The 111,293-nt window shown below is 69.1% G+C and carries 107 protein-coding genes, 4 tRNA genes and 4 pseudogenes (2 of these 115 only partly in view); 49 read left to right on the plus strand and 66 right to left on the minus strand.

Annotated elements, in window-relative coordinates:
* Window positions 1–931 carry the 3' portion of a DUF445 domain-containing protein gene (locus ACFYXH_RS27370; protein WP_389568530.1) on the plus strand. It extends 485 nt beyond the left edge of the window, so only the last 931 of its 1,416 coding nucleotides appear in the window; the start codon falls outside the window, past its left edge; it ends in the stop codon at window positions 929–931.
* Between the two features lie 186 nt (window positions 932–1,117).
* On the opposite strand, the gene ACFYXH_RS27375 is transcribed toward ACFYXH_RS27370, so the two are convergent.
* Window positions 1,118–2,080: a CHRD domain-containing protein gene (locus ACFYXH_RS27375; protein ID WP_389568090.1), complete on the minus strand. Its 963-nt coding sequence runs from the start codon at window positions 2,078–2,080 to the stop codon at window positions 1,118–1,120.
* Between the two features lie 182 nt (window positions 2,081–2,262).
* On the opposite strand from ACFYXH_RS27375, the gene ACFYXH_RS27380 reads away from it, so the two are divergent.
* Entirely contained in the window at window positions 2,263–2,754 is a 492-nt protein-coding gene (locus tag ACFYXH_RS27380) for a hypothetical protein (RefSeq protein ID WP_389568092.1), read from the plus strand.
* Window positions 2,755–2,954: 200 nt separating this feature from the next.
* Here ACFYXH_RS27380 and ACFYXH_RS27385 read toward each other — a convergent pair whose 3' ends face one another.
* From ACFYXH_RS27385 to ACFYXH_RS27395, 3 genes are all read right to left on the minus strand, one after another.
* Window positions 2,955–3,800 (minus strand): excalibur calcium-binding domain-containing protein, encoded by an 846-nt coding sequence (locus ACFYXH_RS27385; RefSeq protein WP_389568095.1) that lies wholly within the window; start codon window positions 3,798–3,800, stop codon window positions 2,955–2,957.
* A gap of 225 nt (window positions 3,801–4,025) precedes the next feature.
* Complete coding sequence (locus tag ACFYXH_RS27390) at window positions 4,026–5,453, minus strand: MFS transporter (protein ID WP_389568098.1); 1,428 nt, start codon at window positions 5,451–5,453, stop codon at window positions 4,026–4,028.
* Window positions 5,450–6,034, minus strand: a complete 585-nt coding sequence (locus tag ACFYXH_RS27395) for a TetR/AcrR family transcriptional regulator (protein WP_389568100.1) — start codon at window positions 6,032–6,034, stop codon at window positions 5,450–5,452. The genes ACFYXH_RS27390 and ACFYXH_RS27395 overlap by 4 nt, the downstream gene beginning before the upstream one ends.
* Window positions 6,035–6,442: 408 nt before the next feature.
* On the opposite strand from ACFYXH_RS27395, the gene ACFYXH_RS27400 reads away from it, so the two are divergent.
* A complete protein-coding gene (locus ACFYXH_RS27400) occupies window positions 6,443–7,054 on the plus strand; it encodes an NmrA family NAD(P)-binding protein (RefSeq protein WP_389568102.1) in 612 nt (203 codons plus the stop codon).
* Window positions 7,055–7,132: 78 nt separating this feature from the next.
* On the opposite strand, the gene ACFYXH_RS27405 is transcribed toward ACFYXH_RS27400, so the two are convergent.
* The 7 genes and pseudogenes from ACFYXH_RS27405 to ACFYXH_RS27435 form a co-directional block, all read right to left on the minus strand.
* A complete protein-coding gene (locus ACFYXH_RS27405) occupies window positions 7,133–8,257 on the minus strand; it encodes a nitrous oxide reductase family maturation protein NosD (RefSeq protein ID WP_389568105.1) in 1,125 nt (374 codons plus the stop codon).
* A gap of 291 nt (window positions 8,258–8,548) precedes the next feature.
* A pseudogene (locus ACFYXH_RS27410) lies at window positions 8,549–8,889 on the minus strand (hypothetical protein); the annotation flags it as partial.
* Window positions 8,890–9,017: 128 nt separating this feature from the next.
* On the minus strand, window positions 9,018–10,220 hold the full coding sequence (locus tag ACFYXH_RS27415) for an RCC1 domain-containing protein (RefSeq protein ID WP_389568108.1): 1,203 nt from the start codon (window positions 10,218–10,220) through the stop codon (window positions 9,018–9,020).
* 192 nt (window positions 10,221–10,412) lie between these two features.
* Window positions 10,413–10,787 (minus strand): hypothetical protein, encoded by a 375-nt coding sequence (locus ACFYXH_RS27420; protein ID WP_389568111.1) that lies wholly within the window; start codon window positions 10,785–10,787, stop codon window positions 10,413–10,415.
* Window positions 10,788–10,857: 70 nt separating this feature from the next.
* Window positions 10,858–11,295 (minus strand): glycine-rich domain-containing protein, encoded by a 438-nt coding sequence (locus tag ACFYXH_RS27425; RefSeq protein ID WP_389568113.1) that lies wholly within the window; start codon window positions 11,293–11,295, stop codon window positions 10,858–10,860.
* Between the two features lie 142 nt (window positions 11,296–11,437).
* A complete protein-coding gene (locus ACFYXH_RS27430) occupies window positions 11,438–11,632 on the minus strand; it encodes a hypothetical protein (RefSeq protein ID WP_389568116.1) in 195 nt (64 codons plus the stop codon).
* A complete protein-coding gene (locus ACFYXH_RS27435) occupies window positions 11,629–11,778 on the minus strand; it encodes a hypothetical protein (RefSeq protein ID WP_389568119.1) in 150 nt (49 codons plus the stop codon). Before ACFYXH_RS27435 ends, ACFYXH_RS27430 begins: the two co-directional genes overlap by 4 nt.
* 197 nt (window positions 11,779–11,975) lie before the next feature.
* Between ACFYXH_RS27435 and ACFYXH_RS27440 the strand changes: the two genes are divergently transcribed.
* Genes ACFYXH_RS27440 through ACFYXH_RS27455 form a run of 4 tightly spaced genes read left to right on the plus strand, consistent with a single transcriptional unit; the run spans window position 11,976 to window position 14,369 of the window.
* Window positions 11,976–12,236 (plus strand): hypothetical protein, encoded by a 261-nt coding sequence (locus tag ACFYXH_RS27440; protein ID WP_389568533.1) that lies wholly within the window; start codon window positions 11,976–11,978, stop codon window positions 12,234–12,236.
* Window positions 12,202–12,726, plus strand: coding sequence for a DUF6879 family protein (locus ACFYXH_RS27445; RefSeq protein ID WP_389568122.1), 525 nt, complete (start codon window positions 12,202–12,204; stop codon window positions 12,724–12,726). The genes ACFYXH_RS27440 and ACFYXH_RS27445 overlap by 35 nt, the downstream gene beginning before the upstream one ends.
* An 11-nt stretch (window positions 12,727–12,737) precedes the next feature.
* Window positions 12,738–13,586 carry a helix-turn-helix domain-containing protein gene (locus ACFYXH_RS27450; protein ID WP_389568124.1) on the plus strand — a complete coding sequence of 283 codons (849 nt, stop codon included), beginning with the start codon at window positions 12,738–12,740 and terminating at the stop codon, window positions 13,584–13,586.
* 45 nt (window positions 13,587–13,631) lie between these two features.
* Window positions 13,632–14,369 (plus strand): DUF5753 domain-containing protein, encoded by a 738-nt coding sequence (locus ACFYXH_RS27455; RefSeq protein WP_389568127.1) that lies wholly within the window; start codon window positions 13,632–13,634, stop codon window positions 14,367–14,369.
* Between the two features lie 45 nt (window positions 14,370–14,414).
* Here ACFYXH_RS27455 and ACFYXH_RS27460 read toward each other — a convergent pair whose 3' ends face one another.
* Window positions 14,415–14,975, minus strand: coding sequence for a TetR/AcrR family transcriptional regulator (locus tag ACFYXH_RS27460; protein ID WP_389568130.1), 561 nt, complete (start codon window positions 14,973–14,975; stop codon window positions 14,415–14,417).
* A 94-nt stretch (window positions 14,976–15,069) separates the two neighbouring features.
* On the opposite strand from ACFYXH_RS27460, the gene ACFYXH_RS27465 reads away from it, so the two are divergent.
* The gene (locus tag ACFYXH_RS27465; protein WP_389568133.1) at window positions 15,070–15,672 is read left to right on the plus strand and encodes a DUF2867 domain-containing protein; all 603 of its coding nucleotides are present in this window, start codon (window positions 15,070–15,072) and stop codon (window positions 15,670–15,672) included.
* A 94-nt stretch (window positions 15,673–15,766) separates the two neighbouring features.
* On the opposite strand, the gene ACFYXH_RS27470 is transcribed toward ACFYXH_RS27465, so the two are convergent.
* Window positions 15,767–16,687, minus strand: a complete 921-nt coding sequence (locus ACFYXH_RS27470; RefSeq protein WP_389568136.1) for an RNA polymerase sigma-70 factor — start codon at window positions 16,685–16,687, stop codon at window positions 15,767–15,769.
* On the minus strand, window positions 16,684–17,889 hold the full coding sequence (locus ACFYXH_RS27475) for an NAD(P)/FAD-dependent oxidoreductase (RefSeq protein ID WP_389568138.1): 1,206 nt from the start codon (window positions 17,887–17,889) through the stop codon (window positions 16,684–16,686). The genes ACFYXH_RS27470 and ACFYXH_RS27475 overlap by 4 nt, the downstream gene beginning before the upstream one ends.
* A gap of 487 nt (window positions 17,890–18,376) precedes the next feature.
* Here ACFYXH_RS27475 and ACFYXH_RS27480 point away from each other — a divergent pair, with 487 nt between their 5' ends.
* Window positions 18,377–19,618: a PP2C family protein-serine/threonine phosphatase gene (locus ACFYXH_RS27480; protein WP_389568141.1), complete on the plus strand. Its 1,242-nt coding sequence runs from the start codon at window positions 18,377–18,379 to the stop codon at window positions 19,616–19,618.
* Between the two features lie 164 nt (window positions 19,619–19,782).
* A pseudogene (locus ACFYXH_RS27485) lies at window positions 19,783–19,884 on the plus strand (integrase); the annotation flags it as partial.
* Between the two features lie 25 nt (window positions 19,885–19,909).
* Here the strand turns inward: ACFYXH_RS27485 and ACFYXH_RS27490 are convergent.
* The 3 genes from ACFYXH_RS27490 to ACFYXH_RS27500 all read right to left on the minus strand — a co-directional run bounded on the left by ACFYXH_RS27490 (window position 19,910) and on the right by ACFYXH_RS27500 (window position 21,652).
* The gene (locus tag ACFYXH_RS27490) at window positions 19,910–20,482 is read right to left on the minus strand and encodes an O-methyltransferase (RefSeq protein WP_389568144.1); all 573 of its coding nucleotides are present in this window, start codon (window positions 20,480–20,482) and stop codon (window positions 19,910–19,912) included.
* Window positions 20,483–20,609: 127 nt separating this feature from the next.
* A complete protein-coding gene (locus ACFYXH_RS27495) occupies window positions 20,610–20,807 on the minus strand; it encodes a DUF397 domain-containing protein (protein WP_389568147.1) in 198 nt (65 codons plus the stop codon).
* Entirely contained in the window at window positions 20,804–21,652 is an 849-nt protein-coding gene (locus tag ACFYXH_RS27500; RefSeq protein WP_389568150.1) for a helix-turn-helix domain-containing protein, read from the minus strand. Before ACFYXH_RS27500 ends, ACFYXH_RS27495 begins: the two co-directional genes overlap by 4 nt.
* A gap of 180 nt (window positions 21,653–21,832) precedes the next feature.
* Between ACFYXH_RS27500 and ACFYXH_RS27505 the strand changes: the two genes are divergently transcribed.
* On the plus strand, window positions 21,833–22,507 hold the full coding sequence (locus ACFYXH_RS27505; RefSeq protein ID WP_389568153.1) for an ATP-binding protein: 675 nt from the start codon (window positions 21,833–21,835) through the stop codon (window positions 22,505–22,507).
* Here the strand turns inward: ACFYXH_RS27505 and ACFYXH_RS27510 are convergent.
* The 9 genes from ACFYXH_RS27510 to ACFYXH_RS27550 form a co-directional block, all read right to left on the minus strand.
* Window positions 22,504–23,277 (minus strand): DUF6339 family protein, encoded by a 774-nt coding sequence (locus ACFYXH_RS27510; RefSeq protein WP_389568156.1) that lies wholly within the window; start codon window positions 23,275–23,277, stop codon window positions 22,504–22,506. The two genes, ACFYXH_RS27505 and ACFYXH_RS27510, sit on opposite strands and share 4 nt — an antisense overlap.
* Window positions 23,274–24,167 (minus strand): hypothetical protein, encoded by an 894-nt coding sequence (locus ACFYXH_RS27515; protein WP_389568160.1) that lies wholly within the window; start codon window positions 24,165–24,167, stop codon window positions 23,274–23,276. The genes ACFYXH_RS27510 and ACFYXH_RS27515 overlap by 4 nt, the downstream gene beginning before the upstream one ends.
* Before the next feature lie 29 nt (window positions 24,168–24,196).
* Window positions 24,197–26,164, minus strand: a complete 1,968-nt coding sequence (locus ACFYXH_RS27520) for a hypothetical protein (RefSeq protein WP_389568163.1) — start codon at window positions 26,162–26,164, stop codon at window positions 24,197–24,199.
* Window positions 26,161–27,195 carry a PD-(D/E)XK motif protein gene (locus tag ACFYXH_RS27525; RefSeq protein WP_389568165.1) on the minus strand — a complete coding sequence of 345 codons (1,035 nt, stop codon included), beginning with the start codon at window positions 27,193–27,195 and terminating at the stop codon, window positions 26,161–26,163. The genes ACFYXH_RS27520 and ACFYXH_RS27525 overlap by 4 nt, the downstream gene beginning before the upstream one ends.
* Window positions 27,192–29,843, minus strand: a complete 2,652-nt coding sequence (locus ACFYXH_RS27530; protein ID WP_389568168.1) for a Z1 domain-containing protein — start codon at window positions 29,841–29,843, stop codon at window positions 27,192–27,194. Before ACFYXH_RS27530 ends, ACFYXH_RS27525 begins: the two co-directional genes overlap by 4 nt.
* A gap of 374 nt (window positions 29,844–30,217) precedes the next feature.
* On the minus strand, window positions 30,218–31,552 hold the full coding sequence (locus ACFYXH_RS27535; protein WP_389568171.1) for a DNA cytosine methyltransferase: 1,335 nt from the start codon (window positions 31,550–31,552) through the stop codon (window positions 30,218–30,220).
* Between the two features lie 170 nt (window positions 31,553–31,722).
* Window positions 31,723–32,115 carry a very short patch repair endonuclease gene (locus ACFYXH_RS27540; protein WP_389568174.1) on the minus strand — a complete coding sequence of 131 codons (393 nt, stop codon included), beginning with the start codon at window positions 32,113–32,115 and terminating at the stop codon, window positions 31,723–31,725.
* A gap of 50 nt (window positions 32,116–32,165) precedes the next feature.
* Window positions 32,166–33,185 (minus strand): SEC-C metal-binding domain-containing protein, encoded by a 1,020-nt coding sequence (locus ACFYXH_RS27545; protein WP_389568177.1) that lies wholly within the window; start codon window positions 33,183–33,185, stop codon window positions 32,166–32,168.
* A gap of 28 nt (window positions 33,186–33,213) precedes the next feature.
* The gene (locus ACFYXH_RS27550) at window positions 33,214–33,636 is read right to left on the minus strand and encodes a DUF3592 domain-containing protein (RefSeq protein WP_389568180.1); all 423 of its coding nucleotides are present in this window, start codon (window positions 33,634–33,636) and stop codon (window positions 33,214–33,216) included.
* A 63-nt stretch (window positions 33,637–33,699) separates the two neighbouring features.
* On the opposite strand from ACFYXH_RS27550, the gene ACFYXH_RS27555 reads away from it, so the two are divergent.
* The 6 genes from ACFYXH_RS27555 (at window position 33,700) to ACFYXH_RS27580 (ending at window position 38,458) form a co-directional block, all read left to right on the plus strand.
* Window positions 33,700–34,536, plus strand: a complete 837-nt coding sequence (locus ACFYXH_RS27555) for a class E sortase (RefSeq protein WP_389568183.1) — start codon at window positions 33,700–33,702, stop codon at window positions 34,534–34,536.
* A gap of 10 nt (window positions 34,537–34,546) precedes the next feature.
* Window positions 34,547–34,735: a DUF3311 domain-containing protein gene (locus ACFYXH_RS27560; RefSeq protein WP_389568186.1), complete on the plus strand. Its 189-nt coding sequence runs from the start codon at window positions 34,547–34,549 to the stop codon at window positions 34,733–34,735.
* Window positions 34,732–36,222 carry a sodium:solute symporter gene (locus tag ACFYXH_RS27565; protein WP_389568189.1) on the plus strand — a complete coding sequence of 497 codons (1,491 nt, stop codon included), beginning with the start codon at window positions 34,732–34,734 and terminating at the stop codon, window positions 36,220–36,222. The genes ACFYXH_RS27560 and ACFYXH_RS27565 overlap by 4 nt, the downstream gene beginning before the upstream one ends.
* A 76-nt stretch (window positions 36,223–36,298) precedes the next feature.
* The gene (locus tag ACFYXH_RS27570; RefSeq protein WP_327323795.1) at window positions 36,299–36,616 is read left to right on the plus strand and encodes a DUF6412 domain-containing protein; all 318 of its coding nucleotides are present in this window, start codon (window positions 36,299–36,301) and stop codon (window positions 36,614–36,616) included.
* A 106-nt stretch (window positions 36,617–36,722) separates the two neighbouring features.
* Window positions 36,723–37,472, plus strand: a complete 750-nt coding sequence (locus ACFYXH_RS27575) for a YidC/Oxa1 family membrane protein insertase (RefSeq protein WP_389568192.1) — start codon at window positions 36,723–36,725, stop codon at window positions 37,470–37,472.
* 125 nt (window positions 37,473–37,597) lie between these two features.
* Entirely contained in the window at window positions 37,598–38,458 is an 861-nt protein-coding gene (locus ACFYXH_RS27580) for a fumarylacetoacetate hydrolase family protein (RefSeq protein WP_389568194.1), read from the plus strand.
* Window positions 38,459–38,767: 309 nt separating this feature from the next.
* Here the strand turns inward: ACFYXH_RS27580 and ACFYXH_RS27585 are convergent, their stop codons facing one another.
* Window positions 38,768–39,322 (minus strand): heme-degrading domain-containing protein, encoded by a 555-nt coding sequence (locus tag ACFYXH_RS27585; protein ID WP_389568196.1) that lies wholly within the window; start codon window positions 39,320–39,322, stop codon window positions 38,768–38,770.
* Complete coding sequence (locus ACFYXH_RS27590; protein WP_389568199.1) at window positions 39,319–40,410, minus strand: Gfo/Idh/MocA family oxidoreductase; 1,092 nt, start codon at window positions 40,408–40,410, stop codon at window positions 39,319–39,321. Before ACFYXH_RS27590 ends, ACFYXH_RS27585 begins: the two co-directional genes overlap by 4 nt.
* Window positions 40,411–40,458: 48 nt before the next feature.
* Here ACFYXH_RS27590 and ACFYXH_RS27595 point away from each other — a divergent pair, with 48 nt between their 5' ends.
* The 10 genes and pseudogenes from ACFYXH_RS27595 (at window position 40,459) to ACFYXH_RS27640 (ending at window position 48,509) form a co-directional block, all read left to right on the plus strand.
* Complete coding sequence (locus ACFYXH_RS27595) at window positions 40,459–41,871, plus strand: ROK family protein (protein WP_389568201.1); 1,413 nt, start codon at window positions 40,459–40,461, stop codon at window positions 41,869–41,871.
* Between the two features lie 137 nt (window positions 41,872–42,008).
* A complete protein-coding gene (locus ACFYXH_RS27600) occupies window positions 42,009–42,956 on the plus strand; it encodes a hypothetical protein (RefSeq protein WP_389568204.1) in 948 nt (315 codons plus the stop codon).
* 30 nt (window positions 42,957–42,986) lie between these two features.
* The gene (locus tag ACFYXH_RS27605) at window positions 42,987–43,751 is read left to right on the plus strand and encodes a GntR family transcriptional regulator (RefSeq protein ID WP_389568206.1); all 765 of its coding nucleotides are present in this window, start codon (window positions 42,987–42,989) and stop codon (window positions 43,749–43,751) included.
* Between the two features lie 186 nt (window positions 43,752–43,937).
* On the plus strand, window positions 43,938–45,059 hold the full coding sequence (locus tag ACFYXH_RS27610; protein WP_389568209.1) for a TIGR03364 family FAD-dependent oxidoreductase: 1,122 nt from the start codon (window positions 43,938–43,940) through the stop codon (window positions 45,057–45,059).
* A gap of 5 nt (window positions 45,060–45,064) precedes the next feature.
* Window positions 45,065–45,748 (plus strand): phosphonatase-like hydrolase, encoded by a 684-nt coding sequence (locus tag ACFYXH_RS27615; RefSeq protein WP_389568211.1) that lies wholly within the window; start codon window positions 45,065–45,067, stop codon window positions 45,746–45,748.
* Window positions 45,745–45,990 (plus strand): annotated as a pseudogene (locus ACFYXH_RS27620) (ATP-binding cassette domain-containing protein); the annotation flags it as partial. The gene ACFYXH_RS27615 and the pseudogene ACFYXH_RS27620, both read left to right, overlap by 4 nt.
* A pseudogene (locus ACFYXH_RS27625) lies at window positions 45,986–46,201 on the plus strand (2-aminoethylphosphonate ABC transporter substrate-binding protein); the annotation flags it as partial. The pseudogenes ACFYXH_RS27620 and ACFYXH_RS27625, both read left to right, overlap by 5 nt.
* A 138-nt stretch (window positions 46,202–46,339) precedes the next feature.
* Window positions 46,340–47,119, plus strand: coding sequence for an HAD-IIA family hydrolase (locus tag ACFYXH_RS27630; RefSeq protein ID WP_362687060.1), 780 nt, complete (start codon window positions 46,340–46,342; stop codon window positions 47,117–47,119).
* Between the two features lie 93 nt (window positions 47,120–47,212).
* A complete protein-coding gene (locus ACFYXH_RS27635) occupies window positions 47,213–47,839 on the plus strand; it encodes a PT domain-containing protein (protein WP_389568214.1) in 627 nt (208 codons plus the stop codon).
* 1 nt (window position 47,840) lies between these two features.
* The gene (locus ACFYXH_RS27640) at window positions 47,841–48,509 is read left to right on the plus strand and encodes a class F sortase (protein ID WP_389568217.1); all 669 of its coding nucleotides are present in this window, start codon (window positions 47,841–47,843) and stop codon (window positions 48,507–48,509) included.
* A 288-nt stretch (window positions 48,510–48,797) separates the two neighbouring features.
* On the opposite strand, the gene ACFYXH_RS27645 is transcribed toward ACFYXH_RS27640, so the two are convergent.
* Window positions 48,798–49,550, minus strand: coding sequence for an ANTAR domain-containing protein (locus tag ACFYXH_RS27645; RefSeq protein WP_389568220.1), 753 nt, complete (start codon window positions 49,548–49,550; stop codon window positions 48,798–48,800).
* A gap of 5 nt (window positions 49,551–49,555) precedes the next feature.
* Window positions 49,556–50,272, minus strand: coding sequence for an ANTAR domain-containing protein (locus ACFYXH_RS27650; RefSeq protein WP_389568222.1), 717 nt, complete (start codon window positions 50,270–50,272; stop codon window positions 49,556–49,558).
* 203 nt (window positions 50,273–50,475) lie between these two features.
* On the opposite strand from ACFYXH_RS27650, the gene ACFYXH_RS27655 reads away from it, so the two are divergent.
* Window positions 50,476–51,486 (plus strand): glycoside hydrolase family 6 protein, encoded by a 1,011-nt coding sequence (locus ACFYXH_RS27655; protein ID WP_389568536.1) that lies wholly within the window; start codon window positions 50,476–50,478, stop codon window positions 51,484–51,486.
* 104 nt (window positions 51,487–51,590) lie between these two features.
* On the opposite strand, the gene ACFYXH_RS27660 is transcribed toward ACFYXH_RS27655, so the two are convergent.
* The 3 genes from ACFYXH_RS27660 to ACFYXH_RS27670 all read right to left on the minus strand — a co-directional run bounded on the left by ACFYXH_RS27660 (window position 51,591) and on the right by ACFYXH_RS27670 (window position 55,988).
* Window positions 51,591–53,543: a galactose oxidase-like domain-containing protein gene (locus tag ACFYXH_RS27660; protein WP_389568226.1), complete on the minus strand. Its 1,953-nt coding sequence runs from the start codon at window positions 53,541–53,543 to the stop codon at window positions 51,591–51,593.
* Window positions 53,540–55,468, minus strand: a complete 1,929-nt coding sequence (locus ACFYXH_RS27665) for a glycosyltransferase (protein ID WP_389568229.1) — start codon at window positions 55,466–55,468, stop codon at window positions 53,540–53,542. Before ACFYXH_RS27665 ends, ACFYXH_RS27660 begins: the two co-directional genes overlap by 4 nt.
* Window positions 55,469–55,914: 446 nt before the next feature.
* Window positions 55,915–55,988, minus strand: a tRNA-Lys gene (locus ACFYXH_RS27670).
* 207 nt (window positions 55,989–56,195) lie between these two features.
* Between ACFYXH_RS27670 and ACFYXH_RS27675 the strand changes: the two genes are divergently transcribed.
* The 4 genes from ACFYXH_RS27675 (at window position 56,196) to ACFYXH_RS27690 (ending at window position 61,307) form a co-directional block, all read left to right on the plus strand.
* The gene (locus tag ACFYXH_RS27675; RefSeq protein WP_389568232.1) at window positions 56,196–57,587 is read left to right on the plus strand and encodes a peptidoglycan-binding protein; all 1,392 of its coding nucleotides are present in this window, start codon (window positions 56,196–56,198) and stop codon (window positions 57,585–57,587) included.
* Between the two features lie 123 nt (window positions 57,588–57,710).
* Window positions 57,711–58,868, plus strand: coding sequence for an SPFH domain-containing protein (locus ACFYXH_RS27680; protein ID WP_389568235.1), 1,158 nt, complete (start codon window positions 57,711–57,713; stop codon window positions 58,866–58,868).
* A gap of 127 nt (window positions 58,869–58,995) precedes the next feature.
* Window positions 58,996–59,583, plus strand: a complete 588-nt coding sequence (locus ACFYXH_RS27685) for a lytic polysaccharide monooxygenase (RefSeq protein WP_389568238.1) — start codon at window positions 58,996–58,998, stop codon at window positions 59,581–59,583.
* A gap of 26 nt (window positions 59,584–59,609) precedes the next feature.
* A complete protein-coding gene (locus ACFYXH_RS27690; RefSeq protein WP_389568241.1) occupies window positions 59,610–61,307 on the plus strand; it encodes an AMP-binding protein in 1,698 nt (565 codons plus the stop codon).
* Window positions 61,308–61,379: 72 nt separating this feature from the next.
* Here the strand turns inward: ACFYXH_RS27690 and ACFYXH_RS27695 are convergent.
* The 6 genes from ACFYXH_RS27695 to ehuB form a co-directional block, all read right to left on the minus strand.
* Window positions 61,380–61,453: transfer RNA gene (locus tag ACFYXH_RS27695), tRNA-Lys, on the minus strand.
* An 85-nt stretch (window positions 61,454–61,538) separates the two neighbouring features.
* A complete protein-coding gene (locus ACFYXH_RS27700) occupies window positions 61,539–62,297 on the minus strand; it encodes an IclR family transcriptional regulator (RefSeq protein WP_389568244.1) in 759 nt (252 codons plus the stop codon).
* 167 nt (window positions 62,298–62,464) lie between these two features.
* On the minus strand, window positions 62,465–63,259 hold the full coding sequence (gene ehuA, locus ACFYXH_RS27705; protein ID WP_389568247.1) for an ectoine/hydroxyectoine ABC transporter ATP-binding protein EhuA: 795 nt from the start codon (window positions 63,257–63,259) through the stop codon (window positions 62,465–62,467).
* Entirely contained in the window at window positions 63,249–63,899 is a 651-nt protein-coding gene (gene ehuD / locus ACFYXH_RS27710) for an ectoine/hydroxyectoine ABC transporter permease subunit EhuD (RefSeq protein WP_389568250.1), read from the minus strand. The genes ehuA and ehuD overlap by 11 nt, the downstream gene beginning before the upstream one ends.
* Window positions 63,896–64,624, minus strand: coding sequence for an ectoine/hydroxyectoine ABC transporter permease subunit EhuC (gene ehuC, locus ACFYXH_RS27715; protein ID WP_389568253.1), 729 nt, complete (start codon window positions 64,622–64,624; stop codon window positions 63,896–63,898). The genes ehuD and ehuC overlap by 4 nt, the downstream gene beginning before the upstream one ends.
* The gene (ehuB, locus tag ACFYXH_RS27720) at window positions 64,621–65,502 is read right to left on the minus strand and encodes an ectoine/hydroxyectoine ABC transporter substrate-binding protein EhuB (protein WP_389568256.1); all 882 of its coding nucleotides are present in this window, start codon (window positions 65,500–65,502) and stop codon (window positions 64,621–64,623) included. The genes ehuC and ehuB overlap by 4 nt, the downstream gene beginning before the upstream one ends.
* A 42-nt stretch (window positions 65,503–65,544) precedes the next feature.
* Here ehuB and ACFYXH_RS27725 point away from each other — a divergent pair, with 42 nt between their 5' ends.
* Window positions 65,545–66,048, plus strand: coding sequence for a DUF3830 family protein (locus tag ACFYXH_RS27725; protein ID WP_389568259.1), 504 nt, complete (start codon window positions 65,545–65,547; stop codon window positions 66,046–66,048).
* Here ACFYXH_RS27725 and ACFYXH_RS27730 read toward each other — a convergent pair.
* Window positions 66,026–67,441 (minus strand): amidase, encoded by a 1,416-nt coding sequence (locus ACFYXH_RS27730; protein ID WP_389568537.1) that lies wholly within the window; start codon window positions 67,439–67,441, stop codon window positions 66,026–66,028. The two genes, ACFYXH_RS27725 and ACFYXH_RS27730, sit on opposite strands and share 23 nt — an antisense overlap.
* Window positions 67,425–68,387 carry a D-2-hydroxyacid dehydrogenase gene (locus tag ACFYXH_RS27735; protein ID WP_389568262.1) on the minus strand — a complete coding sequence of 321 codons (963 nt, stop codon included), beginning with the start codon at window positions 68,385–68,387 and terminating at the stop codon, window positions 67,425–67,427. The genes ACFYXH_RS27730 and ACFYXH_RS27735 overlap by 17 nt, the downstream gene beginning before the upstream one ends.
* A 96-nt stretch (window positions 68,388–68,483) precedes the next feature.
* Here ACFYXH_RS27735 and ACFYXH_RS27740 point away from each other — a divergent pair, with 96 nt between their 5' ends.
* The 4 genes from ACFYXH_RS27740 to ACFYXH_RS27755 all read left to right on the plus strand — a co-directional run bounded on the left by ACFYXH_RS27740 (window position 68,484) and on the right by ACFYXH_RS27755 (window position 73,135).
* The gene (locus ACFYXH_RS27740) at window positions 68,484–69,320 is read left to right on the plus strand and encodes a decarboxylase (protein WP_327323769.1); all 837 of its coding nucleotides are present in this window, start codon (window positions 68,484–68,486) and stop codon (window positions 69,318–69,320) included.
* Window positions 69,317–70,042, plus strand: a complete 726-nt coding sequence (locus ACFYXH_RS27745) for a decarboxylase (protein ID WP_389568266.1) — start codon at window positions 69,317–69,319, stop codon at window positions 70,040–70,042. The genes ACFYXH_RS27740 and ACFYXH_RS27745 overlap by 4 nt, the downstream gene beginning before the upstream one ends.
* A gap of 41 nt (window positions 70,043–70,083) precedes the next feature.
* Window positions 70,084–71,178 carry an LLM class flavin-dependent oxidoreductase gene (locus tag ACFYXH_RS27750; RefSeq protein WP_389568269.1) on the plus strand — a complete coding sequence of 365 codons (1,095 nt, stop codon included), beginning with the start codon at window positions 70,084–70,086 and terminating at the stop codon, window positions 71,176–71,178.
* 235 nt (window positions 71,179–71,413) lie between these two features.
* On the plus strand, window positions 71,414–73,135 hold the full coding sequence (locus ACFYXH_RS27755; RefSeq protein WP_389568272.1) for a glycosyl hydrolase family 18 protein: 1,722 nt from the start codon (window positions 71,414–71,416) through the stop codon (window positions 73,133–73,135).
* 99 nt (window positions 73,136–73,234) lie between these two features.
* On the opposite strand, the gene ACFYXH_RS27760 is transcribed toward ACFYXH_RS27755, so the two are convergent.
* A complete protein-coding gene (locus ACFYXH_RS27760; RefSeq protein ID WP_389568275.1) occupies window positions 73,235–75,049 on the minus strand; it encodes a putative bifunctional diguanylate cyclase/phosphodiesterase in 1,815 nt (604 codons plus the stop codon).
* 368 nt (window positions 75,050–75,417) lie between these two features.
* Here ACFYXH_RS27760 and ACFYXH_RS27765 point away from each other — a divergent pair, with 368 nt between their 5' ends.
* The gene (locus tag ACFYXH_RS27765) at window positions 75,418–76,740 is read left to right on the plus strand and encodes a M6 family metalloprotease domain-containing protein (RefSeq protein ID WP_389568278.1); all 1,323 of its coding nucleotides are present in this window, start codon (window positions 75,418–75,420) and stop codon (window positions 76,738–76,740) included.
* A 188-nt stretch (window positions 76,741–76,928) separates the two neighbouring features.
* Here ACFYXH_RS27765 and ACFYXH_RS27770 read toward each other — a convergent pair.
* From ACFYXH_RS27770 to ACFYXH_RS27800, 7 genes are all read right to left on the minus strand, one after another.
* A tRNA-Lys gene (locus tag ACFYXH_RS27770) sits at window positions 76,929–77,002 on the minus strand.
* Entirely contained in the window at window positions 76,993–77,649 is a 657-nt protein-coding gene (locus ACFYXH_RS27775) for a bifunctional DNA primase/polymerase (protein WP_389568281.1), read from the minus strand. The genes ACFYXH_RS27770 and ACFYXH_RS27775 overlap by 10 nt, the downstream gene beginning before the upstream one ends.
* A gap of 173 nt (window positions 77,650–77,822) precedes the next feature.
* Complete coding sequence (locus ACFYXH_RS27780; RefSeq protein WP_385306615.1) at window positions 77,823–78,161, minus strand: hypothetical protein; 339 nt, start codon at window positions 78,159–78,161, stop codon at window positions 77,823–77,825.
* Between the two features lie 341 nt (window positions 78,162–78,502).
* Window positions 78,503–79,840, minus strand: coding sequence for an AAA domain-containing protein (locus ACFYXH_RS27785; protein WP_389568285.1), 1,338 nt, complete (start codon window positions 79,838–79,840; stop codon window positions 78,503–78,505).
* A 79-nt stretch (window positions 79,841–79,919) separates the two neighbouring features.
* The gene (locus ACFYXH_RS27790; RefSeq protein ID WP_389568288.1) at window positions 79,920–81,506 is read right to left on the minus strand and encodes a hypothetical protein; all 1,587 of its coding nucleotides are present in this window, start codon (window positions 81,504–81,506) and stop codon (window positions 79,920–79,922) included.
* Entirely contained in the window at window positions 81,497–82,618 is a 1,122-nt protein-coding gene (locus tag ACFYXH_RS27795; protein ID WP_389568291.1) for a hypothetical protein, read from the minus strand. Before ACFYXH_RS27795 ends, ACFYXH_RS27790 begins: the two co-directional genes overlap by 10 nt.
* Window positions 82,548–83,426: a phosphatase PAP2 family protein gene (locus ACFYXH_RS27800; RefSeq protein WP_389568294.1), complete on the minus strand. Its 879-nt coding sequence runs from the start codon at window positions 83,424–83,426 to the stop codon at window positions 82,548–82,550. Before ACFYXH_RS27800 ends, ACFYXH_RS27795 begins: the two co-directional genes overlap by 71 nt.
* Window positions 83,427–83,613: 187 nt before the next feature.
* On the opposite strand from ACFYXH_RS27800, the gene ACFYXH_RS27805 reads away from it, so the two are divergent.
* Window positions 83,614–84,210 (plus strand): histidine phosphatase family protein, encoded by a 597-nt coding sequence (locus ACFYXH_RS27805; protein WP_389568297.1) that lies wholly within the window; start codon window positions 83,614–83,616, stop codon window positions 84,208–84,210.
* A gap of 33 nt (window positions 84,211–84,243) precedes the next feature.
* On the opposite strand, the gene ACFYXH_RS27810 is transcribed toward ACFYXH_RS27805, so the two are convergent.
* Entirely contained in the window at window positions 84,244–85,641 is a 1,398-nt protein-coding gene (locus ACFYXH_RS27810; RefSeq protein WP_389568300.1) for a tetratricopeptide repeat protein, read from the minus strand.
* 240 nt (window positions 85,642–85,881) lie between these two features.
* On the opposite strand from ACFYXH_RS27810, the gene ACFYXH_RS27815 reads away from it, so the two are divergent.
* Together ACFYXH_RS27815 and ACFYXH_RS27820 are read left to right on the plus strand one after the other, a co-directional pair.
* A complete protein-coding gene (locus ACFYXH_RS27815) occupies window positions 85,882–86,337 on the plus strand; it encodes a hypothetical protein (RefSeq protein ID WP_389568303.1) in 456 nt (151 codons plus the stop codon).
* Between the two features lie 113 nt (window positions 86,338–86,450).
* Window positions 86,451–87,326: a spermidine synthase gene (locus tag ACFYXH_RS27820; protein WP_389568306.1), complete on the plus strand. Its 876-nt coding sequence runs from the start codon at window positions 86,451–86,453 to the stop codon at window positions 87,324–87,326.
* Window positions 87,327–87,331: 5 nt separating this feature from the next.
* On the opposite strand, the gene ACFYXH_RS27825 is transcribed toward ACFYXH_RS27820, so the two are convergent.
* On the minus strand, window positions 87,332–87,880 hold the full coding sequence (locus tag ACFYXH_RS27825) for a hypothetical protein (protein WP_389568309.1): 549 nt from the start codon (window positions 87,878–87,880) through the stop codon (window positions 87,332–87,334).
* Window positions 87,881–87,949: 69 nt separating this feature from the next.
* Between ACFYXH_RS27825 and ACFYXH_RS27830 the strand changes: the two genes are divergently transcribed.
* The 3 genes from ACFYXH_RS27830 to ACFYXH_RS27840 all read left to right on the plus strand — a co-directional run bounded on the left by ACFYXH_RS27830 (window position 87,950) and on the right by ACFYXH_RS27840 (window position 91,792).
* On the plus strand, window positions 87,950–88,696 hold the full coding sequence (locus ACFYXH_RS27830) for a response regulator transcription factor (RefSeq protein WP_389568312.1): 747 nt from the start codon (window positions 87,950–87,952) through the stop codon (window positions 88,694–88,696).
* The gene (locus ACFYXH_RS27835; RefSeq protein WP_389568315.1) at window positions 88,693–90,093 is read left to right on the plus strand and encodes a sensor histidine kinase; all 1,401 of its coding nucleotides are present in this window, start codon (window positions 88,693–88,695) and stop codon (window positions 90,091–90,093) included. Before ACFYXH_RS27830 ends, ACFYXH_RS27835 begins: the two co-directional genes overlap by 4 nt.
* A gap of 205 nt (window positions 90,094–90,298) precedes the next feature.
* A complete protein-coding gene (locus ACFYXH_RS27840; RefSeq protein WP_389568318.1) occupies window positions 90,299–91,792 on the plus strand; it encodes a cellulose binding domain-containing protein in 1,494 nt (497 codons plus the stop codon).
* A gap of 85 nt (window positions 91,793–91,877) precedes the next feature.
* Here ACFYXH_RS27840 and ACFYXH_RS27845 read toward each other — a convergent pair whose 3' ends face one another.
* Window positions 91,878–93,293, minus strand: coding sequence for a S41 family peptidase (locus ACFYXH_RS27845; RefSeq protein WP_389568321.1), 1,416 nt, complete (start codon window positions 93,291–93,293; stop codon window positions 91,878–91,880).
* Between the two features lie 159 nt (window positions 93,294–93,452).
* On the opposite strand from ACFYXH_RS27845, the gene ACFYXH_RS27850 reads away from it, so the two are divergent.
* Together ACFYXH_RS27850 and ACFYXH_RS27855 are read left to right on the plus strand one after the other, a co-directional pair.
* Window positions 93,453–93,899 carry an HAD family hydrolase gene (locus ACFYXH_RS27850; RefSeq protein ID WP_389568324.1) on the plus strand — a complete coding sequence of 149 codons (447 nt, stop codon included), beginning with the start codon at window positions 93,453–93,455 and terminating at the stop codon, window positions 93,897–93,899.
* A 99-nt stretch (window positions 93,900–93,998) separates the two neighbouring features.
* Window positions 93,999–94,946 (plus strand): trypsin-like serine peptidase, encoded by a 948-nt coding sequence (locus ACFYXH_RS27855; protein WP_389568326.1) that lies wholly within the window; start codon window positions 93,999–94,001, stop codon window positions 94,944–94,946.
* Here ACFYXH_RS27855 and ACFYXH_RS27860 read toward each other — a convergent pair.
* The 4 genes from ACFYXH_RS27860 to ACFYXH_RS27875 are packed head-to-tail and all read right to left on the minus strand — an operon-like array spanning window position 94,923 to window position 99,649.
* A complete protein-coding gene (locus tag ACFYXH_RS27860; protein WP_389568539.1) occupies window positions 94,923–96,359 on the minus strand; it encodes a GH1 family beta-glucosidase in 1,437 nt (478 codons plus the stop codon). The two genes, ACFYXH_RS27855 and ACFYXH_RS27860, sit on opposite strands and share 24 nt — an antisense overlap.
* Before the next feature lie 53 nt (window positions 96,360–96,412).
* Window positions 96,413–97,258: a carbohydrate ABC transporter permease gene (locus ACFYXH_RS27865; protein WP_389568329.1), complete on the minus strand. Its 846-nt coding sequence runs from the start codon at window positions 97,256–97,258 to the stop codon at window positions 96,413–96,415.
* Window positions 97,259–97,270: 12 nt separating this feature from the next.
* A complete protein-coding gene (locus tag ACFYXH_RS27870; protein ID WP_389568542.1) occupies window positions 97,271–98,311 on the minus strand; it encodes a carbohydrate ABC transporter permease in 1,041 nt (346 codons plus the stop codon).
* An 18-nt stretch (window positions 98,312–98,329) separates the two neighbouring features.
* A complete protein-coding gene (locus ACFYXH_RS27875) occupies window positions 98,330–99,649 on the minus strand; it encodes an ABC transporter substrate-binding protein (RefSeq protein ID WP_389568332.1) in 1,320 nt (439 codons plus the stop codon).
* Window positions 99,650–99,885: 236 nt separating this feature from the next.
* Between ACFYXH_RS27875 and ACFYXH_RS27880 the strand changes: the two genes are divergently transcribed.
* Window positions 99,886–100,935: a LacI family DNA-binding transcriptional regulator gene (locus tag ACFYXH_RS27880; RefSeq protein WP_389568334.1), complete on the plus strand. Its 1,050-nt coding sequence runs from the start codon at window positions 99,886–99,888 to the stop codon at window positions 100,933–100,935.
* A 196-nt stretch (window positions 100,936–101,131) separates the two neighbouring features.
* On the opposite strand, the gene ACFYXH_RS27885 is transcribed toward ACFYXH_RS27880, so the two are convergent.
* The 9 genes from ACFYXH_RS27885 to ACFYXH_RS27925 form a co-directional block, all read right to left on the minus strand.
* A complete protein-coding gene (locus ACFYXH_RS27885) occupies window positions 101,132–101,647 on the minus strand; it encodes a hypothetical protein (protein WP_389568335.1) in 516 nt (171 codons plus the stop codon).
* A 284-nt stretch (window positions 101,648–101,931) separates the two neighbouring features.
* Window positions 101,932–102,309 (minus strand): hypothetical protein, encoded by a 378-nt coding sequence (locus tag ACFYXH_RS27890; protein ID WP_389568337.1) that lies wholly within the window; start codon window positions 102,307–102,309, stop codon window positions 101,932–101,934.
* A 67-nt stretch (window positions 102,310–102,376) separates the two neighbouring features.
* On the minus strand, window positions 102,377–102,805 hold the full coding sequence (locus ACFYXH_RS27895; protein ID WP_389568339.1) for a hypothetical protein: 429 nt from the start codon (window positions 102,803–102,805) through the stop codon (window positions 102,377–102,379).
* Between the two features lie 750 nt (window positions 102,806–103,555).
* Complete coding sequence (locus ACFYXH_RS27900) at window positions 103,556–104,407, minus strand: helix-turn-helix domain-containing protein (protein WP_389568342.1); 852 nt, start codon at window positions 104,405–104,407, stop codon at window positions 103,556–103,558.
* Window positions 104,404–105,144 carry a DUF6879 family protein gene (locus tag ACFYXH_RS27905; RefSeq protein WP_389568345.1) on the minus strand — a complete coding sequence of 247 codons (741 nt, stop codon included), beginning with the start codon at window positions 105,142–105,144 and terminating at the stop codon, window positions 104,404–104,406. Before ACFYXH_RS27905 ends, ACFYXH_RS27900 begins: the two co-directional genes overlap by 4 nt.
* 851 nt (window positions 105,145–105,995) lie before the next feature.
* Window positions 105,996–106,068 (minus strand) — tRNA-His (locus tag ACFYXH_RS27910).
* A 114-nt stretch (window positions 106,069–106,182) separates the two neighbouring features.
* Window positions 106,183–106,785, minus strand: coding sequence for an oligoribonuclease (gene orn, locus ACFYXH_RS27915; RefSeq protein ID WP_389568348.1), 603 nt, complete (start codon window positions 106,783–106,785; stop codon window positions 106,183–106,185).
* A gap of 10 nt (window positions 106,786–106,795) precedes the next feature.
* A complete protein-coding gene (locus ACFYXH_RS27920) occupies window positions 106,796–108,013 on the minus strand; it encodes a helix-turn-helix domain-containing protein (protein ID WP_327323733.1) in 1,218 nt (405 codons plus the stop codon).
* Window positions 108,014–108,399: 386 nt separating this feature from the next.
* Window positions 108,400–108,822: a hypothetical protein gene (locus ACFYXH_RS27925; protein WP_389568351.1), complete on the minus strand. Its 423-nt coding sequence runs from the start codon at window positions 108,820–108,822 to the stop codon at window positions 108,400–108,402.
* Window positions 108,823–109,189: 367 nt separating this feature from the next.
* Between ACFYXH_RS27925 and ACFYXH_RS27930 the strand changes: the two genes are divergently transcribed.
* Together ACFYXH_RS27930 and ACFYXH_RS27935 are read left to right on the plus strand one after the other, a co-directional pair.
* Window positions 109,190–109,711, plus strand: a complete 522-nt coding sequence (locus ACFYXH_RS27930; protein ID WP_327328326.1) for a universal stress protein — start codon at window positions 109,190–109,192, stop codon at window positions 109,709–109,711.
* Window positions 109,712–109,967: 256 nt separating this feature from the next.
* The gene (locus ACFYXH_RS27935) at window positions 109,968–110,540 is read left to right on the plus strand and encodes an acetate uptake transporter (RefSeq protein ID WP_389568354.1); all 573 of its coding nucleotides are present in this window, start codon (window positions 109,968–109,970) and stop codon (window positions 110,538–110,540) included.
* A gap of 139 nt (window positions 110,541–110,679) precedes the next feature.
* On the opposite strand, the gene glmS is transcribed toward ACFYXH_RS27935, so the two are convergent.
* Window positions 110,680–111,293 carry the 3' portion of a glutamine--fructose-6-phosphate transaminase (isomerizing) gene (glmS, locus tag ACFYXH_RS27940; protein ID WP_327328325.1) on the minus strand. Its footprint extends 1,204 nt past the window's final position, so 614 of the gene's 1,818 nt are visible here — the last part of the coding sequence; its start codon lies off the right edge, out of view; the stop codon is at window positions 110,680–110,682.

Genomic DNA, 111,293 nt, shown 5'->3' on the forward strand with positions numbered 1-111,293 from the left:
CGTACGGACCCGGCTGCACGCCCTCGGCATCGGTGGCCGCCTCGGCGCCTGGCTCGCCGAGCCCGCCCACGCCGACCGGGTCACGGCCGAGCTGTCCACCGCGCTGCGCGGCGCGCTCACCGTGCTGCGCGACTCCGACGTCCAGGCGGTCGTCGGCGAGGCGATCACCCGCCGCGCCGACAGTGCCGAGATCGCACCCGGCGTCGGCAAGACCCTGGAGAAGGTCGTCGCCGACGGTGCGCACCACCGCGCCGTCGACCTGATCTGCGGCCGTGCCCACGACTGGCTGGTCCTGCACTCGGACTCGGTGATGGACGCGGTCGAGGGCGGGGCGCCGGGCTGGACCCCGCGCTTCGTGGACAAGAAGGTCGGCGAACGCGTCTACAAGGAACTGCTGCGCTTTGTCACCGAGATGCGTGACATGCCGGGCCACCCGGCGCGCGGCGCGATCGACCGCTTCCTGACCGACTTCGCGGCCGACCTCCAGTCGGACACGGACACCCGCGCCCGGGTGGAGCGTATGAAGTCGGAGCTGCTGTCCCGTTCCGAGGTGCAGGACGTGATCGCCTCGGCCTGGGCCTCCATACGGGGCATGATCATCTCGGCGGCGGAGGACGACCACAGCGAGCTGCGGCTTCGCGCCCGCGCCTCGCTGCTGACGCTGGGCGCGCGGCTGGCGACGGACGGCCGGCTGCAGTCGAAGCTGGAGGGCTGGCTGGAGGACGCGGCGGTGTACGTGGTGACCACGTACCGCGCCGAGATCACCTCGCTGATCTCGGACACGGTCGCGAGCTGGGACGCGGAGCACACCTCGCGCAAGATCGAGGCGCACATCGGCCGTGACCTGCAGTTCATCCGGATCAACGGCACGGTGGTCGGCGCACTGGCCGGCCTGGTCATCTACACGGTGGCACACGCGCTGGGCGCGTGACCGGTTCCCTGCCGTACCCGTACGGTCACGCGCCCAGCCACCTGGGGAGGTGCTGTTGAGTACGTACGGCGCGACGGAAGTGTTCAGTACGGCTGCGGGCCGACGGGCCGACGGGCCGGTCTGCGAGCCGGGTCGGGTGACCGCCCAGGAATCGGCGGCCACCCCTTCCGCGGGGACCGACCAGGCTCAGTGGAAGAGCTGTCCGCGCACCGCACCGTCCGGGAACTCGGCGGTGTGGATGTTGGCGTAGTAGTTGCGCGGGTTGGCGCGGACACGCTTCACCACGTCGGCGTTCTGCCCCTCCAGCTTCCCGGAGACCGCGAAGATCCCGTCCGGCACGGGCCGGTTGAAGAAGTTGAAGACGACATCGCCGTTCTTCCCGAACGCGCCCTTGTGGATATGGCCGTTGGTGGGGCTCTTGATGTTGATCCAGGCGAGCGAGTAGTCGACGTTCGTCCCCTTCGGCTGCAGGAACGTCACCGCGTGCCCGTCCGGGTCGCCGACCTTGGACGCGTCGTTCTTCGGGACTTCCTGGTCGCCGTCGGACAGCGCCCGCAGCTTGCCGCCCTTGATGATGTCGAGCGGGTTGACGTTCTTGTGCAGCGGCTTCAACTGGCCCCGCACCGCGCCGCCCGGGAACTCCGCGCTGTGCAGGTTCACATAGAAGCCGGAAGGGTTGCTCCGGATGCTGTCGGCCAGCTTGGCGTCGGTGATGGCCACCTGCCCGGCCGCCGAGTGGACGGAGTCCGGCATCGCGGTGCCGAAGAGGGGGACCTTCACATCGCCGTTCTTCCCGGCGGCACCCTGGTGAATGTGCCCGAGGCTCGGCACGAACCCCTTCCACTGCAGCGCGAAGGTCACCCGGTCGCCCTTGACCTTGACGAGGGCAACGGCCTTGCCGTCGGGGTCGTTCACGGCGGGCCCGCCCTTGACCGGCACCTCGTTGGCGCCGGAGAGGTGGGCGGCGAAGGCGAGGGCGTGCCCGCTGGAGGGCTTGGTGAAGGTACTGGCGTTACCGGCCGAGGCCTGGCCGCCGGCTGATGCGTGCTCCCCGTGCCCGTCATGACCGCTGTGTGCGAGCGCCGGAGTAACACCTGCAACACCAAGCACAATTGCGGCGGCGGTAACAGCCGCATAACGCTTCTGCATTGTTTTGATCCTCCCGTTGGGACAGACTCCGTCTTGGGTCGGTCGCGATGGAGTACGCGGCCCGCAGTCGGCTCGTTCAAAAGAAAATTTCTTGAATTCGATTGAACCGTGGGTCAGTTGCCGTCGTACAACTCTGCGTAACCATCACTCTCGCACCCACTCACCAAACCGGGGGAACCACCATGCGCAGCACCCGTAAAACTTCTCTGCTCGCGGCACCGCTCGTAACGGCAGCGCTGCTGACACTGTCGGCCTGCGGCGGCTCCGGGGACGGCTCCGGGGACGGCGCGGCCAAGCCCGCGCGGAAGCCCGCGGCCGCCGCCTCCGTCAAGACCGCGGACTCGGTGCTCGGCAAGATCCTCGTCGACGATTCGGGCCGTACGCTGTACGGATTCACCAAGGACAAGCCCGGCGCGGGCAATTGCGACGCCGACTGCATCGCCGTCTGGCCGGCCCTCACCTCCGCGAAGGACGTGAAGGCGGGCGCCGGCACCGACGCCGCCCTGCTGAAGGAGGCGAAGCTCGGCGAGGGCGCGGAACAGGCGACGTACGGAGACTGGCCGCTGTACTACTACGTGGGCGACGCGACGCCCGGGGACGTGAACGGCCAGGGCCTGGACGGGGAGTGGTTCGTGATCGCGGCGGACGGAAAGCTCATCAAGAAGGCGGTCTGACGTCGGCCTGAAGGACTGCGGAATTTAATATTCCCTTCATAAACCGTGAGCCTATTGCTCATCGGTTTCGCATTCTCCTTATCTCTCCCCTGAACCTGCGGCGGCCGTGGCCCATCCCCGGCCGTCGCGGCGATGCCCATTCCCGGTAGTCGCGCGTCCCATCCCCTCGGCGGGTGACTACCGGGAATGCGGTACGCGGATCACTCGCAGCCGACGCCGTCTCCGTCGCGGTCGAGATGCCGTCCGTAGCCGGGATCCCCGGCATGAACGGGAGCGGCACCGGCGGCCCGTGCGGCGGCGCAGTTGGCGTAGTAGGTGCCCCCGGACCCGCCTCCGCTACCGCCTCCACTGCCTCCGGTCGTACCGCCGCTTCCTCCGCCGGACGACTCGCAGCCGACGCCGTCGCCGTCCCGGTCGAGGTGCGGCGCGTAGCCGGGCTCCCCTTCGCGGACGGGATCGGCGCCGGCCGCTCGTACGGCGTCGCAGTTCGCGTAATAGACCTTGGGCGGCGCGGGCTTCTTCGCCTTCGCGGGCGTGGGTGTCGGCGTCGGCGTGGGCGCCGGTGCGGCCACGGTGATCCGTACGACGGCAGTACCGGTCAGCGCCGGCGAGCCCTTCACATCCACCTGGTACGTGAACTCGTCCGAGCCGCCGTATCCCTTGGCGGACGTATAGACGATGGTCGACCCGTCGACCATCGCGGTGCCGTGACCCGGCAGGGTGGCCAGATCGATCGTGAACTCACCGGCAGCCAGCGCGACTTCCAGGTTGCTGGGCGTACCGCCCTTGCGTGTGAGCGTGTCGTTGTCCAGCACCTTCACCACGACCGGCTTCGCGGAGTCGGCGCTCTCCTCGTCATCGACGAGTGCGAGAGCCGACGCGGGCGAAGGTGTCGCGGCCGTGGCCTTCTTGGGCGCTGCGCTTGTCGTGGCCGCCTCGGACTTCGCGTGGTCGGCAGTGCCCCCACACCCCACGAGCCCGACCGCCATCACCACGGCGCAGGCCGCGATCGCGCTGTTCGTGCGCGTACTTCCTCTCCCAGACATGTGCCCCCCAAGGCAGTTGGTTCCGAACTGAGGGGCCCGAGCTTGGCACTCCGACGAAGGCCAGGAAGGGGAAATGTGATGGAACGTCGTCCAATTGTGATGAAAGTGTGTGCACAACGGGTGAGCCGCTCCGGACTCGGGTACGGGAGTCCCCAGGCGCTCGGCGCACTGGATGTGGGCCGCCCGGCTTACCGGTCCGGGTCGCCCGCGCGCCCGCCCGGGAACTCACCCGCCTTCTCCCTCAGCTGCCACCTTGGCGCGACCGGGCAGCTTGATGGCCAGCAACGCACCGAACACGGCGACGGCCGCGAGGACTGTCAGCGTGGAGCCCATCGCGGAGACGAAGGCTCCACCGGTCCAGCGTGGTCCGTCGCCGTACGGCTGATCGGCGGCGGAGCCGGGTGCGGTGAGGGTCATCAACATGGTCGCTGTGGCGACGCCCAGCGTCGGGCCGACGTTCATGGCGGTCTGCTGGAGTCCGCCGGCCACCCCGGCGTTGTCCACGGACGCATGACGCACGATGACAGCCGTCGCGGTGACCATCACCGTACCGAAACCGGCGCCCATCGCGACAAAGCAGCCGCCGATCGCCACGGCCGTCGATGCCCGGTCGAGAAGGGAGAAGAGAAAGACACCGAGGGCGACCAGACCCATCCCCGCCACGACAGTCCGGCGGGGTCCGTGCCGACGCACCAGCAGAGCGGAGACCGGTGCGCTCAGCACCATCGTCCCGGCCAGGGGCAGCCCCCTCAAGCCGCTCTGCAGCGGGTCCAGCGCGAGGACATCCTGCAAGAAATAGGTGCCGACGAACAGGGCCCCGAACAGCGCTGCCGATGCCGCCACCAGGATGCCGAGCGCCGAGGCAACAGTCGCCGATCGAAGCACATTTGGTGGCACCAGTGGGCTCGCGGTACGTCGCCCGTGCCGGGCGAACGCGACGCCGGCAGCCGTCGCGGCGACAAGCCCGACCGCGGTTGCCGCCGTCCAGCCGGTCTCCGGTATCTCGACGAGTGTGTGCACCAGACACACCAGAGCGACCGCGAGAAGGCAGGCGCCGGGCAGATCGAGCCGGACATCGGAGACCCTCCTGGGCGCGGGGACCCGAGCGACAAGAGCCAGCACGCCGATCACGAGCGCCGGTGCGACGTTGAGGAAGAAGACGGATCGCCAGCCCAGCTGAGCGGCCAGTGCCCCGCCGACGACCGGGCCGGCCGCGGCCGCCACGCCGATGGCGCTGGTGCGCAGCGCGATGGGCATGCCGAGCTGGTCGGGCGGGTAGGCGGCGCGCAACATCCCGAGGGTGGCCGGCTGCAGCAGTGCGCCGCAGATCCCTTGGGCGACGCGCAGGCCGATCACCCAGCCGACACCGGGCGCCAGGCCGATCCCCGCCGAAGTCGCGGCGAACCCCAGAATCCCGACGGCGAAGATCTGCCGGTGGCCGTACCGGTCACCGAGCCGGCCGGCGAAGACGAGCAGGCTCGCCACGGCGATGAGATATCCGGTGCTGGTCCACTGGACCTGCCCGAACGAGGCGTGCAGATCCCGCTGCATGGTGGGCTGCACGACGGTCAGTACGGTTCCGTCCAGCGCAACGATCGAGGCCCCGGTGACACTGCAGGCGAGCGTGAGGTGCCGATGGCGTCCTGAGCTCACCGGGTTTCCGGGCCAAGATGCGCGTCCAGCACGGCACGCAGCAGCGGCTCGATGTCATCGACTCCCGCCGCGAGTTGAAGACTGCCCCATCCCCACAACTGCGCGATGCCGTGCAGGTTCGCCCACAGCGCGCCCGCGACAACCGGTGGCGCCGGGTCGGGCCGCGGCCGCGCCCGGGCGACAAGGTCCACGAGTACTTCGAAGAGCGGCAGGCTCATCTCCCGCAGGCCGAGTTGGTTGCTCTCCAACAGGTCGTGGCGGAACATCAGCTCGAACATGCCGCGGTTGGTCAGGGCGAAGTCGAGGTAGATCCGTCCCAGCGTCATGAGCTGAGCCCGGGGACTCGCCTCGCTGTCACCGACTGCCTCGGTGACTGTGACGGTCAGTTCGGCGAAGCCCTGACGTGCGATGGCGGACAGCAGGGACAGGTGGGTCGGGAAGTAGCGCCGCGGCGCTCCGTGCGAGACCCCGGCCTGGCGGGCAATCTCGCGCAGAGACAGGGACTGAATCCCCTCCCTGGTCACCAGGTCGACGCCGACCTCGACCAAACGGGCACGCAGGCCCGTGTCCAGTTCGTTCATAGACACTGTCTACCAAACTCGAGTAGACGCTGTCTACGACCAGCCTCGCCGCTCCGGCGACAGGCCTGCGGCAGTCCTGACGCGCCGACTTCGACGAGAGCGCGGATGCCGACGTGCAGTCAGGCCGATCGTGGACCCGGCGCCAGGACGGCGCGGGCGAGGGTGGCGACTCCGTCGTGGATGTGCTGCGGTGAGGTGCCGCTCGCGGTGAGGTGCTCGATGAGGTCGCTGCGTACGGCGGCCAGCAGGGCGTGAGCGAGAAAGTCGGCGTCCCGCTCGCCGCGGACCTCGGCCAGGAGCGAGGCGAGCTGCGCGTGCCACAGCGCGTAGGCGTCGCGGGCCGCGCTCGACGGCGTACGCCGCCTCTACCTCGTACCGGGCACCGCGGCCACCGACCCTGCCACGCCCATGCTCCCGTTCCTGCGGCAGGCGCGACGGGCCGGAGTCCGCCGCGTGGTCCTGCTCAGCTCCTCGGCCATCTCCGAGACGGACGACGGACTGGGCGAGGTCCACCGGGCCGTCCGCGAACAGTTCCCGGAGTGGGCGGTGCGCCAACCCTCCTGGTTCATGCAGAACTTCACCGGCGACCACCTCCACGCCCGGAACATCCGCGACCACGACGAGATCGTGACGGCCACCGCCGACGGCCGGATCGGCTTCGTCGACGTCCACGACATCGCGCAGGTCGGCGTACGGGCACTGGCGGACGAGCGTCCGCACAACACCGCCCACCTCATCACCGGCCCCGAGACACTGAGTTACGCCGACGTCGCCGCTGTCGTCGCCGCTGTCGCCGGCCGGCCGATCCACCACCGCGGCGTTTCGTACGAAGCGATGCGAGACCGACTGGTGGGCACCGGTACGCCCGAGGGATTTGCCGAACTGCCGGCGGGCATGGACCGGTCCATCGCCAAGGGCACGGAGGACCGCGTCAGCCCCGCGGCGGAGGAAGTCACGGGCCAACCGCCGTGCTCCTTCGCCGACTTCGCGGCGGCACACGCGTCCGCGTGGCGGCGGTGACGCTCGCCTCGTCCGGCTTCCTCGGGTCGGCCGCACCGGGTTTTCCCGGGCGGCCGACCCGCCACCGTATCCGCCCGACTACGGCCTCACGGTCGCCGTGGCGGTGAAGCCGCAGCACTGGAAGGTCTGCACGGGCGCGCCCGACGTCCGTTTGATCCGTACACCGTCGAGCAGCGCGTTCGTGTCGACCGACGACGCGACGACCGCGACCCCGTGGACGCCGCCCTCGATCCGGTCCTTGCGGACTGTGAACTGGCCGTCCTGGAGTGCCATGCCGACGAACGAGCTCCGCACGATGTCGTTGCGGCCGATGTCGATCGACCCGCCGACAGCGTAAATACCGACCTGGTTGCCGACGAGGCTGTTGTGCTGCACCACGGTGCCCGGCGTGTCGGCGACGATGCCCGAGTGCTGGAACTCGTTGAAGAAGTCGGGGCCGCAGTCCGGATCGGGCTCCCGGCACTCATTGCCCCTGACGATGTTGCGGGTGATGCGTCCGACCGCGCCGGCCACGAACTCGATGCCGTCGGTCGACAGCCGCCCGTGTCCGGTGACGGTGCTGTGGTCAACGGTGGCCCTCGACCCCGAGTTGAGGACGACCACGCCCGCGCCCTGGTAGCCCGAGATCTCGGTGTCGTGGATGGTCGCCGAGCCCGTACCGGTCGGCAGGTCCCCGACGAGGACGGCGTTCGCGCTGCGGAAGCAGGGCGCGGCGGGGGTGTCGGTGATGTGGGTGACGGCGGCGCGGCCGAGGTCGAGGCGGGCGCCCCCGAGCACCCGAATGCCGGAGCCGAGCGCACCGGCAGTGCATGTGCCGGAGCCGGGTCCGCTGACGGCGAGTCGGGACAGCTTGACGGAGGCGCCGTTGTGGATCTCGATGATCGAGGTGCTGCCGTCGTCGCCGGGAGCCAGCGTCTGCGGGGCCAGAATCGTGGTCCTCCGGGCGCCCGAGCCGGTGATCGTCAGGTCCTTGCCGATCACCAGCTGCTCACGGAAGACGCCCGGCGGGACAGTGATCCGGTCACCGGGCCGGGCGGCGTCCACCGCCGCCTGGATCGACGGAAAGCCCTTGGCCTTGGAGACCACCAGGTCGTGTGACGGGCCGGACGACGCCGACGCCGACGCAGGCACCAGCTGGCAGGCGATTGCGGTGACGACGCAGAGGCCCAGGCGGGCGGCCGTCCTGATGTGGGGGATTGCCATTCCGAATCCGTTCCCGTGCGGTACTCACACCGTGGGTCCGGGGCATTCCCGGACCCGCCTGCCGGACGACCCGGCCGCGCGGTCAACGTATCCACGGCCATGAGGGCGGGCACTCCGGGACGTCCGACAGGGTTTCCGGCTCCCTCTGACGGCCGATCGACGGGCCCGTTCGGGGGACGGCACCGAACCTGACGTGGCGCCAGGGCCGAGGGCTCCTCTTACGGATCGCGTCCGGCAGTCCCGTATGAGGGCCCGGAGTCCTGAGTCCAATGACGCGGTCCACAAGACCGCATCCGCGATTGCCTCGCCGCCGTCGGCGAGCGTCACCGCCAGGTCGACCGCGATCCGCCCGGGGCGTGACCGGTGCCGCGTGGCCGGAGCCGACGCAGCGCGTCGGTGAAGGCCGTGGTCAGGCCGGTGGCATACCACGAGGCCAGCAGCCCCGCCGCACCCGTGATCACCAGCAGCCAGGCGAAGGCACGACTGCCGGCGAGATCGGCCAGTAGGCGGCATCCGGCATTGCTGACGACCCCGCGGCCGTCAGCCGACACGACGAGCTTGGGACGCGACCCGGTAGTGCACGCAGAAAGTGCCTTCCAGCTCGGACTGCAGAGACCTTGGGCAAGCCTCATCGTCCCAGCTCAGAAGGCACTTTCGCCTTCCCCTCAAGATTCGGACCCACCGCGAGTGAGACGTGGAGGCCGGCAGGGTCGGGGACTCCCGCGGTGGCGTCCGCTCCGCTTCCAGTCCCCGACCCTACTCAGGGCAGATCCTTCACATCGACGGGTTTGTTGGTGCTGGTGTTGGTGCCGTTGCCGAGTTGGCCGCTGCCGTTGTATCCCCAGGCTTTGACGGTATTGGACAGCAGGGCGAGACTGTGGGTCCAACCGGCGGCGATGGCGCGGACGTGAGTCAGTCCGGTGACGGTGACGGGTTTGTTCGTGCTCGTGTTGGTGCCGTTGCCGAGTTGGCCGCTGCTGTTGGCTCCCCAGGCCTTGACGGTGTTGTTGGACAGCCGGGCCAGACTGTGGCCACCGGCGTCGATGGTGCGGACATGGGTCAGCCCGGCGACGGTGACGGGTTTGTTGGTGCTGGTGTTGGTGCCGTTGCCGAGTTCGCCGGATTCGTTGTAACCCCACGCTTTGACAGTGCCGTTGGACAGCAGGGCCAGACTGTGCCGGTCGCCGGCGGCGATGGCGCGGACGTGGGTCAGCCCGGCGACGGTGACGGGTGTACTGCTGTCGGTGTTGGTGCCGTTGCCGAGTTGGCCGCGATCGTTGGCGCCCCAGGCTTTGACGGTGCCGTTGGACAGCAGGGCCAGACTGTGGATTCTACCGGCGGCGATGGCGCGGACGTGGGTCAGTCCGGTGACGGTGACGGGCTTGCCACTGTCGGTGTTGGCGCCGTTGCCGAGTTGGCCCAATTCGTTGTCTCCCCATGCTTTGACGGTGCCGTTGGACAGCAGGGCCAGATTGTGGAAGTCACCGGCGGCGATGGCGCGGACGCGGGTGAGCCCGGTGACGGTGACGGGCTTGCTGCTGGCGACATCGTTGAACTCGCCGAGCTCGCCGTCTTCGTTGAATCCCCAGGCTTTCACGGTGCCGTTGGACAGCAGGGCGAGACTGTGGGCTGTGCCGGCGTCGACGGCGCGGGCGTGGGTCAGTCCGGTGACGGTGACGGGTGTGTTGCTTTCGTTCTCGTAGGTGCCGTTGCCGAGGCCGCCGTACTGGTTGTCTCCCCAGGCTCTGGCGGTGCCGTTGGACAGCAGGGCGAGACTGTGGGACCCGCCGGCTGCGATGGCGCGGACGCCCGTCCGCGGGGGACAGTGAGCGCCGCTGGGGTCGGCGGCGAGGGCAGCCGGCGTCGTCAGCGCCCCTGTGGTCAGCGCTACCAGCAGCGCAAGCAGACCGGCCAGGACCCGCCCCTTGGGGACACGGTGCTGTCTGGAGTGCGCGTTCGTCATGAGTTCCTCCATGCATTGGGCGCGTCCCGCCCCGCCGTCCCCGCGGCACGGTGCTCGTACTCGCACACCATGAGTGACGAGACGGCGGGAACGTGCCTGTCGACACGGCGATGAAACAGCCTCACCCACTTGGCCCGTTCGCGTTTGGGTGACGTCGCCGCGGCGGGCGGGGCCGGCGGACTGCTCGTGCCGTCACTCGATGGTGAGACGACCCGTGCGCAGGATGGCGTGATTGGCGAAGAGGGCGTCGAGGTGCAGCTCGCGCATCAGGTCGGCAGTCCACTTGGCGTCTGGCAGGTCGCGGTAGGTGGGTGCTTTGACGGTGCGGGCCCTGGTGCATTGGGTGAGGATCCACCGGGCCTGTGTCTGGCCGGTGGGCGGATTGGTGTACATGCTCGCGGCCAGTCGCCACAGGTGGTCGCCGGTCGCGCTGTCCGACTCGATGACGCCGACGATGGCGATGTCGCCGAGGCTGCGGGAGTCGCTCGACTGTGTGGTGTACGCGAGGGTCAGGCCCTCCAGCGGGAAGACGGTGAGGCGGCTGCGTGCGGAGAGCAGGGTGGCCACGGGCGGTTTTCCGTTCTGCGCTCGAGGGTGCGCGGCCCGCTGGGGGAGACGGGCCGCGCGGGGGATCGGCTCAGCAGCCGTCGCCGTCGCCGCAGCAGGAGGGCGGATTGCAGTCCGCGGCGGTGCCCCACAGTTCGTGGTCGACGACGTAACCCATTTCCGCGATGGCCTGGACGGTGCGCCTGATGGCGATGCCGTCGCGCAGGCGCCGGCCCTTGAGCGGGTTGTGGTGCAGGAACGTGCCGAACCGGCGGTGACAGAAGTCGGCGTACTCCTGGCTGTGCAGGATGAAGGCGTGCCGGCCCGGGTCGACCTTCCGCGACGGGGACAGCGGTACGTCGCTGCGATGCCCGGCCATGTCGATGAAGGCGAGCGCCTGGTCCATCACGCGTTCGGCCTGGGGCCGGTCCATCTCCTCCTCGAACTCGAGGAAGGTGACGAGCCGTTCGAAGAGCTCGGCGTCGACGAGCTGGCGGCCGGTGATCTGTTCTGTTGCGAGAGCGGTCATGTGATGCTCCTTGGGTGCGTCCTCGGCGCGAGGCCTCCCCTCACGCCGTCGTGCACGCGGGCCCCTCAGGGGGTCCCGCCACCGCCTTGGCCGGGGTTCCTGGCCGGAGTCGTCGGCCGAGGCGGAGCTCAGGTGTTGCTGACTACGGGCAGCACGGGCCCGCGTACACCTCGATGTCGAGGACGTGGACGCCTTCCCGGCCGCGTGCTGTGCCGACACTGCGCGCGCCGACGGTCAACGGCTTGCCGCACCAGACGCAGGCTCGTCCTGCGTACTGCTCCCAACTCAGATCTCCGGCCGCGGGCAGCAGGCGCGGGTCGGCCGTGGACGCGGTCACTGGGCGACCCTGCAGCGGGGACAGGCGCACGGCGGGAGGGCGAGGGAATCCGGGAGCCGCTCGGGGTCGCCCGTCGGGATCGTCAGCCTGTAGGTCTCGCGCCGACGGCGGGTCGCGGCGTCCACGCGGTACACCTTCAACGTCATCACGGCCTGGCCCCTCGTCGGCGATCAGCTCTGATGCCGACGGTAGGAATCGCGCCCCTGCGTCCGCCATAAACCTGCACCAACTTGCACAGCAATGGATCTGACCTGTATCTGGCCGGTTCGCGACCTTGACGGTCTGTGGCAATAGCCTGAAAGTGATGCAAGTCCGAGCACGCAACCAGGCGTTGGAGGTCGACGTGGCGTTGCGGTTCATCGGCATCGATCCAGATACAGACCGCGATCACTGCCCGACAGTGTGGGCCGACGAAGAGAAGCAGGAACTGCTTTTCCAGGGCTGGAAGCCTGACGCCGGAACAGTTGCTGAATGCGAGGCGACCAGCCCGGCGAACGGGTCCGTGCCGGAGACTGAGGCCATCATCAGGATTCCGGTGCGCATGGTGCCGATGATCAGGAAGGCGTGCGATGCGATCGAGCGGGGAAACCCCGAGCTTCGCTGAGCTGCTGGCCAGCTGTCACACGTCCGCCGCGCACCTTGAAATGCGCGACAGCTACGCCGACAACGAGCGCTTCGAAGCCTGGCGGCGCGGAGACCGCATCGACTGGGAGGACCGGGCGACGTGGTGGCATCCCTACGACCAGACGATTGCAGACGCTGTCGCCCGCGGCGTCGTCATCCGGCGGGCTCGTATCGTCTCCGAGCCTGTGAGCGAATACATCCAGTGGGAGCACTACGTCACGACTGCCAACGTCACCGCAGGCGAGCAAGTGCGCTGGCTGCCACGTCGGCTGGCCACAGACATTGCCCTTCCTGGGAATGACTTCTGGCTCTTCGACGGCGCTCTGCTTCGGGTCCACCACTTCGACGGCGACGGCGCCGTGGTGGAAGACGAACTCACTGAGGCCCCGGCCATACTGAAGCTCTGCGCCGCCGCGTTCGAATCCGTCTGGGATCGCGCAACCCCGCACGATCAATACCGGATCCGATAGTCCGCAGACACATGACCGAGTCCGCGTCGTCCAGCGTGCAATCCGCACGCGCCGCGCTTGCCGAGCGGCTGCGGGAGGTACGGCTGGACGCGGGCATCACCAAGCGGGAGCTGGCGGCTCGGTGCGGATGGCACGAGTCGAAGTCGTCGCGCATCGAGAGCGCCAAGACGCCACCGTCCGATACGGACATCAGGTTGTGGTGCCTCGCCTGCGGAGCCGACGGGCAGGCACCCGACCTCGTTGCGGCGAACCGGCAAGCCGACTCCATGTACGTCCAGTGGAGGCGGCTTCAGCGCACCGGGCTCAAGCGGCTCCAGCAGGCAAACCTTCCGCTGTACAAGCGGACCAAACACCTCAAGGTCTACTGCTCCAACGTGGTGCCCGGCTTCCTGCAGACGCCCGGCTACGCCACGGCGCTGCTGCAGGCCATCGCCACCTTCCGCGGCCTCCCGGACGACGTGGCCGAAGCCGTCAACGCACGTATGGATCGCTCACGTCTCGTCCGGCAAGGGAATCGGCGCTTCGCGATCGTCATCGAGGAAGCGGTCTTGCGCTACCGCATCGGAGATGCCGGAATGATGGCCGGCCAACTCGGCTCACTGCTTTCGGTGATGGATCTGCCGTCCGTGTCGCTGGGCGTCATCCCGGCCGGTGCAGAGCGCTCCATGTGGCCCATCGAGACGTTCACAGTCTTCGACGACGAGCGGGTACACCATGAGCCGTTGTCGGCCTCCGTGAAGATCACCGCGCCGGACGAGGTTGTCCAGTACCTGAAGGCGTTCGGGGAGCTGCACCAGCAGGCGGTATACGGAGCGGAGGCACGGGCGCTGATAGTGAAAGCCATCGAGGCTCTGACCTGACAGACATCTTCGACGAGGACGACGACCTGGCCGCCGCGAAACTGTGTGCCGAAGCCTTTGAGGCTGTGTGGACGCGCCCGGTCCCCCACGACCAGTACCCGATCCACCAGCAGGAAGGAACGGACAGGCATGCCCATCTCGGCGCAGGCTGCCCGCGAAATCGCCCAGCCCCTCAACGCAGAGTCGATCTATAGCGAGTGGCGCCACCAGGTGCGCAGCGGGCTGAAGCAACTCCAGTACAGCTACGTGGAGTTGTTTCACAACACCCAGCTGTTCCGCGTCTACTCGTCGACGCTGGTCCCCGGCCTTTTGCAGACCGAGGGCTACGCAGCTGCGGTACTGAGCACCATCGCCGACTTCCGCGAGATCCCCAATGACGGGGCCGAGGCGGCTGCTGCCAGAGTCGAGCGTTCCGGCGTCATCCACGAGCAGGGACACCGGTTCGTTCTCCTGGTTGAGGAAGCCGCTCTGCACTACCAGCTCAGCGACGCGGACGCGATGGCCGCGCAGCTGAGCTACCTCCTCTCAGCGGGTGCTCTGCCGTCTGTGTCCCTCGGCGTGATCCCGATGGCCACCCGGCAACGCCGGATCTGGCCGCAGGAGACGTTCCACATGTACGACGACACCCTCGTGTCGGTGGAGCTGCTGTCGGCGCAGGTGGACATCACGCAGCCGACCGAGATCGCCTTGTATCTGAAGGCCTTCGAAGAGCTGCGGAGCATGGCCGTGTACGGGCAGGCGGCACGGGCGCTGATCGTGAAGGCCATCGACGCTCTGAACTGACCCCGGACGCACGAATGCACCCCTCCTACCCGAACGTGGGGGCGGCTACTCCAGCAGCCGCTGCCTGATCAGCTCCATCACTTCCGCGCGGCTGCGCTTGCCGTTGTCGGCGGCGTTGAAGTGGTTGCCGATGCGCACCGAGACGGCGAGCAGGCAGCGGACCTCGACCTCGTCCTCGTCGGGGCAGAAGGAGGAGAACAGGGAACGCAGGTAGTCCATACGGCGGTTGTCGACGCGGCGCAGGCGCTCGGCGACGGCCGCGTCGCGGCGGGCCCAGTCGCGGATCGCAATATCGGCGGTGGTGCCCCGCACCGGCCCGTCGGTGGTGGCGGCGGCGATGGCGAACAGCCGCTCCAGTCTGGCCCTGGCGTCTCCCCCGCCGCTCTCAACCTGCTCGATCACGCTCTCGGCGACCTCGTACTCCCAGGTGTCGAGCATTTCGGTGAGCAGCGCGCCCCGGTTGCGGAAGTACCCGTAGAAGCCACCCTTGCTGACGCCGAGTGCCTGCGCCAGTGCCTCGATCCGGACGGCTTCGGGGCCGCCTGCGACCAGTGCCCGCAAGCCTTCCTCGATCCACTTGCCGCGTGGCGTGCGGGTCGCGCCCATGGTGTGTGCCTCCTCACGTCCCTGCCGAGTATACGGGGGCGCATAGTGGGTCTACGCTCGATCTATACGCCACCGTATAGATAGGGGCCTGCTCATGCGACTTCCCCGAACCGCCCACACCGACCGCCCCTGGCGGATCCACGAGATCGCCGACGACTTCACGGTCGAGGACGTGTGGGCACTGCCCACCCCCGGCGGACCCGACGACCTTGTGTGGCTGGTGCGCCAGTTCGCCGAAGGAATCAGGAGCGGGGTGAGCGGAGATGGTCCCGTCTCCCGCGTGCTCTTCGCCGTCCGCTGGAAGCTCGGAGCACTGCTCGGCTGGGACAAGCCCGGTACCGGCATCAGCACCCGGCTGCCTTCGCTGCGCGACCGGTTGCCCGCGGACCTTCGCGAGGGCCCCCAAGGTCCCGACCTCGGCTCGTCCCCGTTCACCTCCCTCTATCAGAGGGACGACGAGTGGACCGCCGAGATGGGCAACAAGACCGTGCACGCGGTGATGCACATCGGCTGGGTCCCGGACGGGTCCGGCGGCTACCGCGGCCAGATGGCCGTCCTGGTGAAGCCGAACGGGCTGTTCGGCACCCTCTACATGGCCGCCATCAAGCCCTTCCGGTACATCGGGGTGTACCCGGCGCTGATCCGCTCCATCGGCCGCGAGTGGCAGGCGAACGCCGCCGGGCGGAGCGTGCACTGACCGGCTCCGTCCTCAGCCGACGCGTGGCGCATCTCCGGCAGGTGGTTCACGAACGCAGCCAGAGCCGGATCACCGTCCCGATGGAGTGGAGGTCTCAGTGCGTGCCGAGGTCGCGAGGTCTGCCACCAGCAATGACCCGGAGTTTGTCGGGGTTGGCGACGTTGTGGATCGTGATGATGCGGCCATCGGCGTCGAAATCGAAGGTGACAGTGGCGATCACGCGGCCCGAACCGCTGAACACCATGCCTGGACCGCCGTTGATTTCGACCAGATCGGCGTTCATGTCGGCGGGGTCGACACCCTGGTAGGTGACGGTGCCGATGGCTGCGAACCAGGCGGCCACCGTCTGTGCGCCCACAACCGGGCGCAGGGCTTGCCGGACCTTGCCGCCGCCGTCGGTCCACAGGGTGACGTCCGGGGACAGCAGCTCCATGAGGGTGTTGATGTCACCACCGGTTGCGGCGTCGAGGAACCGCTCGGTGACCTCGCTCTGCCGCGACCGGTCCACGGTGAAGCGTGGCCGCCGGGCCTGCACGTGCTCGCGAGCACGGTGCACGGCCTGCCGCACCGCGGGCTCGGAACGCTCCACCGCCTCGGCGATCTCGGCGTGGTTGAAGCCGAAGACCTCCTTCAGTACGAACACCGCGCGCTCGAGCGGGCTCAGCGACTCCAGCACCACCAGCATCGCCATCGACACCGACTCGGCGTTCGTGACGGCGTCGGCGGTGTCGGCGATGGTGAGAATGGGCTCCGGAAGCCAAGGCCCGACGTAGGTCTCACGCTTGTGCCGGGTGGAGCGCAGCCGTTCCATCGCCAGATTTGACACGATCCGCGTCAGATACGCCTTGGGTTCGGCCACCTGCGAGCGGTCGGCGGCCGACCATTTGATCCAGGCGTCCTGTACTGCGTCCTCGGCATCGACTGCGGTGCCGAGGATGCGGTACGCCACCGAGAACAGCAGATTGCGATGGTCGTTGAACACCTGCTGGCCGGGGTCCGGGTACGGGTGGGTCATCGCGCGTCCCGGACCCGGGTGAAGCGGCCGCCGCGGGGCCAGAACGCTCCCGAGGAGGGCATCTTCTTCATACGGCCGAATGTCGGCCAGGGTGAGGCAGTCACCGTCTCCTTGTACCAGGCCGCCTTGCGGCCGGTCAGGTGCACCCGCCTGGGGGTGTCGTCGGGGTGGGTGAACTGAACGACCGCGTCATGCCGCCCCAGGCTCACCGGCGTGTGGTAGTAGCCGAAGCGGAACGGCTTGGGCTGCTTGCCCTTCAGCGTGCGGGCGATCGACACAGCGGCATGCACACCGGTCGGCATGCCGCCCTGGCAGGTGCCGTGCATGATGCCGTAGCCCTGGCGGATCGCGGCCGCATCGCCCACGGCGTACACGTCGGGGTGGGACACCGACCGAAGTGAATCGTCGGTGACGATGCGACCTCGATCGTCGACGCTCAGGCCGGCGGCGGCAGCCAGCGGCGACACCCGCGTACCACTTGTCCACAAGACGGCATCGGCGGCGATGTTCTCCCCGCCTGCCAGCTCGACCGAAGCGGGCAGCACCTTCACCACCTCGCTCCCGCTGCGCATCTGGACACCCAGGCGCCGGAGCGCGGATTGCAGATACGCCTTGGCCTTGGGGTTCATGGTCGCACCGGGTTCCTGCCGGCCCACCAGGACGACGTCGAGCTCCGGGTGCCGCTCGGCGATCTCCGCGGCCGCCTCGATGCCGGTCAACCCGCTGCCACCGACCACCACCGTGCCACTGCCCAACCGCGCCAACCGTTCGGCCAGCAACTCGGCGTCCTGGGCGCTGTTCAGGGTGTAGGCATGATCCTCGACGCCCGGCACGGCCGCCGTGTCGGCCACGCTGCCCAACCCGTACACCAGCGTGTCGTAGCGCAGTACCCGGTCGTCCTCGATCCGCACGGTCTTCACGTTCGCATCCACCGCCGTGACCCAGCCGCGCACGAACTGCGCACCCGTACCCTCCAGCAGCTCCGGGATGCTCATCTCGGCGAGCTGCTGCCTGGTCGCCGTCATATGCAGCCGCAGCCGCTCGGTGAACCGCTCCTGCGGATTCACCAAGGTCACCTGCACATCCTGATGCCGCCCGACCCGAGCCGCGAGCTGGATCGCTGCGGACATACCCGCGTACCCCGCCCCCAGGACCAGAACACGGTGGGTCGTCGCCGGGCCCGTTCCGTTCTGTGCGCTCATCGTTCCGCCTCTCTCCTCTTGCTGACGACCACCAGATGCAAGCTGACCCCCCGTTCGTGACATGGAACCGATGTGACGGGCGACACAGTCGACTTCATGGCGGCCCCCGATCCGCACCGCCAACCAGGAACCGGCGATACGTGTCCGGGGCCTTGGTGCCGGCCGGCTATCGGACGGCCCCCGAAGTGCGGCGCCGCTCCGGGAGAGATTTGGTGCACAACGCGATGGAGAGCCAACTGTCCTGACCGTGTGTGACATGCCGCGTTTGGCGTAATGGGCTCTCAGGGCTGGTCAGCCGCGTCACTCTGTGCGGGTTGATCACGGTCGTGTCAGGAGCCGTGTGTACAGATCACGTGAGCGGGTCGAGCGGATCCGCCGGGACCGCCGGATGGACCCGAGCGTGTCGGGGCGGGAGCTGGGTCCGCGGCACGAGGTGAGCAGGACACGGTGGCCGAGACTTTGAAGACGCCGGTGCAAGGGTGCGGCTATGGCAGAAGGTGAGCGGCGGCCTGACAAGGGCATGTTGGACCGGTCGGAAGGGTTCGGTGAGCGGCTGCTGGGGGTGCTGTTGGACCGGGCACACGAGATGCCGCCGCAGCTGATCGCCCCGCTGATCGCCGAAGAGGTGGCCAGGGTCGGTGGCCGCGAACTTTCGATCCTGCTGCAGGACTATGCGCAGCTGCTGCTGGTGCCGTTGCCGGGTCGGCGGCTGACGGTCGGCGAGCCTGAGCCGATCGGTGACTCTCCCGCCGGCGCGGCCTTCCTGTACGCGACCCCTGTCGAGGTAGCGCAGGCCGGCGGCGTCCGGATGTACCTGCCGCTGCTGGACGGCAGCGACCAGGTGGGAGTAATGGCCCTCACCCTGGACACCGTCGATGACGACGACCGGCGCCTGCTGCGCAGGCTCGCCGGCCTGGTCGCCGACATACTGGTCACCAAGCACAGCTACACCGACCAGTTCTTCCTGGCCCGGCGCCGCGAACCGATGAGCGTGGCTGCGGAGATCCAGTGGTCCCTGCTGCCGCCGCTGGCGATGTCTGTCCCGCAGGTCGCGGTGGCCGGAATCCTGGAGCCCGCCTACAACGTCGGCGGCGACAGCTTCGACTACGCCCTCAACGACGACATCCTGCACGTGGCCATGGTCGATGCGATGGGCCATGGTCTGGACTCCGCCACGATGGCGACCGTCGCCGTCGGCGCCTACCGGCACGCCAGACGTGCCGCCATCGGTCTGTCCGAGATCTACACGTTCATGGACCGGGCCATCGCCGGGCAGTTCGGGCCCGACCACTTCGTCACCGCGCAGATGATGCGCCTGAACGTCACGACGGGCCACCTGCAGTGGGTCAACGCGGGCCACCCTGCACCGCTGCTGATCCGCAACCACCAGGTCGTCGGGCAACTTCAGGGCCCGACCACGTTGCCGGTGGGCTTCGGCGGTGAAGAGCCCCGGATCAGCGAACAGATGCTGGAACGCGGCGACCGGGTGCTGTGCTTCACCGACGGCCTGATCGAGGAGCACCAAGCCGGCGAAGAGCCGTTCGGCGAGGAACAACTCATCAGCTGGGTCAACCGTATCGAGCCCGAAGAGAAGGGAGTTCGGGCGGTGGTGCGCTCGCTCTCCCACACGCTGAAGCAGCAACGGGGCGGGAGCACCAGCGACGACGCGACCCTCTTCCTGATCGAGTGGCGCGGAGGCGCCGCCGACCACCTCGCCGTCCTGGAGTGAGCCGACAGCCGCACCACCATGGACAAATCGCCGGCACGCAGACCGCTGCCGGGTCTACCGCGGTGCGCACTCGCCACTGACTGTCCGCCGGTGCGCCCCTGACCACGGCCGGCGCTGATCGTGAAGGCCATCGACGCTCTGAATTGCCCCGGACGCCCGAGTGCGCCCGCCACCCCGACGTCCTCGCGGCCCAACGGCGTGAGCGTGTCCGCATCCGCAGCGAGAGGGGCATCCGCTGGGGCGGCAGACCGGCCCTCGCGGCGTGATCAAGAACCCTGCAAGCCTTCTTGGCTAGAGACGGCGTGCCGCAACAACCGCTGAACTGGCTGGTGTTGTGAGTATTTCAGTGGCATCCAGGGCTGGATGAGTGAGGTAGAACAGGCGGAGCTCGTCCACTTCGCCTTCGAAGCGAGGCGGCCAGTGGGGCGAGGGGGTGAAGTCGTCCAGGATGAGAAGGCCACCGGGAGCGAGCTGTTCGACGACCCCCTGCGGGTCGTCACGCTTGCCCCCGCCGTCGCAGAAAAAGACGTCGAAGGGGGCATGCTGCTCAAGCAGCCGCCAGTCCCCAGTGAGAACGCTGACGCGCTTGTCGTCCGCGAAGACACTGGCCGCTCGACGGGCCAGCTCCTCGTCACGCTCTACGGTAACCAGGCGTGCACCGGCACTAAGGCCACTGTGCAGCCAGGCGGTGCCCACTCCCGAGCCGGTGCCGCTCTCCGCAATGATTCCGTGGGGCTTCGCAGCAGCGGCCAGCCTGAGCAGCCTGCCCACTTCAGGGATGCAACTCTTCTTGAATCCGGCCTCGGAGGCGACACGCTCTGCGGCCACCACGCGAGGCGGAACCGCACGTTCTGCCATGATCACGCCCCCTTCACCGTGACCATGACGCTATCCGCCAGCAGAGGCGTCCGCACGAAGTTTCGCCTGTCCGGACCCGGCGTACCATCGACGGGCATGACGAGGGCCAGACCGGCGGTGAGCCTGGGCCCGCCTAGCTGAGGCGTCCCTCGCGCAGGGCGTCCACGAATTCCCCCCAGGCGCCCGGTAGAAGGTCGAGTCGCGCGCCGTGCGGGACTTTGGAGTCCCGCACGGATACGTGCTGTGCGGACGCGGCGACCTCGACGCATTCGCCGCCCATGCCGTTGCTGTAACTGCTCTTGCGCCACCTGGTGGTTGGGGGCAGCGTCATCTGGGGTGCTCCTCCAGAACTCTCTTGATCAGCACAGCCGATCGCTGGGGGCTCAGGGCAAGCGCCCTGAGGTGGTCGAACGCCTCCGCGTAGAGGGTCACGTCGGTGGGGTGCTCGAGATAGACGGAGTCGGTCAGTCCTTCCCGGTACACCATGTCGGGGTCCTCCTGTTCCGGGAAGCCGAGGACGGTGAAGGGGCCCGTGGTCGGATAGGCCCCGGCATCGAAGGGCAGGACCTGGACCGTCACGTTCCTCAACTTCGTGACTTCCAGCATACGTTCGAGCTGGCCGGTCATGACCTGACGATTTCCGACGACATGCATGAGTGCGCTCTGATGCACGACGGCCCAGAGGTCCGGAGCGTTGTCGCAGGTCAGAAGCTCCTGGCGCCGCATTCGTACGTCGACCATGCGCGCAATGCCCTCTGCAGTGTGGTCGACCCAGGCGCGGCTGAGCTCGGTCGCGTACTCGGGAGTCTGCAGCAGCCCCGGAATGAACTCCCCCTGGTAGCTACGGAGGGTTGAAGCGGCCTGCTCCAGGCCGACGTACACGGAGAACCAGCCGGGGACGGCGTCCCCATGGGCGTGCCACCAGCCCTTTGTCTTCGACTCCTTGGCCAAGGACTTCAAGAGATCTCGAAGTTCGTCCGAGGTCCCGTAAAAGCGACAGAGGGCGTCCACGTCGGACGGCTGAACGCGGCCCTGGCCGGTCTCCATGCGGTTGACCTTTGAGCTGCTCCAGTCCAGCTCCTTGCCCACGTGAATGCAGGTGAAGCCGTGGTCTTCGCGGAGCTTCTTGAGCTCGATCGCCAACCGACGGCGGCGAGCGGTGGGGGAGCCTGCCATGCCAACTCCTCGTGTTGTAGCGGATGTTCCATCTCATCGGAAGCACCGAGAAAGACCAATCACCCGATGGAGGGATTCCCGCCGTGCACGTTGCACGAAGGGATTGGCGCTGCAATCCTTTCACTGGGAGTGACAGCCGGTCACGCAGTGCGCCGAGAAGTGCTTGGGAGGCGGATCGAAGTGAACTACGGCGAGGATTGCGTCAGGCGGAAGCCGTGGGATTTGCCCTTCTCGGCCGAGCCGAGCGAAGTCGCGGGTCTACGAAGGGTGTTGAAGCTGCATCTGACGCTGTGGGGGTTGCCCGAACTGGTCGAATCCGCGCAGATCTGCGTTACGGAGTTGACCTCGAACGTCATCCGTCATGTGGGCGCCGGCACGCCCACGACACTCGCTGTCTCCATGAGCGGTACGTATCTCCGCATCGAGGTGTACGACCCGGACACGCGAGCATTGCCCACCTTGCTCAACGCAGAGTGCGAGGCGGAGGCGGGTCGGGGAATGGCCCTCGTCGACGCGGTCACCGATCGCTGGGGTGTGATCCTCCGGTCGGATTCCAAGGTGGTGTGGTGCGAGTTGGCCACGGACCTCACCGGGCCGAACGGCCATACCGGCGGCCCGCGAGTAACGCATGCCGAGGAGTACCTAGCTCTCTACGGCACCGCTCGCCACGCGCGGCCGACCAACTCGAGCCGTCTGAGTATGGCCGTTGCGGAGGAGGCGGCGATCGATTTGATCGCCGACCTCCTCCACTGGCTCCGGGCCCACGGGCGGGACCCGGACGAGGCCCTGGACCGGGCTCAGCGGCACTTTGAAGCCGAGTTCCCTACGAATGTCCGTCGGGGCGACGAGGCCTAGCTCAGGGCCGTCTTGGCTTCAAGCCTCAGCATGCGGACGAGATGATTGAGATCCGCCTCCGAGAGTGAGTCGACGTCGAGGAATGCGGTCAACCGCAATAGGCGCATGAGGCTCTCGCGAAGGACTTTGCGTGAAGCGAGGCCCTTAGGGCCGAAGTGTTGCTCATCCCTTTCACCCCGCACAACTGCGCGGACCAGCGCCGGAGATGCCGCGACGGAGCCGCGCCTCGTCATGATTTGGTCGAGGTCGGATTCTCCCAGCACTCCCAGAAGCCCGTACGGCTCCGGCGCTTGGGGTTCGTGCAGAACGTGCGCCCGTGTCCAGAGGCGGGCAAAAGCATGACGGGTGAGATCCATGCCTTTGAATCGCTCTGGCTGGTACTTTCCGTCCCCCTTGGTGGGCCACCGCCAAACCGATATGTCGGGTAGCAACACCAGTGCGAAGAAAGCCCACACCTGTCGCTGAGCCGCCTCGCCGGGCACCATAAAGCTTTGCTCGTGGAGGATCCGAGCAGTGTGCTGATCGAAGGCGTTTAGCTGAGCCGTTCCGGGCGGCCGCGGAAAACCCTGGTCCTGGGCGGCCGACACAATCGCCTGTCGCAGATCGTCCAGTTCGACCCTTTGTACTCTCCTGCCGCCAGTGGCCGCGTACACAGCGCGCGTCGAATGGTTGGCAACCATTCTGTGATGCGTGCCGACTTCCCGGTCATGGAGTTCGGTGAACAGTTTGTTGGCCTCTCCCGGCAGGAGCCTCGGGTACAAGACGCTCATCGGACCGCCCCTCTTGGAAAGCCAACGCCCGTCTGGACCTGTGCGCGGTACTTCGAAGGATCGCCTCTGCGCTCGTCGCGGAGTCGCTTGATCGCCAAGGCGGGGAGCTCAGTTGGCTGCGCGAGATAGGTACGCACGAGCGACCGAACGAGGCCCGCCATTGTCAGATCTCCGTCGGCGTCCACCTCGTCCTGATGCTCGTCGAATGCGTCGTCATCGAGTGCCCGCCCCACGAGGTCGGTCACAATGTCGATGCCCAGTGCGTCCCAGAGCAAAGTCGTGGCCTCGTCGTTCTCGACGTCGAGTGCCTTCCGGACGCTCGGATTGTCAGTGTTGAGTAGCACGAGCAGGCTGCCCATTGCTGCCTGCTGCCAGTCTCCGCCGTCCATGCTGACGTACCAGGTGGCTCCTGAAGGAAGTCCCGCTTCCGAGAAGGACACAGGAGCGGTTGGGAGCAGGCCGGCAGCACCCTCCAGGTGGACTGTCACCTGATCGTTCCAGAGAATGGAGCCCGCTCTGCGAGGGACGAATGGATCGTCTGACTGAATGTCTTCGGCCAGCTCGACGATCGTCTCGACGGTGAGGAGGCCGCCAAGGTCGGCTCCCGGCACAGTCATCTCCACAACCGTCACGTTCTGCGGGGTCCGGGTGGAAAGCAGTGCTTGGAAAGCCGAATACCGCAGGCGGGATGTGGACGGCCAGTACCGAACACACAGCCTGAGCCTCGTGCTGTCTGGCAGCCTGCAGTCCTCTCGGATCCCGGAAAGATCTAGGTGCACGATGCGTGTGAGAGTGAGATCAGTGCTGTAGTCCCAAGTCTTGAGGGCAGCAGGCAGAAGCTGCCCCGCCGCCTCGTCGCTTCGCCAGGGCTCGGCCTCGACGCGGTTCAAAGGCCGAAGGTAAGGCCAGGCCTGCACGCTCATCTGTGCTGCCCCGTAACGTTGATGTCGAGTACCGCGTCCGGGACGGCGATCACCAGAAGCTCGACTTCGGTGACACCTTCGGAGTTGTAGAGAATTCCACCCGGGACGATCTGGCCGTCCGCGGTCCGCCAACCGAGAATCTCTGGTTCGGTGGCGCCGATCGGGGAGGTGTTCTCTGTGCCACCCTCGCCAGTCACGACTTTCACATGACCCTCGTTTCGGCCTGAGCCGTGCAGTCTGACTGGCTGCACCACAACCGGGTGGCCTGCGACTACCTCATAGCGTGGAGTGGAGACGAGAGTCGGCCTTCGGGGCGCAGTGGTACGAGCGCCAGGACTTGCAGGTGCGGCCATGTCTCCAGTCTGGATCCCGGAACCTGTCGTACGTGATTCGTCCCACGCCGTCCCGCTCGCAAAGGAGTGCTGATCTCCTTCGTTGCTGTCAGCGGCCTCCGGCGAGTGTGCGGGAGTGTAGGTCTGACCGGGTCGCGGAGAGACCTCGACGATCGCGGCCCCTGTGCCCCCGGGGCCGGCGAGGAGGTGACCAAGACGCTGCGCGACGGAGCCCACGGCGTACTCCCCGATCTTGAATGCCTTCTTGTTCGTGGCTCCGCTGATGGCCTCACAGCGTTCTCTGAGTCGACGCGCGAGGGTTCGAACGAATGTCGATTCATGGCCCTTGAGCTGTTGGTAGGCCCAGGCATCATGCGTGGGGGGCTCCGAGCGCGCGAAGATCGGATCGAGTTCGTCCGAGACCTTGAAGGTGCCCGCGTAACCGACATGCGGATTGGGGCGCTCAGGCCCCGGGAAGTATCTGGTCACCAGCTCTGGCCCTCGAATCAGGCAGATGTGGTGAGGCGCTCCCTCGATTCCCAGATCGCGAGCTGCGGGAGAGGTCACCGTCGCTCCGTAGGTGTACTCGTAGGCGAAGTCGCCCAGCTCCTTCTTCGGCCTCAAGCAGCTGAGGATCTCACCTCGACCTTCCACCGTCCTACGATAGGAATCAGCGAAGAAAGCAAGCGCAGCGTCATTGAGAGGACTTGGGACCGGGATATCGATGCCGTGGGCCGTGACCGCTATTTCCATCCGGGTTTCTCGTTCCACCAGCATGATCGGCCAGAGATTCCAGGCGGCGGCCTCCGCCAAATATGTGCCGGTGTCCTGGATGTCCATCTCCTGGGCCACTTCGGAGTCCGGCAGTGTCGGATCTGTGAGATCAGGATCCACGATGATCAAAGTTGTGCCCGTGTCCTGTCCGCTGAACTCAGGAAGTCCGAGCCGTCGCGCCGTATCGTCCGCCGCCGCGTCGTGCAGTGGCTCGCAGTGCGATGCGTCAGGACTGCCCCACCAATGACGTCCCGTGTACTGGGCCTCGTTGTGCCAGAAGGCTTTACGGATGGCTGCGCCGATGAAACGGGAATGCAGTGTGTCGTCTTCATCGCGGAAGCGGGTGTAGACAAAAACGCATCCCACTTTTGATGTGAGGAAGAACGCTCCCTTGCCATAACCGAAGGTGCCGCCCGACTTGGTGGGCTGCTGGCCATCCTCTCGGTCCCCGCTATTCAAAACGAATCGAAGCCATTCGCGTCGGGAACTGTGTCCGGCGTCGGAACGTGTTGGGCCTCCCAGTCCCTTGGTGCCTCGGTCGGAGACGGCCAGGTAGCGAATCGACGGTGCCTGAGAAAGCTTCCTGAACGCGTTGTCAGTGTCGCCGCTTTGGGGTAAGGCATTTGAGAACAATCGACGCCACTCGCCCATGTGCGCGGCTCCCACCGCGCTCAGGTCGAGTCGAAACCGTACGACAGGCTGGTCGCTGCACCGTGCGTCCCAGGAGTTTTGAGCGGCCTCCCGAACGAGGATCGTCAGCCGCGACAGCTGCGGCCTGCCCAACTGGCCGAGCAATCCGTCGGCGGTGATACCACCGTCAGCACGGAAGGGTTGGGAGTACCAGGTAGCCGTGTTCAAAGGTCGGTCGCCAATCCGTTGAGAGCCGCGACTCTGTCAGCCCGGGCGGGCACGTTGTCGAGGTCGACGAGATACTCCAGCCCCCCGACTCCAACGGGTACAGCGCCCTCGATGAAACAGGCGGGGACGATTCGGGGGAAGCCTGCGTCCACCTCGTACCAGCGCTCCTCAGTTGGTTCGAATCGAGTATCCGCGACGACACTGTCCGCCGTCCCGGCGATCCCGAGGGTCGCGACCCGTGCGTCCAATGTCTCGACAGCGCTCGCCTTCGACCGGCACGACCTGATGAGGTCGAGGACCGATCTGGATGACTGACCGGATGAAACCGAGATACGGAACCAAGCGAGGTGGAGGGGCCCGTTCTCGGGGGCTTCCAGCTGATCAGCACCGTGGATGCGTACGATACGGTCACCTGCCGAAGCTGACGCCTTGACCTCAATTGCATGGCGAGCAGTTCGGAAGTCCTGGGCAGAGCCTGTCGGCCCCTGCCAAGCCTCGACGGCTGCAGGGCTTATCTCCAGTAGCTGATCCAGCACGGTGAGTTCGGCGAACAGCCCGGCCAGGCGCGGAACGGTCCAACGTTCCGCTTGTCCGCCCAGCAACAGCCGCCACGAGTTCAGAGTCTGAGCCAGGCGGAATGGGGATGCCTCTGGTTCGACGGCGACCCTGGCACATACATCGGCGACGAGTCCCGTGAAAACGCCGGAGAGGTCTCCTCGCCGGCAGTGCAAGTCGGCGAAGCGCACCGGCATGTCGTCGACCAGTAGAACTCGACTGGTGAGATGTACACCGGCGCTGCGTCGGTCGTCGTCCAGTCTCTGAGTGGCTCCGATTGGAACCAGCAGGTGCCTGCCGCCATCGACATCCCGGCCCAGTCGCAGGCATCCGTCAGGGGTGGTGATCTTGAGTTCGGCCGAGAGCATGGGGGACGTGGGCACGGGCTGGGACTCTCTGTCGAGCCTGGCCCACAGGAGTTCCAAGGTCTCTCTTAGCTGAGCCGAGGCAGCGGGTATGTCCGAGGGCACGCTCATCGGCTCGCCTCTGCGTCGCTGTCGAGGTCCTGGTCGAGGACAGACAGATCTTCGGACTCGTCCTCACCTGCGGAGGGAAAGACTTGGCGCAGATCCGCCGCGACATAGTCGTACTCGACGGCCAGATCGCTCCCTGCCTTGCTCGGGCGGGGGAACACGACAGCGACACCCCAGATGACGTCGCCGGGGGCATTCAATGGAGCACGGCCTCGCACTGCCTGCTGCGCGCCATGTGAATTGCGAACAGGTACTTCGGACTTTGCGTCGATTGGATAGAGAAGGATCAGGCCTTTTTCGGGCTGCTGTCCAACTCGCAGTTCTTGCAGTCGTGTTCGGTTCACGGACCCCTCGACCCCAGCAAGGTCCAGGTCCAAGGCTTCGTCGCGGGAACCGGTAAGCGTCTTGATATTGGCGACCGGGGCTGTTTCGTCCTTTGGTGTAGCTGCGAGGCGTGTACGCGTCACCGTGGCCACAACGGCACCGTCCGGGAGCGATACCGTCTTCGAATCGTCACTGACCTCGTTCCCAATGACACCTACGTTCCAGTAGGCGAGGGCTCCCGAAGTGTTGCGCTGCCTGATGTACTTCGTCATGAGCTCGGCGGAGGCATCAACCGACTTGGGGTGGAATCGATATGAGGCGATGAAGTCCAGAACCTTATCGAGGGGAACTTCGCGCCATAGAGCTCGTCCGGGCTTTACCCTCCGATCCGGACGACCAGTGGCGGCGGACGCACTCAGGAAACCCTGAACGGCGTCTGTGTTTCCCGCATGCCAACCATCATCGCTTGGACGGCAAGGGAAGTAGCGGGTCTCGACAAGTTGCCCTCCGTAGGACGCCGCTGTTCGGACCGCCGCGCCGGCCTTCGACGGGGCTGTCACCCGCATCTTCGGGTGACAACGAATGCGCACGGCCAGATCGAGGGGGGACTTGTGTTCTACAAGATAGCGGTCGATCTCCCTGCGCATCTCCTCCTCAACCGTTGCGAGATGTATGAACCACTCTCGGGTCTCGTCAGGCATAAAGATCCTGGGGAGATCCTCATAGCCGGGTCGGTAACCGAACCAGCGACCCATCTGGAGGAGCGTGTCGTAGACGTTCGAGGATCGCACAAAGAAACTGACGACAAGTCCTTCGAGCGTCAGCCCTCTAGAGAGGGTGTTTCCTCCAACAGCGATGACGTTGACGGGGCCGGAGTCGTAGTCGAGTCGATCGGTGCTTCGATAATGATCCATCACGATCTTGGTAGTTTCGACAGCGTTGCCCAGATGTTCCAATACGGCACCAAAAGATGCGCGCGGATTGGAGAATTCAGCGGCATCGACCCGCGAAGACTCGTCCTGCCAGAGAGTTCGCAGTTCCTCGGTCAGTGAGTGGTCATCACGCGCAAGGCCGGAGATCACCTCGTCCTGAAGTTCCACGAGGGGGGCTTCATAGGAATCGTGCACGCGGGTGTCCGAGTGTGCATGGACCAGCATGGAGGAGTGCTGGTCCTGCTGGCCTCGCACGTGTCGAGCAGCAGTGGCGAGCCAGAACCAGAGCACAGCCCGGCGAAGTGACTCGGTCACCAGCGGCTCGAAGCCTGCAGCACCCGATTGCTTCTTCGGTCGTAGGTCATCGAGCTCGTCGTCCGAGATTTCCCTGATCATGTCGAGACCGCCGGGTACTTCGGACGGGTCTTCCCAATCGAGCGGGTGACGTCCGAAGAGCGTTTCCGGTCCCTGGTACTCCTTTCCTCGCGGAAGGCTCAGGATGAAGTCCCGAGGGTAGAAGTCATCGTGATCCAGCGGATCGCTCAGGAGGTTGGCGAACGGGGTGGCTGTATAGCCCACGTAACAGACCTTCGGGAGTCGGGTGATCACGTCCCTGATGAGGGGGTTGATCTTCCGCGTCGCCAGTGTGGCCTGATCTGCCTCGTCGTCGATGATGAGAGTGGGGCAGTTACCCAGCTGGTCCTGAGCCTGCTCCAACCAGTCGCGCAGCTTGCGTAGCACGACGGCGTTCTTCTTGACGACCAACAGGATCCTCTGGTCCCTCGAGGCCAGGAAGGACTGAGCATTCGGCGGAGGGACGAAGTCCCGTTCCGGGCTCGTGATTTGGTGCCACAAGGGTGGATTTGGATTCACGACGTCACGGATGAGCCGCGCTTGGGTTTGGCGGCGCAGGGCGTTGTGGATCCCGGACAGCACGATGAACATGCGATAACCCCGGTCGGCAGCCTTGCAGACGACGCCCGTGAAGTTGCTCGTCTTACCGGACTGCACATGCCCGACCACCAGGCCGCGTGATCTGAAAGTCGGCGTGGCCGGGTGATCGAGCATCGCGACTACCCGAGTGGACGCCTCGTCGATCTTGTGGGCGGAGTCGGCGCCGAGGCCGCGTCGCAGGATGCTCTCAAAGGCTGGCCAGTTCTTGTCCTCGACCCGAGGTCCCGTGTACCAGGGAAGAACGTTCTCACGCCCGAGCGCCAGAGGCTCCCGGAGACTGGCGATGCGCGTGGTCTCCACATCGTGCCGTCGGAGAAGCTCCTCGATCACGCTGTCCGGTACGAACAGGTCACGCAGCTCCTGGGTCACCTCATGGGGCAGGGCGGCGTCGAGGCGCTTCTGAAATCGGTTCCAGGCTGCCTCGATGCGCGGATCTTCCATGAGGGCTCCTCATGATCGGAGCCGTTGCGGGGGACGCCCGGGATGCCGACTCGATGAAGGCTGACGAGAGAGGATGATATTGAGACTGCGCTGTGGAGAGCCAGGCCTTGGAGGGAAGGCCTCCGGGTGCGTGACAAGCTCGGCTGGCGCGCGGCCCCGTGGGGCGCACGTCGCGCAGCTCCCCGCACTCCTTCTTTCACCCTGGACGCACGTCGCTCGCTCCGGCGATGGCGCCGGGTGAGTGAGCCCTGATCAAATGCGCGAGTCCGTTTGGCTCGTCAGGGCAAGTCGAGGCTCTGTCGCCCGCATCTCGTTGAACGCACATTGGCCGCCGGCAGTAGCCGACGGCCAAATTCCTTGCAGAGATGCTCAGTTCAACCGCGCAACGCTTCATAGATCACGCGAGCGATCTCCCGCCCGAGTCCGATCGGTACCGCATTGCCGATCTGTGCCCCGATCTGCGTCTTTGAGCCGCACCATTTGAATCCCTCGGGAAAACCCTGGATAAGTGCTCCCTCGAAAAGGGTGAGCGGGCGATCCTCGACAGGGTGAAGGTATCTACCCTTCTCCGGCTTGTAGAATTCTGTACGAATGGTGACCGACGGTTCGTCTTTGCGGAGCCTCCCCATCACGTCCCCGGTTCCGGAATTATGGTCGTCCCAGGACGGGGTTGACAGGTATGTCTCAGGCCCCCTTACGCGACTGTAATCCGGGTCATTGGGGTCATTGGAGAGGCGGATGCGGTTGCGACTGTCTACCTTGTAGTAGACGCCAGTAAGGTCCTTCCTGTTGCCCCCCTCGGGAATCGCCATGTATCGAGCGATTGACAATTCCTCAGGATTGCGCCTGATGTGAAGCTCATTCGTCAGGAAGTATCCCCTGTCGGCCCCTGGGAGGTCATCGGCCAGATCCATGCGCGACGACCGGGTGAAGACGGGGTCTACGGGTTCCCAGTACTTCCTGCCGCTCAGAGGATCGATCGACTCCTCCGGGAAGAGAGCGTCTTCCTCTTCTGCTGTGCGCCGATTCCTGCGTGGCTTCACGTGCGTCGGCTCGGGATATTGGAGCTTTTCCAGCTTGGAGACATCCTTGCGGACGCCGATGATGATGGTGCGACGGCGAGCCTGGGGCACGCCGTAGTCCGCAGCGTTCAGCAGGTATTGCTGCCTGTTGAGCAGAGGTTCGCCTGGCTTTGGAGCGTCAGGCGGATCCAGCAGCTGATATTCTTCCAGCTTCCCACCAGGTTGCGTCTCTCTGACGAGATCGAGGAATTCTGCAGATCGCAGAAAACGGTCGACGTTCTCGATGACGAAGACTTTTGGTCGAATTACTTCGCTGACAATTCTGACGTAGTGGCGCCAGAGCTTGTTGCGCGGGTCGTCGGGATCTCCCTTGCCAAGTCCGGAGAATCCCTGGCAAGGGGGTCCACCCAGCACGACGTCTGCAGAGATCTCATCCTCTGAAGGGTTCCAGTGCTCGATGTTCTCGGTGTGCACGTGTTTCTTGTCATCGATTCCAGTAGCAAAATTCGCCGCGTATGTGGAAGCGGCGCTCTTGTCCTTCTCGATGGCGAGGACCGACTTGAAGAAGGGCTCCTCCTGCTGCTCTTTTCCCTGAGGGCGGAAGGAGTAGAAACCCTGCGTGAAGCCGCCGCACCCAGCGAACAGATCCGCAATACGAATGGGTTCACTGGTGTGTTCGGCGTTCATGGCGAGGAGTGTAGCCGGCCGGAACCGGCCAGCACGAACTGGTGGGGGAATCGGGCAGGGCTCGTCTCTGAGCGCACTGGACCGCCGTACAGGCGGGCGCGAACCACCGGCGGCCTTGGCGTCGACGCCCAGATCCGCACCCGGGGACGCGGGAGCGTACTGCTCGTCGATCAGCGGGGAGTGGATCGTGGGTCTAGGACGTTCCTCGTCGTGGCGACAGCCCGAGCGACGACCTCCGGATCCTCGTGCTCCCAGAACCGCAGGACCGTCCACCCTTGGGCTTTGAGATGCTCCGTCGTTTCCAGGTCGCGCGCCATGTTCTTGTCAAGCTTGGCGCGCCACCATTCGGCGTTGGACTTCGGCTGGGTCGCGTGCAAGGGGCAGCCGTGCCAGAAGCAGCCGTCGAGGAAGATTGCGAGCTTGGCACGTCCGAAGACGATGTCGATCGTGCGCCGGGGCATGCCGGGGACCGGGACGTTCACTCGATAGCGCAGGCCTCCCGCATGAAGGAGCTTGCGCACGGCGATCTCACAGGCCGTGTCGCGTGATCCCTGTCGACTCATGCGGGCGGACACGCCTGCGGAGGAAGGGACGGCACCGGGACCCTGGGCACTCATGGCTGGTTCAGGCCCCCGTGGCAGTCCCTGTACGCCGCCCCCGACCCGCACCAGCACGCCGCCCCCTTCGCCGGCGGCCATGCCACCGCACGCCCCCGCGCCGCCAGTGTCGTTGCGTACTGCGGGAGCAGGTCCGCGTTCGCCGGCGAGGACTGTTCCGAGGCCGCGAACGCCTCGTACGACGGGACCGTCGCCGTCACGATGCCCAGGTTCTCCGTGCCCGTCGACGACAGGTCCCGCAGCGAGGCCTCGATGTCCGTCAGGTGGGCCGTCTGGGTCGGGTACTCCGATTCCAACTCGGGGTAGGCCGCGAGCAGTTCGTTCAGTTCGTCCTCGGGCCAGTGGAGGACCGCCACCGGGAAGGGGCGCGACAACGCCGAGCGGTACGAGCCCAGTTCGGACCTCAGGCGGGCGATTTCAGCCTTGAGCTCGGCCGGGTTTTCCGAGCCCAGGGCCCACAGGCGCTTCGGGTCGTGGAGTTCGTCCAGCGAGATGTCCGCCGTGTGGGACGTGTGGATCGTGTCGGCCAGGGCGTCCCGCTCGTCGTGCGGCAGGCCCAGGAGGCGGCGGACACGGTGGCGGCCCGTGAGGAGGGACTGGGTTGCGTAGGGGACCTCGTCCTCTCCCGGGGGGAGGAGCAGGGTGAGGGCCGCGGTGAAGCAGTCGTGGGACGCCTCGAGCTCGTCATGGGACTCCAGCGTCTCCGCGACGATCTCCCAGGGCGCCGGGTCGGCCGGGGCCGAAGTGCGGATGCCGGTGATCAGTGCGCGGGCCTCCGCCTCGTGGCCGTACTCCCAGAGGTTCGCCGCCTGCAGGGCCTTGATCAGCAGAGGGTGCTCGGGGTCGGCCGCGAGCAGGCGGTCGTAGAGGGTGGAGGCCTGTTCGCGGTCGCCCGCCAGTTCCAGGTGGGCCGCGGCCTGGAGCAGCAGTGGCTCATGGTCCTCGGGGTACTGCGCCGCGGTACGCAGCAGGCGCTCGGCTTCGGTGGTGTGATCGGCAGGCGTGTCGGGGCGCATGGTGGACACCGTACTGCTGTACGGGGGTTCAGAGGGATGAGCCGATTCTCACGAGTACCGCCATGAGCGATCCGAGCCAGAGCGCCGTGCCCAGGGCCAGCGTGAGGAGCCCCGACGAGCGGGCGGCCGGCGAGTCGATCTGGGCGTGTTGCGGGTTGTGCGGGGTGTAGAGGACGCGGACCTGCGAGCCCTTGGGGAGCCGGTGCGGGCTGCCGCTGTTGTCGATCAGCGGCTGCTCGATCTCCGTGCCGTCGTCCGTCGTCCAGCGCACGACGGGATGAGCCGTGGAGTACGAAGCCTCGCGCGTGGCTATGTGGCCCGTCACCGTGCCGAGCGCGCTGCGGCCGGTGCTGCGTACGAGCTCCGCAAGGATGTAGTTCGTGCCCTGTACGGCGCAGATCGCCAGGCCTGCGAGGAAGGGCACGAGGGTCAGAAGCCAGAAGGGACTCATACGGCGCCATCGTAGGAGGTCATGGGTCTGGTGAGTTGGCGGACCAGCACCTATCGTGCCGCCGTGCGGCAGCGGGCGAGGGAGCGGGAACGGATACCGGTCGTGGTGCAGGGGCGCGGCTCGCGGCGGCGGGCCCGGTTCGCCCGTGGGCTGTGGACGAGCGCCGAGGTCACCGTCACCCTCGGGGTCGTCGTACTCCTCCTCGTCGTACATCAACTGTGGTGGACCAATCGGCAGGCCCGGCAGGGCGCCGAGCACAAGGTCCAGGCCCTGGAGCGGGAGTGGGGGAGAGAAGGGGGATGGGGGAGAGAAGGGGGAGGGGAGGCGCGGTCCGTCGAGGTGCCGGGCCGGCCCGTTCCGGTCGGGACGCCCACCTCCGAGGAGACCGGGGCCGGGGCCGGCACCGGGACCGAAGCGCCCGAAGCGCCGCCCGCCCGCGCTCCCCGCTGGGACCAGGCCTACGCCGTCCTCCGCATCCCACGGCTCGGCGTCGTCGCGCCCGTCGCCCAGGGCATCGCGAAGAGGGGCGTGCTCGACAAGGGGTACGTCGGGCACTATCCGCAGACCGCCCAGCCCGGCCAGGCCGGGAACTTCGCCGTCGCCGGGCACCGCAATACCCACGGCGAGCCCTTCCGGTACATCAACCGGCTGCGCGGCGGTGACGAGGTGCAGGTCGAGACCCGGGAGGGGGTTTATGTGTATGTGGTGGACAAGGGGGTGGCGCAGACCTCGAGCCGGGACACCGGGGTGATCGCGGCCGTGCCGCGCAGTCTCGTGAAGACCGGTGCCGGGTACAGCGCGCCCGGGTACTACCTCACTCTCACCACCTGCACGCCGGAGTACTCCTCCACGTACCGGCTCGTCGTGTGGGGGAAGTTGAAGTCGATGCGGCCGCGCTAGGGTCCCGGACGTGCTCAAACGTCGCCCTCAGCTGCTGTGGCTGCTCGTTCCGTACGTCGTCTTCCTCGCCGCGCTGCCGCTGGTGAACCGCGTCCGGCCGCTCGTCCTCGGACTGCCGTTCCTCTTCATATGGCTGCTCGGGGCGACCCTCGTCACTCCCCTTGCCGTGTGGATGGCCTGGCGAGGGGATCACAAGTGAACGGCGCGATCGCGACGGCGATCTTCGGCGTCTTCATGGTGGCGACCGTCGCCCTCGGGCTGCTCGCCGTCCGCGGCCGCGGCGGCGGGACCGGTGGGCTCGCCGAGTGGTCCGTCGGCGGGCGCAGCCTCGGCGCCGTCTTCATCTGGGTGCTGATGGCGGGCGAGGGCTACACCAGCTTCAGCTATCTCGGCGCCGCGGGCTGGGGCTACAACTACGGGTCGCCGGTGCTCTATGTGGTTGCGTACCTGTCCTGCGGTTACGCCGTCGGCTATGTGGTCGGGCCCATGTTGTGGGACTACGGCCGCAAGCACGGACTCGTGGGGATCACCGATATGGTCGCCCACCGCTACGGGCGGCCCTGGCTCGGCGCGCTCGTCGCCGTACTCGCGACCGTCTTCCTGCTGCCGTACATCCAGCTGCAGATCACCGGCATGGGCGTGGTCGTCTCGACGATCTCGTACGGCGCGATCAGCCTCAACTGGGGCTATTTCCTTGCCTTCGCCGTCACCACCGGCTTTGTGGTGGTGAGCGGGCTGCGCGGCAGCGCCTGGGTCTCCGTCCTCAAGGACGGCCTGGTCATCGCCACCCTCGCCTTCCTGGCGATCTATGTGCCGCTGCACTACTTCGACGGGTACGGAGCGTTCCTCGGGCGGCTCGTCGCCGAGAAGAGCGAGTGGCTGACCCTGCCCGGGCACGGCGGCAGCGGGTTCGGCGAGGCCTGGTTCATGACGACGACCGTCCTCAACTCCCTCACCGTCGTGATCTTCCCGACCACCGTCGCCGGCTATCTCGGCGCCCGTGACGCGGACGCACTCCGTCGCAACGCCATCTGGCTGCCCGTCTACAACGTCCTGCTCTTCGTCCCGATGCTGCTCGGCATGGCCGCGCTCTTCGTGGTGCCCGGCCTCGTCGGCGCGGAGTCCAATCTGGCCCTGTTCAAGCTGGTCGTCGACTCGCTGCCGGCCTGGGCGGTCGGGATCATCGGGGTCGCCGCCGCGCTTTCCTCCATCGTGCCGATGGCCGTCTTCATGCTGGTCATCGGGACGATGTGGGGGCGGAGTGTTCTCTCGCTCGCGCCGTGGCTGCGACAGCGGCAGAAGGGTGCGGCGCAGACCGTCGTCGTGGTGGCGGGCGGGATCGCGCTGCTGTTGACGTACACCGCGCCCAACACGCTCGTACGGCTCTCCCTCATCTCGTACGAAGGGATGGCACAGCTCCTGCCGATGCTGCTGCTCGGTCTGGTCTGGCGGCGGCTGACCCTCGCCGGAGCGGTGAGCGGGCTCGCGTCCGGAGTGGCGATCGTCTGCGTGCTGGTCTTCACCGGGCGCGATCCGGTGTGGGGCGTGAACGCGGGGATCGTCGCGCTCGCCGCCAACCTGGTCGTGGCGCTGGCGGTGACGTACGCCGGTCCGCCCGATCGTGATCCGCGGCCGGACGAGGACGTACTTGCGGAGGATCCGCTCCCCGATGCCGATCGTGTATAACGGCTGGAGGTTCGAATTCGACGAGTGCGTCAGTGGCGAGTACGTCAGTGACGAGTGCGTGAGCGAGAGGGGGAGCATGACCGGTCGTACGACGCGGCTGCTCCGGCCCGCCGCGCTGCTGATCCTCCTCCTCGTCGAAGTGCTGCTGATCGACGGAGGCAGCCTCTCCGCCGCGGTGGCGCTCGCCGCGACCGCCACCGCCGCCGCCGGTTCCGCGCTCGTCGTCTGCGCCGTCATCAGCGCGCGCTGCGCGCCTGCCGTGCCACGCACCCGGGTCCGCACCGCCATCCGCGACCGCGAGCAACGCACCGCGTTCCTGCCGCAGCGCGACCCCGACGCGAAGGGCCGGACCCGGCCCCGAGCGCCCGGCCGTTCCCTCCTGACGGCCGCGTAGGGGTACTCCCACCTCGTACAACACCCCTCGCGGGTCGTCATGCCGCCGTGTCCTCATCAGGGCATGTCCTCATCCCGGCACGACGAGACCCTCGGAGGGCTCACCCATGTCCGTTTTCGCCAGCCTGGTCGCACACCTCGCCGACCTGCTCCAGCCGCTCTTCCACGCGTCCGCCACGGCCGCCGCGATCATCGTCTTCACCGCGCTCGTACGGCTCGCCGTCCATCCGCTCTCCCGGGCGGCCGCCCGCGGCCAGAAGGCCAAGGCCAGGCTCTCGCCGCAGATCGCCGAGCTGCGCAAGAAGCACGGCAAGAACCCGGAGCGGATGCAGAAGGCGGTCATGGAACTGCACGCCAAGGAGAAGGTCTCGCCGCTCTCCGGGTGCCTGCCGAGCCTGCTGCAGCTGCCGGCGTTCTTCCTGATGTACCACCTGTTCTCCAGCACGCGGATCGGCGGCGAGCCGAACGGTCTGCTCAGCCACACGCTCGGCGCCGCGCCCCTCGGCGACCGCTGGTCGGACGCGCTCGCGCACGGCGGCGTCTTCGGCGGCGCGGGACTGGTGTACGTCGCGCTCTTCGCGATCGTCGCCGCCGTGGCCACCTTCAACTACCGGCGTACGAAGCGTCAGATGGCGGCCGCGCCGCTCCCGTCCGACCAGCAGATGCCGGGCATGGCCGCGATGGGCGCGATGACGAAGGTCATGCCGCTGCTCTCTTTCGCCACGCTCCTGACCGTGGCCTGGGTGCCGCTGGCCGCCGCGCTCTATGTCGTCACCACCACGACGTGGACGGCGGTCGAGCGGGCCTTTCTCTACCGGGACATGCCTGTCGCGGGCGCGCTTGCTACCGCCGCGTAACGGTCCAGGTTGTGAACGGGGTCTTGCAGAGTGGTCCGCTGTCTTGGAGGATCGGCCAATCCTCCGATCCCCCCGATGGCCGCTACCCATCGACCGGGCTCACACACGACCAGGGGAGATTGACCATGAAGCTGCTGCGAGTCGGTACGGCGGGCGCCGAGCGCCCGGCTCTGCTCGACGAGGACGGGACGACGCTGCGCGACCTGTCCGGCCTTGTCGCGGACATCGACGGTGAGCTGCTCGCCGACGCCTCGGCGCTCGCCCGGATACGGGCCGCGGCCGACGACGGTGAGCTGCCCGTACTGGACGCCGACGGCCTGCGTACGGGTGCGCCGCTCGCCCGTATCGGCAAGGTCGTGTGCATCGGGCTGAACTACCACGACCACGCCGCCGAGACGGGCGCGGAGCCTCCGGCCGAGCCGGTCGTCTTCTTCAAGGCGGCCGACACGGTCGTCGGCCCGTACGACACCGTGCTCGTACCGCGCCGCAGCCGGAAGACCGACTGGGAGGTCGAGCTCGCGGTCGTGATCGGACGTACGGCCCGCTATCTGGAGGACGACGAGGACGCGCTGTCGTACGTCGCCGGGTACGCGGTCTCGCACGATGTCTCGGAGCGCGAGTTCCAGATCGAGCGCGGCGGCACGTGGGACAAGGGCAAGAACTGCGAGACGTTCAACCCGCTGGGCCCGTGGCTGGTGACGGCGGACGAGGTGCCGGACCCGCAGGCGCTGTCGCTCAGGCTGTGGGTGAACGGCGAGCTGAAGCAGAACGGCACGACCGGCGACCAGATCTTTCCGGTGGCGGAGGTGGTGCGGTACGTCAGCCAGTTCATGACGCTGTACCCAGGGGACGTCATCAACACGGGTACGCCGGCGGGCGTCGCGCTGGGGCAGCCGGAGCCGAAGCCGTTCCTGCGGGCGGGTGATGTGGTGGAGCTGGAGGTCGAGGGGCTTGGCCGGCAGCGCCAGGAGCTGAAGGACGCGTAGCGCCTTCCGGCGGGGCGTGGGGGGTGGGTGCCGTGTTCCCGGGGCGGGGTGCGTTGGTGCGGGGTGCGTTGGGACGCCGGGTCCGTCCGGGGGCGGGTCCGTCCTCAATCGCCGGACGGGCTTGATTCCTCCGGCTGGGGGCTGTGGGGGTGGGTGCCGTGTCCCCGGGGGCTGGGTGCGTTGGTGCGGGGTGCGTTGGAGTGCCGGGTCCGTCCGGGGAGGCGGGTCCGTCCTCAATTGTCGGACGGGCGCATTTTGAGCCCGGCCGGCGATTGAGGACAGCGCTGCCGAAGGCAGCGCAACCTCGCCTCAAGCAGTGATGAAACGCTCCAGCGCCTCGACCACCATCGCGTGGTCCTCCGCCTGCGGCAGGCCCGAGACCGTGACCGAGCCGATGACGCCCACGCCCTCGACCGTGATCGGGAACGAGCCGCCGTGGGCCGCGTACACGTCCGGGTCGAGGCGCGAGGACTCCTCGAACGTCGTGCCCTTCGCGCGGTGGCGGGTGCCGACCAGGAACGAGCTCTGGCCGTACCGCTCGACGACCCGCCGCTTGCGGTCGATCCATGCGTCGTTGTCGGCGCTCGAGCCCGGCAGCGCGCAGTGGAAGAGCTGCTGTGCTCCGCGCCGGATGTCGATCGCAACCGGCGACCGGCGCTCGCGGGCCAGCTCGACGAGCAGACTGCCGAGCATCCAGGCGTCCTCGTATGTGAACCGGCGCAGGGTCAGTCGGCGTTCCTGGGCGACGAGCTCGTCGACGGTGAGCGGTGCGGGCGCGGCCGGGCTGGAGGGGGTCGGCGAGGCGGACGGGGTGGGCGAGGCGGACGGGGTGGGCGAGGCGGACGGGGTGGGCGAGGTGGTCATGCGGAGACCTCCACGGTGATGCCCTCACGGGCGGAGCGGCGCGCGGCCTCCAGGACGTCCAGCGCGGCGGCCGCCTCGAGAGCGGTGACCGGCGGGGCCGTGCCCTCGCGCAGGGCGGTGGCGATGGCCGTGTAGTACGCCGGGTAGTCGCCCGGAACCGTATCGACCGGGCGGCCGCCGCCTGTCAGCGGGGACTCGCCCGCGCCGACGCGGCCCCACAGCGACTCGGGCTCGACGCCCCAGCTCGCGTCGGAGTCGGGACGCCTGCCGTCGCGGAGGGCGGCCTCCTGCGGGTCCAGGCCGTACTTCACATAGCCCGCCGTCGAGCCGAGCACCCGGAAACGCGGGCCGAGCTGCGCGGTCACGGCGCTGACGTACAGATGAGAGCGGACGCCGTTCGCATGCGTGAGCGCGATGAACGTGTCGTCGTCGGTCTCGGCGCCGGGGCGGCGGACATCGGCCTCCGCGTACACCCGCACGACCGGGCCGAACAGGGTCAGCGCCTGGTCGACGACATGGCTGCCCAGGTCGTACAGCAGACCGCCGATCTCCTGCGGGTCGCCCGACTCGCGCCAGCCGCCCTTGAGCTGCGGGCGCCAGCGCTCGAAGCGCGACTCGAAGCGCAGTACGTCGCCGAGCTCGCCGTCCGCGATCAGCTTCCGGACAGTGAGGAAGTCGTTGTCCCAGCGGCGGTTCTGGAAGACGGAGAGCAGCAGACCGCGCTCCTCGGCGAGGGCGGCGAGTTCACGCGCCTCGGCGGCGGTGCCGGCGATGGGCTTGTCGACGACGACCGGGAGGCCGGCCTTGAGGGCGGCCGTGGCGATCGGGACATGCGTCTTGTTGGGGGAGGCGATCACGATCAGATCGAGCTCGTCGGCCCGCTCCCACAGCTCGTCGGGCGAGGCCGCGAAGCGTACGTCGGGAAACTCGGCGCGGGCCTGCTCCCGCCGCTCCGGGTTCGAGGTGACGATCGTGTCGAGGGCGAGACCCTCGGTCGCGGCGATCAGCGGGGCGTGGAAGAGGGAGCCCGCCAGGCCGTAGCCGACGAGTCCGACGCGGAGGGGGGTGCGGGTGCCGGTGCCAGTCATGCATTCCACTTAAGCAACGGTGTTGCCAAAGTGCAAGCGGAGGGGACAATGGGGTCCGTGAACAGGACCGTGAGGAGCAGTACAGGAGCCATGGGAGCTACGGGCGCAACGGGAGCTACGGGAGCGAACCTGCTGGCGCTGCGCAGTCATAACGCGGCGCTGGTGCTCGACCTGCTGCGTACGGCGGGTGAGAGCGGCATCAGCAGGATGGAGCTCGCCGAGCGCACCGGGCTCACCCCGCAGGCGGTCAGCAAGATCACGGCCCGGCTGCGCGAGGAGGGTCTGGTGGCGGATGCGGGCCGCCGCGCGTCGACCGGTGGCAGACCGGGCACGGTGCTGCGGCTTGTCCCGTCGGCGGGCCACGCGGTCGGGCTGCACCTGGACCGCGACGAGCTGACGGTGATGCTGCTGGACCTGGCGGGCGCGCCGGTCGCGGTCCGCACGGTGCCGCTGGACCTGGGCGCGGGGGCGGAGGCCGTCGTGGAGCGGGTGGCGACGGAGGTCGAGGCGCTGTCGGCGGGGGCCGGGGGGAGCTCGCCCCTCACCCGCCCCTTCCCGAAACTTGGGGCGGGCCCCCAGCCTCCCGGGCCGGCGGCGCAGGCTTCGCCGCGCCGGGGCGAAACGACGACGGCGGGGCCCCAGGCCGTGGGCCCGGCCGAGCATGCGCCTGCGGCGCCTGCGGCCGTCCCGCGCGGGTCCGGGTCCGCCGTGCGGCCTGGGGACACGGATACGCCCGGCGCCCGGCCCACTGCCGGGCGCGAGCCCGCAGCACCCGCGGCCGCCTCCTGCCGGCCCGGGGGTGTTCCGCCGCGCGTGCTTGGTGTTGGCGTGGCCATGCCCGGGCCGCTTGATCACGTCACCGGTGTTCCGCATCGCGTCACCGGCTTTCCGCAGTGGGACGGGTTTCCCCTCCGTGACGCGCTCGCCGCGCGGCTCGGGTTGCCCGTCGTCCTCGACAAGGACACCAATGCCGCCGCCCTCGGGCTCGCACTGCGCGGGCCCGGTGACTCCTTCGCGTATCTCCATCTCGGTACGGGACTCGGCGCCGGTCTCGTCCTCGGCGGCGCGCTCTACCGCGGCGCGCGCACCGGCGCGGGGGAGTTCGGGCATCAGGTCATCCAGCTCGACGGGCCCGAGTGCGGGTGCGGAAAGCGGGGCTGTATCGAGGCGCTCTGCCTGGCGGCCGTCGACCGCGGCGATCTCGACCTGGCCGCCCGGGTCCTCGGCACCGGCGCCGCGAACCTCGTCGAGCTGCTCGACATCGACCGGGTGCTGCTCGGCGGCCGGGTCGTCGCCGCGGCCGCCGAGCCGTTCGTACGGGGAGTCGGCGAGCGTGTCCGCGTCCCGGTCGACCTCGCCGAAGGCGGCGCACACGTCGTCGCGGAGGGCGCCGCGCAGTTGGTCCTCGCGCCCGTCTTCGGACGCGCCGAAGCGTCTCCCGCCGCACCGAAAATAGGCTGATAGGGCGAAATTGCGAGGCTGTGCGGCCGCATCAGGCCCTGGCGTCCGCGTACGACCGCGCGCGCGTGGCAGGGTCTCGGAGTACGACCGGGTGATCCCCCGGCGGTTCGTGAGCAGCCGAGCAGCAAAGGTCACCCATGCGACTGCGCAATGCCCTCGCCGTCGGAGTCACCGCAGCCACGATCGCGCCCGCGGTGCTCACCGGCTCGGCCGCGGTGGCCGCCGCCGTGACCGCACATGTCGCCGCCGAAACGCTCACCGAGCCTGCCGAGCCTGCCGAGGCGCCTGAGCAGGCAGCGGCGCCTGAGCAGGCAGCGGCACCTGAGCAAGCAGGGGCGCCTCGGCCGGCCGCGGTGTCTCAGTCGGCCGCGGCACCTGGGACCGCCGCCGCGCAGGTGCCGGGACCCGGTGCCGGAACGCCCGCAGCCGACAAGCCCGCAACCGACAAGCCCGGAGAGCAGCAGCCCACCTGCGGCAAGGTCTCCGACCCCGACTTCCCCATCGACACCCGCATCCACGGCGGCCCCGCCGTCCACCGCCCCGGCGGCGGCTTCCAGGAGTGGTCGGTCGACCTCGCCAACACCACCGACGAGAGCTGCCGCAGCATCCACCCGGTGATCATCTTCAGTGGGCGCGACCGTGGTCTCACCCCGGCGCGGATCACCTTGGAGTTCCACGACGACACGGCGGCGCTCTGGCGCCCCGTCACCCTCGAGACGACCGCCGAGGACGAGGTCGTCGGCGTCCTCGACGGCGGATTCCCCGGCTTCGTCGTCCCGGCCCGCAAGTCGGTCACCGTCAAGGTCCGGCTCTCCCTCGCGCCCGACACCCCGCCCAACCAGGTCACGGTCAATGCCGCGGTCGTGCAGCGGAAGGGCAACGACGGCGACTGGGTGGGTGAGTCCGGCGACTACCGCTTCGCCGTTGTGGACGACGACGGTTCCGGGGCCTCCGTCACCCTCGACGAGCTCGCCACGACCGGCATCGGCTCCCTGCTCCGCCTCGGGGCCGCCCTCGGTGCCGTACTGCTGTGCAGCGGGGCGCTGGTCCTGGCCTCCCGGCGGCTGCGTGCCTGGCGGCGCTGAGCGTTCACATCCGTCTGCGAGCATTCCCGGGTGGACTACCCGAACGACCAGGCGCCCGGCGCCGCTGTCCGCTCCGGCATCCCGGAGCACGGACGCATCCCCAAGTACTACGCCGTCAAGGCCCGTGTCTCCCTCCTGATCGAGGAGTTGGGCGAAGGGGGACTGCTGCCCACGGAGCGCGATCTCGCCGTACGGTACGAGGTCTCGCGCGAGACGGTGCGCCAGGCGCTGCGCGAACTGCTCCTGGAGGGCCGGCTGCGCCGCCAGGGCCGCGGCACGGTCGTCGCGGGCCCCAAGCTGGAGCAGCCGCTCTCGCTCGCCAGCTACACCGAGGGCGTACGGCGCCAGGGGCGCAGGCCGGGCCGCAGCCTGATCAGCCTCGACCGCTTCCCGTGTTCCGACGCGCTGGCCGCCGAGATCGGGGCGGCGCGCGGTGAACCGGTCTGGCACATGGAGCGGGTGCTCCTCGCGGACGACGAGCGGGTCGGCCTGGAGAGTACGTATGTCCCGGTGGCCCGAGTGCCGCGGCTGGACGCCGACTTCGCCCCCGATTCGTCCTTCTACGCCTATCTGCGCGAGCGCCTGGCGATCTCCTTCGGTGATGCGGACGAGCGGATCGAGACGGTGCTCGCGACGCCGCGCGAGGCGCTGCTGATCGGTACGCCGCCGGCCCTGCCGATGCTGCTGCTCCACCGGGTCTCGCGGGACACGGCGGGCAAGCCGTTGGAGCGGGTGCGCACGCTCTACCGCGGCGACCGCTTCAGCTTCACTGCCCATCTGGGGAATCAGGGCTGAGGGCCGAGGGCTGAGGGTCGAGGGCCGAGGGTCTGGCGACGGCCGACTCAACTTTCGCAACGCACTCTGGACGCATCACCCTGATCACGAGAGGGTAACGGGTCTAGTCCAAGTTTGGGTGCCCGTTCACCCTCCCGTTGCTGCCCGGAGTCATCCGGGCCACCAGCCCCCAGGAGCGTTGCCGCCGTGAGAGTCATCGTCGTAGGAGCCGGCGTGGTGGGAACCATGCACGCCTGGCACGCAGTGGAACGCGGCCACGAGGTCGTCCAGATCGAGCGCGAGACGGAGGCGCGAGGCGCAAGTCTGCGTAACTTCGGGCAGATTTGGGTCAGCGGCCGCGCGGGCGGCGAGGAGCTCGAAACCGCGCTGCGCGCCCGCGAGTTGTGGGAGTCCATCGGGGAGCGCGTGCCCGGTCTCGGCTTCCGGGCCAACGGCTCGCTCACTCCCGTACGGAACGACCTGGAGCTGGCCGTCGCCGAGGCGGCCGTGGCCAGGCCCGACGCGGCCGCCCGCGGCTACAAGCTGGTCACCGCCGCCGAGGCGCGCCGGATCAACCCGGTGCTGCGCGGCGGGTTCGCGGCGGCGCTGTGGTGCGAGCGGGACGCCGCCGTCGAGCCGCGACCCTCCCAACTCGCCCTGAAAAACGCCCTGTTGGCGTCCCGACGATACACATACCTCGGCGGGCGCGAGGTCCGCGACGTGCTCGGTGAGGGATCCGTCCGCGACGACCACGGCGAGGTGCACACCGGCGACGCCATCGTCCTCTGTACGGGGGCATCGCTCTCCGGTCTCGTCCGCGAGCTCGCCCCCGGCCTCCCCGTACGCCGTGTGCGCCTCCAGATGATGCAGACCGACCCGCTCGGCGAGCAGCTCACCACGTCCATCGCCGACGCCGACAGCTTCCGCTACTACCCGGCGTACGCGAGCGATGCCCTGGACGCGCTCAACGCGGGGCAGGCCCAGCCGCCGACCGCCGCCGCGCACAAGATGCAGCTGCTGATGGTGCAGCGCCGCGACGGGGGGCTCACCATCGGCGACACCCACGAGTACGAGCACCCCTTCGCCTTCGACACCCTCGAGGATCCGTACGAGCACCTGGCCGAGGTCGTCGAGTCCTTCCTCGGCCGGCCGCTGCCGAAGATTCGTCGCCGCTGGGCCGGGGTGTACGCGCAGTGCACCGACAAGAGCCGTGTCGTGCACCGGGAGCAGGTGCGCGACCGCGTGTGGCTGGTGACGGGACCGGGCGGGCGCGGCATGACCTGCTCGCCCGCCATTGCCGAGACAACCGCGAACGAACTGGGCTGGTGAGGAAATTGACGAAGCTGAACCTCGTCGTACTGGACATGGCCGGCACGACCGTCGCCGACGGCGGACTGGTCGAGCAGGCCTTCGCGTCGGCCGCGGAGCGCGTGGGCGCCGAGCCGGACTCGATGCCCGGCATGCTCGACCACGTCCGCGCGACCATGGGCGAGTCGAAGATCTCCGTCTTCCGGCATCTCTTCGGTGACGAGGCGCGCGCCCGGCAGGCCAACGCGGCGTTCGAGGAGGCGTACGGGGAGCTGGTCGACGCCGGTCGTATCGCGCCGGTTCCCGGCGCGCGGACGGCCGTTGAGGAGCTGCGGGCCCAGGGCCGAACCGTCGCGCTGACCACCGGCTTCGCCCGCCCCACCCAGGACGCGATCCTCGCCGCGCTCGGCTGGCAGGACCTGGTGGAGCTCACCCTCTGCCCGGCCGACGCGGGCGGCCGCGGCCGCCCCTACCCCGACATGGTACTCGCCGCGTTCCTGCGTACCGGCGCGGTGGACGGCGTCCAGCAGATCGCGGTCGCGGGGGACACCTCGTACGACATGCTCAGCGGCGTACGCTCCGGCGCGGGCGTCGTCGCGGGCGTGCTGACCGGCGCACACGACAAGGAGCAGCTCGAGCAGTACGGCGCGACCCATGTGCTGGGCTCGGTCGCCGAGTTGCCGGGCCTGCTCGCCGGGGCGGACCGATGACGAGCGGCATCCGCTTCGAGAACGTCTCGGTCGCGTACGGGAGGCACGGCGAGACCACAGCGCTCGACTCGCTCGACCTCGCCGTCGAGCCGGGAGAGTTCATGGCGCTGCTTGGGGCCGTCCGGATCGGGGAGGACGACGGCGCTGCGGGCGGTCGCCGGTTTCGTGCAGCCGGTCTCCGGGCGGGTGTTTTCGGCGGGCGGGACGTCACCGGGCTGCCGCCGCACCTGCGCGGCACTGGTCGACTTCATGCTCACCGAGAAGGCCCAGCGGCAGGTCAGCGCGGTCGGCGGCGGCTTCTCCGCCCGTACGGACGTCAAGGCCACCGACGCCAACGCCATCGAGCTCGCCAAGCTGATCGACGGTGTCGACATCTTCGAGCCCGACTGGCGGGACATCGACAAGAACCTTCCGTCGTACGTCGACGCCCGGAAGTCCGCGACCGGCAGCTGACAACGGGTACCCGGTATCGACGGGGTCAAGATCAGCACTACCTGATTAGGCTGGGGTGCCGGAGGGCCACAGAGCCGTGCCTCCGGCGTCCCATGCACAGCACACTGCACAACTGCGTACGGCAGGAGTCCCAGTCTGATGGCAGAGCGCAAGCCGATCGAATCCTGGCTCACCGACATGGACGGTGTCCTGATCCACGAGGGCGTGCCGATCCCGGGCGCCGACGCCTTCATCAGGAGGCTGCGGGAGACCGGGACACCGTTCCTGGTGCTGACCAACAACTCCATATACACCGCTCGCGACCTGCACGCACGGCTCGCCCGGATGGGCCTGGACGTGCCCGTGGAGAACATCTGGACCTCGGCGCTCGCCACCGCGCAGTTCCTGGACGACCAGCGTCCCGGCGGCACGGCGTACGTCATCGGCGAGGCGGGTCTGACCACCTGCCTGCACGACATCGGCTATGTCCTGACCGACCACGAACCCGACTATGTGGTGCTCGGCGAGACCCGTACGTACAGCTTCGAGGCGCTCACCAAGGCGATCCGGCTGATCAACGCCGGGGCCCGGTTCATCTGCACCAACCCCGACGAGACGGGCCCCTCCGCCGAGGGCCCGCTGCCCGCCACCGGAGCCGTCGCCGCGCTGATCACCAAGGCGACCGGCAGGGATCCGTACTTCGCGGGCAAGCCGAACCCGCTGATGATGCGGACCGGACTGAATGCCATCGGTGCGCACTCCGAGACCAGCGCCATGATCGGCGACCGGATGGACACCGACGTGCTGGCCGGCCTGGAAGCAGGTATGGAGACGTTTCTGGTGCTGACCGGGCTCACGAACCGCGAGACCGTGGACAAGTACCCGTTCCGGCCGTCCACGGTGGTCGATTCGATCGCGGATCTCGTCGACCGCATCTGAGCACGTCAGAGGGCCATACGGAGCAGTAGGCCGCTCCTGCGGATGCGAAAACGCCCGGCGCGAGTGAATCTTTTCGGTATCAGGAGGTTCACGATGCGTTCAGGTTTGATTGCTCTCCGTGCCGTCGGGGCGGCCACCGTACTCGTCCTGGCGCCCGCCGCCACCGCCGCGTACGCAGACGATTCCGTGAAGGTCACGGTCGCCCCGTCCTCCGCCGCACCCGGCGGCAAGGTGGAGCTCCGTGTCTCGGGCTGCAAGGGCACGACGGGAGCCGTCGCGTCGCAGGGTTTCGTCCTGGACGCCGAGCTGTCGCGCCGGGTCGGACAGAACACCCAGCTGTTCGGGAACACGCTGGTCAAAGCCGGCGCGAAGCCCGGCGCGTACGACGTGAACGTCATCTGCGACGGCCATGGCCACTCCGCCTCGGGCCGCGTCCAGGTCGTCCAGCACCAGCCGGCCCAGCAGCCGACGAACCAGCCGTCCCCGCAGTCGGCCCAGCAGCCGACGAACCAGCCGTCCCAGCAGCCGACGCCCGTCGCGCCGGTACGGGCGGGCGGCGGTGGCGCCGCCGCGCAGCTCGCCGCCCGGGACGCCGGCGTGAACCGGCAGAACGCGGGCCCCGGAGTCCCGCACACCGTGATCGGCCTGGTCCTCGCGGGCGTGGCGGCGGTCGCCGTGGCCTCCCGCACCTCGCGGCGCCGGCGTACGGACGCTGACTGACATGTCCTCCGCCGAACGTCCGGCGGGCAACGGCCGGCTGCTCATCGGAGTGGCCTGGGCGGTACTGCTGCTCGGGCTGTGCCTGTGGGGCCGCGAGGTCGCCGACAGCCCTGGCGGCAGCTCCGCCCCCACCACCGGCGATGTGGCTGCGGTCGGCCGTCCGCTCGGCGTCCCCATGCCGCCCGCCCACGACCCGATCGAGCCGGCGAAGCCGCACCAGGTGGACATCCCGTCGATAGGCATCACCGCGGCGGTGGTCCCGCGCGGCCTGGATGCCACGGGCGCCGTGGACCCGCCCCCGTACGCGATGCCGCGCACGGTCGGCTGGTACGGCAGCGGTACGCAGCCGGGCGCGGTGGGTGCCGCGCTGCTCGTCGGCCATGTCGACACCGAGTCGAAACCGGCCGTCTTCTACGGTCTGAGTGCCGCCAGGCCGGGCGAGAAGGTACGGGTGACCAGGACCGACGGCTCGGTCGCCGAGTTCACCATCGACGACGTCCAGGTCTTCGGCCGGGACCGGTTCGATCCGCGGAAGGTCTACGGGCCGCGCAAGGACGGGCGCGCGGAGCTGCGGCTGATCACCTGCGGCGGCACCTTCGACCGGGCGACGCGCACGTACAGCGCCAATGTGGTGGTGTCGGCCTATCTCACCGGCGTCGCCAAGAAGTGAATCAAGAAGTCAAGAAGTCCATGCCGTGAAGAGACAGCCGCAGAGTGCGGGACAGCTGCGGAGGGCGGCAACCTGGCTCGACCGACGACGCGCTCCCCCCAGAGCCGTCGGCCGAGCCGGTCCTCTACCGCGGGTGCCCGGGCTGCGGGAGAAGCCCGGGGCCGGCACAGGAGGCCGTGTGGTCCGGTTGCGCGTGAGCCGGGGACCGGGGCCGTTGCCCCACACTTTAGGGCGGGGGGATGGTCCGGCCTAGAGGGCGGATGACGCTTTGTTGCGAGGCCGTCGCCCTCAGTTCCCGTCGGCGGCCTCCCGCAGCGCCTCGGAGGGCAGGGTGCCGTCGGCGATCTGCTGCGCAAGGCGGGAGAGCGGCTCCCGCTTCGTCCGTGCGTACCGGCGCATTGCCTCGAACGCCTCGTCCACGGAAACGCCCCACCGTTCCGCGAGCATGCCCTTGGCCTGCTCCACCCGGATCCGGCTGGTGAGCGCCGACTGCAGCTGTTCGGCGAGGAGTTCACTCTGCTGTATGGTCCGCTGCTGCAGAATGCCGATCGTGGCGGCGTCCGCGAGTGCCTGCGCCAGTGTCACCTGCCCCTGTGACTGCTGTTTCTGATGTTTCGTCAGAAAGAGATTCAGCGCGCCGATCACGTTCTCGCGCAGCCGCAGGGGTACGGCGTAGGTGGCCTCGAAGCCGTGCTGCTGGGCCTGTGCGGCGAACTGCGGCCAGCGGAGCTTCGCTTCGCGGCTGTCGAGCGAGATCGGCGGCACTGCCGTACCGGTGCCGTAGGTGTCGAGGCAGGGCCCCTCCCTGTGCTGGAGCTCCAGCAGCTCGAGCAGCCAGGACCGTTCGTCGGAGGACGCGGCGGTCTGCAGCTGGCCGCGCTGGTTCACCAGCATCAGTCCGGCGGCCTCGACGTCCAGCAGGTCGACGCAGTGGCCCGACAGTCTGTGCAGGAGTTCGATCACGTCGAAGTCGGCGACGAGCGTGTCGGCGAGCTCCACGAAAGCCGAGGCGATCCGTTGTTCGCGCAAGGTGCTGTCCATCCTTGTCACCCACCTCCGTCAGGGCTTCGGGTGCCGGTGTCGTCGCCGTCCCGCTCCGCCCCATCGGCGGGAAGCCGAAGCTTCCGCGCCACGATGTCCCTCGCCACATCCACGATGGGGCGTTCTGTCGCGTATGCGTACGCCCGCAGTCGTACGAGCGCCACGGCAGGTGTGACACCCAGCCGTACTGCGATCATCCCAGTCGCCTGGTGCACTTCGGCACGGTGCAGCGAGGCATGCTCGGCGAATCCGTGTGCCACGTCCCCCAGCAGGGTCAGGGTCAGCGCGTCCGCGAACACCAGGGCATCGGACAACGCGGTCGCGTCGAGCGGTCCCGGCGTGGACCGCCGACAGGTGAGTACGCCCACCTGAATGGCTCCGATCTGCAGGGGAAAGGCAAAGACCGCGCGCAGGCCCAGCGTTTCCGCGCTGGAGAGAAAACCCGGCCAGCGTGCGCGCGGGACCAGCCGGAGATCGGCGTCGAGTACCAGCACGCCGCCGTCCACCGCGTCCATGCCAGGTCCTTCACCGAGGGTGAACTGGAGGTCGTCCAGCTGGGCGCTCAGCGGGTCGCTCGCCCACACCAGTTCGCCGAAGGAATCATCGCCGGAGAGGGTGACCGCCAGTCCGTCGATGCCCAGGGCATCGGCGCACCGGCGCGCGAAGGACGCGTTGAGTCCGTCGGTCCGCTGAACCGCCAGCTCGTCCAGCAGGGCAGTCATACCAGCACTGACCAAACCCTCCTCCAGGGAGTGCGACGGAACAGCTGGCACATCGTATCCCCGCTACCCGGTCACAGGATGTCCACGAAGAGAACCGGTCTCGTGACGCTCACGGCGGTTGTGTCAGGATGGATTCGACCGGTCTTGTCCGGGACGGGGCGCCTGGAGACGGCCTGGGATTGAGTGCACCCAAGGGGGAGTGGATGTACGGGAGTTGCACCGGGCGTGCCCGGCTGTGCGTGGCCGCGGCGGGGGCGGTGCTGCTCCTCGCGGGCTGCTCGTCCGACGGGGAGAAGGACAACGACAAGAAGTCGGCGGTGAGCCAGCAGCCCAAGGCGAAGGATCCGTACTGGGTCAATCCCGATGGGAACGCCGCCAAGCAGGTCGCCTCCTACCGGAAGGACGGCGACGACAAGAACGCCGAGCTGATCAGGAAGATCGCGGATCAGCCGGTCGGCGAGTGGATCGGTCCGGACAATCCGGAGGCCGAGACGAAGGGCTTCACCGAGGCGGCCGCCAAGGCCGACCGGGACGCGCTGCTGGTCCTCTACAACATCCCGCACCGCGACTGCGGGCAGTTCTCCAAGGGTGGCGCGGCCGACGGCGATGCCTACCGGGCGTGGGTGGACAAGGTCGCGGGAGGTATCGGCGATCGGCGGGCCACGGTGATCCTGGAGCCGGACGCGGTGCTGCACCTGGTCGACAGCTGTACGCCGCAGGAGTTCCACGAGGAGCGCTTCGACCTGCTCAAGGGCGCGGTCGAGCGGCTGAAGAAGCAGCCGAACACAAAGGTGTACCTGGATGCGGGCAACGCCGGCTGGTCCCAGCCCGACGCGCTCTTCGAGCCGCTCCAGCGGGCCGGCGTCGACAAGGCGGACGGCTTCTCCGTCAATGTCTCCAACTTCTTTCCGACCGCGGTGAGCAAGGACTTCGGCAAGAAGCTCTCGGCGAAGGTCGGCGGCAAGCACTTTGTCATCGACACCAGCCGCAATGGCAACGGCCCGTACACCGGTGGCGACCCGAAGGAGAACTGGTGCAATCCGCCGGGCCGCGCGCTCGGCGAGGAGCCCACCGCCAGGACCGGTGACCCGCTGGTTGACGCGTATCTGTGGGTGAAGCGGCCGGGTGAGTCGGACGGGGACTGCAAGGGCGGGCCCAAGGCGGGCGAGTGGTGGCCGGAGTACGCGCTCGGTCTGGCGCGCGGCACCAAGTAGCTTTCGCGGTAGCGGTACGTGGGAGGGCCGGCAGCTGAGGAAGCTGCCGGCCCTCCCACGTACGGTCAAGCGCTAGGGACCTGCGGGCCTATGGTGCTGGGGACCTACGGCACCTCGACCCACACGCCCTCGGACGGCGTGCCCTTGTCGTCCGTCACGAAGAGCATGTACCAGCCGGACGGCACCAGCGCCCGGTTCTTCGGCACGGTGACCTGGATTCCGTCCGCCGTCTTCTTCATGTCCAGCGCGATCGAGCGCTGGTCGGTGTCGGTGACATGCGTGACGGCGCTCGGCCGCAGCAGCTTCGCCGTCTTGACGGACGCGGCGTTCTTGACCTTGAACGTGCCCGTGTCCCCGCGCTTGATGGCCTTCGGCCCGCCGCTCACCTCGGGCTTGGAGTCCCGGTAGAGGTACGGCGGGGTGTAGATCTCGATGCGCTGCTCGAAGACGCCCGGCTTGGTGTTGGCCTTGTCCGCGAAGAGCGAGTCCGAACCGAAGATCATGACGCGGCCGTCGGGGAGCAGCACCGAGCCGGAGTGGTAGTTGCGCCCCACCGCGGGGTCGGCGACCTGCTTGTACGTGCCCGTCTTCGGGTCGTACGTACGCGCCTGGAGGACATTGGAGCCGCCGCGCCCGCGGTAGTCCGCGGAGCCGCCGGTGACCAGGACCGAGTCGTCGGGCAGCAGCGAGGCGCTCGGGTAGCGGGTGCCCTTCTCCAGTGAAGCGCCGTCCTTGAAGCGGGGGTTCGCGGCCTTGAGGTCGACCAGCCGGGACTTCTCACTGGCCTTCTCGGACTCGCCGACCCCGCCACCGCCGATGACCATGAACCGCTGGTCCTGGGCGGGCGGCAGCATGACGGTCGCCGAGGTCTCCATCCTGTCCGGGTCGCTGAGGCCCGGGATCTTGTCGAACTTGTTCGTCTTCAGATCCCAGACGCCCGGATCACGGCCGACGTTGGCGGGCCCGTACCCGGCGTTCGAGCCGGAGTAGAAGAGCTTGCCGTTGTCCATCAGGAAGATCGCCGGATAGGTGGGGAACTTCCGGATGATCCCGGTGTACTTCCAGGTCTTGGTCTTCGGGTCGTAGATCTCGTCCTTGCCGGGGACGATCTGCCCGATCTCGTCGAGACCGGAGAGCGAGAGGACCTTGCCGTCCTTGAGCGTGGTCAGCGTCGGGTACCAGCGGGCCTCGTTCATCGGGTCGACGGTGATGTACTTCTCCGCCACCGGATCGAACTCGTAGGCCTCCTTGATGCCCTGGAAGTCCTTCTTGTCGAGCGCGAGCTTCTGCGCGATGCCGTAGACATTGCGGGCGTCCGCGCCGTTGAGGCCCTGCACCCGGTAGTTGTCCTCGGTGCCGGTCTCGTATTCCTTCCCGGACTCCTCGGCCTCGACATAGATACGGCCGAGCCCGGGGTCGTTGCGCAGGAACTTGCCGGTCTTCTTGTCGAAGACCTTCTTCGCCTTCTCCACCAGGACCGGGTCCTTGGAGACGAAGGTCTTGCCGCCCTGCTTGCCGGTGAACTTCGTTCCGGCGGGCAGGGTCTTGGGCTCGTCCGGGTCCTCGTTGTGGACGACCATCAGGCCGCCGGCCTTGGTGGCGTCGCCCTTGAGCTTCTCGTACCGCTTGGTGCCGCCCGCGACCAGCAGCTTTCCGTCGGGCAGCTGGGTGTGCCCGGCGCAGAACATGTCCTTGGGCGTGGGGATCTTCTTGAAGTCGTTGGTCTTCGGATCCCACAGCACCGACTCGAACTTCTTCGCGTCGAAGTTCTTCTGGTTGTTGCCGGAGCCCGCTATCAGCAGCACCTTGCCGGTGTGCAGCAGCGCGGCGTGAATCGTATTGATCTTGTACTCGGCGGGGACGTCCAGAAAGTCCCAGTGGCCGTTGGCCGCCTTGTACTCCGGCTTGTTGATCTTGTAGTCGTGGTACTGCTCCGAGCCGAAGCGCCACATCGCCGGCCCGTTGAACCCGGCCACCACGACGACCACCGCCGCGCTTATCGCCACACGACGGGCGCGGTTCTTGCGGTGGTTCGGCCGCACGGGCATCGTGCTCATTTCTTACGTCCCCCAAGGGCGATCTGCATGGTCTGGTCGGTGGTGGCAGGCTGCGGCCGCTGCTGCGGCACATGGGTCTCCGGGGTGGCGGCGGGCGGCTGTCCGCCGCCGCGCCGCCTTCTGCGCTTTTTCTTCTTCTCCTCGCGCATGCCGTGCCGCCAGGCGAAGATGGGGGCCGCGGTGATCAGCAGGGCCAGCGTGGCCCAGGTGATCATCGCCGGATGGTCGTGCCCGAAGTAGAAGGACGAGCCGAGCGATCCGCCGAAGACGAGGATGAAGAAGAGGTGGATCCGGAAGGTGCCGAAGAGGGTGTCCGGGCTGGACGAGTCGCCCTTGGGGGTCACGACGAACTTGCTCTTGCGGCGCAGTACGGCGTCCATCAGCGAGCGTGCGTAGATCGGCGCGGAGAGCGCGGACATCACCATGCCCGCGAGTCCGCCGGAGCCCTCGGGCTCGTGCGGCGAGACATTGTGGCGGCGGTTCCAGATGTAGAGGCCGATCTGGAGCGCCGAGGCGTTGCCGTACAGCATCATCCAGATCGCCGGGTCGATCTGCACACCGGAGGCGCCCATGCCCAGGAACAGCGCACAGCTCAGCGCCGCCAGGATCCAGTTGAGGGCCGACATCGGGTAGAAGATGATCATCATCGTGTAGTTGAAGAGCTTGCCCGGCGGCAGGGAGTAGAAGCCCTTCCAGTACTGCTTCATGATCGTTTCGTATGTGCCCCGCGACCAGCGCAGCTGCTGGGTGAAGAAGTCGGTCCAGGCCGTGGGCCCCTCGCCGACGGCCAGCACGTCCGGGGTGTAGACCGAACGCCACTTGTTCCCGGTGTCCGGGTTGCTGGCGCGGTGCATCTCGAAGCCGGTGGCCATGTCCTCGGTGATCGAGTCGTACAGACCGCCGATCTGCTTGAGCGCCTTGATGCGTACGGCGTTGGAAGTGCCGACGAACATGGGCGCGCCGTAGCGGTTGCCCGCGCGCTGGATCAGGGCGTGGAAGAGGAACTGCTGCGACTCGGCGGCCTTGGTGACGAAGGTGTCGTAATTGCCGTACACCTGCGGGCCGATGACGAAGCCGACGTCCGGGTCGCGGAAGTAGCCGAGCATCCGCTCCAGGTAGTTGGGCAGCGGGATGTGGTCGGTGTCGACGGAGGCGAAGAAGTCGTAGTTGCCGCCGTGCGCCTCGAGCCAGGCGTTGTAGTTGCCGTGCTTGGTCTTGGCCCGGTGCGGGCCCTTGGCCTGGTTCCAGTGCGCAACGCCCTTGCGGGAGAAGTGATGGACGCCGAGCCGCGCGCAGACCTCCTTGACGGCGGGGTCGTCGCCCTCGTCGAGCAGCCAGACGTGCATCAGCCCGCGGTGCCGGATCCGCACGGCCGCCTCGAGCGTCTTCGTCACCATCTCCAGGGGCTCCTTGCCCGGTACGAAGGAGGTGAGGAAGGCGACCTTGGTGCCGGTCTCGGGCACCACGGGGACCGGGTCGCGGGCCACCAGCGTGGCGTGCGCGTTCGACAGGACGTTCATCGTGCGGAAGAGCTCGATCAGACCGATCGAGACGAGCATGACGACGTCGAGGATGAGCAGCGTGTCGTTCTTGAGGTTCGGGTCGCGCTCGGTCCAGTGCTGGGGCTGCATCAGCCAGGCGAACAGGCCCAGCGAGACCAGCGGCGCGGCGCCGAGCAGCAGGGCGGCCCGGATACGGTGCGGCTCCTGTGAGAGCAGCGAGCGGTACTGCACGGTGTACGGCTTGGCCGGGTCGGGTTGGGTCAGGGGTCCGGCGAGCCTGCTGTAGTGCTCGTAGTCGTACCGCGGCAGCGCCTTCTTGGGGCGCAGCCGCTGCCCGGCGGTGCGCAAGTGCGCCGGTATCCGGAGCTGAGTCGTCCGGGAAGGGTCGTTGGGCTGCCGGGCGCCGTCTGGCGTCGACGTCATGAGTCATCCCCCCGCACGCAAGCTGGCTGCGTGAGCTGTGGTCGGTCGTTTCGTCCTGACCGTCGGTCCCCCTCGACCATCAGTCCTGGACGCATCAGTGGCGGGCCACCGTCACTACAGACACGAAACGGTCACCTGCTGGTTGCATGATGCCCGTAGCGTGTTCGATCTGTGAACGGGACCCCTATCCCGTGTCCCTGCAACGGGATTATCCCCTCCAAATACGCCCAACTGTGCTAAAGGGATGCCCCATTGAGGGTATTGGCTCCAGGACAGGGTCTACGACCCCCCGTCATGATCGCAAGGGTGAAACGGGGCGTTAATCGGCTAAATGTGCGATTTGAGGCCCTCTTGTGAGGAGATCGCGCCGGGGTTGGAGTGGCTGAAAACGTCTGTATGTACGACCAAGGCCCCCTCATGTGTGGTGAGGGGGCCTCAGTTCTGCGTGCGCCGCCAGGGACTCGAACCCCGGACCCGCTGATTAAGAGTCAGCTGCTCTAACCAACTGAGCTAGCGGCGCCTGCTGACCTGGAGAACTCTACCCGACAGCCGCGGGTGCTCATGACCATTCTCTGATCATTCCGGCCTGTCGAATCGTCTTTTATTACCTTCATTCCGTCAAAATGCGATGAGACGGGATAGTTGGCGGCTGGCCGGGGACGCCGGCAGTGGATGCCGGCACCCGTGCGACAGGGCCAAAAGAACTTGATGAGTGCGGAGGGTCTGTATGACCGTGCCGGTGTTCGAGGAGTACGAGCCTGCGGCCGACTGCGGCTGCGCGGGCTGTGCCCAGCAGCGCCGCGCCCTCGCGGCCGGAGGCCACCCGAACGCGCACGGCTTACGCCGGGCGCTGGCCGTGCTCGCCACGGCGGGCGTGGTGCTCGGCAGCGGCGGAGCAGGAGTGGCGGACGCCGTCGGCCCCGCGGCTGCCGGTACCGCGCGGCCGGGTGAGGCCGTCGACGCGCAAGCCACCGCCGACCCGGTGCCCGTGACCGAGCAGGGCCGCAGCGGTCCGCTGCACGGACCCTCGGGCAAGTCGGCCACGGCCGCCGCGCCGCTGCGCAAGACGACCCGGGCCGAGATCATCAACCGGGCCAAGAAATGGGTGAGCGCGGGCGTCCCGTACAGCATGGAGCTGTACTGGACCGACGGATACCGCCAGGACTGCTCGGGCTATGTCTCCATGGCATGGGGCCTGGCAGACAACGAGTGGACGGGGAGCCTCGCCGAGTACGCCACCCGGATCACGCGCGAGGAGCTGCAGCCCGGCGACATTCTGCTCTTCCACAACCCGGACAATCCGACCCGGGGCTCGCACGTCGTGCTCTTCGGCGGCTGGACCGACTACACGCACACCTCCTACATCGCGTACGAGCAGGTGAAGCCGCAGGCCCGTAAGCAGGCCACGCCCATGGCGTACTGGACCAACTCCAGCAAGTACCTGCCCTACCGCTACAAGGGCCTCACCGGCGCCGCGATGGAAGCGCCGTCCGTCGCCACCGTTCCGGGTACGGGCACCAATCCCGGGACAGCCAACAATCCTGGGACGGGCGCCAACCCCGGCATGGGCGCCAAACCCGGGACGGACGCCTATCCGGGGAGGACGGCCTTCGGACCCGGTGCGAACAACAAGTACGTCACCCGGCTCGCCGAGCTGCTCTCCACCCGCGGCGGAAAGCACTTCTACCCCCAGGGACCCGAACCGCGCTGGGACGACATGGACCGGCTGGCCACTCAGGCGTTCCAGCTCTCCCAGGGCTGGCAGGGCGCGGAAGCGGACGGGATGCCGGGGCCGGGCACCTGGCGGCTGCTGGTGACCAGGAAGGGCAGGAACATCATCGGCGCGGGGGCGAGCGGGCCCGGTGGTAAGAGCGCGGTCGCGCCCGCCTACCCGGGGCGCGGCTACTTCCTTCCCGGCCGGTCCAGTAGTTACGTCACCCAGCTCGGCCGGCAGCTGGTGAAGCGCGGCTACGGCAAGCACTACACATCGGGGCCCGGGCCGGCGTGGGGCGAGGCGGACCGGCGCAATGTCGAGGCGTTCCAGCAGGCCCAGGGCTGGCGCGGCGCCGCGGCCGACGGCTTCCCGGGACCCGAGACCTGGCGGCGGCTGTTCGCCTGACGGCGCGGCTGTCCGGCGCAGTCGGCCGACGGAGCTGACCGGCAGAGCTGCGCGGTGGAACTGCGCGGTGGAGCTGACCGGCACGGCGACGGCAGTACGGAACGACCAGTGGAGGTGGCAGTCATGAACACCACGACCCCGGAGCCGGACGGCACCGTGCCGTCCGACAGCCCGCGGCACACCCCGGTCATCGCCCAGGAGGTCACCACCGAGATTCCGGTGCATCTCCTCTTCCGCGAGGACGACTCCCTGCCGCTCGCCCCGCGGTCCGCCGTCGTCGGGTGGCGGCACGGCACCGGCGAGCAGCCGAAGGTCGGCCGCAGAACCGCGGTGCCGCGGTCCGCCGTGGTCCCACCGCGGCCCGCGCCGCCCGTCGATCCGGACCTGGTCGAGCGGGCCGCGCCCGCGCTGCCCGGCTGGACCGGGGTGGTCGCCGGGCTGTGCGCGCTGGCCGGGATCGGCGCGTTGCTGTGGGGGGTCGGAGCGCTGCCGGGCAGGGTGACGAGGCTGCTCGGGCTGCCCTCGTATCCCTTCAACGGCATCGGGATCGGGCTGTGGTGCCTGCTCACGCTGGGCGTGGTGCTGGCGCTCTTCGCCTTCGGCGGGCTGGGATGCGGCCGGGTCGGACACGCCTGGGTGCTGACGATCTTCGGCGACTACCAGGGGAGTGTGCGGCGTACGGGGCTGGTGTGGGTCAATCCGTTGCTGCTGCGCCGCGGGGTCGATGTACGGCTGCGGCACTGGCGCAGCGAACCGATGCCGGCGGTCGACGCGGACGGGACGGCTCTGCGCGTCGTGGTGCTCGTGGTGTGGCGGGTCAAGGACACCGCGCGGGCGGCGCTCGGCGTCGAGGACCACGAGAACTATCTGAGCGAGCAGGTCGAGGCGGCGATGGCGCGGGTGCTCTCGCAGCTGCCGGCCGATGCCTTCCACGAGGACGCGCCCACCCTGCGCGATGCCGAGGCGGTCGGCGACGCGCTGACGCGTCTGCTGTCGGCGGAGTGCGCTCCGGTGGGGATCGAGCTTTTCTCGGCGCAGCCGACGGGGATCGAGTACGCGCCGGAGGTGGCGGTCGCGATGCAGCGCCGACGGATCGCCGCGATCGACGCCAAGCACCGGGACAGCGAGCTGACTTCGGTGGTGAAGGCGGTGGACGACGTGGTGAACCGGCTCACCGAGCGTGGGCTCGTCGCGCTCGACGACCACGAGCGCAAGGCTCTGGTGAAGGACCTCACCGTTGCCTTCTACAAAGGGGGTTCGGGGCCCGCAGAAGGTGCGTGATTGGTCTGGACATGTTCAAGTTCTGTTAATACTCTGGGACTTGGTCTAGACCGGAAACCGGAATGCGTACCACCGCACGCGTGCAGCACGGCCCACAGAACTCCCCCACGTTCTCCTGGAGCGAAGCATGCGCAAGAAGATATGCGCGGGCGTGGTCGGCCTCGTAGTGGCGGGCACCACCATGCTCGCGACCGGCAGCGCCAGCAGCCATGGCTACACCGACTCGCCCATCAGCCGCCAGAAACTCTGCGCCAACCGCACGGTCGCCAACTGTGGCGAGATCATCTACGAACCCCAGAGCGTCGAAGGCCCCAAGGGCTTCCCCGCGGCGGGTCCGGCCGACGGAACGATCTGCGCCGGCGGCAACAGCCGCTTCGCGCAGCTCGACGACCCACGCGGCGGCACCTGGCCCACCACCAAGGTCTCCTCGGGGCAGAACTACACCTTCCGGTGGCAGTTCACGGCCATGCATGCGACGACCGACTTCAAGTACTACATCACCAAGAACGGCTGGAATCCGAGCCAGAAGCTCACCCGTGCCTCGCTCGAGTCGCAGCCGTTCCTGACAATCCCGTACAACGGCCAGCGCCCGCCGTCCACGCTCAGCCACTCCGGGACGCTGCCGTCGAAGTCCGGCCGGCATCTGATCCTCGCGGTGTGGACCGTGCACGACACCGGCAACGCCTTCTACGCCTGCTCGGATGTTCAGTTCTGACGGATAGTCAGTTACCGTGCGGCGCCATGAGGAACGCGGAAGCAGGCACCCTCGCGGAGCTCGTACAGCGCCAATGGGGCGACCACCGGGTGGGGCTGAGCGGCCAGGACTTCGCACTCAGCCACCACCAGGTCGCCGCGGGCGCCGCCGCACGGGCCGCGCTCCTCGTGGATCTCCTGCCGCGCGGAGCCGAGCCGCACCTCGGGGTACTGCTCGACAACACCCCGGAGTTTCCCCTGTGGCTCAGTGCGGCGGCCCTGGCCGGGGCCGCCGTGGCGGGCATCAACCCGACCCGGCGCGGGCCCGAACTGGCCCGCGACATCCTGCACACCGACTGCCGGGTGCTGGTCACCGAACGCGCCCACCTTCCCCTCCTCGACGGGCTCGGCCTGCCGGGGGTCCGGGTGCTGGTGACCGATCCCGACAACGCCGCCTACGCCGAGCTGCTCGCCCCGTACGCCGCCGCGGAACCCGGCGACGCCACGCTCGGTCCTGTCGGGCCCGGCAGTCGGCTGCTGCTCTACTTCACCTCCGGGTCGACGGGCGCGCCCAAGGCCGCGATCTGCACCCAGGGCCGGCTGGCGGCGGCGGGCGCGTCGCTGGCTCGGTACTTCGGCGTGTGTGAGGCCGACGTCCACTACATCTGCATGCCGATGTTCCACGGCAACGCGGTGATCGCGGACTGGGCGCCGGCGCTCGCGGGCGGGGCGGGGGTCGCGCTGCGCCGCCGCTTCTCGGCGTCCGGTTTCCTCGATGACGTACGGACGTATCGTGCGACCTATTTCACTTACGTGGGGCGGGCGGTGCAGTACCTGCTGGCCACGCCCGAACGGGACGACGACCGCGAGCACAGGCTGCGGCTCGGCTTCGGCACCGAGGCGGGCGCGGTGGACGCGGCGCGATTCGAGGCGCGATTCGGGGTGCGGCTGGTGGAGGGCTACGGCTCCTCCGAGGGCGGCGCGGCGATCCAGCGCACCCCCGACACCCCGGCCGGCGCGATCGGCAGGGCGAGCCCGGGGGACGACCTGGCGGTGGTCGACCCCGACACGGGGAAGGAGCGGACGGCCGCGGTACTGGACGCGGGCGGACGGCTGCTCAACGGGGCGGATGCGATAGGGGAGCTGGTGAACCGGGGGCCGAGCCCGTTCGAGGGCTACTGGCGCCACCCGGAAGCGGACGCGGCCCGGACCCGCGGCGGCTGGTACTGGACGGGCGACCTCTTCTTCCGTGACGCGGACGGCTTCCTGTACTTCGCGGGACGCACGGACGACCGGCTGCGGGTGGACAGCGAGAACCTCGCCGCCGCGATGATCGAGAACATCCTGGCCCGATGGCCGGACGCGGCGGGGGTGGCGGTCTACGCGGTGCCGGACCCGGTGGCGGGCGATCAGGTGATGGCGGCTCTCGCGTTGCGGGACGGCGTCTCGTTCGATCCGGTGGGATTCGAGGATTTCCTGGTGTCGCAGCCGGATTTGGGTACGAAGATGGCGCCGCGCTTCGTGAGGGTGCTGCGGCAGCTGCCGGTGACCGCGACGAACAAGATCCACCGCGTGGCGCTGCGGCGCGAGGGCTTCGGCAACGGGGAGGGCAGCGGCGAGGGCAGCGGCGACGTGTGGTGGGCGGAGCCGGGCAGGAGCGGCTATCGCCGGCTGACGGAGGCGGACAGGACGACGCTGCTGGCCCAGTACGGGCACCACGGCAGGGCGGGTCTGCTCACGCCCTGAACCATGGGGGTTCCGGTCCGGAAACGCAGCTGGGGCTTCTCGGATGACCGAGAAGCCCCAGATGATCAGTTGTGCGCCGCCAGGGACTCGAACCCCGGACCCGCTGATTAAGAGTCAGCTGCTCTAACCAACTGAGCTAGCGGCGCTTACTGGCACCAGCCGCGCGGCAGCTGATGACTCGGTAATACTACCTGGTCCCGAGGGGTGCTTCGGACACCGTCGGCGTCCGCCCTAGATCGCCAGCGACAGCACCACCGGCGCCGCCTTGCGGTTCAGCGTGTCCGCCGCCGAGCGCAGCCGGTGGGCGTGCTCGATCGGGAGGGACAGTGCCAGGCAGCCCACTGCCGAGCCCGCCGTCAGTGGAACCGCCGCGCAGACCGTGCCCACCGCGTACTCCTGGAGGTCCAGCATCGGGACCGTCGGGGGCTGGCTGTCCAGTTTGGAGAAGAGCAGCTTCTCGCTGGTGATCGTCCGCGAGGTGAGGCGGGCGATCTTGTGGCGCGACAGGTGGTCGCGGCGGCCGTTCTGGTCGAGCTGGGTCAGCAGGCATTTGCCGACGGCGCTCGCGTGGGCCGCCGAGCGGAAGTCCACCCACTCGTTGACCTTCGGCGTACGAGGGCTGTCGGCGAACTGGGTGATCTTCACCTCACCGTCGATGTACCGGCTGATGTAGACCGCCGCGCCGACCGAGTCGCGCAGCTCGGCGAGGGTCTCCTGCAGTTTCGCCTGAAGTGCCTGCTGACGGGTGACCCCGGAGCCCAACAGGATCAGTGAGTCGCCGATCATATAGGCGCCGTCCGCGACCTGTTCCACATAGCCCTCGCGGCGCAGCATCGCCAGCATGGGGGCCAGGTGGCCGGTCGGCAGACCGGTCTCGCGCGCGATCTGGACGTCGGTGACACCGCCACCGTGCTTGGAGACCGTTTCCAGCACGCGCAGGACATACTGTATTGAATGGAACGGCGCGGTCGGCTCGGGCTTCAGCGCCACGGTTTCCCCCTAGCAGGTTGTGACCGCAAGTTTCCCTACCACGATAGCGGCCAAGAGCCGTTTAGAGGGCTGCTGTTGGCGAGAATGATGGTGCGCCCCAGCCTCATACGCTGGGGCGCACTCGATTGGCATATGCCAGGGTCACACTTATCGGTAGGAGTAAGTGGTCAGAGCACCGCACCGAGAAACTCGCGAGTACGTTCGTGCTCCGGTTCGGAAAAGATTTTCTCCGGAGATCCGGACTCGATGACCTTGCCGGAGTCGAACATCAGCACCTCGTCCGAGATGTCCCGGGCGAAGTTCATCTCGTGCGTGACGCAGAGCATCGTGATGTCGGTGGAGCGGGCGATGTCCCGCAGCACGTCCAGCACACCGGCGACCAGCTCAGGGTCGAGCGCCGAGGTGACCTCGTCAAGGAGCAGCACCTGCGGCCGCATCGCCAGCGCCCGGGCGATCGCCACCCGCTGCTGCTGGCCGCCCGACAGCTGCGTCGGCTTCGCGTCGCAGCGGTCGCCGAGGCCCACCAGGTCCAGCAGCTCCTTGGCGCGCTCCTCCGCCTCGTCCTTGGACATGCCGAGCACCCGCACCGGGGCCTCGGTGATGTTCCGCAGGGCGGTCATGTTCGGGAACAGATTGAACTGCTGAAAAACCATGCCGATCTGCTTGCGTGCCTCGCGGCGTTCCTTCTCGGCGGCCGGAAACAGGCGCTGCCCATTCACCTGGATCGTGCCCCGGTCGGGCGATTCCAGAGTCATCAGCAGCCGCAGGATCGTGGTTTTGCCGGAGCCGGACGGGCCGATCAGCGTGACGTGTTTACCGGGCTTCACCGAGAAACAGAGGTCGTCCAGCACGGTGTTGTCGCCGAAGCTCTTCGTCACATTCTCGAAGCGGATCAGCTCACCGGACGTGTCGGGGGTCGTGGTGTCGAGGGTGGTGGTGTCGGGGGTGCTGTCAGGAGACAAGGCGGCGCTCCAGGGCTCGAACGAGAAGAGAAGCCGGGTAGGCGATGAGGATGAAGGCGATGCCGATCACGGTCAGCGGCTCGGTGTACTGGAACGTCGCGGCGCTCTCCAGCCGGGACTGCTGCAGCATCTCCAGTACGCCGATCGCGGCGAGAAGCGGTGTGTCCTTCAGCATCGCGATGACGTAGTTGCCGAGGGCCGGGGTGATGCGCCGGATCGCCTGCGGCAGGATCACCGCGAACCAGGTGCGGTGGGCGGGCAGGCTCAGCGCCTTCGCCGCCTCCCACTGACCGGCCGGCACGGCTTCGATACCGGCCCGGTAGACCTGTGCGGTGTACGTCGAGTAGTGCAGCCCGATCGCGATCGTGCCGGTGGTCAGCGCCGAGAACTGCACGCCCCACTCCGGCAGTACGAAGTAGAGGAAGAAGAGCTGCACCAGCAGTGGGGTGGTGCGGATGAACTCCGTGACGAGGTTCACCGGCCACCGTACGAAGCGGGTCGGCGCCCTGAATCCGATCGCCCAGACCAGGCCGAGCGTGAAGGAGATCAGCGAGCCGAGCACCAGGATCTGCAGCGTGATGAGCACGCCGTCCCAGAAGCGCGGCATGAAGTCCGCGACCGCGGACCAGTCCCAGGTCACTTCGAACCACCTCCGGAGGCGGAGTTGGTGACGGCTCGCCTGGCGAACCACGCACCGGGGCCGCTTCCGGGAACCGCGATGCCGATGTTCCGCTTGGTCTTCTTCTCCAGCGCCTTCATGGAGCGCGTCACGACGAACGCGAGCACGAAGTAGATCACCAGGCTGATGGTGTAGATCTGCGCGCTCTCCTGCGTGGCCAGGCGCACCAGGTACGCGGCGAAGGAGACATCACCCACGCCGAGCAGCGACACCAGCGCCGTGCCCTTGAGCAGCTCGATCAGCAGATTGCAGAACGGCGGGATCATCTCCGGCACCGCCTGCGGCAGCAGGATCAGCCGCATCCGCTGCCAGGGTGTGAAGCTGAGCGCGACCCCCGCCTCGCGCTGCGCGGGAGTCACCGAGTTCAGCGCGCCACGCACGATCTCGGCGCCGTACGCACCGTAGGAGAGGCCGAGCGCGAGCACCGCGGCCCACATCGGGACCAGCTGCCAGCCGAGCAGCGGCGGCAGCACGAAGAACAGCCAGAACATCAGCACCAGCGCCGAGGTGCCGCGGAAGATCTCGGTGTAGAAGCCCGCGAGGAAGCGGACGAAGCGCGAGCGGTGGGTGCGGGCGATGCCGACCGTGAAGGCGACCGCCGCGGCCAGCACCGCGCTGTACACCAGCAGTTGGACGGTTATCCAGATGCCCGGGAGCACCCAGTTCTGCCAGAGTCCGGCTGTCATCGGCACAGCTCCTTGGCAGTGAGCTTGGTCATCTCGTTCTCGGTGAAGCCGAACGGCCGCAGAATGCGGAAGAGTTCGCCGCTCTTCTTCATCTTGTGGATCTCGAGATTGAAGGCGTCGCGCAGCTCCGTGTCGGTGGGCCGGAAGGCGAACCCGCCACCGTCGATCTTCTTCTCGCCGTCGACCACGGCCGCGAACGGCTCGGTCGCTTCCGCCTTCGCGCTCTTCTTCACCACCTCGCGGGTGGTGAGCGCGGTGCCGGCGAAGACGTCGACCCGGCCCGACTCGACCGCGTTCAGCCCCGCCACCTGGTCCTGGAGGATGACGATGTCCTTCTCCGGGTAGCCGGCGGCGACCGCGTACTCGATCTCCGCGTAGCCGGTGCCGGTGGCGAACTTCGCCTTGGCCTTCACCACGTCCTCGTACGTCTTCAGGTTCTTCGGATTGCCTTTGCGCACGATGAACGAGTCGAGCATCTGGTACTCGGGGTCGGCGAATATGACCTGCTGGCAGCGCTCCTTGTTGATGTACATCCCGGCCGAGACGACATCGAACTGCTGGGAGTTGAGCCCCGGGATGAGCGAGGCGAAGTCGGTGGCGACGGGCTGGACGGTGTCGATGCCCAGCCGCTTGAAGATGACACGGGCCAGCTCAGGGGCCTCGCCGGTGAACTCGCCGTTCTTGTCGACATAGCCGTAGGGCACCTCGCCCGCGATGCCCAGGCGCACCGTGCGCTGGGACTTCAGCCGGGCCAGGGCGTCCCCGGAAGGGACCCGGGCGCAGCCCGCCGTGCCCGCGGCGCCGAGCGCGCCGGCAGCAGCGGTGCCGAGCAGCAATGTGCGTCTGCGTATCGATCCTGGTTGTCTTGTACGAGCCATGGCCGCGCGGCTACCCGGCTCCAGGCGGGGTATGCGTACGAGATGGCCGACCGATACGTGACCGTAGCCCTCGACAAGCGCGGTGTGCAGTGCACCGCGAAACTGCTGACCGACAAGGCCCCGCTGACCTGCGCTGCCGTGTGGGACGCGCTGCCCCTGGCCGGGGATGTCTACCACGCGAAGTATGCCCGTAATGAGATCTATGCACTGCTGCCGGCGTTCGCGGAGCAGGAACCACCGCTGGAGAACCCGACGGTGACTCCCATTCCGGGCGACCTCTGCTATTTCACCTTCTCCGACGTGCAGTTGGGTACGGCGTCGTACGGATACGGGGAGCAGGCCGCCCACCACGGCCGCCGTACCGTCGTCGACCTCGCCCTCTTCTACGAGCGCAACAACCTGCTGCTCAACGGCGACACCGGCTGGGTCCCCGGCATCGTCTGGGGCTCCGTGGTCGACGGCCTCGACCGGATGGCCGAGGCCTGCCACGACCTGTGGCGGGCGGGTGCGCTGGGTGAGACGCTCAGCTTCCGCCGGGCCCCGTAGGAGAGGGCACGGGCATCGCGGCCGCGCCCGACTCGTACAGGGCGTGCGCCGCCCGCAGTACCAGCGCGTCGGCGTGCCGCGGCCCGATCAGCTGGACGCCGATCGGCAGCCCGTCCTCGTCCACGCCGCACGGCACCGTCGCGGCGGGCTGCTGAGTCATGTTGAAGGGGTACGTGAACGGCGTCCACCCCGTCCAGCGGCGGTGCCCCGAGTGCGCCGGCGTCTCGACCCCGGCCTCGAAGGCCGTGATCGGCAGGGTCGGCGTGACCAGCAGGTCGTACGAGGTGTGGAACCGCCCCATGCGCCGGCCCAGCTCCATCCTGGTGTCCACGGCCGCCAGATACTCCAGCGCGCTGTACCGCGCCCCGATCCCGGAGATCTCGCGCAGCCCCGGGTCCAGCAGCTCCCGCTGCTCCGCGCCGACATGCTGCAGCAGCCGGGCCGCGCCGCTGAACCACAGGGTGTGGAAGGCCTCCACCGGGTCGGCGATATCCGGATCGGACTCCTCGATGTACGCGCCGAGCTCCGCCAGCGCCCCCACTGCCCGCCGCACCGCGGACGCGACCGCCGGACGCACCGCGACCTGACCGCCGAAAGACGGCGAATAGGCGATCCGCAGCCCCTTCACCCCGTCCGCGAGGCCGTCGCGGACGCTGTCCGCCGGGCCCAGATGTGACCAGTCCCGCCAGTCCTCGCCGCTGATCACATCGAGCATCAGCGCGGCGTCCGCGGCGTCCCGTGTCATCGGGCCCGCGTGGGCGAGCGTCCCGAAGGGGCTGGACGGATACAGCGGCACCCGTCCGTACGTCGGCTTCAGGGCGAAGATCCCGCAGAAGGACGCGGGGATGCGGACCGAGCCGCCGCCGTCCGTGCCGATCGACAGCGGACCCGCGCCGAGCGCCACGGCCACCGCGCTGCCGCCGCTGGAGCCGCCGGATGTCCGCGCCGGATTGTACGGATTGCGGGTCACCCCGTGACGCGGCGAATCGGTGACGCCCTTCCAGCCGAACTCCGGCGTCGTCGTCCTGCCGAGGAAGACCGCGCCGTGCGCGCGCAGCCGGGCGACGGACGGTGCGTCCTCGTTCCAACTGCCCTCCGCCCGTACGGTTCGGGAGCCGCGCAGGTTCGGGACGCCGCGCTGCAGCAGAAGGTCCTTCACCGTCACCGGCACTCCGTCGAGCAGCCCCTGCGGCTGCTTTCTGTGCCACCGCTCGGCGGACGCCCGCGCCTGGGTCAGTGCCTGTTCGGCATCGACCCGGACGAAGGCATTGACCAGCGGTTCCACCACCTCGATCCGTTCCAGCGCAGCGAGGGTCGCGTCGACGGGGGTGAAGTCGCCCTTCTCGTAGCCGGCCAGCAGTTGGCGTGCGGTCAGGTCAGTCAGCGGAGACATCATGCATGGGGACGTACCCACGTTTCTTGTCCACCACGTTCGGGAACGGCTTTCCGGCCTCCCACAGTTCGTACAACTCGACGAACTGTTCACCCAGACGGTCCCGCCAGCCGACCGTGTCGCCGCTCATATGCGGCGAGACGATCAGCCCGGGGACGTCCCACAGCGCACTGTCGGGCGTGAGCGGCTCGGACTCGAACACATCGAGGGCCGCGCCCGCGATCCACCGGTTGGTCAGCGCCGTGACGAGATCGTTCTCCACGACCAGCGGACCGCGCCCCACGTTGATGAAGCGCGCCGACGGCTGCATCACTCCGAAGCGCCGCCCGTCGAACATCCCGCGCGTCGCATCGGTGAGCGGTGCGGCGCAGACGACCCAGTCGGCGCGGGCGAGCAGTCGGTCGAGATCCTGCGTGCCGTGGATTCCGGGCCGCTCGGTGCGGCCCACGACCGCCACGGTGACGCCGAGGGCCTCCAGCGTGCGGGCCACTGCCCGGCCGATGGGGCCCGCGCCGACGACCGTCGCCCGGGTACCCGCCACCCGCAGTCCCTCGCGGTGGCGCCAGCGCCGCTGCCGCTGGAGCTCCAGGGTCCCGGGGATGTCCTTGGCCATGGCGAGCACGAGTCCGGCCACATATTCGGCGATCGGTTCCTCGAAGACCCCGCGGGCGTTGGTGACGACCGTGTCGGAAGCGATCAGCTCGGGGCACAGCAGCCGGTCCACGCCCGCGCTCGGGGTGTGCACCCAGCGCGGCCGCGGGCCCTCGCCCGGCCAGCCGACGCGTACCGCGTCGGAGGTGAAGTCCCATACCAACAGGACGTCTGCATAAGGGAGTTGAGAGGCGAGCGTCTGCTCGTCGGCGTACTGGACGCGGACCCGTCCGGTCAGCCGGCCGAGGCGCGGCGGGGGATCGGCCGCGAGTACGAGGAGGGTGGGTCCAGACATCAAGCGGAAGCCGTTTCGTAACGTCTGACATGTACGGATTGACCCACGCTCGCACCCGAACCTAACGTCGTCAATAACACGCTAAGGGGGCCTGCGATGGATGTCTCCTTTCTCGGCGGACCACGGCCACAGCGCGGTGTCGGTGTGGTCGCCCCGTTCGATTTCGCCCTGGACCGGGAGCTGTGGCGCTGGGTCCCCGACGATGTCTCGCTGCGTCTGACCCGTACGCCGTATGTGCCCGTCGAGGTCTCGTTGGACCTGGCCCGTCTGGTGAGCGAGCACGAGACGCTGCGCGAGGCGGTACGGGCACTGGGCGCGTCCGAGCCCGAGGTGGTCGCCTATGCCTGTACCTCGGGAAGTTTCGTCGGCGGCCTGGCCGGGGAGCGGGCCATGTGCGAGGCGATGAGCTCGGCGGGGGAAGTGCCCTCGCTGACCACCTCCGGCGCCCTGCTCGAAGCACTCGACGAGCTGGGCGCCGGCCGTATCGCCCTCGTCACGCCCTATACGGAATCGGTGACCCAGGCGTTGGAGGAGTATCTGGGAGAAGCTGGGGTAACGGTCACGGGCCGCGCTTTTCTGGGACTGACCCGGCACATCTGGAAGGTGCCGTACCGGTCGGTCGTCGACATGGCGCGGCAGGCGGTGGTGGGCGCGGCGGACGCGCTCTTCATCAGCTGCACGAATCTGCCGACGTACGACGCGATCCCGCAGCTGGAGGCCGAATTGAGGATGCCGGTGCTCTCGGCGAACCAGGTCACGATGTGGGCGGCGCTGCGCGGAATCGGGGTGCACGCGGTCGGCCCGTACCAGGCGCTGCTGCTGCAGCCGGAAGCCCTGGAGCCGGAGCCGCCGCAGGTGCCGCCGGCTCACCAGGCACCGCAGCCTCAGCAGGCCCAGCAGGCTCAGCCCGAAGAACAGGAAGGCTGGACATGACCACGGTCGGACTTCTCTACCCCGGGCACTCGGCCGAGGACGACTATCCCCGGTTCGAGGTGCTGCTCGACAGCGACATCAGACTGCCCGTCGTCCACACCGACATCGGCGAGGACGCACATCGCGTCGACGCGCTGCTGGAGATGGGCGCGTCGGAGCGGCTCGCCGCGGGAGTGGAGGAGCTCCGGCTCGAAGGAGCGGAGTCGGTGGTGTGGGCGTGCACCAGCGGGAGCTTCGTGTACGGCTGGGAGGGGGCGCACGAGCAGATCCGCTCCCTCGCCCGGGCCGCGGGCCTGCCCGCGTCGAGCACGTCGTTCGCTTTCGCCCATGCGGTACGGGAGCTGGGCGCGGCACGCGTCGCGGTCGCCGCGACCTACCCGGAGGACGTCACCGCGCTCTTCACCGCCTTCCTCAAGGCGTCCGGCGCCGAGGTGGTCGCGGACAGGGCGAGCGGGATCATCACGGCGGCCGAGGTGGGCAGCTGGGGCCGGGCGGAGGTGCTGGAACTGGCGCGCGCGGGCGACCATCCGGACGCGGAGGTGGTGCTGCTGCCGGACACGGCTCTGCACACCGCGGCGTACCTCGCCGAACTGGAGGAGACGCTGGGCAAGCCGGTGCTCACCGCCAACCAGGTGACGGTGTGGGAGGGGCTGCGGCTCGCTGACCGCAGGGCCTGGGTGTGGGGGCCGAAGCTGGGCACGCTGTTCGCGAAGCGGGAATAAACGGAGAGGCCCTCCTGTTCCTCTGTGCTGTACGTATCTTCATGCGCAGGAGGGCCCCACCGGTGGACGAGATTCGAGGCACGGCGAACGGAACCGCACCCGTACCGCTGTCGGTACTGGACCTGGTGACGGTCGGCAGTGGCCGCACCGCGACCGACGCCCTGCGCACCAGCGTGGACATCACACGGCTCGCCGAGCGCCGCGGCTTCCACCGCCACTGGGTCGCCGAGCACCACTCCATGCCGGGCGTCGCCTCGTCGTCCCCGGCCGTGATCCTCGCCCACCTCGCCGCCCACACCGAGCGCATCCGTCTCGGCTCCGGCGGTGTGATGCTCCCCAACCACGCGCCGCTCGTGATCGCCGAGCAGTTCGGCACGCTCGAGGCCCTCGCGCCGGGCCGGGTCGACCTGGGCCTGGGCCGCGCGCCGGGCACCGACGGTGCGACCGCCGCCGCGCTGCGGCGTACCGACCGGCTCAGCGAGGGCGCGGACGAATTCCCGCAGCAGCTCGCCGAGCTGACCCGGTTCCTCGACGACGACTTCCCGGACGGCCATCCGTACGCCCGTATCCACGCGGTCCCCGGTCCGGTCCAGGGCCCCTCGGCCCGCCCGCCGATCTGGCTGCTCGGCTCCTCCGGCTTCAGCGCTCGGCTGGCCGGCGTACTCGGACTGCCCTTCGCCTTCGCCCACCACTTCTCGGCGCAGAACACCGTCCCGGCGCTGGACCTCTACCGCGACTCCTTCCGCCCCTCGGAGCTCCTGGACGCCCCGTACGCGCTGATCGGCGTCTCCGCGCTCGCCTCGGACGACGAGCGGGAGGCCCGCCGTCAGGTCCTGACCGGCGCGCTGTCGATGGTCCGGCTGCGCACCGGCCGCCCCGGGCTGATCCCCACGCCCGAGGAGGCGGCGGCGTACGAATTCAGCGCCATGGAGCGGGAGTTCGTGGACAGCTGGCTGTCGAACGTCATCCACGGCACGCCGGACGCGGTGCGCACCGGCCTGGACGACCTCCAGAAGCGCACCGGCGCCGACGAGTTGATGATCACGGCCAATGCGCACGGCGGCGATGCGCGGCTGCGCTCGTACGAACTGATCGCGGATGCCTACGATTTGCCGGGTGGAGTGGTTCATTCCTGAACCGCTTGCCCGCGGGCCCTTAAGGGAGTCCTAAAACCGCTCGTCACCGATGGTGGCGGGCGGTTTCGCATACCGGGTGCGGGTGCCTGACAAGCGGTTTCTCCGGGAAATTGGTCTAGTCCTTATTTGGTTCAGACCATTGACGCAGTGGTGGCCGGATCGCTATCTCTTCTCCAACTCCCGTTCTGGATTCCGTTAATTCGTTCCTTCACGCACCCCCCCCCGGAGGCTGTACGTGCGCTCCCGCAGACCCTTGCTCGCGGCCCTGACGACCGCGGCCCTCGCCGCCGGCGCCCTGGCCGGTTTCACAGGCCTCGGCACCGCCGGTGCCGCGGCCCGCGACGACGTCACGACCGCCGCCGCGTCCACCGGCGGGGTGAAGATCGCGTACTACGACCAGTGGAGCGTGTACGGCAACGCCTTCTATCCCAAGCACCTGGACACCCGGGGCATCGCGGACAAGCTCGACGTCATCAACTACTCGTTCGGCAATATCCACCCCACCGATCTGACCTGCTTCGAGGCGAACAAGGCGGCGGGCGACGACGCCAACCCCAACGCCGGTGACGGCGCGGGCGATTCGTACGCCGACTACCAGAAGTCCTTCGCCGCGGCGGACAGCGTCGACGGCGTCGCCGACACCTGGAACCAGCCGATCGTGGGGGTCTTCAACCAGTTCAAGGAGCTGAAGGCGAAGCACCCCAAGCTCAAGATCAATATCTCGATCGGCGGCTGGACCTACTCCAAGTACTTCCACGACGCCGCGAAGACGGACGCGAGCCGCAAGAAGCTGGTCGCCTCCTGCGTCAAGCAGTACATCGCGGGCGACCTGCCGGTCGACGGCGGCTACGGCGGCGCGGGCGCGGCCGCCGGGATCTTCGACGGCATCGACATCGACTGGGAGTACCCGGGCTCGGAGGGCGGCCACCTCGGCAACCACTACGGCGCCGAGGACAAGGCCAACTTCACGCTGCTGCTGGCGGAGTTCCGCAAGCAGCTCGACGAGTACGGCGCGGCGCACGGCGGCAAGAAGTACCTGCTGACGGCGGCGCTCCCGGCCGGCCAGGACAAGATCAGGAACATCGAGACGGACAAGATCGGCGCGTACCTCGACTACGCGAACATCATGACCTACGACATGCACGGCGCCTGGGACGCGGACGGACCGACGTACCACCAGTCGCCGCTGTACTCGCCGGCCTCCGACCCGACGGACGTGATCGCGCCGGGCACGCAGAAGTACTCGATCGACAACGCCATCGACTCCTGGCTGGACGGGAACGCGGCGTACGGCATCGCGGGCGGCTTCCCGGCGAACAAGCTGACGCTGGGGTACGAGTTCTACTACCGCGGCTGGAAGGGTGTCCCGGCCGGCGCGAAGAACGGCCTCGCACAGTCCGCGACCGGCGCCTCGGGAGTCCGCCCGGTCAGCCAGCAGGCAGGCATCGCGCACTACAAGGAGCTCGGCGGCATCGTCGACAACGCGGCGACGACGTTCTGGGACGACGAGGCGAAGGCGGCGTACTTCTACAAGGACGGGGAGTTCTTCACCGGCCTCGACAAGCGGGCCATCCAGGCGCGCGCGGACTATGCGCACAGCCGCGGTCTGGCGGGCGCGATGATGTACTCGCTGCTCGGCCTCGACGAACAGACCACGCTGCTCAACCAGATCGTGACGGCGGTCGGCGGCTCGACCACCCCGGACCCGACCCCGTCGGCCACGACGCCGACGCCGTCTCCGTCGGCCCCGACCCCCTCCCCGAGCAACCCCACCCCGTCGCCGTCCGCCCCGCCGGCCGGCTGCACGGCACCGGCCTGGTCCGCGACCCCGGCGTACACCGGCTCGACGCAGGTCTCCCACAAGGGCCATGTCTGGAAGGCCAAGTGGTGGACGCAGGGCGAAGAGCCGGGCACCACAGGCGAGTGGGGCGTCTGGCAGGACCTGGGCGCCTGCTGAGCTGACCTCCCCCTTTCCCCCCACAGGCGACCGCCCCCGCCGGAATTCCCTTCCGGCGGGGGCGGTTCGGTGTTTCTGGACTCCCGGTCGAAGACCTCATCAGACCGACAGCGCGCCGACACCGATCAACTCCGCGATCCGCTCCGGCGCCACCGCCCGTGAGTACAGCCAGCCCTGACCCGTGTCGCACCCGATCCGCCGCAGACGCGACGCCTGGCCCGCCGTCTCCACGCACTCCGCCGTGACCGTCAGGCCCAGCCGGTGCGCCAGTTGCACCATCGCCTCGACGACCGTCTCGTCCGCCGGGTTCGGGTGCGCCTCGTCCTGGAAGCCGCGAACAAACGATCCGTCGAGCTTCAGTACGGATACCGGCAGCCGGCTCAGATACGCCAGGTTCGAGTACCCGGTCCCGAAGTCGTCGATCGCGATCTGCACGCCCATGTCGCTCAGCGCCTGCAGCGCCTGGAGCGGGCGACCCGCCGAGCCCATCACCGCTGACTCGGTGAGCTCCAGCTGCAGCAGATGCGGTGCCAGACCCGTCTCGGCCAGGATCTCCGCCACATCCGCGACCAGGTCGGAGTCCCAGACCTGCCGTACGGCGACATTGACGCTCACGAACAGCGGCAGGGCGTCCGGGTGGTCCATCTGCCACTGGCGGGCCTGGCGGCACGCCGTACGCAGCACCCACCGGCCGAGCTGGACGATCGAGCCGTCCTCCTCCGCGATGGCGATGAACCGATTCGGCGCAAGCGTGCCGAACTGCGGGTGGTTCCAGCGCACCAGCGCCTCCACGCCCCGCGGCACCCCGTCCGCCATCCCCACCAGCGGCTGGTACTCCAGCGCGAACTCGCCGCGCTCCACGGCCGGCCGTAGTGTGGAGGAGAGCGCCTGCCTTGTCATCCGGTGCGCGTTGCGCTCGGGGTCGAAGAGGGTCCAGCGAGCCTTGCCGTCCGCCTTCGCCCAGTACAGCGTGGTGTCCGCGGCCTGCATCAGACCCGTCGCGCTCGTCCCGGCCGCCGCCCGCTCCACGACCCCGATCGAAGCCGAGACCGAGAGCCGCTGTCCCGACAGGTCGAACGGCTGCTGGAGCGCGACCAGTACGGACCTGGCGAGATCGGCGAGCTGCTCCGTACCGGTGGAGTCCTCGACCAGGATCGCGAACTCGTCGCCACCGAGCCGCGCCACCAGATGGCTGCCGCTGCGTGTGTGGGCGTCGCTGTCCGCGCACTCGGCGAGCCGGGTGGCGACGGCGGCCAGCAGCCGGTCGCCGACCCGGTGCCCGAGCGTGTCGTTGACCGCCTTGAAGCCGTCCAGGTCCAGGTAGCAGAGCCCGATCCGGCCGGTGGAGCCCTGGTCGTACGCCGATGACTCCAGCGCCGCCGAGAGCCGCTCGAAGAAGAGCGTGCGGTTGGGCAGCCGCGTCACCGGGTCGTGCATCTGGACCTGCCGCAGCCGCGCGAGCAGCTCGCGCCGGTCGCTGATGTCCGTGATGGAGAGCAGCACATTGCGGCTGTCCGGCACCGGCGCGACGGTGACCTCGGCCCAGAGCGTGCGCCCGTCGGGGTGCTTGAGGCGGCGCGTGCAGCGGAACCGGGAACGGCGGCCGCGCAGCACTTCGCGGTACGCGTGCCAGGTGCGGCCGTCCGACGCCAGGTCGACGAGATCGGCCGCGGACTGCTCCAGCAGGGTGACGGGCTCGGTGCCGAGCAGCGCGGCAAAGGCCTCGTTCGCGGTGACCACGACGCCCTCGTGGTCGACGACGGCCATCGCGAGGTGCGCGGCGTTGAACGCGGCGCGGTAGTCACGCAGTTCGGCGGCCGTCCGGCCGACGCTGTGACGCTCTGTGATCAACGGCCGGTTGCTACCGGGGACTGCGACAACGGCCGGCCCTGTTCCTTCGGAGGTTCCGCTCACCGCTTGCTCCCGCAGTGCAGTTGTTTCGTACAGGGTCCGTACAGGTGTGGTCGGTCCGGCCGCCCCATGCGATCGGTGATGAAGCCGGTATGAACTCGGGGAAGACGCCGGGAAAGTGTGCCGATCATAGAGGCCGCCCGGCGGCTGTTCCAGCTGTGGCGCAGTGGATCAGCCCGCCCCGGGGCTACGGACGATCGTTTCTGCACAGGTCTGCGCGGTGGCCGATTCCGTCCTGACCGAATGTGACGTTCCGTGAGCCATCGGAGTGTCGGCGGGTCTCGGGTCGGTGTCGGCCCGGTGTCGGGTCGGTCACCCGAGTGGGGCAGTCGGCAGGGCGTACCACCTGAAATCAACACAGGGTGGGTGAGGTGTCCCGCATTCCTCAGCCGGAGGTCCACGTGGAGGGTCAGCAGTCACCCGAGGGAGCACCCGTGGGAGTGGTGCCGGGAGCGGCCCGAGGAGTGGCCCAGGGGGCGGAACGCGGGCGCCTGCGCAGCGCCGCGGCCGCCTTCACCTCCCTGATTGCGCTCGCCGCCACGGGCCTGGTGGCCGGCCCGGCCGTGGCCGAGTTGTCCGGGGGGCCCTGCGCGCTGCCCCGCACCACTGCCCACCACTCGCTCGGGGTCGACTCCTGGAACTCCGCCTACCCGCGACCTGTCGGGAGCATGGACGCGGTCATGATCTTCCTGTCGTTTCCGGACTCGGTGCCGCTGAACTCACCGGACGAGCTCGCGGCCGACCACTTCCCCGCCACCAGCCAGTTCTTCGAGAGTGCCTCGTACCGGCAGTTCGCGCTGCGCCCGCATCCGCAGCGCCAGTGGGTGAAGATGCCGAAGTCCTCGACCGCGTACGGGATAAAGCGGGACTGGGACTCGGCGCGGCGCAGCGGGTATCTGCGCGACGCGATCGCCGCGGCGGACTCGACGGTCGACTTCTCCCGCTACGGAATCGTCTATCTCGTCGCCGACCCGGACGCGCCCGGCGTGGACGCCGACGCGACGAAGGTCGTCAACCTCGATCGGCCGCTGCATGCCGACGGCACTGACCTCGAACGGGTCGTCACCGTCTTCGAGAGCCATCCGCCGGACCACAATGTGCTGGCCCACGAGACCGGCCACGCCTTCGACCTGCCGGATCTCTACCACCGGCCGACGGACGGCAAGGGCGACTGGGACACCTATGTCGGGGACTGGGATGTGATGGGCAGCCAGTTCGGGCTCGCACCCGATCTCTTCGCCTGGCACAAGTGGAAGCTTGGCTGGCTGGACCAGCGGGCCGTGCGGTGCGTGCAGAGGTCGGAGCTGATCACGCTGGAGCCGGTGGACGCCGCGCGGGCCCCGGGCGGGAGCCTCGGCACGCGGCTCGCGGTCGTCAGAACCGGGGAGGACACCGCCCTCGCGATCGAGGCGCGCGGCTCGACCGGCAACGACCGGGAGACTTGTACGGAGGGGGTGCTGCTGTATCGCGTACAGGCCGAGACGGCGTCGGGCGGCGGCCCGGTCGAAGTGGTGGACACACATCCGGCCACCGAGGCGTGCTGGGACCGGTCGGTCTATCCGCCGCTCGCGGACGCGCCGCTGGGGGTCGGCGAGACGTTCACGATGCCGGGGACGCCGGGCGAGCGGACGAGGGTGCAGGTGGCGGACCGGACGCGGTCGGGCGCGTGGACGATCAGGGTCACGACGGCGTAGTACGGCGCAGGTGCGGGCGGCCGGTGCGGGGCGCCGGGGTGCGGGCGTCCGAGGGTGCGGGGCGCCGCGGTGTGGGCGGCCGGTGCGGGGCGCCGGGGTGCGGGCGTCCGAGGGTGCGGGGCGCCGGGTCGCCCTGGTGCGGGCACACGAAAAAGCCCCTCGCTCTCGCGAGGGGCTTTTCCCGTCTGTGCGCCGCCAGGGACTCGAACCCCGGACCCGCTGATTAAGAGTCAGCTGCTCTAACCAACTGAGCTAGCGGCGCCTGCTGACGTCGTAGACCTTAGCATCCTGATCGGCGGGAGGAAAAATCGATATACGCACGCTCGGGGACGAGGCCGCACGGACCGCCCGCACGCACGACCAGAGCAGTACCTCGGGCCCCGGCAGCCATGGATGGCGGGCGTCCGGGGCCACCAGCCAGCGCGGGTCGGCGGCGTCCTGGCTCTGCGCCAGCGGCGGGACGGTCACCGCGTCGCCGCTGCCGTGGCAGAGCATCGGCGGTACGGAATCGCCCCACTCCTCCCAGTCGAGCAGGGACGGCAGGCGCTGGGCGGTGCCGGGCGCGGCGAAGAGCATCATCCGGCCGCGGTGCATGGCGACGGGGCCGGATCCCGGCCCCTCCTCCCACAGCCGGTCGAGCATTCGCCGGCCGAAGATCGTGGGCACGTTCACGACGTCGAAGACGGCGCCGCAGGGCAGTACGGCGGGAGCGGTCGGCCGGGTCTCCCAGAGGGCGAGCATCGAGCGCGGATACACCCCGGCGGAGGTGAGCCAGCGGGCGCCGGGGGCGGTGACCTGTGCCGCGCGATGGCGGCCCTCCTCCTGCAGGAGGGCGAGGATGTCCGTACGGCGCTCGTCGTCAGGGGCGCCGGGGTCCCGCAGGGGTTGGTCTCGCAGCCATGCGCTCATGACACAAGATCTACCGGGAGTGACGGTTCCGTTCCTGAGAGTTGGCGGAATTCGGGACAGGGCAGGGCGGGGAGGCGTATCTTGCGCCCCGGCATATGCCAGGCGCGTGGTTGGCCGGCGGTGCGTGCGGGTGCAGACGGGTGCGAGCGTGCCTGTTCGGCGGCCTCAGGTGGCTACGGGGTGGTGTTACGGAGGAGGTCGCGGCCGAACTCGATCATCTTCTTGGCATAGTCCTCGGTCCACTCCGCCCGCTGGGCGATGTCCGCGGAGGTGAGCCGGTCGAAGCGCCGCGGGTCGGCGAGCTGGGCCGCCGCGAGCGCCTGGTACTCCGCCGCCCGGTCGGTCGCGGCGCGGAACGCCAGGGTCAGTTCCGTGGCCCGGGCCAGCAGCTCCCGCGGGTCCTCGATGGACTCCAGGTCGAAGAAGTGCTCGGGATCGGCGGCAGCCTCCGACGGCTCGAAGAGCAGCGGGGCCGGTCGCAGCTTCCGCTCACTCCGTTCGGGATCCGCCATGTGGTTCTCCTCCTCGTACAGGTGCGGCCCCTGATCCGGCCGCCTTTCGTTGACTCGCGCGCTTGGCCGGACTCCGCCCGGTGCCCGTGGCCACCGTCCATTGTCCCGTTCTCCGCAAGGGGGTCTACGGTTGCCGGCTCATGCGGTGTTCCGGGGGTGCTCACGGTGCCGGCTCACGTGGTGTTGCCGGGTGCTCACGGTTGCCAGGTCACGCGGTGTTCCGCCAGGTGGGCCAGCACCGCGTGGTTCGCCTCCCAGCCATCCGGGCTGTTGCTGTCTGCCGCCCTCGCACTGCTTCGCAGGCTTCGGGCGGCGTGCCGGACTCCGTCCGGCGCCTGTGCTCACGGTTGCCAGCTCACGCGGTGTTCCGCCAGGTGGGCCAGCACCGCGTGGTTCGCCTCCCAGCCATCCGGGAACTTGACCGTGACGCCCAGCTGGACCGGCTCCGTCGACGGGTGCTCGTCCAGCAGGTCCGTGACGCCCGCGCGGCACACCACGATGCACGCGTGCCGGTGGCGGGAGGCCAGTACGCACAGTCGGCCCGTCTCCAGATGGAACGCCGTCGCGTCCGGGCGGCCCGACAGCGGGTGGAGGACCACCGTGACGTCGAACTCCCGGCCCTGGAGACGGTTCGCCGTGTCCACGGTGACGCCGGTGACGCCCACCTCGGCCAGCGCCGCCCGTACCGCCGACGCCTGGTCGCGGTGGGCCGTGCCGACCGCGATCCGCTCGGCGGTCACCGGGACCGGGTCCGCGGACCGCTCGCTGGTCGCCGCGCCGCCGCGGTTCAGCAGCCGGCGGACCACCTGGGCCACGGCCCGTACCGCCTCGGGGTCCGTACGGGGCGTACTGCGCGCGGGCAGCTCCAGCAGGCCCCACCCCGACTCCGCCGCCTCGTCCAGCACCCGGTCCGGCCCCGAGCCGTCCGACGGCACACCGAAGGCCAGCCGCCGGTCGTCCGGGCCCGTACCGCTGCGGAAGGGTGTGTACGGGTAGAACGCGTCCGAGACCAGCGGCGCGGCGGACGCCGGGAGTCGCCAGGAGACCGGCAGGCGGTGCTGCGGAAGCTCCGGGTTGTGCGCGAGCAGCGTCGAGACCGCGCTCGCGGACGGGTCGTACGACAGCCCGGCCCACTGGTCCGCGCCCACGATCGAGAACGGGTCCAGCTGGCCGGGGTCACCGACGAACAGCGCCCGTTCGAAGAGGCCGGCGACGGCGAGCAGTGCGTCGGAACGCATCTGGTACGCCTCGTCGACGATGGCGTGCCGCCAGGGCTCCACACCCTGCACATGCGCCCACTTCGCGGCGGTCGAGATGACGATGTCCAGGCCTGCCAGGTCACCGGCCTTCGCGGACTTGCGTACGTTGTCGAGCTCGTCGAGGGCCTTGTCGTACGGGTCGGCGTCGTTGCTGTGCAGCCGCCCGACCGGCAGGTCGGGCTCCTTCTCGGCGAGCCGGACCACCAGGTCGTCGACCTGTGCATTGGTCTGGGCGACGACCATCAACGGCCGCCCGGCAGCCGCCAGTTCACGCGCGGCGTGCACGACGAGCGTCGACTTGCCCGCGCCGGGCGGTGAGTCCACGACGACGCCGCGGTGCGTCCCGTGCAGCGTGTCGGCGAGGATCGCGTCGGTGGCCCGCGCGGCCTCGGCAGAGGGATCGAAGACGCGCCCGCTCACAGCGCACCTCCATGGGCGAGCTCCCGGGCCGGCGCGAAGCCACTGCCACCTGCAATGGCGGACGGGGCAAAGATGGCCGTCACAGAATGTCCTCCGGGGTCACGGGGTCCGGGCTCTCCGCGTCCGTGCCCGGAGGGCCGCCGTGGGTCCATGGGGTTTCCTCCGGGTCCGGCAGCTTCGGGCCGCCCCGCTGGTCGTGCTCGAACAGGGTCCACGCGATCCGCTCGCCCTTCTCCGGTACGGAGCCTTCCGCAGGGTCCTTGGACCGGCCCATGCGGTCGGTCAGCCGCAGCACCAGAACTCCCTCGGCCTCGTACCGTACGAACTCAGCGGTCTGCGGCTTGCCGTCCAGCGAGCGGTACACCTTCACCCGCTCGCCCAGATGCGGGCGGTCGTCCGTACGGACGGTCAGCAGAGGGCGCGGGCTCGGCCGCTTCGACTCGGACCAGGCCATCACGACCTCGGTCACCTCACTCGTGAACGCCTCGCCCGCCATCCTGCGCCCCGCCAGCACCAGCGGGTCGTCCAGCGCCTCCTGGGCCTCCAGCTGCGCCTGCGCCGTCTCGCGGGAGGCGAGTTTCTGCGCGGCCGTCACGGCGTCGTCGCGTCGGGGCTGCGGCGGCTCCCCGGCCCGTACGCGATCGCGGTGCGCCGTGAACGACCAGCGGTCGCGCGTCCAGCGGTCCGCCGCCCGCGGCCCCTCCGGCAGCTCCCGCAGCAGCTCGAGGCCGCGCCACACCGCGTGCCATGTGGGCTTGAGCTGGGTCAGCAGGAGGCGGCGGATCTCCCGCTCGGTGAGGGTCAGTTCACCCAGCCGGACATCCGCCTCGGCGCCGTCCTCAGCAGCGCCGAGCGCCTGGCGCGCCCGGTCGTACCGCTCCACGGCGGGGGCCAGCAGCCGGTTGTCGAAGGCCGGGTCGGTGGCCGGTCCTGCGGGCGGGCACAGCAGCTGGCCGCGGGCATCACGCGCCAGCTCCGCCCGCAGCGCCGCCTCCGCACCCGTCTCGCCCTCGGGCGGGTCGATCCAGGCGAGCAGCGCGCCCAAGTGTTGGTCCTCCAGGCTCGACTGGCCGGTCGCCCAGTGCCGGTTCAGCAGATCGGTCGCCGCGAGCAGCAGCGAGGAGCCGGGCACCCGGGCCCGCTCGCCGTAGTGCGTCAGCCAGCGGCCGAGCAGCGGGACGTGTGGCGGCGCGGGGTAGGGCGCGTCGGGGTCCTGCTCGGCCGTACGCCGGAAGCGCATCGAGCGGCCCAGCAGCCGCACGAAGTCGATGCCCGCCCGGCCCGGAACGATCAACTGCGGTGCGTCCGCGCACAGTTCGACCTCGACCTTGACCCTCTTGCCGGTCTCCGGGTCGGTCTCGTTGCGCTCGGCGGGCTCGACATCGTCGGCGTACGCGTCCAGATGCGGCAGTACCGCGTCGGCGAGCTCGGCGAGGAAGGTGAAGCGCAGATCGCGGTCGCGGGGCTGCGCCACGACCAGGAGCCGCGGCTCCTCCTCGTCCGTGCCGACCAGCGCACCCAGCGGCGCCCCCGCCTCACCGGCCGTCGTCAGCGGTACGAGGACCAGCGGACGCTCGGACAGATGCCGGTGCCGCAAGGTCGCGAGCGGGGTGGCCCGTCCCGACTCGACGGCCTCCAGCCGGGCGAGGGTGGAGATCAGCGACATCCGGCCGCCTCCAGGGCCTCGGCCCGCAGCGCGGCTGCACGGCGCAGGGCCACGACCGCCGGGTCGTCCGGATCACCTGCTTCGCTCCGTGCCGCCGCCAGCACCTCGCCGATCGTCGTCAGTCCGCCCAGCTCGCCGCGCACCCCGCGCCCCAGCGCCTCGACCACGCCCGCGTCGCGGGCCCGGTCGCGGCAGTGGAAGGCCAGCTCGCAGGCGGCCAGGCACTCGGGCGCGTACGCCGCGGAGACGGACTCGACCGCCGCGGTCAGCTCACCGGCCGGGCGCTCCAGGTCGAAGGTGGTGCCCTCGGGAAGCGCGGCGGCGATGTCCTCGATCCGGGTCAGCCGGGCCAGCTGGCGGCGGGTCACCGAGAGCTGCTTGCGTACGTCGACGACGGACGCGGTCGGCAGGTTCGAGAAGTCCTTCGGGCAGACCAGCAGAATGCTGTGCGCGACCTTCGCGCCGTCCGTCAGCGCGGCGACCCGCTCCAGCGCCAGTACGTACACCGCGGACTGACGCGCCGCCGCGCCCACCTTCGCCGCGTCCGCCGAGCCGTCGATCATCGGGAAGGACTTGATCTCGACGACCGTCCACCGTCCGTCGGGGTGCACGACCACCGCGTCCGGCTCCAGATAGGCGGGGGAGCCCGCGACCTGCAGCGCCAGCATCGGGTGGTCGAGCAGCGTCCACTCGCCGGCCGCGGTGGCCTCGCGCAGCGCCAGTGCCGTACGCGCCGCGCGGCCTTCGGGGCCGGCCGCCGTCAGATCGGGCACCCGGACCTGTGCCGGGGCGTCCACGCCCAGCAGCCGCATCAGTTCCGTACCGCCGTCGGCCTTGACCTTCGCCTCGAAGGCGTTGCCGCGCATGAAAGCGAACTGCGACTGCCCGAAAGCGGCCGGCGACCCCAGCGCGGAGGCGAGCGCCGCCTTGTCCACCCCGGCGCCGTCCAGCAACGCGCGCCGTTTGCAGCCGGGGTTGGCGGCGAGGGCGGCCAGCGCGCGGGCGTCGAGCGGATGGGGCTGGGCGGCGGGGCCGCGCAGCTCAGCGAGCCGCTGCCGGAGTGCTGTCGTCGGCGCCTGCGGAGGAGGTCCGCTGTCCAGGGATTCGCTCACCCGCGGAAGTCTCGCATCCGGCACTGACAATCGGGGACTTCGAGCCGGAAGGGGCGGCGGTGAAGCGCGTACGCACCCGGTCGGCGAAGCGCAGCGCGGGCCGGGTCAGCAGCGCGCCGACGCCCATCACGGCGCAGCCCGCGACCGCGTCCAGGAAGTAGTGGTTCGCCGTCCCCATCACCACGAACGTGGTGAGCAGCGGGTAGGCGACGCCGAGGACCTTCATCAGGGGCGTACGGCCGTGCCGCCACAGCATCACACCGCACCACAGGGCCCAGCCGACGTGCAGACTCGGCATCGCCGCGTACTGGTTGGTCATCCCGCCCATGCCGCGCGGCGCACTCGCCTCGCCGCCCCACCAGCCGTACGAGCTGTACTGGGCCATCGTGTCGACGAACCCCTGGCCGGCGTCCAGCAGCCGCGGCGGGCAGGTCGGCAGCAGCGTGAACCCGACGAGGCCGAGGAGTGTGGAGAGCATCAGCCAGGTGCGGGCGGCCCGGTAGCGGACGGGGCGGCGTCGGAAGAGCCAGACCAGAATGGCCGGTGTGACCAGATAGTGCAGGGACGCATAGGCGAAGTCGGCGGGAACGCCGAGGGCCGGGGTGCTGGTGAAGAGGCGGTTGAGCGGGTGCTCGGCGTTGAGGAGGAGTGCCTTCTCGGCCCGGAGTATCGCCATGCCGTGGTCGACCGCGGTCGACTCATTGCCGCGCGCGAGCAGCCGGCCGGCCGAGTACGCGGCGTAGACCACGACGATGAGCATCAGTTCGGTCCACCAGCGTGGCCGATGACGGGGCGCGGTGTGCGGCATCCGAACGATCTCCATTTTGTATTCAGGGGGCCATCGGCCACCGTTCAACCGTACGGTGTACAAGAAGGCGCGCGTTCATCGGGTACCCGACCTGTACGAGGACGTCGAGATCGCCCGAGAGGTTGCCCTGCGTTCAGGTGCGAGATGATGGAGTGCCACCGAATGTGAACCTCAGGGAGAGCCCTTCATGGCACCGCGCATCCTGCTGGCCCGGCACGGGCAGACCGAATGGTCCCTGCTGGGCAAGCACACCGGCAGGACGGACATCCCTCTTCTCGAGGAGGGCCGGCGCGGCGCGAAGCTGCTGGGCGAACGGCTGCACCGGGCGCCGTGGTCGGGCCTGGAGGGTGTCGAGGTCCGCACCAGCCCACTCGTTCGGGCCAGTGAGACCTGCGCGCTCGCGGGTTTCGGGGACCGGGCCTCCGACTGGGGCGCGCTCATGGAGTGGAACTACGGGGACTACGAGGGACTGACCCCGGCGGACATCCACGCGGAGCGGCCCGACTGGTTCATCTGGCGCGACGGGGTCCCGGGCGGCGAGGCGCTGGCCGATGTCGGCGCCCGCGCGGACAAGGTCATCGACTGGGCGCGCTCGGCCGACCGCGATGTGCTGCTCTTCGCGCACGGCCACATCCTGCGGGTCCTCGGCGCACGCTGGCTGGGCCTGGACCCGTCCTTCGCGGCCCGTATCCGCCTTGACCCGACCAGCCTGTCGATCCTGGGCTGGGCCTACGGCTCGCCGGCGATGGACCGCTGGAACGACACGGGCCACCTGGAGGTCTGAGTCCGCGACCGCGACCGCGACCCAGCCCAGGTGCTATGCCTCGCGGAGTGTCTCCGTGTGGCGGTCCAGGAACGCCCCCACCCCTGCCGCCCGCCGCTGCGGCAGCAGCACCCTCGCCGTGTCCGACAGCATCGACTGGATGCGCGAGGACTGGACCCGGTCCAGCAGGTCCAGCACCTGGTGGCCCGCCTCCGCCGCCTCGTCCGGTGCGCCCGCCCGCGCCAGGTCCGCCGCCAGTTCGGCCCGGTACAGCGCCAGGTTGCGCGTGAAACGGCGGTCCTGGAGCGCCGCCGCCCGGCGGGCGTGGCGGGCAGCTCGCGACCATTCGCCGAGCGCCGACCAGCACTGTGCCTGGAGCGCCTCCAGCTCCGGCTCCCCGAAGAACGACATCCACTCCGGATCCGCGTCCGTCACGCCCAGGTCGAAGTACGAGTGCGCCCGCGACAGCGACTGTTCGCAACTCGCGCGGTCGCCGAGCCCCGCCCAGCCGCCCGCCTCCCGAAGTGAGAGCAGCGAGAGCAGTCGTGGCGAGGCCAGCTGCCGCGCGGCGCGCTGCCCGGCCTGCGCCGAGCGCACCGCCTCGCGGTACCGCCCCGCGTCCCGCGCCAGGAACGACGTATTGCAGAAGGCGTGTGCCTCCAGCGCCGGGTCGCCCGCGACCCGTGCCGTCGCCAGTGCCTCCGCGTAGTGCGAGCGGGCGTCGTCGAAACGGCCCGAGTCATGGGCCAACCAGCCCACCGAGATGGCGAGTTCGCCCGCTCCGGCGTGCAGTCGGCCGGCGGTCGAGGCGCGGGCCGTCGTCCCCGCGTCGAGCAGCGCGTACGCGGCCCGGAGCGGCTGCGCGGCCCGCTGGTAGAGCCCGTCCGCGCCGTGCCGGTCGTCGAGCAGCCGGATCCGCCGTACCGCCTCTTCGACGGCGCTCACCTCCGCCTCGCCGACTCGCCGCTGAGCGGGCACGGTGCCGGAGAGGCCGGGCGTGGAGCCGGACCTGCCGGGTACGGGCCCGAGTCCGAGCCCGAGGGACGCGGCCGCCACCGTGGCGGAGCCGCTCGTCATGAATGCGCGACGCAGCACGTCGCTCTCCTCGTCGATGTCGCTGTCACTGTTGCCGTCGAAGGGACATAAAGGATGAGCCGGCACGAGCGGCCGGCCCCGGCCGCCCCGTACTTGTTCCCGCGCCGTGAAGCCCAAATCGGCCAGCGTCAGACCGGGGAACATGTGCAGGAACACCCGCTCGTACGCGTAGTTCGGACAGCGGATCTCGCCGGCCTCGACGCGCCCGATGTAGCGGGCATCGCAGGAGACCTGCTCACCGATCTCCCGAGCGGCCTTGCGTACTGCCGCCGCGAACTCTCCGGGCGAGCGTTGCCCGCGCAGTCCGCGGAAGGCGAGGTTGGGAACTGCCCGTGATGCCTGTGACGACGACGCCATGGCCGAGCCCTCTCTTGGTGCAGCCGTGTTCCGGCGGAGCAAGAACGTACCTGCTGTGACGGGTCGCGTACGCAGAGTTTGCCTACAAAAGGGATATGTCCCCCTCGATCTGCCATGAACTGCCATCCTTTGCGGCGGCGTGCCGCCGTAGCCATTGACGACTGCGGGCGTTGAACCATTCGGAGACCCGCTACGTGTCTCCACTCGAGCGAGGAGGGGATCCCCTTGTTGGAGGTCGGCATGGAGAACAGCGTCAACGGCGCCCCACGGACGACTGCGACGACGGCGACGACTGCTCGGCACACGCCCACCCAGGACAGCAGCGCACCACCCAGGGACGGCGCCGCTGCCGAACCCTGTGATCTGGTGACCGTCCCCGCCCGGCAGGGCCTCGAGGCGGTGGACATCCTGCGCCGGGCGGACGCTCCGGCCGTCGGCCCGGTTCTCCACGACGGCGCCTGCGACACTCTCGGCTTCCTCGTGCCGCCCGGCACCGCAGACGGCTGGGACATGCCGGGCAGTGCCTGTACGCAGACGTCGGGGCGCGGTCTGCGCATCCCGGCCGAGCCGCCGGTCACCGGCAGCGGCTGGCTGCTGCCGCCGGACGACGCCGACCCGGTCACCGACCCCGCGGTCCTGCGCAAGGCGCTCGGCGAGGCGGCCCGCCTCATCGAGGCCGCCGACAACTGCAGCTGAGCCGCGGCCGCTGCCGAGCCGTGCACGCCGCCGAATCGTGCACGCTGCTGAGCCGTGCCGGCCGCCGGGCCCTGCGCGGGCAGCCCACCCGGATCGGTGCCGATAATGGGCTGATGGCAAAAAGTAAACGGCGCGGCCGTACGGGCGGGGGCGGCAGCCCCGAACCCGTCGTCGAGCAGGTGGACGGCGGGCTGGCCGAGCTGATACCCGACCGCGAGCGCCCCCGCGCCTGGACGCTGCTCCTCGACGGTGCGCCGCAGTCCCATGTCGACCTCGACGACCCCGCGTATCTCTCCTTCGAGTACCAGCGCCGCCTCGGCCACATCATCGATCTCGTCGCCCCGCCCGGCCGCCCCCTCCAGGTCGTCCACCTCGGTGGCGGAGCCTTCACGCTCGCCCGCTACATCGCCGCCACCCGTCCCCGATCCACCCAGCAGATCGTCGAGTTGGACGCCGGGCTGGTCCAACTGGTCCGCAAACAGCTCCCGTTGGACCCCACTGCGCGCATACGCGTCCGGTCCGGCGACGCCCGCGAGGGCCTCGGCAAGATCCCGGACGGCTGGGCGGACCTGGTCATCGCCGATGTCTTCAGCGGCGCCCGCACACCCGCGCATCTGACCAGTACGGAGTTCCTCACCGAGGTGCGAAGGGCCCTGAAGCCGGGCGGACACTACACAGCGAACCTCGCCGACGGTCCGCCGCTCGCCCATATCCGCGCCCAGGTCGCCACCGCCGCCACTGTCTTCCCCGAACTCGCGCTCGCCGCGGACCCGACCGTGCTGCGCGCCCGCCGCTTCGGCAACGCCGTGCTCCTCGCCTCGGACGTACCGCTGCCGGTCGCCGAACTGACCCGCCGCGTCGCGAGCGACCCGCACCCCGGCAGGGTCGAACACGGAAGGGCACTCACCGACTTCACGGGCGGCGCGGCCGCGGTCACCGACGCCAGCGCCAAGCCCTCACCCGTACCGCCACCGGCTGCGTTCCGCTAGCTCCGCTAGCGCTCGTCGAACTCGACCATCGGCGGATGGCCGTTCCAGGTGCAGAACACCGAGACCTCGCGGCCGTTCTGCGTGAAGGTCACCCGGATCCACGACGGCTGCTTCCACACCTGCATCTGCCAGCCGGCGTCCGGGGTCGCCGAGACCAGCTCGGCCGAGACCTGGCCGATGTCGAAGACGACCCGGCCGCCGTCGACTGTGTAGCTCTTCACATTCCCGGACATCGGCGTCGACGAGGGCGACGTGGACGACGGCGGCTTCGTCCTGCTCGGCTTGGCGGCGGGAGACGTGGCCGACGGCTTACTGCTCTTGTCCGGCGCGGACGGCTTCGACGGCGAGGGGGTCGGCGGCCGTTGAGTGGAGGAGACCTGCGGCCTCGCTCCCTGCGTGGTGGCGCTGTCCGCGCTGATCGGCAGCGCGCGCGGCCGGTCGTACGCCGTCCCGGACATGACGGTATGGACGCCCCACCAGGACAGCGTCACCGCTGCGCCGGTGGACAGCGACCACGCCATGGCATGTACGAGTCCTCGATGCATCCGGGCCATAGTGCACCACGCGCCCCGCGTCTGTCCTTAGGGGGACCCGGGTACTCCGGATGGCGTACGGTGCCGCCCATGGCAAGTGTGCTCGTGGTCGAGGACGACCAGTTCGTGCGCTCCGCCCTCATCAGGCACTTGACCGAGGCCTCCCACACGGTACGGAGCGTCGGTACGGCCCTCGAGGCGCTGCGCGAGGTGGCCCATTTCCGTTTCGACGTGGTCATTCTCGACCTCGGCCTGCCCGATCTGGACGGGTCCGAGGCGCTGAAGATGCTGCGCGGTATCACCGACGTACCGGTCATCATCGCCACCGCGCGCGACGACGAGGCGGAGATCGTCCGGCTGCTCAACGACGGCGCCGACGACTACCTCATCAAACCCTTCTCGGTGGAGCATCTTTCGGCGCGAATGGCCGCCGTACTGCGCCGCTCGCGCGCCGCTGCCGGAGAGGCCCCGCCCTCGCGCGTCATCCAGGTCGGCGGGCTCTCCATCGATCCGCTGCGCCGTCAGGCCGACCTGGACGGCGCCGCCCTCGACCTGACCCGTCGCGAGTTCGACCTGCTGGCCTTCCTGGCCGGGCGGCCAGGCGTGGTCGTACCGCGCAAGGAACTGCTCGCCGAGGTCTGGCAGCAGAGTTACGGCGACGACCAGACCATCGACGTACATCTGTCCTGGCTGCGGCGGAAACTGGGCGAAACGGCGGCCAGGCCCCGGTACCTTCACACCCTGCGCGGAGTCGGCGTCAAGCTGGAGCCGCCGCACGGACCACAGCCGAACGGTCAACAGCCAGGCGGACCACAGCCGAACGGACACCGGCCATGAGATGGGCACTCGTCAAGGTCTCCCTGGCCGTCACGGCGATGGTCGTGGTGGCCTTCGCCGTGCCGCTGGGGCTCGTCGTCCAGGAGATGGCCAAGGACAGGGCCCTCTCCAACGCCGAGCGGCAGGCCGCCGCCATCGGCCCCACCCTCTCCATCACCGCCGACCGCGATCCGCTGGAGCGGGCCGTCATGTCCACCCAGGCCGGTGCGGCCGGGCGGATGGCCGTGCACATCCCGGCCTCCGGCGAGGCGGGCAGCCAGCCGGTGAACATCGGCACCCGCCGGGCCGCACAGAAAGACCTGGAGGCCACGCAGCGGCTCGGCCGTGCCTCCATCACCGAGGTCACCGACGGCTCCGCGCTGCTCCAGCCGACCGCCATCAGCACCGGTCAGATCGCCGTCGTCGAGGTCTTCGTGCCCGAGGGCGAGGTCTCCAACGGCGTCGACACCGCCTGGCTGGTGCTCGCCGGCGTCGGGATCGCGCTGATAGTCGGCTCCGTCGCCGTCGCCGACCGGCTCGGTGTCCGGATGGTGCAGCCCGCCCAGCGGCTCGCGGGCGCCGCGCACGATCTGGGAGAGGGAAAGCTCGGCGCGCGCGTCCCGGAGGAGGGGCCGACCGAGCTGCGCTCCGCCGCCGTAGCCTTTAACTCCATGGCCGACCAAGTGGTCCAACTCCTCGCCAATGAGCGCGAGTTGGCAGCCGATCTCTCGCATCGGCTGCGTACGCCGCTCACCGTGCTGCGCCTCAACGCGGCCTCGCTCGGCGAGGGCCCGGCCGCCGACCAGACCCGGGCCGCGGTCGCCCAGCTCGAGCGCGAGGTCGACACGATCATCCGTACGGCACGGGAGGCCAAACCGCAGACCGCGGCAATCGGTCCCGGTGCCGGCTGCGACGCGTCGGAGGTCGTCCGGCAGCGGATGGACTTCTGGTCGGCGCTCGCGGAGGACGAGGGCCGCAAGGTACGGGTCGCGGGTGTCGACCGTCCCGTACGCATCCCGGTCGCACGCCCCGAACTGGCCGCCGCGCTCGACGCCCTGCTCGGCAATGTCTTCCGCCACACCGCGGAGGGGACGGCGTTCTCGGTCGACGTCCACAACGGCGAGGACGCGGTGATCGTCCTGGTCTCGGACGCGGGTCCCGGCATCGCCGACCCTGAGGCGGCGATGGCCCGCGGCAACAGCGGTGGCCGGGACGGCTCGACGGGCCTCGGCCTGGACATCGTGCGCAGGGTGGCGGAGTCGACGGGCGGGGACGTACGGATCGGCCGTTCGGTGCTCGGCGGCACGGAGATACGGATCTGGATCGGGCTCGACGGCCGGGAGGGCGCGGGCGGTGAGCGCAGGCGCGGCCACCGCGGAACGGTCAAGCGCCGCAAGCGCGCGGGCCTGGTGCGGTGACCGCGATGCGTGACGGGGTCCGTCCGGCAGCCCGTACCGCCCCCGAGAACCAACCGAGTGGTCTCGACCATTAATCCGCTCCCATGCCTTCCTTAAGGCCGTCCTAAGAAGCTCAACCTCCGCCCTGAACCGGCCATTTGTCCGTTTCCAGGCCGCTAGCGTGCTGCCACACCCCCACCCCCCGTAACGCAGAGGCAGGCACGCAATGGGCAGCACTACGCACCGGCGCAGGGCGAGCGTCAGGACCAAGGCGGTCGGCGCGATCGTCGCCGCCGCGGTGATCGGTGGCGCGGCGTTCGCGCTCACGGGCACGGCCCAGGCCGCCGCGGTAGGCGCCGCATACACCAAGACCAGCTCCTGGAACGGTGGTTACACCGGCCAGTACGTCATCACCAATGACACCGACAAGGCGCAGTCGGGCTGGACGCTCGAATTCGATCTGCCCACGGGAACCACGATCGGTTCGCTGTGGAACGGTGAGCACACCGTCAAGGGGCAGCACGTCACGGTGACCCCCGCGAGCTGGAACAAGGAGATCGCGCCCGGCAAGTCGGTCACCGTCGGCTTCGTGACCTCCGCGAGCGGTACGGGGACGGCAGCCGACCCGACCTCCTGCACGATCAACAAGATCAAGTGTTCGGTCGACGACGGCGCGACGCCGCAGCCGAGCGGCCGGCCCACCGAGAAGCCCACGCCCACCCCGACGGCGACCGCCACCCCCACGCAGAAGCCCACACCCACGCCCACGCCCACGCCCACCAACCCCACCCCGACGCCGACCGGGACCCCCGGTGGCGGCACCGCGGCAGGCGCCGGCTTCGCGCCGTACGTCGACACCTCGCTCTACCCGGCCTACGACCTGGTGGACACCGCGACCAAGGCCGGGATCAAGGAGTTCAACCTCGCCTTCATCACCTCCGGCGGCAGCTGCGCGCCGCTCTGGGGCGGCGTCACCGACCTCGCCAGCGACAAGGTGGCCTCCCAGATAGGCGCGCTGCGCGCCAAGGGCGGCGACGTCCGGGTCTCCTTCGGCGGCGCGGCGGGCTCCGAGCTCGGGCTCAAGTGCTCCTCCGCCGACGAGCTCGCGAAGGCGTACGGCAAGGTCATCGACGAGTACAAGCTCACCAAGGTCGACTTCGACATCGAGGGCGCGGCCCTGCCGGACACCGCCGCCAACACCCGCCGCTCGCAGGCGATCGCGCAGCTGCAGAAGTCCCACCCGGGGCTCGATGTCTCCTTCACCCTTCCGGTCATGCCCGAGGGCCTGACCCAGCCCGGCGTGGACCTGATCGCCGACGCCAAGAAGAACGGCGTGAAGGTCGACGCGGTCAACATCATGGCGATGGACTACGGACCGGCGTACAGCGGTGACATGGGCGACTACGCGATCCAGGCCGCGACGGCGACCCAGGCGCAGATCAAGGGCGTGCTCGGTCTCTCCGACACCGCCGCGTGGAAGGCCGTCGCCGTCACGCCGATGATCGGCGTCAATGACGTCGCGACCGAGATCTTCAAGGTCGACGACGCGACTCAGCTGGTCGACTTCGCGAAGTCGAAGGGCCTCGGCTGGCTGGCGATGTGGTCCGCGACCCGCGACAAGGCGTGCCCCGGCGGCGCGAAGAACACCGCGGACGCGACGTGCAGCTCGATCGTCCAGGAGCCGCTGGCCTTCACGAAGGCGTTCGCGGCCTTCAAGTAGGCACCACGAGCCACCCGCCCCCCACCCGCGCGTCCCGGCCGGACCTCCCCCCATCCGGCCGGGGCGCGCGCCCCTGCGTCGTCCTTCAGTGGCCGAGCACGGCGACGGCCCGGTCGAAGGCCGAGTCGCGGCCCTTCGCGAACTCCTCGTCGGTGAAGACCGGTTCGCGCAGCTGTGGCGGGATTCCCGGGCCGTCGAACGTACCGCCCGAGCGGGTCAGGAACTCCTCGTTCGGCAGCCGGATCTGCCAGCCTCCGGGGAGCTCGCGCTCCATCGCGTCGGAGAACACGCCCTGCGTGTTCTCGCCGATCCGCACGGTCCGGCCGGGCCGCTCCATCAGCGCCTGTGTGAAGGTCTCGCCGGCACTGATGGTCGAGCCTCCGGTCAGCACCGCGATCGGGCCGGTGTACCGGGGTGCGGCCGCGGGCCGTACGTACTGCGGCTGCGGGCGGGTGAACCGGCTCGCGTCGGCCGGGTCGTTACGGGCCCGCTTGGCGTAGGCGAAGTACGGGCGGCCGGTGAAGCGCCCGGCGAGCTGGAGCCCGAGCGAGTCGGAGCCGCCGCCGTTGATCCGCAGATCGATGATCAGGCCGCGCAGCCGGGCGGTGCTCGCGCGGGTGAAGATCGTGTCCAGAGCCTCATCCAGTACGGCGCTGTTGGTGGCGAAGTCGTTCGCCTCGGCATAGCCGCCGAATCCGGAGATACGCAAGTAGCCCTGGCCGCCGGGCAGTTCGGCGTATCCGATCCGGCCGCGCGCGAACTTCCTGAGCTCGGTGCCCTTAAGATCGCGCTTCTCGATGTATGAGGTGACCTTGGTGTCCAGCTTCTCGCCGGGCATCACGGTGCCGGGCCGGGTCGTGCCGAAGCGGCCGGTCTCGCCGGCGAGCACGGCGACATGCGCGTCATGCAGCGGTGAGACCATCTCCCGGAAGACCGCGAAGAGTTCGGCGTCGGTGGTGCGCGGGCCGATTCGGGGGCGGTAGCGGTCCCGGACCGCCTGCCAGTCGATGCCCTTGGCAGCGAAGAAGGGGTAGTTCTCCTCGAAGGTCTGCCAGAAGACGTCGAAGGCGGCGACCGGTCCGCCGGGTTTCTCCTTGAGGCAGTCGGCGGGCAGGGCGGCGATGCGCCGCAGACCGCGGTCGCCGGGTGAGCCGTCGATATGCATCGCGGCCCGGTCGGGACGGCCCGTGGACCGTACGCTGAAGACATCGCCGCCTGCGTTGGCGTACCGGGCGGTTCCCGCCTGCCCGCCCGCGCGCCCGGCCGAAACGCCCTTGATGCAGCTGACGCCGGTGACCTGATACTCCTGCAGCCGGCGCCCGTCCAGCGAGAATACCTCGCCGTAGCCGTCGACCTGCCACACACCGGCGGGCGGCTGCGGTGGCTGCGACGGCTGCGCGCCGGCGGGGGCGAGCGGCAGGGCCACGCTCGCGGTCACGACCAGCAGCGCCGCCGCCGCGATCGTCCTGCAGATGGTGCCCGAACCACTCCTGAGCTGCATGATGGTGCCTTCCCCTTACGTCGTCCTACGTCGTCGATCACGTACCACCACGATCGACGGTCCGACCTGTCGGGGACATCCCGCTGTCCGGTCACTCCGGGGTGGGGAAAACCCCCACGACTTTTGAGTGATGTGTGGCGGCACCTCGTATTGATGGGCATGAACGAGACGGTTGTCCCGATCACTCCTATCGCCGCCAAAACCCGCCAAGTCCCGCGTAAGGCCGCGTTCTTCGACGTGGGCGGCACGCTGGTGCGGCGGGCACTGTGGAACGAGCCCGGCCTCACCGCGTATCTGCGGCACGCGGTGGCGGGCGATCTGATGGTGCTGGTCTCCAGCTCTCCGCTGCCCGTGGTGGCGCCGCTGGCCGCGCGGCTGGGCGCGGACGAGATGCTGACGTGCACGCGGGGCCACGGGAAGGGGTACGCCGCGCGCACGCTGATGCGGGAGTACGGCTTCGACCCGGCGGACTGCTCGGCATACGCGGACGAGGCGGCCGACCTCGCCCTGCTGACCGAGGTCGGCAACCCGGTGGTCGTGGGCGACGACCCGGTGCTGCTGCGTCACGCCCGCCGGGGTACGTGGAGAGTGCTCAGCGACGACTGAGGTCGCCGGCCTTGACGTGTCCTGGAGCGTCGCCGGATCCCTTTTGTGTGCAAGTGTCGCTTTGTCACGGCTGTGATCCCCTACCAGAGAGTCAGTGTCTTGCGCTCACGTTGGCTGCTTGCACTCGCGCTGATCGTCTTCGCGGGAGTGCTCCGCCCCGGTCCTGCCGCGGCATCGACCCTCACCGAGGACGAGCGGTTCTGGACGGCCGAGCGCATGGCGGACGCCGTATCTGTCGGCGCGGACCAGTACGGGCCGAGGGCGGACATGCCTGTCGGCACCAAGAACGGGACGTACTTCGGCGGCCTGCCGATGGTGGGCACGTTCTTCTACGACGGCAAGCCGTTCGGCGGCAGGGCGACATCCTGCACGGGCAGCGTCGTCCACAGCCGCGGGAAGGACCTGGTCCTCACCGCCGCTCACTGCGCCATCGGCCTCAAGAGCGCCACGCACCCCATCTTCGTACCGCAGTACCGCCACGGATCCTCCGCCGCCGACCAGCCGAGCGGCGTCTTCGAGGTGAAGAGGATCTTCGTCGACCCGAGGTACCGGCAGAACACGACGGAGCCCGTCTCCGATCTGGACTTCGCCTTCGCGCGGCTCGCGCCCAACGGCAAGGGCAAGGCCGAGAACGTCACCGGTTCACTCACCTTCACCCGGGCGTCCGGGTACCGCCACAGCCCCACCGTGATCGGCTATCCCGGCGACGAAGACGTCAACAGGAAGCACCAGGCGCTCCGTTGCGATGTCACCACCTCCCGACTGCCCGGCTTCCGGCAGATGCAGATGGTCTGCGGCGGCTTTCACGGTGGGGTCTCCGGCGGCCCGTGGATCACGGACTACGACTCCCGCACCCGCACCGGCAAGGTCATCGGCAACACCGGCGGCTACAACGGCGGCGGAAACGACGAGAACGTCGACTGGATCACCTACTCACCGCTCTACGCAGCCGACGCGCAGGCCCTCTACGACGACGCCGTCGCGGGCACGAAGGACGCGGACATCAAGCGTCGGCCGTATGTCTCAGGCCTCGGGCAGCTCGGGTAGTTCCGGCAGCTCGGGTAGTTCCGGCAGCACTCCGGTCCGCGCCAGCGCGGCGTACCAGTGGGCGCTGGACTTGGGCGTACGGGTCTGGGTCTCGTAGTCGACGTAGACCGCGCCGAAGCGTTTGCCGTAGCCGTAGGACCACTCGAAGTTGTCCATCAGCGACCAGAGGAAGTAGCCGCGTACGTCCGCGCCGTCGGCGATCGCCCGGTGGACCGCCGAGAGATGGCCGTGCAGATAGTGGATGCGGTCGGGGTCGTGGACCGTGCCGTCGGCGGCCGGCTTGTCGACGTACGCGGCACCGTTCTCGGTGATCACCAGCGGTAGTCCCGGCGCCTCGCGGGTGTAGTGGAGCAGCAGGTCGTACAGCCCGGTCGGGTCGACCGACCAGCCCATCTCGGTGCGTTCGCCGGGCGGCTGGTGGAAGGAGACCGCGTCCGCGCCGGGCCACGGCGAGTGCTCGGCGGCGGCGTGGCCGTCGCTGCGCTCGGCGTGACTGTCAGTGGCGTCCGATACAACTGCAGGTGCGTAGTAGTTCAGTCCGAGCGAGTCCAGGGGGTGCTTGATGACGGCCAGATCGTCGCCGTGGACGAAGGACCAGTCGGTCAGAGCCGCCGTGTCCGCGAACAGATCCGGCGGATACGCGCCCTTGAGGAGCGGGCCCGCGAAGATCCGGTTCGCGAGCGCGTCGATACGGCGCTGGGCGTCCAGGTCACCGGGGCTCTGGCTCCTCGCCCTGACGACGCTCGGGTTGAGGCTGATGGAGAGCTTCGCGCGGGCGGGGAGCACGGAGCGCAGCGCCTGGGCGGCCAGGCCGTGGCCGAGGTTGAGATGGTGGGCGGCACGCAGGGCGGCGACCGGGTCGGTGCGGCCGGGTGCGTGGACCCCGGAGCCGTATCCGAGGAAGGCGCTGCACCAGGGCTCGTTGAGGGTGGTCCACATATCGACGCGGTCGCCGAGCGCTTCCCCGACGATACGGGCGTAGTCGGCGAAGCGGTGCGCGGTGTCCCGCTCCGGCCAGCCGCCCGCCGCCTCCAGCTCCTGGGGCAGATCCCAGTGGTAGAGGGTGAGCACGGGACGGATGCCGTGGTCGAGCAGATCGTCGACGAGGCCGCGGTAGAAGTCGAGGCCGCGCTGGACAGCGGGGCCGCGGCCGGTGGGCTGTACCCGCGGCCAGGAGACCGAGAAGCGGTAGGCGTTGACGCCGAGGCCGGCCATCAGCTCGACGTCCTCGGCCCGGCGGTGGAAGTGGTCGACGGCCGCGTCCCCGGTGTCACCGCCCTCCACCTTGCCCGGCGTATGGCTGAAGGTGTCCCAGATCGACGGGGTGCGGCCGCCCTCGCGTACCGCGCCCTCGATCTGGTAGGCGGCGGTGGCGGTGCCCCACAGGAAGGCGGGAGGAAAGGTCACAGGCATGACGGACATGTGTGCTCCCAACGTGTGTGTGGATAGGGAAGTGTGAGGGGGCATCAGCCCTTGACCGCGCCCTGCATGATGCCGCCGACGATGTGCTTGCCGAAGACGACGAACGCGATCAGCAGCGGCAGCGTGCCCAGCAATGCGCCGGCCATGATCACCGACTGGTCGGGGATATAGCCGCGGCCGAGCCCGGTCAGTGCCACCTGCACAGTGGGGCTGCCGTTCTGGGTCAGCGCGATGATCGGCCAGAAGAAGTCGTTCCAGGCCATCACGAACGTCAGCATGCCCAGCACCGCCATCGCGGGCCGGGCCGCGGGGAAGACGACATGCCACACCACGCGCCAGCTGTTCGCGCCGTCCACCCGGGCCGCCTCGATCAGCTCGGTGGGCAGCGCCTCGATCAGGTACTGCCGCATGAAGAACACCCCGAAGGCGCTGACCAGGGTGGGCAGGATGACGGACTGCAGCTGATCGGTCCAGGACAGCTCGGCGATCAGCATGTACAGCGGTACGACGCTGAGCTGCGGCGGCACCATCATCGTGCCGATCACCAGCAGGAGGAGGAGGTTCTTGAAGCGGAAGCGGAGTTTGGCGAAGGCGAAGCCGGCGAGCGTCGAGAAGACCACGGTCCCGGTCGCGATCGACCCGGCGACGATCGTCGTGTTGAGCAGGGCGGCGCCCATATTGGCGTCGGTCCAGGCGATCTCGAGATTCTTGAAGAGATTGCCGCCGAACCAGAAGGGCGGGGGAGTCTGCGCGAGCCGGGAGCTGTTGCGGGAGGCCGCGATCGCGGTCCACACCAGCGGAAAGAGGGAGCCGGCCGTGAACACGATCAGTACGGCATAGGTGATCCGGCCACCGTGGAACTGGCGTCCGGCACGTTTGACGCTGAACATGTCGTCCCCCCCCTACGCGCTCTTGCTCAGACGGCGGGCGAGCAGCCAGTTCACCGCGCCGATCACCAGCAGGATCAGGAACATCGCCCAGGCGATCGCCGAGGCCCGGCCGAGGTGGAGATTGACCCAGCCCTGCTCGTACAGATAGAGCCCGAGCGTCTGGAACTGGTGGTCGGCGCCACCGGTCGCGCCCGCGCCGCCGTTGAACAGCAGCGGCTCACCGAACAGTTGGGTCGCGCCGATCGTCGAGACCACACACGTGAACAGGATCGTCGGCCGCAGCGAAGGGATCGTGACATGGATGAACTGCTGCCGGCGCGAGGCACCGTCCAGCGCGGCCGACTCGTACAGATCCTTCGGGATGGCCTGCATCGCGGCGAGATAGATCAGTGCGTTGTAGCCCGTCCACCGCCAGATCACGATGGTGGAGACCGCCAACTGGGAGGTCCATTCGCCGTTCTGCCAGTCAATGTTGTCGAAACCGACCAGCCCCAGCGCCCAGTTGATCATCCCGTAGTCGCGTCCGAAGAGGAGCACGAAGACGAGCGTCGCCGCGGCCACCGAGGTGGCGTAGGGAGTCAGCGCGGCCACCCGGAAGAACATCGAGCCACGCAGCCGGTAGTTGAGCAGATGCGCGATGCCCAGCGCCATCAGCAGCTGCGGCACCGTGGAGATCAGCCCGATGGTGACGGTGTTCTTCAGCGCGTTCCAGAAGAACTCGTCCTTGAGCAGTCGCGAGAAGTTCCGCAGCCCCACCCACTCCATGTCGGTGGGCGCCGTCAGCTCCACCCGGTGCAGCGAGGCCCAGCCGGTGTAGAGCAGCGGGAAGAGCCCGAATGCCATGAAGAAGACGAAGAACGGCATGACAAAGGCGTACGGGCTCCACTTCACATCCAGCCGGTAGCGGCGGCTGCGCCGGGCGCGGCGCCGTTCCTCGGCCGCGGACGACAGCTGCGCGCGCGGCGGGGCCGTGCCCTCCTCCCCCGCGGAGGGCACGGCGGCTTCCGGCGTGGTGCTGTGTCCTGCTGGGGGACGACCGCTGGACCCCCGCATGCTCATGCTCACCGGCGCTCACTGGTCCAGAGCGTTGTCGATCGCCTTCACCGCCGCGTCCCAGCCTTCCCTGGGTGAACGGCCCTTCTGGTCGACCTGGAGCATGCCGATGTCCGCCAGGTTCTGCGCGATGATCAGGTCTTTCGGCCCGATGATCTGGACCGGCACACCCTCGGCGGCCTTCGAGAAGATCTGCCCGATGGGCGCGTTGCCGAAGTAGGCGTGCTTGGCGCCGGAGACGGCGGGCAGGGAGTACGCGGCCTTGGCGCTGGGGAAGCTGCCGCGCTTGGCGAAGAGCTTCGCCTGCTGCTCGGGCGCGGTCAGCCAGGCCGCGAGCTTCGCAGCCTCGGCCTTGTTCCTGCCGGCGTCGGGGACGGTCAGGAACGAGCCGCCCCAGTTGCTGGGCTTGGGCGCCGCGGCCACGTCCCACTTGCCCTTGCCGGCCGCCCCGGCCTTGTCCTGGATATAGCCGAGCATCCAGGCCGGGCAGGAGACGGTGGCGAAGGTGCCGTTCGCGTAGCCCTGGTCCCAGGCAGGCGTGAACTGCTGGAGCTTGCCCGTAAGACCTTCTGTCGCGAACGCCGCCGCGATGTCCCAGGCCTGCTTCACGGACGGGTTGGTCTTGTAGACGACCTTGCCGTCCTTGTCGTAGAAGCGGTTCTCGTTGCTGCCGGTTATCGCCGTCATCACGCCGGACGCCGAGTCCACGAACGCCGTGCCCTTGGGCGCCTTGGCCTTGAACTGCTTGCCCGCGTCCAGGTACTTGTTCCAGTCGTCGGCCCACAGCTTGCCGACCGCCTCACGGTCGGTGGGCAGCCCGGCCTTGGCGAAGAGGTCCTTGCGGTAGCAGATGCCCTGCGGTCCGATGTCGGTGCCCAGCGCGATCGTCCTGCCGTCCTTGGTGGTGGCCTGCGCCAGCTTCCACGGCAGGAACGCGTCCTTCTGGACCCCGTCCGCCTTGCCCAGGTCGACCAGCTTGCCGGCCTGAGTGGCGGTGATCTCGGCGATGTTGTTGACCTCGACGGCCTGGATGTCGGCGAGTCCGCTGCCGCTGCCCAGATGCGTCAGCAGCTGCGGGTAGTAGTTCTCGTTCCGCTCGATCGAGGTCTGCTTGATCACGATGTTCTTGTTGAGCTTCATGTACTCGTCGTAGAGGCCGGCCTCCTTGAGACCGAACGCGCCGAAGACCCCTACGGTGAGCGTGGTTGAGCCCTTGCCGCCACCGCCACCGCCGGCCTTCGACGAGCTGTCGGCAGGTTCGTCACTGTCCTTGGCACAGCCGGCCAGCAGACCGGCGCCGAGCGCGGCGACGACCGCGAGGATTACTGCCCTGCGCATTGCGTCCTCCTTGTGCCCTGATGACGTGCCGACCTCCCGGCCAACCGGCTTGCAGCGCCGTTACGTTGACGTTCTGCGGCTCGGGCGGGGAACGTGCGGGTTGTGTATGGGTCAGGTACGGTGGGAGCGCTCCCATATGTGATGTGTTGAAGGGTCGCGGCTCCCTGAGGGGGTGTCAAGGCACCCGACGCGTAATGTTCTCGGCCCGGGAAGCCCGGGAAGCCTGGGGAGGCGACATGGTGGCTCGGACCATCCGTACGCGGAACGGCGGGCGGCGTACGGGCAGGCCCACCCTCGAAGAGGTGGCTGCCCGCGCCGGAGTCGGCCGGGGCACGGTCTCCCGCGTGATCAACGGCTCGCCACGGGTCAGCGACCGCACCCGTGCCGCTGTCGAGGCGGCCGTCGCCGAACTCGGTTACGTACCCAATCGCGCCGCCCGCGCGCTCGCCGCCAACCGCACCGACGCGATCGCGCTCGTCGTCCCGGAGCCGGAGGACCGGTTCTTCGCCGAGCCGTACTTCTCCGACATGGTCCGTGGCGTCGGCGCGGCCCTCGCCGACACGGAGATGCAGCTGCTGCTCACACTGGCCGGCAGCGACCGCGAGCGCCGCCGACTGGCCACATATCTGGCCGCGCACCGCGTGGACGGCGTCCTGTTGGTCTCGGTGCACGCCGACGATCCGATCCCCGACATGCTGGAGCAGCTCTCCATCCCGGCGGTCATCAGCGGCCGCAGGTCCGAGCGCGAGACGCTTGCCGCGGTCGACTCCGACAACTTCGAGGGCGCGCGCAGTGCGGTCGCCCACCTGCTGGCGCGCGGCCGCCGCACCATCGGGACGATCACCGGACGCCTCGACGTGTACGGCGCCCAGTGCCGTCTCGACGGCTACCGCGCGGCCCTGGAGGCGGCGGGCCAGGCCCCCGAGGCCCGGCTGACGGCACCCGCAGACTTCACCGAGGAGGGCGGCCGCCGCGCGATGCGGGAGCTCCTGGAGCGCTGCCCGCACGTGGACGCGGTCTTCGCGGCCTCGGACGTGATGGCGGCGGGCGCGCGCCATGTGCTGCGCGAGGCGGGCCGCCGGATACCGGACGATGTGGCGCTCGTCGGCTTCGACGATTCGGCGGTGGCCCGCCATATGGATCCGGCGCTCACCAGCGTGCGTCAGCCGATCGAGGAGATGGGCCGCACGATGGCCCGGGTGCTGCTCCAGGAGATAAGGAGCGGCTCGGCGGAGCGACCCCAAATCGTGCTCCCGACGGAGCTGGTCGTACGCGAGTCGTCGTAGACCACGCGTACAGAGATCACACACAGACAGGGATCACACGGGACGGAGATCACGCCCAGACGGAGATCACACCCAGCACCGCCCCCTTGGCGACGGCGGCGGCTGGGCACTGGTTCGGCTGTTTCAGCTCGCTCGCCATGCGCTCCGTGTGATGGAGGACCGGGAACGACTCCGCGGGATCGGGGAACAGCTTGTCTCACTCGCCGAGCGAGTTCTGTCGCAATACGTGACGGGCCGACCTCTCCGCCTGTTCCGCGTTGGACATGATGTGAGCCTGCTCCCTGGGCCACCAGATCAGTTCTACGAGAAAGATCGCGACCCACAACCACGACACGACGGCCTCGCGGGTTGATCCCGTGAGGGTGTCGTGCAGCGCGAGGGCCACAGAGAGTCCGGCGAAGAGCAGGACCACCCATTGGAGGAGGCGGTCTCGTTCCCGGGCTGTCCGCAGCGCGCCGCTGTAGTCGATGACGGCGGGCGCGAGTCGGGCGTCGCCGATGTCCTCACCACGTCGGGTGGCGCGAACCACCGCTACCCGGTCGGCGGAGTCCAGGTCATTGGCTCCGGGCCAGGCTCTGCTCATCCGGCGGGCCATCCTGATCCCACAGAAGGGGATGAGGAAGAAGGCCGCCGCGGCTGCGCCTAGCCATGATCCGGACTCGGCGAGCACGAATACTCCGAAGAAGACACCGACCGGAAGGCCAATGCTCACTGCCCTGCGAACCGGACCGCCTCGCCATACCCAGCTAGGGAACATAAGCACAGGTCCATGCTGGCAGTCGGTCGGTCCGGGGAGCAATCACCCGGACCGGCGACACTGGGGCGGTTCACCGAACACTGCCGGGGTCACCTCGACGGTAGAACCCCGACTCCTGCCCTACGGGGGAGGCGGGCCCGTCCGTCGCGACGCGGCTGATGTTTCTCGGCAGAGGATAGGCCCGGCCTGCCTGCAACGGGGGATGCAGTCAGGCCGGGGCGGCCGGGGCGCTCGTGCCGTCACTCGATGGTGAGACGACCCGTGCGCAGGATGGCGTGGTTGGCGAAGAGGGCGTCGAGGTGGAACTCGCGGGTCAGGTCGCCGGTCCACTTCGCGTCAGGCAGATCACGGTACGAGCGGGCCTTGACGGTGCGGGCCCTGGTGCATTGGGTGAGGATCCACCGGGCCTGCGTCTGGCCGGTGGGCGGGTTGGTGTACATGCTCGCGGCCAGCCGCCACAGGTGCTCGCCGGTCGCGCTGTCCGAGTCGGTGACGCCGACGATGGCGACATCCCCTAAGCCGCGGGAGTCGCTCGACTGCGTGGTGTACGCGACGGTCAGGCCCTCCAGCGGGAAGGCCGTAATGCGGCTGCAGGCGGAGAGAAGCGTGGCTGCCACGGCGTCAGTTCCCTTCTGTGAGTGGCGTGCGGCCGCCTTCTCGACGGCCGCACGCGCAGGGATCAGGTCAGCAGCAGGGGCCGTCGCCGCAGCAGGTCGGCTCGTTGCAGTTCGCCTTGATGCCCCACAGGGACTCGTCGACCGCGTAGCCGGCCGCGCGGATCTTCGCGACGACGTCGACCATCGCCGCCTTGTCCCGGTATCGGGAGTTCGGGGCGTGGTGGATGTAGCGGCCGTAGCGGCTCTGGCACCAGTCGGTGTACTCGGGGCTGTGCAGCATGAACGTGTGCCACGCCGGGTCAACGGTCTTCGAGGGCGACAGGCTCTCGCCGGTGCGCCCCATGACGTCGAGGAACGCGAGGCCCTCATCCATGATGCGTTCGGCGACGCAGCGCTCGAGGCCGTACTCGTCGGCGCAGAAGTCGGTGAGCCGGTCGAACAGTTCGCCGTTGACGAGCTGGCGCCCGTGGGTCAGTTCCGTTGCAAGAGCGGTCATGCGATGCTCCGTTGTGTGTGCTCGGCGCGAGGCCTCTCCTCGCGCCGCGGTGCGCGTGCCGGGCTCTGCGAGGAGCCCGTCACCGCCTCGGCCGGGGTTTCCTGGCCGGAGTCGTCGGCCGGGGCGGGGCTCAGTGGGGTGTACACAGTGGCCGCCGGTCTGCCTCCAATACGGGGACGGGTGGCAGACCGGGGTCAGGCAGCGGACGCCCTGCACTGCTCGCCGTCGGACGGTCCGCTTCACCGCACCCGCGCGAGGCAGAGCAGCGCGGGTGCGGGGCTTATCGAGCCGGCTTCTCGCCAGCCTTCCGGGGCCACGCCTGCCCGGAGTACTCGTGGCGGTGGTCGCCCTCGTGGTTCGGGTCTTCATGCGTGCAGAAGAGCTTGGGGCGCTGCGGGTCCACCTCGCCGCAGCGCGTCATCGATTGCGCTGGGTACCTGGTCACCGTGGTCAGCCGAGTCATGACACCCGCCGATCCGAGTTGAGAGGCTTCAGTCCGCGTTGCTCGCGGCACGGCACGCAGGCGTACAGGAGGACCGGTGGGCCGGAGGAACGCTCAGCCGCCTGCACAGGCAACGCCGTGCCGGACTCGCCGCCGTGCCAGTGGCAGAAGCCGACCGTTCCCGCTTCGGAGGCCCCCAAGGGTCGGGTTACTGGGTCCATGACCAGGACCGTAGGTACCCGGATTGCGCGTGTGGCCGCCGATTGTGCGCGATTGCGCACGACGCCAGGCCAGTTGGCCCAAGTTGCTTACGTCACGTCCAGCGACGCCCGCGCCCGGCCGATCACCCGATGCGCCTGATGGCCGTACACCGCAGACTCAGCCAGCCACTCCCACGCCCGCTCATACAGGCTGATCGAGTCCTCGTCGTCGAGCCACATCTCCGTGTTGATCGTCTCGACGATGACCAGCCGCCGATCGTAAATCCAGTACCCATGCGACGGTGTCCGCCGGAGCTGCGCACCGAGAGGCACAATGCCGAGCTCCACCGTGTCCAGCCCGATCAGGGAAACGAGCCGGTCCAGCTGCGCCGCGTGCACCTCGCGCGGGCACGTTCGCATGTACAGCGCGCCCTCCCAGATCAGGAACCGGAACCGCTTCCCTGGCTCGTATAGGGCCTCTTGGCGGCGGATACGCGCCCGCACCGCGTCCTCAACGTCCTTCGTGATCTGCCGGAACTCAGCGTTCGATTCGAAGACGTGCCGGGCGTACTCGGCCGTCTGGAACAGGCCCGGGATGCGTGCGACCTCCACCCCGCGGATCGTCTGCGTAGCCGTCGTCTCCGCGATCGCCAGATCCTGCCGCGCCCGGTGGCCGCCGGCCAACTGCCGACGCCACGAGCGATACTTCGTCTCCAGCGTCTCCAGCCCCGTAAGGCGGCCGGTCAACTCTGGTGCCAGGTCGGGCCGGCCAACCGCATGCGCCCACTCGGCCAGATCGGCACGGGACGGGGTCTGCTTGCCGTTCTCCAGACGCGACACCTTCGAGCGCTGCCAGCCGAGCCGCTCGGCGATGCCCTTGCCGTCCAGGCCTGCCCCGGTGCGCAGCTCGCGCAGCCGTGCACCGAGGAAACTCCTGGCCTGCTGGAAATCCGTGCTCACACGGTGGAACGTACCTGCCTGGCGAAGTCGGCGGTACGGGTTGCGTGATGCCAGGCTCTGTCGCGGGCCTGGCAAGCGGCGAGGACTTCGGCCGGGTCTTCGCTGACGATGACGCCAAGGGTGGTGTCCTCCTCGTCGAAAACGAACCGCACCAGCGTGCGGGAATCGAAGAGCCAGAAGTCCCCGTCCGGCAGGTCGTACCGTTCGGCGTCGGCACGGGTGAGGTTGCGGATGTCCTCTCCGGCAGCAACGTTGCCGAGGCCGGAGGCGAGGAGGAACCGCTGCCCGTCGGTGGGCGGGTCGTCGACGAGGCGGACCCGCTCGAACCGCTTCCCCTGCGCGGTCTGCTCGGCGACGTTCGTGCGCCAGTCGTCGAACGGCTCGGCGGCGATGTCCTCGCCCGCCTGCCAGCGCTGCCACTTCGGGCTGTTGCGGTCGGAAGCGTAGCTGCGGCGGGTCTCCAGCCGCCACGCGGTGTGCTTGAAGCTGCGGAAGAGGTGGATGACTTCCGCGAACGGCACAATGTCGGCCGGCTCATGCCGCGGGGCGAAGCGGGTGAGGAGATCGCGCGGCACGATGACGAACGTCTCGGACGGCTTCACGTCGCGGAGTCTGGCCAGATGCTCGGGGTCGGTCACGCGCTCACCCTGGACGAGGATGTCGCCGCTGGCCTCGATCTCATAGAGGGTGGGGCAGTCGCCGGCGTCGCTGGTCGTGCCGATGAACCTGAGCGGCATGTGGCCCTCCATGCTGGGCTGGTTGGGCGTCCAGGATGCGTCGGATAGCTGGAGAGCGTCCTCGGATTGCGTGAGATTGCAGAGCTCTGCCGCGCCTTGCTGGTTGCGCGCAACCGCAAACGAGGTGCCGCTCCATTCGGCGACGGCTGACCCAGGACGCACGAAAGCACCCCCTGTCTGGCCCGAAGACCAGACAGGGGGTGCAGTACGTCAGGGGTATGGGCGGCGGGTCGGATCGAGCGCAGCAGACGACAGCAGGCCGGGCTTCTCGCTCGGCGGGGGCGCTCCGTCCTTGCGGCAGACCAGGGCGTCCGGGTCGCCAGTCGGCGCCTGCCAGCTGTACCCGGTCGGGCACGCCTGGCCGTCCCGCCCGTCGGCACCGGGCGGCCCCTGCTCGCCTTGCGGGCCGGCTGGCCCGGTGTCGTCGGCCGGACCCTGCGGACCGACGACCGTCTTGCCGTCCGCCCCGGACTGCCGGGGCTCCGGTCTGGCTGATGCCGTTCGTGCCGTCGTCTCCCGGCTGGCCGGACGGACCAATGCGTCCGGTGGGTCCAATCGGGCCCGGCTCGCCCTGGCCGCCCTTCTCGCCACGCTGTCCGGCGCGGCCGGGCTCACCGCGGCTGCCCGCGTAAGGCCCTCGGCGTTGCCGAAGCGCTCGGACTGCCACTAGCCGTCCTGCCGCCACTTGATCTGATAGGTGACCGTGCCGTCCTTCTTGGGCCGCTCCACGATGCTCGCCATGGAGGGACAATGCGACCGGTCCTACGGGTCTGTGTTCCCGTCGTGTTCCCAAAGTTTCGGACATGACGAAGGCCCGACCTGTTCTCACAGGTCGGGCCTTGATCATTCAGGGTGAGTAACGGGACTCGAACCCGCGACATCCTGGACCACAACCAGGTGCTCTACCAGCTGAGCTATACCCACCACGACCGGTCCTTCTCCCGACCGGCCGAGAAAAAGTGTACAGGGTCGGGGAGGGTGCTCGCGCCCGGGTTGTTGCGGCCCTGACGCGGGACTCACGTCCGCGTCAGGGCCGCCTCACTCCACTGGCAGGACGTGCTTCGCCGCGATCGCCTTCGCGGTGTCCGAGTCGGGTCCGGGCTGCGGTACGAAGACCGCCTCGCGGTAGTAGCGGAGCTCCGCGATGGATTCGCGGATGTCCGCCAGCGCCCGGTGGTTGCCGTTCTTCTCCGGACTGTTGAAGTACGCCCTCGGGAACCAGCGGCGAGCCAGTTCCTTGATCGAGGAGACATCGACGATCCGGTAGTGGAGGTAGTCCTCCAGCGTCGGCATGTCTCGCAGCAGGAAGCCGCGGTCGGTACCGACCGAGTTTCCGCACAGCGGGGCCTTGCCGGGCTCCTTGACGTGCTCGCGTACGTACGCCAGGACCTGCGCCTCGGCGTCCGCGAGCGTGGTACCGCCCGCGAGCTCCTCGAGGAGGCCCGAGGCGGTGTGCATCTGCCGCACCACCTCGGGCATCGTCTCCAGCGCAGCGTCCGGCGGGCGGATCACAATGTCCACCCCTTCACCGAGCACGTTCAGTTCCGAGTCGGTGACCAGTGCGGCCACCTCGATGAGTGCGTCTTCCGTCAACGAGAGCCCGGTCATCTCGCAGTCGATCCACACCATGCGATCGTTCATGCGTCCTACCTTATGGCGCACTCCGCTGGCCGGGCAGGCTCGGACGGCCGTGACCTGTCGCGTAGGCCTCGGAACTGGTCTTGCTGAGCTCCGGCGGCGCGGCCGAGACGGCGGCAGGACCGGACGGTCCCGTCGCCGCGGCCGCACGTCTGGCCTGCGGCGAGGCCTGCGCCGGCAGGACCGGCTCCACCACCGGGGCCGGGGCGGACTCGCTCTGCGGACGGCGCACCCGGTAGGCGGCCCGGTACGCGGCCGGGGATGAGCCCAGCTGGCGCCGGAAATGGCCACGCAGGGCCACCGGGGAGCGGAAGCCGCAGCGGCCCGCGACCTCGTCGACCGAGTAGTCGGAGGTCTCGAGCAGCCGCTGGGCCTGCAGCACCCGCTGGGTGATCAGCCATTGCAGCGGCGCGCTGCCGGTGAGCGAGCGGAATCGCCGGTCGAACGTCCGTCGGCTCATGTACGCCCGCGCGGCCAGAGTCTCCACGTCGAACTGTTCATGGAGATGCTCCAGCGCCCACGAGACGACCTCAGCCAGCGGGTCCGACCCGATTTCCTCTGGTAAAGACCTGTCCAGATAGCGCTCCTGCCCGCCACTGCGCCGCGGCGGCACGACCAGCCTGCGGGCCAGCGCCCCGGCCGCCTCGGTGCCGTGGTCCGTACGCACGATGTGCAGGCAGAGATCGATTCCGGCCGCCGTGCCCGCGGAGGTGAGCACATCGCCGTCGTCGACGAAGAGCTCGCGCGGATCCACATGGACGGACGGATACCGCTTGGCGAGTGTCGGCGCGTACATCCAGTGCGTGGTCGCCGGTCGGCCGTCGAGCAGACCGGCCGCGGCGAGTACGAACGCACCAGTGCACAGTCCGACGATTCTGGCTCCCTCCTCGTGCGCTCTGCGCAAGGCGTCGAGCGCCTCGACCGGTGGCGGTGACGTGATCGACCTCCAGGCCGGCACGACGACGGTGCCTGCTCTCCCTATCGCCTCCAGGCCGTACGGCGCGGTCAGTTCCAGCCCGCCGGTGGTCCGCAGCGGGCCCTCCTCGCCACCGCAGACAAGCAGCCGATAACGGGGAACTCCGGCGTCCTGACGGTCAATTCCGAACACCGAGAGTGGGATGGAACTTTCAAAAATGGGGCCGCCGCTGAACAGCAGCACTGCGACGACTTCCCGGCGCCGGCGCCCGGAGAGCTTACGTGCCACCTCCGGTGCGGCGGAGTCCTGACTCATGACGCTAAGCCCCCCTCGGTGTTCGCGTCTCCCCGTTCGTTTCGGGCCTCTCGCTCCTGCACGTTTCCCCTCGGTTTTGCACGAGTCCCCAGCCTTAGATACTCATGATCGAATCTACTGCGTCCCGTGGCGCCGCCGTGACAAGTTCGGCATGCCCCGCTATGTCGACTTGGCAACTTGGCGCGAAGCATTCGATCACGAAGCGTTCCACTCGTGGGCCGCGCAGGGAAGTGTGCATCGCGTGCATGGCCCGTCCCCGTAGGGTGCGCGGGCCGTGAATGGTCCTTTCTTCCCTGGTGGCAAGGGGGTTGGCAGGCCATTTCGCCAAGAGGAGGCTACAGGCGCGAAGTTGGCTGAAAACATACGGGTCCGAGTGTGTGAACCCGTCAGTCTCCGGGCGTACTTCCGGCCCCGCGCCGACGGCTCCGGCCCCCCGGGGCGGTCCTGGCGCGTCGCCGGCGGGTCGGTGCCGATTCGGCCGCGCGGGCACGGGCCGCGCTGCGCTCGGACTGGCGCAGCAGCACCCGGCAGGCGGCGGTCACGGCGGCGAGGCCGAGGGCCGCGGCGGCAGCCCCGCCGACGGAGGTGCCGTACACGACCAGCACGACAGGGACCAGCAGGCAGCTGAACGCCGCCCAGCGGACCACCTGGCTCGCCGACTCGCACGAGGACGACGAGGGGCGTGAGGAACGCGAAGTGTGCTCGGCCGATGCGGCGGCCGTGTCCGGCGCCCGGCGCGGCGCCCGGCGCCGTCCGTGCTGACGGGCCGGGGACGGTGCGGGGGCCGGGGCGGACGGTCGTGCGGGCACGGAAGCTCCCTGGAGGCGGCGGGGTGACCGAGGTGCCAACGAGGAGCGGAGCCTTCCGGTCACTGGGACCGACGTCCGTATGCACCTATGGACGCCGGTAGACGCCGGTAGACGCCTGGGGGCGCCGGTAGCGAGGTGTAGACGGCTGTATACACCAAGCGGCATTGCGCTCCGGGGCGGGCTCGGGCATGCTCCCTGGAACGCCGCGTATGGGGCGGGCAGGCTCTGGGCAGGAGAGGAGTGTCGCCGTACCCTTGGGGGTATGGGCTTGGGAAGATGATTCCCGGACACAGCTCCGCCGCCATGCCAACCGACGCACCCTCCCTTGACGATCCCTCTCAAGAGGACCTTCTTCGCCGAGACACCGATGGCCGGTCACGAAATCCCCGAACCCGCGGACCGCAAGCAGGTAGCCGACCCCCTGTCGGACCTGCAAGCGGCAGAAGAGACATGTCATTCCTGCGATCCAGCCTTCCGGCACGGAGTCGTCGTCGGCTTCGACGGATCGACCTCCAGTGAGCGGGCGCTCGCGTACGCCATCGGAATGGCGAGACGGTCCGGCTCGGGCCTGATCATCGTGCATGTCGCCAATCGGCTGCCGACCACCGTCTGGGCGGGCTGTGAGCCCCCGGTCTTCGTGGACGTCCCCGATCACCGCACCGAGGTGCTCGGTCTGGAGCTGGCCTGCGCGGACTATCTCACCGAGGTGCCATGGATCCTGGTCGAGCGCGGCGGCGACATCTGCCATGAGCTCGAAGAGGTCGGCAAGGAGTATTCGGCCGACGCGATCGTGGTCGGCTCCACGCACGGCATCGTCGGGCGCATCTTCGGTTCGGTGGCGGGACGGCTGGCGCGGCGCGCGCAGCGTCCGGTCATCGTGATCCCGTGATCCGCATCCCGTGATCCGCATCCCGTAGCCGATATCCCGTAACCGATGTTCCGGGATCCCGTAGATCGACGTTATCCCGCGTACGCCCGGTCGTGGCTGTCCCGTAATCGTGGCTTCGGCGCAGGTGAGGTGGCGTCAAGTCCCTTTGCGCGGACGGAAATCTACTGGTGCGTAGAGGTGGATTGTGCGCTTGTGAAGGGTACATAGCGGTCGCTGGGTAGCAGCACAACTGCACAGGACACGAAGGGAGCCCGCCGTGGACAACGACGTCTCTGCGGGAAGCGCTACTTCTACTTCGACTCTCGGCCATCTCGCGCTCGGACTGACCCTGCTGGCATTCGGCGTTGGCCACACCGGTGTGATCGACAATGTCGCCGCGGCCGATGCCTCCTCACTCGCCACCTGGGTCGGCGGGGTCGCACTGTTCATAGTCGGCCTGTTCGAGTTCCGCGCGGGCAACGCCGGTACGGGCACGGCGTTCTCGGGCCTCGGCGCCTTCTGGTTCACCTGGGGCACCGGCGTCGGCACCGAGGTCTCCGCCGAGGCGGCAGGACTCTTCCTGCTGCTGTGGGCGCTGCTCGCACTGACCCTGACAGCCGCGTCCGCGGGGAGCGGAATGTTCGGACAGGGCGTGTACGGGCTGCTGTTCGTCTCGCTGCTGCTGCTCGGCATCGCCTCGTTCGCGGAGAACGACGGGCTGGCGAAGGCGGGCGGCTGGGTCGGCTCGGTCGCGGGTCTGGCGGCCTGGTACGGCGCGACGGCCGCACTCGCCAAGTGGCCCACGTTCTCGGGACGCGCTGCCGGCCGGGGAGTGACGGCCACCGGCTGAGGCAGCCACAAGCCGGTGCTCAAGGGCTGCACCGGCTTGCGAAAAGGCGATCCCCCCGCGCGTATCGGTGGCAACGCGCGGGGGGACCGCCTGTGTCCGGCTGTGTCCCGGGGGCCGTATCCCCGGGCGGACGGCTCTACTACTCGACCGTGACGGACTTCGCCAGGTTGCGCGGCTTGTCGATGTCACGGCCCATGGCCAGCGCCGTGTGGTACGCGAACAGCTGGAGCGGGATGCCCATCAGGATCGGGTCCAGCTCGTGCTCGTTCTTCGGCACGACGATGGTGTGGTCGGCCTTTTCCTGCTCGCGGTGCGCGACGGCGAGGATCTTGCCGCTGCGGGCCTTGATCTCCTCCAGGGCCGCGCGGTTCTTCTCCAGCAGGTCGTCGTCCGGGACGATCGCGACCGTCGGCAGCGCCGGCTCGATCAGCGCCAGCGGACCGTGCTTGAGCTCCGAGGCCGGGTACGCCTCGGCGTGGATATAGGAGATCTCCTTCAGCTTCAGGGAGGCCTCCAGCGCCACCGGGTAGCCGCGCACCCGGCCGATGAACATCATCGACTTGGCGCCCGCGTACTCCTCGGCCAGCTTCTTGATGTCTGCCTCGGACTCGAGGATCTCGCTGATCTGCTCGGGCAGCTTGCGCAGGCCCTCGATGATCCGCTTGCCGTCGGTCACGGAGAGGTCGCGGATGCGGCCGAGGTGCAGCGCCAGCAGCGCGAAGGCGACCACCGTGTTGGTGAAGCACTTGGTGG

The organism is Streptomyces sp. NPDC002730, from assembly GCF_042888805.1.
In the GTDB taxonomy this organism is placed as follows: domain Bacteria; phylum Actinomycetota; class Actinomycetes; order Streptomycetales; family Streptomycetaceae; genus Streptomyces.

Excerpts from the sequence above, each read along its gene's own strand:
- ACFYXH_RS27375 (WP_389568090.1), bottom strand. The coding sequence starts at position 2,080 with ATGCAGAAGCGTTATGCGGCTGTTACCGCCGCCGCAATTGTGCTTGGT.
- ACFYXH_RS27380 (WP_389568092.1), top strand. The coding sequence starts at position 2,263 with ATGCGCAGCACCCGTAAAACTTCTCTGCTCGCGGCACCGCTCGTAACG.
- ACFYXH_RS27385 (WP_389568095.1), bottom strand. The coding sequence starts at position 3,800 with ATGTCTGGGAGAGGAAGTACGCGCACGAACAGCGCGATCGCGGCCTGC.
- ACFYXH_RS27395 (WP_389568100.1), bottom strand. The coding sequence starts at position 6,034 with ATGAACGAACTGGACACGGGCCTGCGTGCCCGTTTGGTCGAGGTCGGC.
- ACFYXH_RS27400 (WP_389568102.1), top strand. The coding sequence starts at position 6,443 with ATGCTCCCGTTCCTGCGGCAGGCGCGACGGGCCGGAGTCCGCCGCGTG.
- ACFYXH_RS27405 (WP_389568105.1), bottom strand. The coding sequence starts at position 8,257 with ATGGCAATCCCCCACATCAGGACGGCCGCCCGCCTGGGCCTCTGCGTC.
- ACFYXH_RS27415 (WP_389568108.1), bottom strand. The coding sequence starts at position 10,220 with ATGACGAACGCGCACTCCAGACAGCACCGTGTCCCCAAGGGGCGGGTC.
- ACFYXH_RS27425 (WP_389568113.1), bottom strand. The coding sequence starts at position 11,295 with ATGACCGCTCTCGCAACAGAACAGATCACCGGCCGCCAGCTCGTCGAC.
- ACFYXH_RS27435 (WP_389568119.1), bottom strand. The coding sequence starts at position 11,778 with ATGACGTTGAAGGTGTACCGCGTGGACGCCGCGACCCGCCGTCGGCGC.
- ACFYXH_RS27445 (WP_389568122.1), top strand. The coding sequence starts at position 12,202 with ATGCGATCGAGCGGGGAAACCCCGAGCTTCGCTGAGCTGCTGGCCAGC.
- ACFYXH_RS27450 (WP_389568124.1), top strand. The coding sequence starts at position 12,738 with ATGACCGAGTCCGCGTCGTCCAGCGTGCAATCCGCACGCGCCGCGCTT.
- ACFYXH_RS27460 (WP_389568130.1), bottom strand. The coding sequence starts at position 14,975 with ATGGGCGCGACCCGCACGCCACGCGGCAAGTGGATCGAGGAAGGCTTG.
- ACFYXH_RS27465 (WP_389568133.1), top strand. The coding sequence starts at position 15,070 with ATGCGACTTCCCCGAACCGCCCACACCGACCGCCCCTGGCGGATCCAC.
- ACFYXH_RS27470 (WP_389568136.1), bottom strand. The coding sequence starts at position 16,687 with ATGACCCACCCGTACCCGGACCCCGGCCAGCAGGTGTTCAACGACCAT.
- ACFYXH_RS27475 (WP_389568138.1), bottom strand. The coding sequence starts at position 17,889 with ATGAGCGCACAGAACGGAACGGGCCCGGCGACGACCCACCGTGTTCTG.
- ACFYXH_RS27480 (WP_389568141.1), top strand. The coding sequence starts at position 18,377 with ATGGCAGAAGGTGAGCGGCGGCCTGACAAGGGCATGTTGGACCGGTCG.
- ACFYXH_RS27495 (WP_389568147.1), bottom strand. The coding sequence starts at position 20,807 with ATGACGCTGCCCCCAACCACCAGGTGGCGCAAGAGCAGTTACAGCAAC.
- ACFYXH_RS27500 (WP_389568150.1), bottom strand. The coding sequence starts at position 21,652 with ATGGCAGGCTCCCCCACCGCTCGCCGCCGTCGGTTGGCGATCGAGCTC.
- ACFYXH_RS27510 (WP_389568156.1), bottom strand. The coding sequence starts at position 23,277 with ATGAGCGTCTTGTACCCGAGGCTCCTGCCGGGAGAGGCCAACAAACTG.
- ACFYXH_RS27525 (WP_389568165.1), bottom strand. The coding sequence starts at position 27,195 with ATGAGCGTGCCCTCGGACATACCCGCTGCCTCGGCTCAGCTAAGAGAG.
- ACFYXH_RS27530 (WP_389568168.1), bottom strand. The coding sequence starts at position 29,843 with ATGGAAGATCCGCGCATCGAGGCAGCCTGGAACCGATTTCAGAAGCGC.
- ACFYXH_RS27535 (WP_389568171.1), bottom strand. The coding sequence starts at position 31,552 with ATGAACGCCGAACACACCAGTGAACCCATTCGTATTGCGGATCTGTTC.
- ACFYXH_RS27540 (WP_389568174.1), bottom strand. The coding sequence starts at position 32,115 with ATGAGTCGACAGGGATCACGCGACACGGCCTGTGAGATCGCCGTGCGC.
- ACFYXH_RS27545 (WP_389568177.1), bottom strand. The coding sequence starts at position 33,185 with ATGCGCCCCGACACGCCTGCCGATCACACCACCGAAGCCGAGCGCCTG.
- ACFYXH_RS27550 (WP_389568180.1), bottom strand. The coding sequence starts at position 33,636 with ATGAGTCCCTTCTGGCTTCTGACCCTCGTGCCCTTCCTCGCAGGCCTG.
- ACFYXH_RS27570 (WP_327323795.1), top strand. The coding sequence starts at position 36,299 with ATGACCGGTCGTACGACGCGGCTGCTCCGGCCCGCCGCGCTGCTGATC.
- ACFYXH_RS27575 (WP_389568192.1), top strand. The coding sequence starts at position 36,723 with ATGTCCGTTTTCGCCAGCCTGGTCGCACACCTCGCCGACCTGCTCCAG.
- ACFYXH_RS27580 (WP_389568194.1), top strand. The coding sequence starts at position 37,598 with ATGAAGCTGCTGCGAGTCGGTACGGCGGGCGCCGAGCGCCCGGCTCTG.
- ACFYXH_RS27585 (WP_389568196.1), bottom strand. The coding sequence starts at position 39,322 with ATGACCACCTCGCCCACCCCGTCCGCCTCGCCCACCCCGTCCGCCTCG.
- ACFYXH_RS27590 (WP_389568199.1), bottom strand. The coding sequence starts at position 40,410 with ATGACTGGCACCGGCACCCGCACCCCCCTCCGCGTCGGACTCGTCGGC.
- ACFYXH_RS27595 (WP_389568201.1), top strand. The coding sequence starts at position 40,459 with ATGGGGTCCGTGAACAGGACCGTGAGGAGCAGTACAGGAGCCATGGGA.
- ACFYXH_RS27600 (WP_389568204.1), top strand. The coding sequence starts at position 42,009 with ATGCGACTGCGCAATGCCCTCGCCGTCGGAGTCACCGCAGCCACGATC.
- ACFYXH_RS27630 (WP_362687060.1), top strand. The coding sequence starts at position 46,340 with ATGGCAGAGCGCAAGCCGATCGAATCCTGGCTCACCGACATGGACGGT.
- ACFYXH_RS27635 (WP_389568214.1), top strand. The coding sequence starts at position 47,213 with ATGCGTTCAGGTTTGATTGCTCTCCGTGCCGTCGGGGCGGCCACCGTA.
- ACFYXH_RS27640 (WP_389568217.1), top strand. The coding sequence starts at position 47,841 with ATGTCCTCCGCCGAACGTCCGGCGGGCAACGGCCGGCTGCTCATCGGA.
- ACFYXH_RS27645 (WP_389568220.1), bottom strand. The coding sequence starts at position 49,550 with ATGGACAGCACCTTGCGCGAACAACGGATCGCCTCGGCTTTCGTGGAG.
- ACFYXH_RS27650 (WP_389568222.1), bottom strand. The coding sequence starts at position 50,272 with ATGACTGCCCTGCTGGACGAGCTGGCGGTTCAGCGGACCGACGGACTC.
- ACFYXH_RS27655 (WP_389568536.1), top strand. The coding sequence starts at position 50,476 with ATGTACGGGAGTTGCACCGGGCGTGCCCGGCTGTGCGTGGCCGCGGCG.
- ACFYXH_RS27660 (WP_389568226.1), bottom strand. The coding sequence starts at position 53,543 with ATGAGCACGATGCCCGTGCGGCCGAACCACCGCAAGAACCGCGCCCGT.
- ACFYXH_RS27665 (WP_389568229.1), bottom strand. The coding sequence starts at position 55,468 with ATGACGTCGACGCCAGACGGCGCCCGGCAGCCCAACGACCCTTCCCGG.
- ACFYXH_RS27675 (WP_389568232.1), top strand. The coding sequence starts at position 56,196 with ATGACCGTGCCGGTGTTCGAGGAGTACGAGCCTGCGGCCGACTGCGGC.
- ACFYXH_RS27680 (WP_389568235.1), top strand. The coding sequence starts at position 57,711 with ATGAACACCACGACCCCGGAGCCGGACGGCACCGTGCCGTCCGACAGC.
- ACFYXH_RS27685 (WP_389568238.1), top strand. The coding sequence starts at position 58,996 with ATGCGCAAGAAGATATGCGCGGGCGTGGTCGGCCTCGTAGTGGCGGGC.
- ACFYXH_RS27690 (WP_389568241.1), top strand. The coding sequence starts at position 59,610 with ATGAGGAACGCGGAAGCAGGCACCCTCGCGGAGCTCGTACAGCGCCAA.
- ehuC (WP_389568253.1), bottom strand. The coding sequence starts at position 64,624 with ATGACAGCCGGACTCTGGCAGAACTGGGTGCTCCCGGGCATCTGGATA.
- ehuB (WP_389568256.1), bottom strand. The coding sequence starts at position 65,502 with ATGGCTCGTACAAGACAACCAGGATCGATACGCAGACGCACATTGCTG.
- ACFYXH_RS27725 (WP_389568259.1), top strand. The coding sequence starts at position 65,545 with ATGGCCGACCGATACGTGACCGTAGCCCTCGACAAGCGCGGTGTGCAG.
- ACFYXH_RS27730 (WP_389568537.1), bottom strand. The coding sequence starts at position 67,441 with ATGTCTCCGCTGACTGACCTGACCGCACGCCAACTGCTGGCCGGCTAC.
- ACFYXH_RS27735 (WP_389568262.1), bottom strand. The coding sequence starts at position 68,387 with ATGTCTGGACCCACCCTCCTCGTACTCGCGGCCGATCCCCCGCCGCGC.
- ACFYXH_RS27740 (WP_327323769.1), top strand. The coding sequence starts at position 68,484 with ATGGATGTCTCCTTTCTCGGCGGACCACGGCCACAGCGCGGTGTCGGT.
- ACFYXH_RS27745 (WP_389568266.1), top strand. The coding sequence starts at position 69,317 with ATGACCACGGTCGGACTTCTCTACCCCGGGCACTCGGCCGAGGACGAC.
- ACFYXH_RS27750 (WP_389568269.1), top strand. The coding sequence starts at position 70,084 with ATGCGCAGGAGGGCCCCACCGGTGGACGAGATTCGAGGCACGGCGAAC.
- ACFYXH_RS27775 (WP_389568281.1), bottom strand. The coding sequence starts at position 77,649 with ATGAGCGCATGGCTGCGAGACCAACCCCTGCGGGACCCCGGCGCCCCT.
- ACFYXH_RS27780 (WP_385306615.1), bottom strand. The coding sequence starts at position 78,161 with ATGGCGGATCCCGAACGGAGTGAGCGGAAGCTGCGACCGGCCCCGCTG.
- ACFYXH_RS27790 (WP_389568288.1), bottom strand. The coding sequence starts at position 81,506 with ATGTCGCTGATCTCCACCCTCGCCCGGCTGGAGGCCGTCGAGTCGGGA.
- ACFYXH_RS27800 (WP_389568294.1), bottom strand. The coding sequence starts at position 83,426 with ATGCCGCACACCGCGCCCCGTCATCGGCCACGCTGGTGGACCGAACTG.
- ACFYXH_RS27805 (WP_389568297.1), top strand. The coding sequence starts at position 83,614 with ATGGCACCGCGCATCCTGCTGGCCCGGCACGGGCAGACCGAATGGTCC.
- ACFYXH_RS27810 (WP_389568300.1), bottom strand. The coding sequence starts at position 85,641 with ATGGCGTCGTCGTCACAGGCATCACGGGCAGTTCCCAACCTCGCCTTC.
- ACFYXH_RS27815 (WP_389568303.1), top strand. The coding sequence starts at position 85,882 with ATGGAGAACAGCGTCAACGGCGCCCCACGGACGACTGCGACGACGGCG.
- ACFYXH_RS27820 (WP_389568306.1), top strand. The coding sequence starts at position 86,451 with ATGGCAAAAAGTAAACGGCGCGGCCGTACGGGCGGGGGCGGCAGCCCC.
- ACFYXH_RS27825 (WP_389568309.1), bottom strand. The coding sequence starts at position 87,880 with ATGGCCCGGATGCATCGAGGACTCGTACATGCCATGGCGTGGTCGCTG.
- ACFYXH_RS27830 (WP_389568312.1), top strand. The coding sequence starts at position 87,950 with ATGGCAAGTGTGCTCGTGGTCGAGGACGACCAGTTCGTGCGCTCCGCC.
- ACFYXH_RS27835 (WP_389568315.1), top strand. The coding sequence starts at position 88,693 with ATGAGATGGGCACTCGTCAAGGTCTCCCTGGCCGTCACGGCGATGGTC.
- ACFYXH_RS27840 (WP_389568318.1), top strand. The coding sequence starts at position 90,299 with ATGGGCAGCACTACGCACCGGCGCAGGGCGAGCGTCAGGACCAAGGCG.
- ACFYXH_RS27845 (WP_389568321.1), bottom strand. The coding sequence starts at position 93,293 with ATGCAGCTCAGGAGTGGTTCGGGCACCATCTGCAGGACGATCGCGGCG.
- ACFYXH_RS27850 (WP_389568324.1), top strand. The coding sequence starts at position 93,453 with ATGAACGAGACGGTTGTCCCGATCACTCCTATCGCCGCCAAAACCCGC.
- ACFYXH_RS27860 (WP_389568539.1), bottom strand. The coding sequence starts at position 96,359 with ATGCCTGTGACCTTTCCTCCCGCCTTCCTGTGGGGCACCGCCACCGCC.
- ACFYXH_RS27865 (WP_389568329.1), bottom strand. The coding sequence starts at position 97,258 with ATGTTCAGCGTCAAACGTGCCGGACGCCAGTTCCACGGTGGCCGGATC.
- ACFYXH_RS27870 (WP_389568542.1), bottom strand. The coding sequence starts at position 98,311 with ATGCGGGGGTCCAGCGGTCGTCCCCCAGCAGGACACAGCACCACGCCG.
- ACFYXH_RS27875 (WP_389568332.1), bottom strand. The coding sequence starts at position 99,649 with ATGCGCAGGGCAGTAATCCTCGCGGTCGTCGCCGCGCTCGGCGCCGGT.
- ACFYXH_RS27880 (WP_389568334.1), top strand. The coding sequence starts at position 99,886 with ATGGTGGCTCGGACCATCCGTACGCGGAACGGCGGGCGGCGTACGGGC.
- ACFYXH_RS27895 (WP_389568339.1), bottom strand. The coding sequence starts at position 102,805 with ATGACCGCTCTTGCAACGGAACTGACCCACGGGCGCCAGCTCGTCAAC.
- ACFYXH_RS27905 (WP_389568345.1), bottom strand. The coding sequence starts at position 105,144 with ATGCCGCTCAGGTTCATCGGCACGACCAGCGACGCCGGCGACTGCCCC.
- orn (WP_389568348.1), bottom strand. The coding sequence starts at position 106,785 with ATGAACGATCGCATGGTGTGGATCGACTGCGAGATGACCGGGCTCTCG.
- ACFYXH_RS27920 (WP_327323733.1), bottom strand. The coding sequence starts at position 108,013 with ATGAGTCAGGACTCCGCCGCACCGGAGGTGGCACGTAAGCTCTCCGGG.
- ACFYXH_RS27930 (WP_327328326.1), top strand. The coding sequence starts at position 109,190 with ATGGCCGGTCACGAAATCCCCGAACCCGCGGACCGCAAGCAGGTAGCC.